Source organism: Streptomyces diastaticus subsp. diastaticus, from assembly GCF_011170125.1.
Lineage (GTDB): Bacteria > Actinomycetota > Actinomycetes > Streptomycetales > Streptomycetaceae > Streptomyces > Streptomyces diastaticus.
The window spans coordinates 2,055,536-2,170,878 of the sequence record NZ_BLLN01000003.1; the positions used below are offsets into that span (position 1 = coordinate 2,055,536).

100 protein-coding genes, 7 pseudogenes, 4 CRISPR repeat arrays and 1 riboswitch (2 of these 112 running past the window's edge) are annotated in these 115,343 nt (G+C 70.2%); of the genes and pseudogenes, 79 read left to right on the forward strand and 28 right to left on the reverse strand.

The annotated features are described in order from the left end of the window. Together Sdia_RS17035 and Sdia_RS17040 are read left to right on the forward strand one after the other, a co-directional pair. Nucleotides 1–1,813, forward strand: partial view of an ATP/GTP-binding protein gene (locus tag Sdia_RS17035; protein ID WP_189500873.1) — the 3' portion only. Its footprint begins 863 nt before the window's first position; only the last 1,813 of its 2,676 coding nucleotides appear in the window; its start codon lies beyond the left edge, outside the window; it ends in the stop codon at nucleotides 1,811–1,813. A 136-nt stretch (nucleotides 1,814–1,949) separates the two neighbouring features. Continuing rightward, the gene (locus tag Sdia_RS17040) at nucleotides 1,950–2,567 is read left to right on the forward strand and encodes a hypothetical protein (RefSeq protein WP_185392601.1); all 618 of its coding nucleotides are present in this window, start codon (nucleotides 1,950–1,952) and stop codon (nucleotides 2,565–2,567) included. Between the two features lie 68 nt (nucleotides 2,568–2,635). Here the strand turns inward: Sdia_RS17040 and Sdia_RS17045 are convergent, their stop codons facing one another. The 4 genes and pseudogenes from Sdia_RS17045 to Sdia_RS17055 all read right to left on the reverse strand — a co-directional run bounded on the left by Sdia_RS17045 (nucleotide 2,636) and on the right by Sdia_RS17055 (nucleotide 5,213). Then, the gene (locus Sdia_RS17045; protein WP_185392599.1) at nucleotides 2,636–3,754 is read right to left on the reverse strand and encodes a TniQ family protein; all 1,119 of its coding nucleotides are present in this window, start codon (nucleotides 3,752–3,754) and stop codon (nucleotides 2,636–2,638) included. A gap of 23 nt (nucleotides 3,755–3,777) precedes the next feature. Beyond that, nucleotides 3,778–4,323: a hypothetical protein gene (locus tag Sdia_RS30210; RefSeq protein ID WP_229831661.1), complete on the reverse strand. Its 546-nt coding sequence runs from the start codon at nucleotides 4,321–4,323 to the stop codon at nucleotides 3,778–3,780. A 163-nt stretch (nucleotides 4,324–4,486) separates the two neighbouring features. Continuing rightward, nucleotides 4,487–4,951 (reverse strand): annotated as a pseudogene (locus Sdia_RS30760) (TniQ family protein); the annotation flags it as partial. 7 nt (nucleotides 4,952–4,958) lie between these two features. Further along, a complete protein-coding gene (locus Sdia_RS17055; protein WP_185392595.1) occupies nucleotides 4,959–5,213 on the reverse strand; it encodes a helix-turn-helix domain-containing protein in 255 nt (84 codons plus the stop codon). A 221-nt stretch (nucleotides 5,214–5,434) separates the two neighbouring features. On the opposite strand from Sdia_RS17055, the pseudogene Sdia_RS17065 reads away from it, so the two are divergent. The 3 genes and pseudogenes from Sdia_RS17065 to Sdia_RS17075 all read left to right on the forward strand — a co-directional run bounded on the left by Sdia_RS17065 (nucleotide 5,435) and on the right by Sdia_RS17075 (nucleotide 11,221). Further along, nucleotides 5,435–7,147 (forward strand): annotated as a pseudogene (locus tag Sdia_RS17065) (TniQ family protein). Further along, nucleotides 7,144–7,920, forward strand: coding sequence for a TnsA-like heteromeric transposase endonuclease subunit (locus Sdia_RS17070; RefSeq protein WP_189500881.1), 777 nt, complete (start codon nucleotides 7,144–7,146; stop codon nucleotides 7,918–7,920). The pseudogene Sdia_RS17065 and the gene Sdia_RS17070 overlap by 4 nt, the downstream one beginning before the upstream one ends. A 223-nt stretch (nucleotides 7,921–8,143) precedes the next feature. Then, nucleotides 8,144–11,221 carry a TniB family NTP-binding protein gene (locus Sdia_RS17075; protein WP_189500883.1) on the forward strand — a complete coding sequence of 1,026 codons (3,078 nt, stop codon included), beginning with the start codon at nucleotides 8,144–8,146 and terminating at the stop codon, nucleotides 11,219–11,221. 587 nt (nucleotides 11,222–11,808) lie between these two features. Here Sdia_RS17075 and Sdia_RS17080 read toward each other — a convergent pair. Further along, entirely contained in the window at nucleotides 11,809–12,405 is a 597-nt protein-coding gene (locus Sdia_RS17080) for an ATP/GTP-binding protein (RefSeq protein WP_229831662.1), read from the reverse strand. Between the two features lie 338 nt (nucleotides 12,406–12,743). Then, nucleotides 12,744–13,121: a hypothetical protein gene (locus Sdia_RS17085; RefSeq protein WP_124288595.1), complete on the reverse strand. Its 378-nt coding sequence runs from the start codon at nucleotides 13,119–13,121 to the stop codon at nucleotides 12,744–12,746. A gap of 412 nt (nucleotides 13,122–13,533) precedes the next feature. On the opposite strand from Sdia_RS17085, the gene Sdia_RS17090 reads away from it, so the two are divergent. From Sdia_RS17090 to Sdia_RS17125, 9 genes are all read left to right on the forward strand, one after another. Then, nucleotides 13,534–14,355 (forward strand): hypothetical protein, encoded by an 822-nt coding sequence (locus Sdia_RS17090; protein WP_189500885.1) that lies wholly within the window; start codon nucleotides 13,534–13,536, stop codon nucleotides 14,353–14,355. A gap of 102 nt (nucleotides 14,356–14,457) precedes the next feature. Next, on the forward strand, nucleotides 14,458–14,682 hold the full coding sequence (locus Sdia_RS17095; protein WP_185392586.1) for a hypothetical protein: 225 nt from the start codon (nucleotides 14,458–14,460) through the stop codon (nucleotides 14,680–14,682). A gap of 83 nt (nucleotides 14,683–14,765) precedes the next feature. Further along, nucleotides 14,766–15,707, forward strand: a complete 942-nt coding sequence (locus Sdia_RS17100; RefSeq protein WP_185392585.1) for a conjugal transfer protein — start codon at nucleotides 14,766–14,768, stop codon at nucleotides 15,705–15,707. Nucleotide 15,708: 1 nt separating this feature from the next. After that, complete coding sequence (locus Sdia_RS17105) at nucleotides 15,709–15,990, forward strand: hypothetical protein (protein ID WP_100458094.1); 282 nt, start codon at nucleotides 15,709–15,711, stop codon at nucleotides 15,988–15,990. Beyond that, nucleotides 15,987–16,511: a hypothetical protein gene (locus Sdia_RS17110; RefSeq protein WP_124288596.1), complete on the forward strand. Its 525-nt coding sequence runs from the start codon at nucleotides 15,987–15,989 to the stop codon at nucleotides 16,509–16,511. Before Sdia_RS17105 ends, Sdia_RS17110 begins: the two co-directional genes overlap by 4 nt. Before the next feature lie 53 nt (nucleotides 16,512–16,564). Then, entirely contained in the window at nucleotides 16,565–17,167 is a 603-nt protein-coding gene (locus Sdia_RS30215; RefSeq protein ID WP_229831663.1) for a hypothetical protein, read from the forward strand. Between the two features lie 120 nt (nucleotides 17,168–17,287). Next, nucleotides 17,288–19,036 carry an ATP-binding protein gene (locus Sdia_RS17115; protein ID WP_229831664.1) on the forward strand — a complete coding sequence of 583 codons (1,749 nt, stop codon included), beginning with the start codon at nucleotides 17,288–17,290 and terminating at the stop codon, nucleotides 19,034–19,036. 120 nt (nucleotides 19,037–19,156) lie between these two features. Continuing rightward, entirely contained in the window at nucleotides 19,157–21,232 is a 2,076-nt protein-coding gene (locus Sdia_RS17120) for a proline-rich domain-containing protein (protein WP_185392583.1), read from the forward strand. Between the two features lie 250 nt (nucleotides 21,233–21,482). Next, nucleotides 21,483–22,376: a C40 family peptidase gene (locus Sdia_RS17125; RefSeq protein ID WP_185392581.1), complete on the forward strand. Its 894-nt coding sequence runs from the start codon at nucleotides 21,483–21,485 to the stop codon at nucleotides 22,374–22,376. A 369-nt stretch (nucleotides 22,377–22,745) separates the two neighbouring features. Here Sdia_RS17125 and Sdia_RS17130 read toward each other — a convergent pair whose 3' ends face one another. Next, the gene (locus Sdia_RS17130; RefSeq protein ID WP_185392579.1) at nucleotides 22,746–23,324 is read right to left on the reverse strand and encodes a TetR/AcrR family transcriptional regulator; all 579 of its coding nucleotides are present in this window, start codon (nucleotides 23,322–23,324) and stop codon (nucleotides 22,746–22,748) included. Nucleotides 23,325–23,414: 90 nt separating this feature from the next. Here Sdia_RS17130 and Sdia_RS17135 point away from each other — a divergent pair, with 90 nt between their 5' ends. After that, nucleotides 23,415–23,861 (forward strand): anthrone oxygenase family protein, encoded by a 447-nt coding sequence (locus tag Sdia_RS17135; protein WP_185392577.1) that lies wholly within the window; start codon nucleotides 23,415–23,417, stop codon nucleotides 23,859–23,861. Nucleotides 23,862–23,980: 119 nt separating this feature from the next. Here Sdia_RS17135 and Sdia_RS17140 read toward each other — a convergent pair. Together Sdia_RS17140 and Sdia_RS17145 are read right to left on the reverse strand one after the other, a co-directional pair. Next, nucleotides 23,981–24,252: pseudogene (locus Sdia_RS17140) on the reverse strand (helix-turn-helix domain-containing protein); the annotation flags it as partial. Nucleotides 24,253–24,345: 93 nt separating this feature from the next. Continuing rightward, nucleotides 24,346–24,540 (reverse strand): annotated as a pseudogene (locus Sdia_RS17145) (transposase family protein); the annotation flags it as partial. An 83-nt stretch (nucleotides 24,541–24,623) separates the two neighbouring features. Between Sdia_RS17145 and Sdia_RS17150 the strand changes: the two are divergent. The 6 genes and pseudogenes from Sdia_RS17150 (at nucleotide 24,624) to Sdia_RS17175 (ending at nucleotide 30,462) form a co-directional block, all read left to right on the forward strand. Beyond that, entirely contained in the window at nucleotides 24,624–24,884 is a 261-nt protein-coding gene (locus Sdia_RS17150) for a hypothetical protein (RefSeq protein ID WP_189500887.1), read from the forward strand. Between the two features lie 9 nt (nucleotides 24,885–24,893). Beyond that, entirely contained in the window at nucleotides 24,894–25,949 is a 1,056-nt protein-coding gene (locus tag Sdia_RS17155; RefSeq protein ID WP_189500889.1) for a hypothetical protein, read from the forward strand. Next, on the forward strand, nucleotides 25,841–26,737 hold the full coding sequence (locus tag Sdia_RS17160; RefSeq protein WP_189500890.1) for a Tn3 family transposase: 897 nt from the start codon (nucleotides 25,841–25,843) through the stop codon (nucleotides 26,735–26,737). The genes Sdia_RS17155 and Sdia_RS17160 overlap by 109 nt, the downstream gene beginning before the upstream one ends. Before the next feature lie 257 nt (nucleotides 26,738–26,994). Beyond that, the gene (ltrA, locus tag Sdia_RS17165) at nucleotides 26,995–28,749 is read left to right on the forward strand and encodes a group II intron reverse transcriptase/maturase (protein ID WP_189500892.1); all 1,755 of its coding nucleotides are present in this window, start codon (nucleotides 26,995–26,997) and stop codon (nucleotides 28,747–28,749) included. Between the two features lie 76 nt (nucleotides 28,750–28,825). Continuing rightward, nucleotides 28,826–29,710: pseudogene (locus Sdia_RS17170) on the forward strand (Tn3 family transposase); the annotation flags it as partial. 62 nt (nucleotides 29,711–29,772) lie between these two features. Beyond that, nucleotides 29,773–30,462, forward strand: coding sequence for a class I SAM-dependent methyltransferase (locus Sdia_RS17175; protein WP_189500894.1), 690 nt, complete (start codon nucleotides 29,773–29,775; stop codon nucleotides 30,460–30,462). 35 nt (nucleotides 30,463–30,497) lie between these two features. On the opposite strand, the gene Sdia_RS30220 is transcribed toward Sdia_RS17175, so the two are convergent. Next, a complete protein-coding gene (locus tag Sdia_RS30220; protein ID WP_229831665.1) occupies nucleotides 30,498–31,550 on the reverse strand; it encodes a tyrosine-type recombinase/integrase in 1,053 nt (350 codons plus the stop codon). A gap of 278 nt (nucleotides 31,551–31,828) precedes the next feature. After that, nucleotides 31,829–32,781: direct repeats of the CRISPR family, unit length 28 nt; unit sequence GGAGCATCCCCGCGGGTGCGGGGCCGAC. A 220-nt stretch (nucleotides 32,782–33,001) separates the two neighbouring features. On the opposite strand from Sdia_RS30220, the gene Sdia_RS17190 reads away from it, so the two are divergent. Together Sdia_RS17190 and Sdia_RS17195 are read left to right on the forward strand one after the other, a co-directional pair. Next, nucleotides 33,002–33,259: a hypothetical protein gene (locus tag Sdia_RS17190; RefSeq protein ID WP_189500896.1), complete on the forward strand. Its 258-nt coding sequence runs from the start codon at nucleotides 33,002–33,004 to the stop codon at nucleotides 33,257–33,259. Beyond that, on the forward strand, nucleotides 33,256–33,636 hold the full coding sequence (locus tag Sdia_RS17195) for a PIN domain-containing protein (RefSeq protein ID WP_189500898.1): 381 nt from the start codon (nucleotides 33,256–33,258) through the stop codon (nucleotides 33,634–33,636). Before Sdia_RS17190 ends, Sdia_RS17195 begins: the two co-directional genes overlap by 4 nt. A gap of 271 nt (nucleotides 33,637–33,907) precedes the next feature. Here the strand turns inward: Sdia_RS17195 and Sdia_RS17200 are convergent, their stop codons facing one another. Then, a complete protein-coding gene (locus tag Sdia_RS17200) occupies nucleotides 33,908–34,468 on the reverse strand; it encodes a hypothetical protein (protein WP_189500923.1) in 561 nt (186 codons plus the stop codon). A 375-nt stretch (nucleotides 34,469–34,843) separates the two neighbouring features. Between Sdia_RS17200 and Sdia_RS17205 the strand changes: the two genes are divergently transcribed. Next, nucleotides 34,844–36,244 (forward strand): hypothetical protein, encoded by a 1,401-nt coding sequence (locus Sdia_RS17205; RefSeq protein ID WP_229831666.1) that lies wholly within the window; start codon nucleotides 34,844–34,846, stop codon nucleotides 36,242–36,244. After that, nucleotides 36,241–36,438 (forward strand): hypothetical protein, encoded by a 198-nt coding sequence (locus Sdia_RS17210; RefSeq protein ID WP_189500902.1) that lies wholly within the window; start codon nucleotides 36,241–36,243, stop codon nucleotides 36,436–36,438. The genes Sdia_RS17205 and Sdia_RS17210 overlap by 4 nt, the downstream gene beginning before the upstream one ends. Before the next feature lie 39 nt (nucleotides 36,439–36,477). Here the strand turns inward: Sdia_RS17210 and Sdia_RS29780 are convergent, their stop codons facing one another. The 3 genes from Sdia_RS29780 to Sdia_RS17220 all read right to left on the reverse strand — a co-directional run bounded on the left by Sdia_RS29780 (nucleotide 36,478) and on the right by Sdia_RS17220 (nucleotide 38,145). Next, nucleotides 36,478–36,768 (reverse strand): hypothetical protein, encoded by a 291-nt coding sequence (locus tag Sdia_RS29780; RefSeq protein ID WP_223123485.1) that lies wholly within the window; start codon nucleotides 36,766–36,768, stop codon nucleotides 36,478–36,480. Nucleotides 36,769–36,786: 18 nt separating this feature from the next. After that, nucleotides 36,787–36,927, reverse strand: coding sequence for a DEAD/DEAH box helicase family protein (locus Sdia_RS29785; RefSeq protein ID WP_223123486.1), 141 nt, complete (start codon nucleotides 36,925–36,927; stop codon nucleotides 36,787–36,789). Between the two features lie 122 nt (nucleotides 36,928–37,049). Next, nucleotides 37,050–37,811: a CRISPR direct-repeat array (repeat unit 28 nt). 52 nt (nucleotides 37,812–37,863) lie between these two features. After that, complete coding sequence (locus Sdia_RS17220; protein ID WP_262417695.1) at nucleotides 37,864–38,145, reverse strand: lasso peptide biosynthesis B2 protein; 282 nt, start codon at nucleotides 38,143–38,145, stop codon at nucleotides 37,864–37,866. Nucleotides 38,146–38,195: 50 nt separating this feature from the next. On the opposite strand from Sdia_RS17220, the gene Sdia_RS17225 reads away from it, so the two are divergent. After that, nucleotides 38,196–38,522 (forward strand): DUF6233 domain-containing protein, encoded by a 327-nt coding sequence (locus Sdia_RS17225; RefSeq protein WP_075987985.1) that lies wholly within the window; start codon nucleotides 38,196–38,198, stop codon nucleotides 38,520–38,522. Between the two features lies 1 nt (nucleotide 38,523). Here Sdia_RS17225 and Sdia_RS17230 read toward each other — a convergent pair whose 3' ends face one another. Continuing rightward, a complete protein-coding gene (locus Sdia_RS17230; RefSeq protein ID WP_075988009.1) occupies nucleotides 38,524–38,706 on the reverse strand; it encodes a hypothetical protein in 183 nt (60 codons plus the stop codon). Between the two features lie 259 nt (nucleotides 38,707–38,965). Beyond that, nucleotides 38,966–40,701: a CRISPR direct-repeat array (repeat unit 28 nt; unit sequence GGAGCATCCCCGCGGGTGCGGGGCCGAC). A gap of 262 nt (nucleotides 40,702–40,963) precedes the next feature. On the opposite strand from Sdia_RS17230, the gene cas3 reads away from it, so the two are divergent. From cas3 to Sdia_RS17365, 27 genes are all read left to right on the forward strand, one after another. Next, complete coding sequence (gene cas3, locus Sdia_RS17235) at nucleotides 40,964–43,921, forward strand: CRISPR-associated helicase Cas3' (RefSeq protein WP_308435970.1); 2,958 nt, start codon at nucleotides 40,964–40,966, stop codon at nucleotides 43,919–43,921. Nucleotides 43,922–44,182: 261 nt separating this feature from the next. Further along, nucleotides 44,183–45,901: a type I-E CRISPR-associated protein Cse1/CasA gene (gene casA / locus Sdia_RS17240; protein ID WP_229831667.1), complete on the forward strand. Its 1,719-nt coding sequence runs from the start codon at nucleotides 44,183–44,185 to the stop codon at nucleotides 45,899–45,901. Between the two features lie 119 nt (nucleotides 45,902–46,020). After that, complete coding sequence (gene casB / locus Sdia_RS17245) at nucleotides 46,021–46,635, forward strand: type I-E CRISPR-associated protein Cse2/CasB (RefSeq protein ID WP_189500906.1); 615 nt, start codon at nucleotides 46,021–46,023, stop codon at nucleotides 46,633–46,635. Nucleotides 46,636–46,744: 109 nt separating this feature from the next. Next, on the forward strand, nucleotides 46,745–47,911 hold the full coding sequence (gene cas7e / locus Sdia_RS17250) for a type I-E CRISPR-associated protein Cas7/Cse4/CasC (protein ID WP_189500908.1): 1,167 nt from the start codon (nucleotides 46,745–46,747) through the stop codon (nucleotides 47,909–47,911). Further along, nucleotides 47,908–48,786: a type I-E CRISPR-associated protein Cas5/CasD gene (cas5e, locus tag Sdia_RS17255; protein ID WP_189500910.1), complete on the forward strand. Its 879-nt coding sequence runs from the start codon at nucleotides 47,908–47,910 to the stop codon at nucleotides 48,784–48,786. The genes cas7e and cas5e overlap by 4 nt, the downstream gene beginning before the upstream one ends. 5 nt (nucleotides 48,787–48,791) lie before the next feature. Then, nucleotides 48,792–49,604 carry a type I-E CRISPR-associated protein Cas6/Cse3/CasE gene (gene cas6e / locus Sdia_RS17260; protein ID WP_037788190.1) on the forward strand — a complete coding sequence of 271 codons (813 nt, stop codon included), beginning with the start codon at nucleotides 48,792–48,794 and terminating at the stop codon, nucleotides 49,602–49,604. Nucleotides 49,605–49,607: 3 nt separating this feature from the next. Further along, nucleotides 49,608–50,654 (forward strand): type I-E CRISPR-associated endonuclease Cas1e, encoded by a 1,047-nt coding sequence (gene cas1e / locus Sdia_RS17265; protein WP_189500912.1) that lies wholly within the window; start codon nucleotides 49,608–49,610, stop codon nucleotides 50,652–50,654. Beyond that, a complete protein-coding gene (gene cas2e, locus Sdia_RS17270; RefSeq protein WP_189500914.1) occupies nucleotides 50,651–50,956 on the forward strand; it encodes a type I-E CRISPR-associated endoribonuclease Cas2e in 306 nt (101 codons plus the stop codon). The genes cas1e and cas2e overlap by 4 nt, the downstream gene beginning before the upstream one ends. Before the next feature lie 67 nt (nucleotides 50,957–51,023). Beyond that, nucleotides 51,024–52,819: a CRISPR direct-repeat array (repeat unit 28 nt; unit sequence GTCGGCCCCGCGCCTGCGGGGGTGCTCC). A gap of 541 nt (nucleotides 52,820–53,360) precedes the next feature. Continuing rightward, nucleotides 53,361–54,536 (forward strand): hypothetical protein, encoded by a 1,176-nt coding sequence (locus Sdia_RS17275; RefSeq protein WP_189500915.1) that lies wholly within the window; start codon nucleotides 53,361–53,363, stop codon nucleotides 54,534–54,536. 45 nt (nucleotides 54,537–54,581) lie between these two features. After that, complete coding sequence (dnaB, locus tag Sdia_RS17280) at nucleotides 54,582–55,964, forward strand: replicative DNA helicase (RefSeq protein ID WP_189500917.1); 1,383 nt, start codon at nucleotides 54,582–54,584, stop codon at nucleotides 55,962–55,964. A gap of 124 nt (nucleotides 55,965–56,088) precedes the next feature. Beyond that, nucleotides 56,089–57,738 carry a DUF2637 domain-containing protein gene (locus Sdia_RS17285; RefSeq protein ID WP_191835352.1) on the forward strand — a complete coding sequence of 550 codons (1,650 nt, stop codon included), beginning with the start codon at nucleotides 56,089–56,091 and terminating at the stop codon, nucleotides 57,736–57,738. A 469-nt stretch (nucleotides 57,739–58,207) separates the two neighbouring features. Continuing rightward, nucleotides 58,208–59,110: a hypothetical protein gene (locus Sdia_RS17290; RefSeq protein ID WP_189501108.1), complete on the forward strand. Its 903-nt coding sequence runs from the start codon at nucleotides 58,208–58,210 to the stop codon at nucleotides 59,108–59,110. Between the two features lie 20 nt (nucleotides 59,111–59,130). Next, nucleotides 59,131–59,379, forward strand: coding sequence for a hypothetical protein (locus tag Sdia_RS17295; protein WP_010636385.1), 249 nt, complete (start codon nucleotides 59,131–59,133; stop codon nucleotides 59,377–59,379). Continuing rightward, nucleotides 59,376–60,449, forward strand: a complete 1,074-nt coding sequence (locus Sdia_RS17300) for a conjugal transfer protein (protein ID WP_189501106.1) — start codon at nucleotides 59,376–59,378, stop codon at nucleotides 60,447–60,449. The genes Sdia_RS17295 and Sdia_RS17300 overlap by 4 nt, the downstream gene beginning before the upstream one ends. A 17-nt stretch (nucleotides 60,450–60,466) precedes the next feature. After that, entirely contained in the window at nucleotides 60,467–60,745 is a 279-nt protein-coding gene (locus Sdia_RS17305; RefSeq protein WP_010636383.1) for a hypothetical protein, read from the forward strand. Then, nucleotides 60,742–61,293 carry a hypothetical protein gene (locus Sdia_RS17310; protein ID WP_185393886.1) on the forward strand — a complete coding sequence of 184 codons (552 nt, stop codon included), beginning with the start codon at nucleotides 60,742–60,744 and terminating at the stop codon, nucleotides 61,291–61,293. The genes Sdia_RS17305 and Sdia_RS17310 overlap by 4 nt, the downstream gene beginning before the upstream one ends. Next, on the forward strand, nucleotides 61,290–63,812 hold the full coding sequence (locus Sdia_RS17315) for an ATP-binding protein (RefSeq protein WP_189501104.1): 2,523 nt from the start codon (nucleotides 61,290–61,292) through the stop codon (nucleotides 63,810–63,812). Before Sdia_RS17310 ends, Sdia_RS17315 begins: the two co-directional genes overlap by 4 nt. Continuing rightward, the gene (locus Sdia_RS17320; RefSeq protein ID WP_189501102.1) at nucleotides 63,809–65,959 is read left to right on the forward strand and encodes a hypothetical protein; all 2,151 of its coding nucleotides are present in this window, start codon (nucleotides 63,809–63,811) and stop codon (nucleotides 65,957–65,959) included. The genes Sdia_RS17315 and Sdia_RS17320 overlap by 4 nt, the downstream gene beginning before the upstream one ends. Further along, entirely contained in the window at nucleotides 65,959–67,089 is a 1,131-nt protein-coding gene (locus tag Sdia_RS17325) for a C40 family peptidase (RefSeq protein ID WP_185393889.1), read from the forward strand. The genes Sdia_RS17320 and Sdia_RS17325 overlap by 1 nt, the downstream gene beginning before the upstream one ends. A 573-nt stretch (nucleotides 67,090–67,662) precedes the next feature. Further along, a complete protein-coding gene (locus tag Sdia_RS17330) occupies nucleotides 67,663–68,259 on the forward strand; it encodes an RNA polymerase sigma factor (RefSeq protein WP_189501100.1) in 597 nt (198 codons plus the stop codon). 6 nt (nucleotides 68,260–68,265) lie between these two features. After that, nucleotides 68,266–68,895 carry a hypothetical protein gene (locus Sdia_RS17335; protein WP_185393891.1) on the forward strand — a complete coding sequence of 210 codons (630 nt, stop codon included), beginning with the start codon at nucleotides 68,266–68,268 and terminating at the stop codon, nucleotides 68,893–68,895. A gap of 884 nt (nucleotides 68,896–69,779) precedes the next feature. Then, nucleotides 69,780–70,232, forward strand: a complete 453-nt coding sequence (locus Sdia_RS17340; protein ID WP_189501098.1) for a hypothetical protein — start codon at nucleotides 69,780–69,782, stop codon at nucleotides 70,230–70,232. Further along, nucleotides 70,229–72,391 (forward strand): type IV secretory system conjugative DNA transfer family protein, encoded by a 2,163-nt coding sequence (locus Sdia_RS17345; protein WP_189501096.1) that lies wholly within the window; start codon nucleotides 70,229–70,231, stop codon nucleotides 72,389–72,391. The genes Sdia_RS17340 and Sdia_RS17345 overlap by 4 nt, the downstream gene beginning before the upstream one ends. Before the next feature lie 11 nt (nucleotides 72,392–72,402). Continuing rightward, a complete protein-coding gene (locus tag Sdia_RS17350) occupies nucleotides 72,403–73,338 on the forward strand; it encodes a replication-relaxation family protein (protein WP_229831683.1) in 936 nt (311 codons plus the stop codon). A 436-nt stretch (nucleotides 73,339–73,774) separates the two neighbouring features. Continuing rightward, entirely contained in the window at nucleotides 73,775–74,242 is a 468-nt protein-coding gene (locus Sdia_RS17355; RefSeq protein WP_185393895.1) for a secreted protein/lipoprotein, read from the forward strand. Continuing rightward, complete coding sequence (locus Sdia_RS30225) at nucleotides 74,236–75,114, forward strand: ATP/GTP-binding protein (RefSeq protein WP_229831682.1); 879 nt, start codon at nucleotides 74,236–74,238, stop codon at nucleotides 75,112–75,114. Before Sdia_RS17355 ends, Sdia_RS30225 begins: the two co-directional genes overlap by 7 nt. 45 nt (nucleotides 75,115–75,159) lie before the next feature. Continuing rightward, nucleotides 75,160–76,034, forward strand: a protein-coding gene (locus tag Sdia_RS17365; protein WP_371272843.1) for an IS5 family transposase whose coding sequence is annotated in 2 segments (ribosomal slippage) — nucleotides 75,160–75,535 and nucleotides 75,535–76,034 — 876 coding nt in all. Because the reading frame shifts where the segments join, the coding sequence is not laid out codon by codon here. On the opposite strand, the gene Sdia_RS17370 is transcribed toward Sdia_RS17365, so the two are convergent. The 3 genes from Sdia_RS17370 to Sdia_RS30765 all read right to left on the reverse strand — a co-directional run bounded on the left by Sdia_RS17370 (nucleotide 76,018) and on the right by Sdia_RS30765 (nucleotide 78,291). Continuing rightward, the gene (locus Sdia_RS17370) at nucleotides 76,018–76,560 is read right to left on the reverse strand and encodes a pyridoxamine 5'-phosphate oxidase family protein (protein WP_095709779.1); all 543 of its coding nucleotides are present in this window, start codon (nucleotides 76,558–76,560) and stop codon (nucleotides 76,018–76,020) included. The genes Sdia_RS17365 and Sdia_RS17370 overlap by 17 nt on opposite strands. Before the next feature lie 190 nt (nucleotides 76,561–76,750). After that, nucleotides 76,751–77,518 (reverse strand): IS5 family transposase, encoded by a 768-nt coding sequence (locus Sdia_RS17375; protein WP_191835353.1) that lies wholly within the window; start codon nucleotides 77,516–77,518, stop codon nucleotides 76,751–76,753. Between the two features lie 173 nt (nucleotides 77,519–77,691). Further along, a complete protein-coding gene (locus Sdia_RS30765) occupies nucleotides 77,692–78,291 on the reverse strand; it encodes a class I SAM-dependent methyltransferase (RefSeq protein ID WP_189500646.1) in 600 nt (199 codons plus the stop codon). Between Sdia_RS30765 and Sdia_RS17385 the strand changes: the two genes are divergently transcribed. Together Sdia_RS17385 and Sdia_RS17390 are read left to right on the forward strand one after the other, a co-directional pair. After that, nucleotides 78,290–79,060 carry a hypothetical protein gene (locus tag Sdia_RS17385; RefSeq protein WP_189500645.1) on the forward strand — a complete coding sequence of 257 codons (771 nt, stop codon included), beginning with the start codon at nucleotides 78,290–78,292 and terminating at the stop codon, nucleotides 79,058–79,060. The genes Sdia_RS30765 and Sdia_RS17385 overlap by 2 nt on opposite strands. A 129-nt stretch (nucleotides 79,061–79,189) precedes the next feature. Continuing rightward, on the forward strand, nucleotides 79,190–79,774 hold the full coding sequence (locus Sdia_RS17390) for a sigma-70 family RNA polymerase sigma factor (RefSeq protein ID WP_189500644.1): 585 nt from the start codon (nucleotides 79,190–79,192) through the stop codon (nucleotides 79,772–79,774). A gap of 62 nt (nucleotides 79,775–79,836) precedes the next feature. Here the strand turns inward: Sdia_RS17390 and Sdia_RS17395 are convergent, their stop codons facing one another. The 5 genes from Sdia_RS17395 to Sdia_RS17415 are packed head-to-tail and all read right to left on the reverse strand — an operon-like array spanning nucleotide 79,837 to nucleotide 84,420. Beyond that, nucleotides 79,837–80,586 carry a class I SAM-dependent methyltransferase gene (locus Sdia_RS17395; RefSeq protein ID WP_189500643.1) on the reverse strand — a complete coding sequence of 250 codons (750 nt, stop codon included), beginning with the start codon at nucleotides 80,584–80,586 and terminating at the stop codon, nucleotides 79,837–79,839. Continuing rightward, nucleotides 80,555–81,820 carry an MFS transporter gene (locus Sdia_RS17400; protein ID WP_189500642.1) on the reverse strand — a complete coding sequence of 422 codons (1,266 nt, stop codon included), beginning with the start codon at nucleotides 81,818–81,820 and terminating at the stop codon, nucleotides 80,555–80,557. Before Sdia_RS17400 ends, Sdia_RS17395 begins: the two co-directional genes overlap by 32 nt. Beyond that, nucleotides 81,813–83,072: an ATP-grasp domain-containing protein gene (locus tag Sdia_RS17405; RefSeq protein ID WP_189500641.1), complete on the reverse strand. Its 1,260-nt coding sequence runs from the start codon at nucleotides 83,070–83,072 to the stop codon at nucleotides 81,813–81,815. The genes Sdia_RS17400 and Sdia_RS17405 overlap by 8 nt, the downstream gene beginning before the upstream one ends. Then, on the reverse strand, nucleotides 83,069–84,091 hold the full coding sequence (locus Sdia_RS17410; protein WP_189500640.1) for a cysteine synthase family protein: 1,023 nt from the start codon (nucleotides 84,089–84,091) through the stop codon (nucleotides 83,069–83,071). Before Sdia_RS17410 ends, Sdia_RS17405 begins: the two co-directional genes overlap by 4 nt. Further along, on the reverse strand, nucleotides 84,088–84,420 hold the full coding sequence (locus tag Sdia_RS17415) for a hypothetical protein (RefSeq protein ID WP_189500639.1): 333 nt from the start codon (nucleotides 84,418–84,420) through the stop codon (nucleotides 84,088–84,090). The genes Sdia_RS17410 and Sdia_RS17415 overlap by 4 nt, the downstream gene beginning before the upstream one ends. Nucleotides 84,421–84,535: 115 nt before the next feature. On the opposite strand from Sdia_RS17415, the gene Sdia_RS17420 reads away from it, so the two are divergent. Next, entirely contained in the window at nucleotides 84,536–85,291 is a 756-nt protein-coding gene (locus Sdia_RS17420; RefSeq protein WP_189500650.1) for a transposase family protein, read from the forward strand. A gap of 173 nt (nucleotides 85,292–85,464) precedes the next feature. On the opposite strand, the pseudogene Sdia_RS30620 reads toward Sdia_RS17420, so the two are convergent. Beyond that, nucleotides 85,465–85,881 (reverse strand): annotated as a pseudogene (locus tag Sdia_RS30620) (GHMP family kinase ATP-binding protein); the annotation flags it as partial. 223 nt (nucleotides 85,882–86,104) lie between these two features. After that, nucleotides 86,105–86,256, reverse strand: a riboswitch (cobalamin riboswitch). Between the two features lie 299 nt (nucleotides 86,257–86,555). Between Sdia_RS30620 and Sdia_RS17430 the strand changes: the two are divergent. The 21 genes and pseudogenes from Sdia_RS17430 (at nucleotide 86,556) to Sdia_RS17530 (ending at nucleotide 110,360) form a co-directional block, all read left to right on the forward strand. Continuing rightward, on the forward strand, nucleotides 86,556–87,470 hold the full coding sequence (locus Sdia_RS17430; protein ID WP_229831637.1) for a ferric reductase-like transmembrane domain-containing protein: 915 nt from the start codon (nucleotides 86,556–86,558) through the stop codon (nucleotides 87,468–87,470). 164 nt (nucleotides 87,471–87,634) lie between these two features. Beyond that, a complete protein-coding gene (locus Sdia_RS17435) occupies nucleotides 87,635–87,979 on the forward strand; it encodes a hypothetical protein (RefSeq protein ID WP_189500637.1) in 345 nt (114 codons plus the stop codon). A 453-nt stretch (nucleotides 87,980–88,432) separates the two neighbouring features. After that, complete coding sequence (locus Sdia_RS17440) at nucleotides 88,433–89,911, forward strand: PepSY-associated TM helix domain-containing protein (RefSeq protein ID WP_189500649.1); 1,479 nt, start codon at nucleotides 88,433–88,435, stop codon at nucleotides 89,909–89,911. 224 nt (nucleotides 89,912–90,135) lie between these two features. Next, on the forward strand, nucleotides 90,136–90,360 hold the full coding sequence (locus Sdia_RS17445) for a hypothetical protein (protein WP_189500636.1): 225 nt from the start codon (nucleotides 90,136–90,138) through the stop codon (nucleotides 90,358–90,360). Next, complete coding sequence (locus Sdia_RS17450) at nucleotides 90,360–92,657, forward strand: heavy metal translocating P-type ATPase (protein WP_189500635.1); 2,298 nt, start codon at nucleotides 90,360–90,362, stop codon at nucleotides 92,655–92,657. Before Sdia_RS17445 ends, Sdia_RS17450 begins: the two co-directional genes overlap by 1 nt. A gap of 143 nt (nucleotides 92,658–92,800) precedes the next feature. Next, entirely contained in the window at nucleotides 92,801–93,253 is a 453-nt protein-coding gene (locus Sdia_RS17455) for a copper chaperone PCu(A)C (protein ID WP_229831636.1), read from the forward strand. A 219-nt stretch (nucleotides 93,254–93,472) separates the two neighbouring features. Next, nucleotides 93,473–94,102: a DJ-1/PfpI family protein gene (locus Sdia_RS17460; protein WP_189500634.1), complete on the forward strand. Its 630-nt coding sequence runs from the start codon at nucleotides 93,473–93,475 to the stop codon at nucleotides 94,100–94,102. 184 nt (nucleotides 94,103–94,286) lie between these two features. Next, complete coding sequence (locus Sdia_RS17465; RefSeq protein ID WP_189500633.1) at nucleotides 94,287–95,036, forward strand: aspartyl/asparaginyl beta-hydroxylase domain-containing protein; 750 nt, start codon at nucleotides 94,287–94,289, stop codon at nucleotides 95,034–95,036. 232 nt (nucleotides 95,037–95,268) lie between these two features. After that, nucleotides 95,269–96,678: an MFS transporter gene (locus Sdia_RS17470; protein ID WP_189500632.1), complete on the forward strand. Its 1,410-nt coding sequence runs from the start codon at nucleotides 95,269–95,271 to the stop codon at nucleotides 96,676–96,678. Between the two features lie 40 nt (nucleotides 96,679–96,718). Then, a complete protein-coding gene (locus tag Sdia_RS17475) occupies nucleotides 96,719–97,780 on the forward strand; it encodes a beta-ketoacyl-ACP synthase III (RefSeq protein WP_189500631.1) in 1,062 nt (353 codons plus the stop codon). Beyond that, nucleotides 97,777–98,013 (forward strand): acyl carrier protein, encoded by a 237-nt coding sequence (locus Sdia_RS17480; RefSeq protein WP_189500630.1) that lies wholly within the window; start codon nucleotides 97,777–97,779, stop codon nucleotides 98,011–98,013. The genes Sdia_RS17475 and Sdia_RS17480 overlap by 4 nt, the downstream gene beginning before the upstream one ends. 41 nt (nucleotides 98,014–98,054) lie before the next feature. Next, nucleotides 98,055–98,945 carry a (3R)-3-[(carboxymethyl)amino]fatty acid oxygenase/decarboxylase gene (scoE, locus tag Sdia_RS17485; RefSeq protein WP_189500629.1) on the forward strand — a complete coding sequence of 297 codons (891 nt, stop codon included), beginning with the start codon at nucleotides 98,055–98,057 and terminating at the stop codon, nucleotides 98,943–98,945. After that, nucleotides 98,942–99,475 carry a (2E)-enoyl-ACP glycyltransferase gene (gene scoD / locus Sdia_RS17490; protein ID WP_189500628.1) on the forward strand — a complete coding sequence of 178 codons (534 nt, stop codon included), beginning with the start codon at nucleotides 98,942–98,944 and terminating at the stop codon, nucleotides 99,473–99,475. The genes scoE and scoD overlap by 4 nt, the downstream gene beginning before the upstream one ends. A 44-nt stretch (nucleotides 99,476–99,519) precedes the next feature. Further along, nucleotides 99,520–101,112 carry a fatty acid-ACP ligase ScoC gene (gene scoC / locus Sdia_RS17495; protein WP_189500627.1) on the forward strand — a complete coding sequence of 531 codons (1,593 nt, stop codon included), beginning with the start codon at nucleotides 99,520–99,522 and terminating at the stop codon, nucleotides 101,110–101,112. A 47-nt stretch (nucleotides 101,113–101,159) separates the two neighbouring features. Next, entirely contained in the window at nucleotides 101,160–101,429 is a 270-nt protein-coding gene (locus Sdia_RS17500; RefSeq protein WP_128462368.1) for a phosphopantetheine-binding protein, read from the forward strand. Beyond that, entirely contained in the window at nucleotides 101,389–105,813 is a 4,425-nt protein-coding gene (locus Sdia_RS17505; RefSeq protein WP_189500626.1) for a non-ribosomal peptide synthetase, read from the forward strand. The genes Sdia_RS17500 and Sdia_RS17505 overlap by 41 nt, the downstream gene beginning before the upstream one ends. Nucleotides 105,814–105,821: 8 nt before the next feature. Continuing rightward, nucleotides 105,822–106,862, forward strand: coding sequence for an ABC transporter substrate-binding protein (locus Sdia_RS17510; protein WP_189500625.1), 1,041 nt, complete (start codon nucleotides 105,822–105,824; stop codon nucleotides 106,860–106,862). A 56-nt stretch (nucleotides 106,863–106,918) separates the two neighbouring features. Beyond that, nucleotides 106,919–107,884, forward strand: coding sequence for a FecCD family ABC transporter permease (locus Sdia_RS17515; RefSeq protein ID WP_189500624.1), 966 nt, complete (start codon nucleotides 106,919–106,921; stop codon nucleotides 107,882–107,884). Beyond that, on the forward strand, nucleotides 107,881–108,732 hold the full coding sequence (locus Sdia_RS17520; RefSeq protein ID WP_189500623.1) for an ABC transporter ATP-binding protein: 852 nt from the start codon (nucleotides 107,881–107,883) through the stop codon (nucleotides 108,730–108,732). Before Sdia_RS17515 ends, Sdia_RS17520 begins: the two co-directional genes overlap by 4 nt. A gap of 152 nt (nucleotides 108,733–108,884) precedes the next feature. Next, nucleotides 108,885–109,640, forward strand: a pseudogene (locus Sdia_RS17525) (transposase family protein). An 18-nt stretch (nucleotides 109,641–109,658) separates the two neighbouring features. Next, nucleotides 109,659–110,360: a PIG-L deacetylase family protein gene (locus tag Sdia_RS17530; protein ID WP_189500622.1), complete on the forward strand. Its 702-nt coding sequence runs from the start codon at nucleotides 109,659–109,661 to the stop codon at nucleotides 110,358–110,360. On the opposite strand, the gene Sdia_RS17535 is transcribed toward Sdia_RS17530, so the two are convergent. Beyond that, nucleotides 110,311–110,787, reverse strand: a complete 477-nt coding sequence (locus Sdia_RS17535) for an NUDIX hydrolase (RefSeq protein ID WP_189500621.1) — start codon at nucleotides 110,785–110,787, stop codon at nucleotides 110,311–110,313. The two genes, Sdia_RS17530 and Sdia_RS17535, sit on opposite strands and share 50 nt — an antisense overlap. 171 nt (nucleotides 110,788–110,958) lie before the next feature. Here Sdia_RS17535 and Sdia_RS17540 point away from each other — a divergent pair, with 171 nt between their 5' ends. Together Sdia_RS17540 and Sdia_RS17545 are read left to right on the forward strand one after the other, a co-directional pair. Beyond that, the gene (locus Sdia_RS17540) at nucleotides 110,959–112,353 is read left to right on the forward strand and encodes an NsdA family TPR-like regulatory protein (protein ID WP_189500620.1); all 1,395 of its coding nucleotides are present in this window, start codon (nucleotides 110,959–110,961) and stop codon (nucleotides 112,351–112,353) included. Next, the gene (locus tag Sdia_RS17545) at nucleotides 112,350–112,877 is read left to right on the forward strand and encodes a GNAT family N-acetyltransferase (RefSeq protein WP_189500619.1); all 528 of its coding nucleotides are present in this window, start codon (nucleotides 112,350–112,352) and stop codon (nucleotides 112,875–112,877) included. The genes Sdia_RS17540 and Sdia_RS17545 overlap by 4 nt, the downstream gene beginning before the upstream one ends. An 8-nt stretch (nucleotides 112,878–112,885) precedes the next feature. Here Sdia_RS17545 and Sdia_RS30895 read toward each other — a convergent pair whose 3' ends face one another. The 3 genes in view from Sdia_RS30895 to fxlM are tightly spaced (at most 51 nt apart) and all read right to left on the reverse strand, a layout consistent with a single transcriptional unit that may run on beyond the window. Further along, nucleotides 112,886–113,419 carry a GFA family protein gene (locus Sdia_RS30895; protein WP_189500618.1) on the reverse strand — a complete coding sequence of 178 codons (534 nt, stop codon included), beginning with the start codon at nucleotides 113,417–113,419 and terminating at the stop codon, nucleotides 112,886–112,888. A gap of 51 nt (nucleotides 113,420–113,470) precedes the next feature. Beyond that, nucleotides 113,471–113,668 (reverse strand): hypothetical protein, encoded by a 198-nt coding sequence (locus Sdia_RS17555; RefSeq protein WP_191835354.1) that lies wholly within the window; start codon nucleotides 113,666–113,668, stop codon nucleotides 113,471–113,473. A 2-nt stretch (nucleotides 113,669–113,670) separates the two neighbouring features. After that, a protein-coding gene (gene fxlM, locus Sdia_RS17560) for a methyltransferase, FxLD system (protein WP_189500616.1) crosses the window boundary here: on the reverse strand, nucleotides 113,671–115,343 show its 3' portion. Its footprint extends 703 nt past the window's final position; 1,673 of the gene's 2,376 nt are visible here — the last part of the coding sequence; the start codon falls outside the window, past its right edge — the gene reads right to left on this strand; the stop codon is at nucleotides 113,671–113,673.

Sequence of the window (115,343 nt, forward strand, 5' to 3'; positions counted from 1 at the left end):
GTGGCTGATGCCTAACGCGTTCTTCGTGGTCACCGGGCGCAACCGGCTCCAGTGGGCGCACAGGAGTCTGGAAGGCCAGCTCGACTGGACCGGTCCGGACGCCTGGCCCGGCCTGGTCACCGGCACCACCGCGCAGACCACGCCCCAGTCGGGCGGCCGTCAGGTCCTGATCGGAGACTTCTCCCGCGAAGACTGCGAGGACTACCTCGCCCGCAGGGTCAGCCGGGACGGGAGGCCGCTGATCGACGATGCGGTCCGCCGGATCATCGCCGAGCGCTCGCACGGACTGCCCCTGTACCTGGACCTGTCGGTCATGCGCTACCTGGACCTGCGGCGAGGCGGTCTGCAGCCGCGCGTCGCTGACTTCGACCACGACTTCCCCGCCTTGATCGCCCGTACCCTCAGCGACCTGAGCAGCGAGGAGCGTCACGTACTGCGCTCTGTCAGTCTGCTCAGCGCCTTCTCCATACCCCTGGCCACCGAGGTCGCCGGCATGGACCACGACGCGCCCGCCCTGCGGCTGACCGAGCGCCCCTTCGTCCGGGAGTCGGCCTCCGGCACCTGGCCCTTCCACGTCCACGACCTCATCCGTTCCGCCATCCGCAACGCGGACGACGCGAGCGACGACCGCTGGTCGGACGAGGACTGGCAGCGCGCGGCCCAGCGCGCCTTCCGCGCTCTGGAAGCACAGTGGCGCCAGGACCCGCGACGCGACCGCACCGTCCTGGTCGGCTGCCTCCAGCAGGGGCTCGCCCTCGCTCGGGACTTCGACCTCGATCTCGACTGGCTCGCCGATGCCGCGTTCCAGTACGTGGAAGACTTCATATGGGAACCCCTCGCACCCCCCGCGGCACGCGACACGGAGCAAGGCGGCCTGCGCACAGCCGCGAATGCCCTGGTGGAGACGCTCAGCGCCATCGCCCGCCGTCAGCATGAGCACCGTGAACGAACCGTCAGTCGGCTCTCGGCCGTCCTGGCATCCAGGCTGCTCCCCGAGGATCTCGTCGAGCTCGCCACGTACTACCTTGCCAAGGCCCAGCGCGACCTCGGACTGACCGACGACTCGCGCCGGGGCATGCAGCGCGTCGCCGAGGCCGGAGGCCGCCTGGCCCTTGCCGCAGGACGCGGCCTGGCACACCTCAGCCGCCTGTCGGGAGACTTTCCTGCGGCCATGGAAGCCGCCGGGCGACTGGGCTGGCCGGGGCGCCACCAGCGGGTGCTGGGCGACGTGTGGTGGGTGCAGGGAGACATGGACCGGGCGGCAGCCGCCTACCTGGCCGACCGCAGCGAGGCGGAACAGCACGCAGTCGCAGGCGAGAGGGCGATGGTCCAGGCGCATCTTGCCTTCGCCGTCGCCTTCACCGATCCCCTGCGGGCCGATGACGAACTCGACCTGGCCGAGCGGCTGCTGTCGCCCCTCAGCCTGCGCTCCACCGAGCTGACCGCACGTATCGCCGCCCTCGTACGCGATGCCGGGTTCGCCGCAGACCTGCCGGGGCGGGCCGCTGTCCTTCTCGCCGAGATCGGCGTCTCCGGCGTCTCCTACGCCGCAGCCAAGCTCCAACTGGCCCTGTGCTTCCACCACGCCGTCCTCGCTGCCCACAACGATCTCGCGGCCGGCATCGCCCGCCTGCGCGAGCTCACGCAGAGCGGCGACTACACCTACTACGTCGACATCGCGCACTTCATGGCCGGCCTCCCGCTCCCCGAACAGTCCGCGCGGGCACGGTGGATCGACGGGGAAGGGCGCACCCGCGAGCGGTGGCGGAACATCGTGATCAGGCGCCGTCAGCTCCTGGACACTGCCCGCTGACAGACGACGATCGCGCGCCGGGCAGACGGCATCCGGGCCGTCTGCGACCAGGAGTTCGTCCGCCCGCGGTCTCGGACCAGGCGCATATGGTCCCTCGAATGGCGATGGTGCGGAAGTGCGACCGGAAGGGAGTGGCGTGGAGAATCGGTTCGCGGGCGGCTGCGCGTCGTGCTCGGTGTGGGTGTCGGCGGGCGGCGGGTTTCTCGGCAAGGGTCTCGAGGGAGGCTGGGAAGTGCGGTGTGCGACCTGCCAGTACGTGGATGAGCGTGCTGCGGCCGACGACTTCGACCCGGAGGTCATCGAGCTGCCGACGGTGCCGCCGCCCGGCAGCGCCACCACCGTGGCCCTGCGCGTCCTCACGCTGAGCCGGGAGTGCTGGGCCTGCGGAAAGGACACGGTGTGTCTGATCGGCCTGTACCCGCAGCGGCCCGGCCGCGGCTTCGCCGGGCTGTTCACCACGGACAACGCCAGAACGATGGCGCTGGTGCGGCGGCTGCTCCAGCAGCACGGTCATGGTCCTCTGGCCGCGACCGTCAAGAGTCGCTACAGCAGGACCATGCGCGAGCGGCAGTTGTCCAACGGATGCGGTCACTGCGACGCGCTGCAGGGCAACTTCCCCGTCCACGACGAGGCAATGGGCCGCGTCGCCGCGGGCGGCGTGGACGGGCTGGACACGTTGTTGATCGCGTCTTGCCCGGTGCTGGAGTGGCAGGCCATCGTCCACGACAACAGCGGCGGCGTGATAGCCATCTGAGACGGCCGCTCCAGATCGTCCTGTTCTCGCCAAGTGGTCCTCGGCGACGGGAACGGGCAGTTTGCGGATCACTGCGCAGGACGGTGCACCTTGCGCGCGATGGCCTCGTACGCGCCGATGCCGATCGCACGGCGAGCGAGCTGTGCATACCGGGGGCTGGCCCGGACCCAGTCGGTGCGGTCAAAGGCGAAGGACCGCTCACGCCGCTGCGGCCCGTCGGAGGGGAGTACGGGAGCGAGAACGGCTGACGGGTCCGCCGAGGTGACCATGTGGTGGGCGATCCGAACGCCCGCGGCCATCAGCAGCGGGTCGAACGGATCCTTCGTCCCCCACACTCCGTAGACATATGCGTAGGGAAGCCCGTCCCGTCTCGTCGCGAACTTGCCGAAGCGTCTGCGTACCGCGGGGTCGGCGTCCTCCAGGTGCTCCAGACGTCCGAAGCGCAGGGCAACGGCCACCATCGTGCGCAAGTCGGTGAGAGCCTGCCGGGCAGCGGCACCGCAGTGGGCCGGTGCGTCGAGGAGACCGTTCACGTACTGCTGTGCGGCAGACACGCGGGTGTCCTCAACGGCGATAGCACGGGCTGTGCCCAGATCGGCCCCGCACCGGCGGCTGTAGCCCTCCGTATGGCCCGGATGGCTGCGAGAAGGGCGGGACCCGGCCTGTATCAGAGCAGTGCAACCGGATGTGAGAGGGCCGCGCCTGGGCGCGACGGCGTTCTGGCATGCCGGGCAGACGCCTGTCAGATAGCAGTGGTGCCGGGGGCACGTGAACGTCCATGGCAGGTGCCAGTCGATCGACCACCGCCCGTGCTCGCGCACGCACGTGGGGCAGTAGGCGATGAACTGGCGGTAGACGAACTGCCTGGACAGCATCCCCTGCGGAGACACGGGCCTCAGCTCGTCCGGGGACGGGACATCCGCCCCCAGAGCGGCGGGCTGATAGCGCCGCAGGGTGAGGCGGAGGGAAGCAGCCGGCTGGATGCCGGTAGCGGCTTGGATGCGGGCGGCGGTGGCGTCCGAGATCCAGTGGGTCAGGTTCTGCAGCTGTGAACCGGTGGAAGGGCCGGCGGCCATCAGCCCGAGGGCAGCGGCGGTGCGCGAGCGGGTGAGGCCGAGCGCGGCGGTGTTGTGGTCGACCCAGCTGAGCAGGGCCTCGTCCGGCAGCGGCAGTTGGACCAGTGCCATACGGCGGGGCATCCCGATGCCCATCAGCGCTCGCACAGGACTGTGGCGGAGGCCGCGGTGGGAGAGCGTCGCTTCAGTGACGGGGCGAGGCCGGGGCCGGAGTATTTGGCCACGTCCATGACGGTCTCGATTCGGGCGGTGTTCTCACGGGTGGCAAAGCGCAAAGGACTACTGTGCCACGCCCTGCGCAGCGCGACGATCGCGGTCGAATGGGGATCACGGGACAGACCCGCCACCGCGTCGGCCGCCGCCAGGGGGTCCTCGCCGAAGACGATGCGGGCGGCCGTGCGGATCACCGCCGCGTGGACCAGCACGGGCAGTCCCCGCAGCTCCGCGGACGTGAAACGGCGACCGGCCGTACCGTCGTGGGCCCGGCAGTAATCCGCGAAGGCCTCGCGCACCACGGCGTCGGCGCCGTCGAGGTGCTCGGGGTGCGCGGTGAACAGGGCGAGGCAGGCCATTGCCCACAGGTCCTGGAAGAGGCCGAAGGGCTCTGGGCGCTGCTCTGCGGGGGCGTGCAGCGCGTCCCAGAGCCGCTGCTGGAGCGCGAGGAGTTCGTTGTCCTGCACGGGGACAGTGGGCAACTCCCGCGCAGGGGCGCTGCATTGTCCCCACTGCGTGCTGTTCGGCAGAGGTGTGCGGTGGGGTGCGTCGAGTACAGGATTGGTGCGGTGTGCGGTGTGCGGTGAACGCCCGTCCGCAGGTGGGACAGGCCTCGACGAGGTAGCAGCGATGGGTGGGGCAGACGAAGACCCAGGGCAGTTGCCAGGCCAGCAGCCAGCGTCCGCCGGAGATGTCCGCGCAGCGCGGGCACAGTCGCAGCGCGTTCGGGTCGATCCACCACTTCAGCAGCGTGTGGCGGGTCGTCTCGTCCACCCAGCGTGAGCCGAGCGGGTGCAGCACGGTGCCGCGATAGCGGTGCCAGAACATCTCGGCGACCTGGGACTCGGTGAGCGCCGTTGCGGCCCGGATCCTGGCGACCTTCGCGGCATGAGGGTGATACAGCGCCGAGCCGTGCGCCAGCGGGTAGAGGGACCCCTCACCCGCCAGGACGCCGGTGATCTGCGCGGTCTGCGGGCGGGTGAGGCCGCCGTGCTCGGCGGACATGATGTTCAGCCAGCTCAGCAGGGCTTCCCCCGGCAAGGGTTCGACGACCAGCGCGAGGCGTCTGGGCAGTCCGAGGTCCTGTTTGCTCAACGGGGTTCTACGCGGTGAGCGGCCGGCCGACGTTGTCGGGCAGCAGTTCGTGCACGGAGACGCCGAGCCCGTCGGCGATGGCGTACAGGCGGTCCACCGAGACGCTGTGCCGGGCGCTTTCCACCTCGGCGTAGAAGGAGCGGTCCAGCCCGGCGGCCTTGGCGGCGGCGGTCTGTGTCAGCCCTGCTCGTATGCGTACCTCGCGCACGCGGTGCCCGAAGGCGATGCGGCGCTCAGCGGCGAGGTCACTGGTGGTCGGCACAGGAAAACGGTAATGCATCCATGTGTAGGATATATCCTACAAAGCGGTGCGGGGAGGCCGCTGAGCTGTGCTTTTACGGGGGGTGGGGTGTGTCCGCAGCGGAGTCCTTGCGTGTCTCGGCACCGTCATCCGTGCCGCGGCCGGACCATGTCGCCGAGTCGGCGGTCCGGAGCGGTCCTCCGCGTGCTCTGCCCACCGCCGGGCCGCGACGGATGGCCCTGGTGGGTCTGCCGGAGGAAGGCGAGGCGCTTGCCTCGTGGGTGGACCGGCTGGCCGCTGATCACATGGTGCCGCCCGGAATGATCGGCCAGGCACTCGGGCTGCAGGCCCGGACCACCATCGGGGCCGAATTCCATCCCGTGTTCTACGGCATCGTCCCCACCCTCATCACGCTGGCCCATATCCGTCAGGCGACCGGGATCCGCCCCGCGGCGGTCCAGGCGATGCACCTGTCCCGCTACGCGGGCACGGCCTTGGACCTGAGCGGCATCGACCTCGCGGACGAGCGGTCCGTGAACGCGATCAACCGGCAGGGATAGGCCCTGCTGTTCGCGTCCCGGGCCTGTCCGCCCTGCCTGGCCGAGAGCGGGGGCGTGTGGCAGCTGGCCTGGCGGCTGGGGGCGGTAGCCGTGTGCCCCGTGCACCGGGTACGGCTGGTGGAGATATGCCCGCGGTGCGGGATCCGGCTGCGGCAGGGGCTGCGGAGCCGCTCGCGCGGCCTGTCGAAGCGGTTCCGCACCGACCCGGTCCTCTGCGGCAACTTCCACGCGGGAACCCGCTGCCCCCAGGACATCCGCGATCTTCCCGCCGAGCTGCTGCCGCCCCAGCTCGCCACCTGGCAGAGCCGCATCCTGAAGGTCGCCGACGGCGATACGCCCCGGATCGGCGGCCAGGCGGTGAGCGGCTGGGAATGGTTCACCGCCCTGTCCTCCCTGGCCGCGGTCATCCGCTTCGCCGCTCCGCTCTGCCCGCTGGTGGACACCCTGGCGGTGCCCGAGAGCGCCCGCCGGGAACTGGCCACCGCGACGAGCCGGCGGTCGGCGGGCGGCTTCGCCTCCGCCCTGCGCACGATGCCCCCGAGCGTGGAGCTGACCCTCGCGGTGCTGGCCGCCGTCGAGCCGGTCCTCAGCGCGACCAGCCCGGATGCTGTCGCAGAGGCCATGGAGCCGTGGGCGAAAGCGGCCGTGGCCCGCCGCCGCAAGGTCAAGCACAACCCGCTGCGCAACCTTCCCTTGCCCGGCCCCTTGTCCCGGGCGTACGAACAGGCCATCCCGCCGCTGTCTAGGGTCGCCGGAGCGGCGCGTACCGTCACCGTCCCCGCGGTGCTCAGCCTTGATCACATTCCGCAGCTGCTCGACGAGGGCGACTACACCGATCTCGTCGAGCGGCACCTGCCGGGCACCGCACCGGCCAGCGGGCGGCGCCTGGCCGCACTGGCCCTGGCCCGCCTGGCCGGTGCGGACAGTTGGGCCGCCGCCGCCCGCGCCCTGGAGATGGACGCGCACAGGGCTGCCCGGGTCGCCGATGTGGTCGTGCGCCGCATCACCGACACCGGCACGTTCTGGCAGGCGATCGCCCAGGCCGGAGCGCGGCTGCTGCGGCGCGGAGCGGTCGACTACGCCCGCCGCCGCCGCGTCCTGGCCCACCTTCACGAGATCCCGCACCCCGTGCTGTTCGCCGCCTACCGCCCCCTGGGCCTGCCCGTCACCCCCCGCCGTCAACGCAGCGCGGCGATCTGGGTGTGGACGACCCTGACCGGCGGCGACGCCCGTGACGCCCCCGCGTACGCCGCCGACAGCCACGCGAACACCGAATCGGTGGCCGAGAACTGGCGCCGCTTCCGCACCCGCCTCCCGCCGTCCGTCGCCGACGCCCTGACCGCGTACGGCACGGACCTTCTGACCCGACACCCCCACCAAGGAGCAGACTTGTGAGCCCTCCGTCTGCCCGTACGCGACCGCTGCGCCGGATCGTCCCGTCATCGGCACAGGTACGGCTGACCGTCACCAGCCTCGATGCCGGCACCGACATACCGGTCACCCGCACGCTGGACCAGGCCGCCGAGGTGGCGTTCGAACACTGCCCGCCGATCCGGCGCATCCCGCACTACATCGGGCAGAAGCACACCCCCGGCTGGTTCTGGTCCGCCACCACCAGCACTCTGCTGGGCTACGAGAGCTACCTGGAGTCGCAGTGGCTGACGCTGTACGACTTCGACAAGGACATCGTCGGCATCTCCACCCAGTCCCTGATCTTCGACGGGGTCGGCGTGGGCGAGGTGTGGGAACACACCCCGGACGTCTTCTGCCGCCGCTCCGACGGCACCGCGCTGCTGGTCGACGTCAAGAACCCCCGCCTCCTGGGCCACCCCGACGTCCTCCTACAGGCGAGACGCACCCGTGAGGCGTGCGAGGAACTCGGCTGGGACTACCACCTGGTGGGCGACGTCGAGGCCCAGCGATTCGCCAACATCTCCTGGCTCGCCGGCTACCGCCGCCCCCTGTACGCCGGGGCCGATCTCGCCGACCGGCTGATCGCCCTGGCTGAGCGGCCGGTGGCCGCCGAGCAACTGCTCAGCTTCATGGACGAGCCGGACCTCGCCTTCCCCGTGCTGTGCCACCTGCTGTGGCATCACCGCCTGATCTGCAACCTCGATGCGCCCCTGCGGGCCTCCACTGCCATAACCGCCGCGAAGGACCTCTCATGACCACCGCCCCCGGCCCCCGGCCGCCGCCCGCCTGAAGCTGAGCGACTGGATCGAATGGGAGGACGAATCCCACCAGGTGATCGGCTTCCTCGACACCGCTGTACGGCTGCGCTCCCAGGGCGGTTCTTTCCAGATCGTCCTTACCGCCGAACTGCTCGCCGATCCCACCTTCCGCACTGCCGATGCCGCCGCAGGTCCCGAGGTCCCCGTGCGGGAGAACGTGGTGACCCTCAGTCCCGGCGCCCTCCTGGACGGTCTTCCCGACACCGAGATCGAACGCGTCACCGAGCTCGAGGGCCATCTGCTTGAAGCCACCACCGGCTACCGGTCCGTGACCGCGCAGGCCGAGGGCGCCGACCCGCACCCTGATTTCCACCCCGATCTCCCCGCGCGTCAGCGCATCGCCCGCAAGGCGAAGGAACTGGGGATGACCGACCGGCGGTTGTGGGATGTGCTCGGCGCATGGCGGGCGGAGGGGCTGTGGGCCCTGGTCGACCGGCGCAAGCACAAGGTCTCCAACCCGCTCGCCGGTGTCGACGCCAAGATCATCGAGGCGATCCTCGACCAGCACGCCGCCGAGATCGAGGACTCCACGGGCACCCTCGACCGCTTCCACCGGCGCGTGCAGAACCGCTTGGACGCCAAGCACGGCGCAGGTGCCGTGCGGCTGCCCTCCCGGGCCACCTTCCACCGCTACACCCAGCTCCTCCTCAAAGGCCGGCACACCTTCGGCGCCTCCACCACCCGCCGCACCACTGCCCAGCAACCCGACCGGATCTTCGGGCACCTGATCGCCCACCGGCCCGGCGAAGTCGTCCTGATGGACTCCACCCCGCTCGACATCCGCGCCTGGGACCCGGCCACCGACACCACCCACGGCGTCGAACTCACCGTGGCCCTCGACCTGGCCACCCGCTCGCTGCTGTCCTGGCGGATCACCCCTGAGGCCACCAAAGCCGTCGACGTCGGTCTGCTGCTGATCGATGCCATGACACCCGAGCCGATGCGGCCCGGCTGGGCCGACCGATTGCGCTACCAGATGGCCCGTATCCCGCTGCCCCGCAAGCTCGACTACCACCAGCGGCTCGCCGACGGTGCCGCACGCCCCGTGGTCTTCCCCGAAACCCTGATCATCGACCACGGCAAGCAGTTCGATTCCGACGTCGTCCACCGCGCCTGCACCCGGCTCGGCATCAATCTGCAACTGGGCCGCAAAGGAAAGCCGACTGACAAACCGCAGGTCGAGGCCGTGTTCGCCACGATCAACAATCAGTTCAGCAAGCACGTCGCCGGTTACAAGGGCAACGACGTCGTTCACCGCGGCAAGAACGTCGAGCAGGCCGCCCGATGGTCGATCCCCGATCTCGAAGATCTCTTTGCCGAATATGTCGTCTCTGTCTACCAGCGCCGCCGCCATGACGGCCTGATCATGCCCGGCTTCCCCGACCTTCGGCTCTCCCCGAACGAGGCGTACTCCCTGGCCGTGGCCCGCAGCGGCTACGTCGCATGCCCGACCGACCCCGAGCTCTACTACGAGTTGTTGCCCATCCAGTGGCGCACCATCCAGCCCTACGGCGTCGAATACCAGTACCTCACCTACGACGCGGACATCCTCTACCGCTATCGCAAGTCCACCTCCCCCTACCCGGGCGGGAAATGGCCGATCCGCATCGACCCGCGCAACGTGCTCCACGCCTACTTCCAGGACCCCGCCGACGGCGCCTGGCACGTACTGCGCTGGACCCACGCCGGTAGCGACCATGTGCCGTTCACCGACGTCACCCTGCGCGAAGCCATCCGCCTGGTGACCGCCCGCCGCGGCAACCCGGACAACCAGGACGAAGTCGCGGACCCCCTACGAGAGTTGCAGAACCGCACCGATGCCCCGGAAACCGGACCACCACCGACCGGCGCAGGCGAGTGCGGGATGCCGAACGCGCCCGCACCGTCGCCCGCGACCAGCACCGCGCCGCCGAGACCGCCCACGAGACAGGCGCCTCCCGCCTGGACAGCCTCCCCTCGCTCAAGGCCGTCCCCGACGTTGATGACGATTCCGACGACGAGGCACCCACTCGGCCGCACCGCTTCGACCTCGGAGACCTCGGCACCCTCCCCGTCTGGTCACCCGGCGACGAGACGCAGGAAGGCTGACATGATCCACCCCGGATTCTCCGAGCCTCGCACCAAAGAGGAATGGCGGGCCTACTTGGCCGCCATCGAACACTCACCGCGGATGCCCGCCATGCCGACCTGGGCCGCCTACCAGGCCATGGACGAAGCCGAGCGGGAAGTCTTCAACGAGGCCCGCGACGACTACCACTCCGCCTTCATCATCTTGCGCACCCCGCCGATGGACCGCATCCACGCGCAGATCACCAAGAAGCTCAAGCTAAACAAGGGTGCCCCGGCCGGGGCACGCCCGGGCATCGTCATCGACGGGCCACCCACGGTCGGCAAGTCCACCCTGGTCAAGACCTTCGCCGCCGACTACGAGATGGGACTGCGCCGCAAGTTCCCCGAACGCTTCGATGCGGCTGGCCCCGACTACATCCCCGTCGTCTACATCAGCGTCCCGGCCGGGGCCACCCCCAAGATGCTCTCCGCCGCCATCGCCGAATACATGAACCTGGAACTCCCCCGTACCGGTGCGACCAGCACCGAAATCACCACCCTGGTCCTCAAAGCCCTGCGCAAGTGCGGCACCCAGCTGGTCATCATCGACGACATCCACTTCCTCGACGTCTCTGCCAAGGACGGCCGCCTGGCCAACGACCACCTCAAGAACCTCGCCAACTTCTGCGCGGCCACCTTCGTCTACACCGGCGTCGAAGTCCTCAAGTCCGGCCTCTTCCTCGAGGGCCGCAGCCCCGTAGATGAGCCGCCCGTGCACACCACGGCGGGCACTACTGAGGGGCCTGCGGGACGCGCCACCCAGACCTCCGGCCGCTTCACCCTGTTCCAGCTCGACCGCTTCAAAATCGACACCCTCACAGCGGCCCGCGAATGGGCCCTCGTCGTGAAGTCCATGGAGGAGGAACTCGGCCTGTTCAAGCACAAGCCCGGCTATCTCGACTGGGAACACCTCCACGACCGCACCGGCGGCAGTATCAACAGCCTCTCGATCCTCATCCGGGAAGCGGCCTTGGACGCGGTGGCTACCGGCAGCGAACGCATCACGAAGAAGATCACGAACCAGATCGTGCTGCCCCGCGCCAGCGAAGAGTTCTACCGCAGCAAGCGCAAGCGCCGCCGGAACCCGCCACCGCCCCAGAGCGCAGAAGGCGAAGCCGAGGCGATCTGACCTCCGCCCGCACGGAAACTGCGCAGGAGCCAGGGGCCGCACCCGGCTCCTGCGCGTTGCTGCCGCTGAGGTGAGGGTGATTCGTCACCCCAGGTGTCACGGACAACAGTCTCCCCGGGAGACGCTGGCACCTCGATACCGCCCTGAGCGAGGGGCGCCACAGGCATGATGCGCGCTGAAGCACTCCGTGAGACAGATTTGCCACCTGCCCGGTTATGCGGGTACTTCAGCGCCCAGGTCGGAAGCCGTGCCCGCTGAAGGACTGGATGACGCCCGACAGCGTTGGACAAAGCGACACGTGCAACAGCCCGTCCCCCGTCGGGCTCGTGTATCGGCCCTGACTCCCGCCCGGCGTCAGGGCCGTCGTCGTGTTCTCAGCGCTGCCGAGGCGGTGGGTCGTCCAGGAGGATGCCGAATTCCTCTGACGCGCTGCTGACCCCAGGGCCCGAAGCGGTGGGAGACAGCGCCGAAGGCTTGCCACCTCTGGAGAGGCTCTCTGGGCGCCCGGCGTCGCCAGCCCGGCCTGCACACGGGAATCGGAGCGGGGCGGGACCGCAGCCCCGCCCCGTTCGCTCAGCGAAGACGACTCAGCGTGTGTTCAGCGCCTTGGCCTCGTTCACGGTCACGGCCACGTCGCTGGCGCGGGTGGTGGTGAGGGTCCCACTGTCCGCGCCGCCACTGGTGACCTCCCAGTCGACGTTCCAGTGCGCGGTCACCTCGACGCTGTGGCTGCCCGGCTTCTCGTAGCGGTGCCCACACGTCGGCGACATCTTCATGCCCTGGTCCGCGGTGTAGGGGGTACCGGGGTCGTTGCAGGTGACCGTGCTGCCGTCGCCCATCTTCCAGACCAGCCGGTCGACCGTGGCGGTCGCGGTCACGGTTACGCTGCCGGCCGACGCCGACTCGGAGGTGGGCCCCCAGGTCGAGGCGGACCGGTCCACCCACATCCACATCGGCATGCCCACCAGGTATTTGCCGTCGCCGCGGGGGGAGGCGATGCTCGGCGGCCGCAACGTCAGCTTCTCCATCGCCTCGCGAGCGAGGACCTCGGGGTCCACGGCCGGCAATTGCGGGCCCTCCACGGATACCACCGAACCGCCCATGAGTTCTCGCCCGTCGCCGGGGCAGGTGACGTTGTACAGCTTGCCAGGGTCGCCGTACTCCCACCCGTCGGGCTTGGTCACGTGCTCGTACTCGCTGGGGTCGGTCGGCTGAGGGTCCCGCAGGCGCCAGTAGCACGCGTCGACGTCATTGAAGGTTCCCAGCTTCGACGAGCAGGGGACCTCTTCGTCGCCGATGGCACACCCCCGAGACCCGCCCCCGCCGCCGCTGGGCCTACTCGGCTTGCTGCCGCCGCCTCCGCTCCCGCCCTTGCCCGGGTCCGTCGCGGACAGGTCGCAGTCGAGGACCTTCGGAGGACACTGAACCCCGCCACCGGAACCGTCGGCCGTGGCATGACTCGATGCCGCGAACGCCAGAGCGAGAGCCGTGCCGCCGCAGACGGCCACCGCGCGGAGCCCCCTCAGCACGTCTCGTCCCGCTCGATCGTGTGGGTGAAGAAGCGCCAGTCGCCAGCCTTGTTCTGGAAGGCTTCCGCCTTCATCACATGCCGACGGTCACCGGAGGTCTTCTTCTTGATGACCTCCCCCGTCTCGGCGTCGACCTCGTCGTACCTGCTGGAGTCGGCGCAGTCCTCGACCGTCGCACTGGCAGGGTCAGCGTCCAGGTCGATCTTGACGACCTCCGGGTCACGCTTGACGGTTCCCCGCATCACCGTCTTCTGCTGCTGGTGGTAGAAGAGCGTCGCGCTGATGTCGGACAGCGCCTTGTGCGTGGCGTACTTCTCCAGCTCCGGGTCGAGCTTGGCCGTGGCGTACGTCCGTGCCTCCGCAGTCGTCATCTCCTTGTAGGCCCTCAAGACCGACCGCTTCGCCGCCGCGTCCGGGTCAGCCGTCGGCGAGGCCGGCGCGGACGAGCTGCTCGCCGGCGCCGCCACATCCTTCTCCGCACTGCCGCACCCGACGAGCAGCACTGCCGCGAGAGCGGTGGCCCCTGCTCCTGCTGCTGAGCGCCGCATCCTCATGGGCATCCCCCTCGATCACTCGTGATCACGACTCGACCAAGGTAGCCGCATCCGTCGATCGGTCGTGAGCCACCGCCACATCAGCCCCAATCGCTGACCCACGGCCCCTCCGGTCGGCCTCCACGTTTGGGCAACCGCCTGACCTGCACCTTCGGGCGATCGGGTCGGCCTTCGGGTCAGAGACGATGAGGAGAGTCCAGGGCACGAAATCCGAACGAGGGGTCGTGCCGTGGAACAGCGCATCTTTGTCGAACTGAACGCCGAGTGGGCCCTGGTGTGCGCCGAGCCGGTGACCGCCCGGGAGGTCTCCGGGTGGCTCACGGACGCCGGCGTCTTCTGCCCGGACGAGGCCCCCGGCCACCTCGACGACCTCCTCGCGGAGCTGGAGCGCCGGGACCGGTCGAAGGGCATCGAGCACAGCGACCGGTGGCTGGCCACCCTGATCCGCCTCGCCGCCGGCACGGACCGCGAAGCGCAACTGGCCGCCCGCGTGGTCATGCAGGCGATGCTCCCGGGCGCCGTCCGGCTGACCCAACGCCTCATGCGTCCAGAGCGGGACTTCGACGAGGTCGGCCAGGTGGTGATCGCCTGCCTCTACCAGGTGATCCGCACCTACCCGGCCTCCCGCAAGCGGCGGTTCGCGGCCAACCTCATGCTGGAGGCCTTGCACTGGGCCAGCCGCGGGCTCCAGGCCGATGCCGAGCCGGCCGGCGTGACCTGGGCCCCGGAGCTGGCCGCGCTGCCCGGCGACCAGGACGTCCCCGAGGAGGCACACCGGCAGGTCCTCGCCGCCCAGGCCCACGATGTGCTGTCCGAGCACCCGGGCTCCGTCTCCGGCGCCCGCGCGGAACTCCTGGACCTCCTGCTGGGGGGCGTGACCGCCGGCCTCGTCGACATCGAGCGGGCGCGTGTCATCGCCTCCGAGGCGCGCGAGGGCGCCCAAGAGGCGGCGGAGCAGGCAGGAGTGTCCGCGGTGGCCTGGCGCAAGCGGCGCAGCCGCACCGTCAGCCAGCTCCGCACGATCGCGGCCGGCCTGGCCCAGGCAGCGTGACGAAAAAATCTTCCCGCCGCCCGGTCACGTTTCGGGCCGCCCGGCTCCTTGCGTGGATGTGCGTCGGTGTTGGCGCGCCACGAAGGGAGGAGGAGCCGGGCCATGGCGAATGAGACTGGAGCTGAGGAAGACGTCGTCCTGCTGATAGACGCACGACGCGAGCTCAAGGAATTGAGCGCACTGCTGGAGGTCGCCCCGTTCTCGCCGGACGTGGTCAAGGCGATGCGCACCTACCTGGCGAAGGCGGAACCGGTCCGGGACGCGTTCCACCGCTTCTGCGCCCTGCCCTCCGGGACGCTCAGGTCGGCGATCGGCGAGCTGCGATGAGGCGCCGCAGGTTCCCCGGCGGCGACCGGCCCACGCCGAAGGCGAACGCGAAGGCACCGCAGGCCGGTGAAGAAGGCGGCTGGGTGACAGTCTCCTCCGGAGCACTGGCCAACCTCTCCACGGTGATGCGGTGGGGCGCCTGGTCGCTGCTGCTCCTCGGCGTGCTCATGAGCGCGGCCGCCCACCTGCGGCTCTCCAGCCAGCCGCCCCGCACCGCACCCACCCCCGCCCAAGCGGCCCCGGCCTCGGCGGAGGCGGTGGGACCGGGCGGATTCGCCGTGCTGTACGTGGCCGCCTACGTGGAGGCCGGCCGCGGTACAGAAGCATCACTCGCCCGGTTCTTCCCCAACATGCGCAACATCTCGCTGGAGGCGAAGCCGGGCGCCCAGCACGCCGACCAACTCGCGGCCGTCCAGGTGAAGGACGTCTCGGACGGCTACTGGTCGGTCACCGTAGCCGCCCGCATCACCGCTTCCCCTTCCGCACGGGACGACGAGAGCGACAAAGAACAGGCGAAGGAGAAGGAGGAGGACGAGACCGGCGTCCTGCGGTACTTCCAGGTACCGCTCCGCTCCACCGATGGCGACGGCTTCGCAGCCACCACGCTGCCGGCCGAGGTCGGCGCGCCCGAAGCCGGAGACGGCATCGAGCTGGACTACGGCACACCCGTCCCAGGCGACGACAAGGACGAGACGGTCACCACGATCGCCCGCTTCTTCTCCGCCTACCTGGCCGGCGCGGGAGAGCTGGACCGCTACCTGGCGCCCCGCACCGCACTCGACCCGGTCTCACCCGCCCCGTACACCCAGGTGGAAGTCGCCCAGCTCGCCGAACTCAACGGCGACTACCGGCGGAATCTGCCCGCCTCGGACGGAGCGCGCCGCCAACTGCTCGTAGACCTCTGGGCCGCCGCTCCCGACCGCCAGCTACGCCCCCTGACCTACGCCCTCACCCTCACCGCCCGCGACGGCCGCTGGGAGATCGCCGCGCTGAACGCGGCCCCCGTCCTCACCAAGGAGAAATGACATGCAACTGGCCGGGGTCATCAACGGCACCAAAAGCCTTGTCGCCGACCTGAACGAGATCCTCACGGGGCTTCTGCCGCCGCTGGTCGGCACCGCCTTCGTCCTCTTCATCTGGCTAAGCACCAAGTCGCTCGTGAAGGCGTTCCTGGCGTGTATCGCGGCGGGGGCGATCTGGTGGGGCATCAGCAACATGGACTTCCTGCGGGACGAGGTCGGTGAGGACATCGACCGCTCGACCACCTCGGCAGCCCCCTTCTCCGCCGAGCGGGGTGCCGACTCGTGAGCACCCCGCCTCAGGAAGAGGAGACCGACGTCCTCATCGGACGCTGCTACACCCACGCCCGCCGCTTCCCCCTGGTGATGGGACGCCTGCCCGGCGGCGGCCGCCTCTGGGGCGGCCCCTACACGATTCCCCAGGCCATCGTCATCGTCTCCACCGCCGTCCTGCTGATCACGACGCAGGAAATGTGGGCGCACTTCGGCGTGGTGGGCAACGCGGCCATCGCCATCGGCATGCCGTTCACGCTCGGCCTCTTCGTACGGCGCATGCGCATCGACGGCCGCCACCCCTTCGCCGTCCTCGGCAGCCTGCTCGGGCTGATCGGCGCCCCCACAGCCGGCCGGATCGGCGGCCGCCCCGTGCGGCCCCTACGAGCAGGCCGGCCCGTCGCCGGACTCTGCACCGTCTCGTGGCAGCCCGCGCCGGCCCCCAAGACCCCCGGCCAAAACTCCGCGCCCGCGGCCTCGCAGGTGCTGACGGCGGCCGGGGCACTGCTCGCGGCGCGTACGAAGGCGGGGGTGTGACGTGCGCATTCCTGTCCGGCACCTGGCCGGAAACGTCATCTGGACCCTGCAGTGTGTGGGCGATATGGCGGATCGAGGGAGCAGCACAGGTCAACGCCTCGCGCAGGGCGAAGAAACAGCGGCTGGCGACGGTCGAGGCGCTGGTCAAGCAGCTCCGCGGTGAGGCGATGCTCCTGTCGCTGTGCCCGCAGATCAACCCCGCGTCCGTGGTCGAGAAGATGACGCAGGCCGTCGACCTCGCGGCCTCTCCCCGCTACGAGGCCCTCGCGCACACGATGCTGGACCAACTGGAACAGGTCGAACTGACGGGGCGCACCGACTGGCTCGCCGTGCAACTCCCCACCTCCCGGCGGCAGGGCGTCGTCGAGGCACTGCGCGCGGCCCGGGCCGAGGTCGCACTCGAGCTCGGACTCCTGCCCGCCCCGGTGACAGCCCAGCAAGAGGCGGAGCGGCTGTCGCAGGCCGCCGACATCGCCGCCGCCTGGCCCTCGGCCATCACCCGGCGCCCCGCGACCGAGGCCGAGATCATGTGGATCTACGGCCACAGCGCGCGGCGCGGCGTCATCGAACCGCTGCTGCCCGAGGACGGCCCGCAGGCCCGCGGCCGCGGACGGGGAATGGCCGGGCTCGGGCAGGTGATGCTCGCCGAGGGCTGACTTCAGCAGCAGCGGCGCAAGGACGGAAGCCACCCGCCGCTGCCCCGGTTCGGCCGACGCTGGCTGGAGGCGACCACCGAGTGGGGCACCTCGTACCAGTGCCTGCTGGGCCTGAGCCAGATGCCGAAGGAGTTCATCTTCCCCGGCTCGGAGTTCCTGGCGCGGGTCGACCAGTTCCCCTACCCCGTCGACTGGACGGTGCGCCTGTCCGTGGAACGCGGTACCGACGCCGAACCCAAGAGCCGACGACAGGCCGAGGAACTGGCGGGCCAGTACGACGAGTACGAGGGCGAGGTCTCCGGACCGCCCGCCAGCATCGACGAGGCCAACCAGGGGATTCACGAGTACCGGAACCGGCTGACCTCCTCAGCCAGCGAGGTCGAGGTCCGCGCGACGACGGCACTGTGCGTTTGGGGAGACACCCCGCAGGAAGCCGAGCGCCGCGCCAAGGACCTCACCGGCTACTTCGGGGGCCACGAGTACGTCTTCGACCGCCCCCGCGGCGAGATGGAAAACCTCTGGTACGGGATGCTGCCCGGCGCCCGCGCCCCGCGCGTCATGACCGGATACACCCAGTACCTCCTCGCCCGGGACTTCTCCATGAGCGGCCCGTTCACCGGCGCGGAGCTCGGCGACTCCAGCGGCCCGCTCTACGGCCTCCAACTGGCGGGCGGCGGAGTCCGCCCCGTCTTCACCGACTTCTCCCGTGCCCCCCGCGAACACGCCTCCGGCTCGGCCGCCTACGTCGGCGAGCTCGGCGCCGGCCAGTCCGTCGCGCTCAAGGCGGCAGTCCACGCGATCCTCTCGGCCGGCCGACGCCGAGACGTCCCCGGCAGCCGGGGACGTGCGGTCATCGTCGACCGCACACCGAAGCAGGAATGGGTCCGCTTCGCCCAGGCATGCCCCGGCGAAACCCAGGTCATCACGATCGACACGACCGCCGCGGTCTCCCTGGACCCGCTGCGGATCTTCGAGGAGAAGCGCGAGGCGCAGCGCTTCACCGAGTCCTTCCTCACCCTCCTGCTGGGCACCACCCCGATGGACGACGAAGGCATCGCACTCTCCGAGGCCATCGCCTGCGTACTGGCCGAGCCCGCCCCCTCGATGCGCGTCCTCACCGAGGAACTCGCCAACCGCGGCTCGGGCGATCCCGCCGCCAAGCGCGTGGCCCGCCTGGCAGCGGTGGCGCGCAAGGACCTCGCGGCCACCCTGTTCGACGAGACACTGCCCGTGGTGCGGACCTCCGAGGCCGACAGCGTGGTGTTCAGCGTGGCCTCGCTGGCCCTGCCGCAGAAGCGCGAGCTGGAGTCCGGCCGCCTGGACCGGCTCGAATCCGAGAAGACTCTCGGACGGTCGGTGATGTACCTGATCGCCGCCCTCTGCCGGAAGATCGCCTTTGCGCGCGACGAGGAGTTCACCGCCGTCGTCTGGGACGAGTGCTGGTGGCTCACCTCCAGCCCCGAGGGCTGCGAACTGCTGCTGGAGGTCGTCCGGGACGGCCGCAAGCACAATGCCGGCGCCCTGGTCGGCAGCCACGACCCCCACGACATCGGCCCCGAAGACAGCGAGGTGGGCCAGGTGATCGTGGGCCTCATCCCGCGCCGGTTCCTCTTCCGCCACACCGACAGGAGCCTCGCCCAGCGCGGCCTGCAGTTCCTCGGCTGCGACCCCCACGACGAGGAACTTCTCTCGGTCGTCACGACTGAGCTGTCCCCGATCACCGTCTCCGACGAGGACAAGGCAGCCCGCGCCGGCGAGTGCCTCCACCGCGACCTGGACGGCCGGATCAACGGCATGCAGATCCTCATCCCGCCGGACCCCGAGGCCGCAGCACACATCCACTCCCAGCCGATCGCGGCCGCGGCATGATCCGGCGCGCGAGCAGGAGAGCGCACACCTGGTGGCGGGCCACGGTGCCGGGCCGCCGGTGGCGCCTGGCTGGCGTGCTCGTCGCCGCCCTCGGCGCACTCCTGGTCGCGGCGCCGGCCGGTGCTGCCCCCGACGACCCGAGCCCCGCCCCCTCCGCACTGGGACCTCAAGATCGAGGCGTTCCTCGTCGAGATGCTGTTCCTGGGCTCCAAATGGCTCGTCAGCTTCGCCTGCTTCCTCATCGCCTGGTCGCTGTCGTTCAAACTCGCCGGCCTGCTCCTGAAGCCCGCGCTGATCGTCTCCGACGCCCTGTACACGAACGTCCTGGTCCAGACCGGCATCCCCGGCCTCTGCCTGGCCTGGGCCGCGTGCGTCGCCGGCTGGCACCTGATGTTCGGCCGCCGCGCCAAGGGCTGGGCCGAAGCCGGCGCAGTCCTCCTCATTGCCGCACTGTCCATCACCGTCCTCGCGGCACCACCCCAGATGCTCCTCAGCGAGGACCAGGGTGCCGTCGGCACCGCCCGCAACCTCGCCGTCGAGGTCGCCGCCCTGATCGTCGACAACGACGACATCCTCAACCCCGCCACGGTCTCCAGCGGCGAGAAGGGCACCAGCGGCTGGGAAAGCCCGGAGTCCCGCCAGATCTCCCGCCCCATCACCGACGCCCTGGTCGACGCCTTCATCGTCCGCCCCGCCATGCTGCTCAGCTACGGCCAGACCTTCGACGGCAAGTGCGCCGAGCAGTTCCAGGAATCCCGCATCGAGCAGGCCGTCCTGCTCCAATGGCGCGACGAACACCTCGACGCCCCAGAGGACGCGGCGCGCGAGAACGTGCCCTACATCGACGACATCCTCGGCAACATCAGCGAAGCGCTCACCGAAATCCCCGACACCGTCGTCAAGGAGAAGCTCCAGGCGCAGGGCCCCATCGCAGAGTTCGAGAAGAACTGCGTCAACGGCAGCGCAAAGGCCCTGAAGAAGGCGTCGATGGACAAGGTCGGCGGCGCCTTCTTCATGGTCCTCGCCGCTCTGCTGGCCTGCGTGTTCATCACCGTCCTCGACGCATCGTTCCTGTACGCGCAGCTGTGCCTGGCCAAGGAAGCCATGTTCACCAAGGTCGCCCTGGCCATCGGCGTGATGCCGGGCCCCGGGCGGGCCTGGCTGACCGACCGGGCCCTGGCAGTACTGCGCTACCTGTGGCTGATGGTCCTCTCGGTCGCCGCGCTCGCCATCCTCATCGTCATCTTCGCCGCCGTCCTCAACGCCCCCGAGAAGGACCTCTCCGGCGGCGTCACCGTGCGCTTCGTCGTCATCGACTTCATCTGCATCGGCGCGTTCATCTACCGCAAGAAGCTGGTGCACAGCGCGGAGAACTGGTCCGCGCGGGCCCGCTCCCGCGTCGGCTCCAGCCTCGTCGGCGGCGGCACCCCCAGCGACCTCGGCAGCCACAAACCCCGGCGCAGCGTCGGCCGGCGCCTGCTGACCGGAGGCGCCATGCTCGGCGCACTCGCCGCCAGCGGCGGCGCCTACGGGTACGCTCGCGGCAGCACCGCGCTGGCCGCCCGGCTGGTCCGCGGCACCGGCCGGGCGATCGGCGGCACCGCCCGGGCAGCCGTCCGCTCCACCAAGGCCGTGGCCACCGGCGGAATGAAGCTCGGCGCGGTCGGCCTCAAGTCCACCGTGGGCCTGCCGGTGTACGGCCCCCGCGCCGCACGCCGTGCCAGCGCAGCGATCTCCTCCGTGCCCGAGCGGGTCACCGACGGCGCGACACACCTCAGCGAGCGCATCGCCCAGGTGCACAACCGGTACGCGCCCCAAGCCCACGACTTCACCGGCGAGTACGCCCACAACATCCGCTCGGCGGGGCGGCTGCTGCGCGGCCGCCGACCGCTCGGCCGGTACGTGCCCCCGCAGCGCCAGCACCGTGGCGAGGACCCGAACAGCCGACCGGCCCCCGGAGGCGTGCCACCGCAGCCCAGGCCCCGCCACGGCACCCGGCACACCCCGCCGAGGGTCACCCAACCACCCGCCAGCCCGGGGCAGGCAGCGCTCCAGCGGCGCCTGCACCGCATCCGCAGCGACCAGGCAACACGCCCGCCGGCCGCCCAGCAGCCGCGTCGGCGCCTGCCTGCCGACCCGCCCCGCCCCACAACCCGGCCGACACCGAGACGACGTCGCGGAGGAGGCAGCGCATGACCGGAACGAAGAAGGCCGTCCTGCTCTCGGCCGGCCTGCTGGCCCCGATCGCCGCCGTCCTGGGCATCCGCGTCCTGTTCGTGGCGGCCGTCGCCGGAGGCGCCGCCGATCGCGAGGAGCAGGGCGACGGAGCCGTCGGCGCAACGGGCACCCCCTCCCAGGTGAAAGGCATCCACCCGGTCATGCTCTCTGCCTACGGCCGAGCTGCCGAACGCGGCGCGAAACAGCGCCCCCAGTGCAAAGGACTGCGATGGTCGGTCATCGCCGGGATCGGAAAGGTGGAGAGCAACCACGCCGGCGGCCGGACCATCAAGCCGGACGGCACGATCACCCCCCGCATCCTCGGCCCCCGGCTCGACGGCAGCGGCGTGGGCGGCAACATCACGGCCTTCTACGACACCGACGGGGGCCGCTACGACGGCGACGCGACATACGACCGGGCCGTCGGGCCCATGCAGTTCATCCCCTCCACCTGGGCCGGGCCCAGCGGCGCCGACGGCAACGACGACGGGAAGAAGGATCCAACAACGCCTTCGACGACGCCCTGGCCACGGCCCTCTACCTGTGCGGGACGGGCGCCAACGACCTCCGCGACGAAGGACAGGCCCGACGCGCGATCCTGCGGTACAACGCCTCCGGCCAGTACGCGGACGACGTCCTCGGCCACATCCGCCAGTACGACCAGCTCGCCGTCACACCCCTCGACAGGGAAGCCACCGCCGGCGGCACAGCCGGAAAGGTCATCAAGCTGGCCCTGGCCGAACGCGGCACCAAGTACGTCTGGGGAGGCGGCGACATCCACGGCCCGACCGGCGGCGGGTTCGACTGCTCCGGCCTGCTCGTCTGCGCCTACCACCAGGGCGCCGGCATCACCCTGCCGCGCACCTCCCAGGCCATGCGCAGCGCGGGCAAGGCGGTCGGTCGCGCGGACCTGAGGCCCGGCGACCTCATCGTCTTCAACGCCGACGGCAACTGGGGCCACGTCGGCCTCTACATCGGCAACGGCCAGATGGTGCACGCTCCCAACCCGAGAACCCCGGGGGAGACTGCGTCGGTCCAGCGGCGAGTGGTCCCGCGCCGACTGGACGATCCGCCGAGTTCTGTGAACTGTAGGTTCCGAATAGAGATGTCGTTGTCCAAGTGATTTGTCATCAACTTGTCGTTCGACTCGTCCGGCTGAGTCTCCACTTGTCCTGTCGCACTGAGCCTGTCGGATTTTCACTGCTTCTCGTTCGTGCTGTCGGATTCTCATTGCCTCGCGCGCTGAGCGGCGGCGCTTGCCTCGTACGTGGGGTTCGATCTCATTTTCCTGCTCCGGTTCTCGCGGTACCTGTCACGGCCGTTTTCGGCAGGTACGCGGAACAGGGGGTGGCGATGGACCTGGGTCCCCGTCTGGGGCGCGGGGTCCCTGCGATCTGCGGCTGCGCCGTGTGGGCGCGAGTGACCGGAAGCGATGCCGCAGGTAGGCAGCGGGGCCCGAGGACCCCGGCTGCGTGCACGCCGGGACGGCGTGTCAGACCATGGCGAGCCGGTCCACCAGCAGCTCCACCCTCCGCTCGGTGTCCGCCGGCGGCAGCCGTTCCGCCCGGGTCAAGGTGGCCAGTCCGTGCAGGGCCGCCCAGAACACCTCGGTGAACAGTGCCGGGTGGACGCCGTCCCCGGCGACCTCGCCGAGGCTTTCCAGCAGGGCGTCGAAGGCGTCCTTCAGCGGCTTCGGGGTGTCCTCGTGCGCGAACGCCAGGCCGCCGTCGAGCTGGAACATGGCGTCGTAGACCGCCGGGTTGCGCTCGGCGAACTCGAGGTAGGCGCGGGCGAGGGCGGTGACCCGGGTGCGAGGGCCGTCCGCGGCGGAGGCCGCGGCCCGCAGCGCCGCGCTCATCTCGGCGGCGCCCTCGAGGGCGACGGCGCCGATGATTTCGCGCTTGCCGCGGAAATGGCTGTAGAGGACGGGCTGGCTGTATTCGATGCGCTCGGCGAGCCGGCGGGTGGTGACCGCGTCCCAGCCCTGCTGCTCGGCGAGTTCGCGGGCCGTGGCCACGATGAGGTGCTCGCGGGCCGCCCGTTCGCGCTCCTTGCGTTCCTGTACCGACATGATGAGATTCTAGCGCCGCTAGACAATCGAGCGGCAGCAGATCTAGCGTTGCCTCATCAGCTAGCAGTGCTAGATCTCTGGAGGGGTGTCATGCTCAACGCACTCGAGGTGTTCACCACCGTGGTCGTCGGCCTGATGGTGGGGGTGGAGTTCTCCGTCGCTTTCGTCATCAACCCGATCCTCAACGGACTCCCCGAGGGTAGCGGCGTGCTCGGCCGCGCCCACGGGGCGCGGATGCTCGGCGCCCTGATGCCGGTCTGGTACATCACCTCGCTCGTCCTCGCCGCCGTCTGGGCCGTCGCCGGATGGCACCGCCCCGGCGCCGGCCTGGTCGTCACCGCCGCCGCGCTGCTGATCTCGAGCGTGATCATGTCGCTCTTGCTGCTCGTCCCGATCAACAACCGGGGCAAGACGTGGACCCCCGAGAACCGGCCCGAGGACTGGAAGGAGCAGAAGAACCGCTGGGACCGCTTCCACTACATCCGCGTCGTCGTCATCATCGCCGCCTTCACCCTGCTGGCCGCCGCCCTTGCTTGAGCCCGCGGGCCGACACCACGCAGGTGACGGCACTCCTCTGCTCCGCGGGCGGTAGCCGACGATTCGCATGGATCTACACCGCCCTCGGAACCCCGGACTCCCTCTACCGGAGGTTCTGCCAAGGCCTCGTCGACGTGCCGCCAGGCGATGGCCTGGATATCCCGAAACCCGCTCCGAGCTGCGAGAACGTCTCGCCCTTCCGCAGATGGACCAGCGCGAGCAGTGCCTGCTTGAAGCAGCCGAGCTTGCGCCAGCGGGTGTTGCGGGCCTGGCGGTGCTCGTACAGCAGCCAGGCCACATGCTCAACCAGCTCGTGCGGGACGTCGAGCATGGCAGGATACGGAACCAACAGGGCTCCTTCGGTCGCCGGTGTGATGAGTGAGATCACCACGCCAACGACAAGGGGCCTTGTCTCGTCACCACACCCGCTGACCATTCCACTTCACCCTCCAGCGCAGGATGAAAGAGGCTCAGTGAGCCTCTTTCATCCTGAATAGTTGCAGGTCAGTAGGGTGTGGACGGCCTGGACGATGGTGCCGATGCGGCGGGTGGAGCTTCTGGCTCGCCGGAGGACTCGCCAGGACTTCAGCTGCGCGAAGGCTCGCTCACCCGGCGCTCTCAGCCGGGCGTGGTCGCGGTTGAACTGCTGGTAGTGCTCGAGCTGTTCGCGGTGGTGGTGCGGGAGCGGCTGGCGGCGGCGGTGGTGGCCCGGTGCCGTAACGACCGCTCGAACCGCCAGCCCCGGGGCGGGTCGGGCGGCTGGTGGGCAAGGCGGTCACGGACTTCGAGGCCCAGTTCTGCCGCAGCAGGGTGGAGCGGATCTCGCACGCGACACGCTCGCGCCTGGAGGACCTGGTCGCCGGCAGCGCGGACGAGATGGGCGCGGGAGCGGACGGTGAGGGTGCGCTGTCGGGCGGCGGGCGGTCCCACTTCGCTGAGCTGAAGACCGACCCGGGGACGCCGGGACTGGAGAGCCTGCTGGCGGAGGTGAACAAGCTGAACCGGGTGCGGCGGCTGGAGTGACCTGCGGACTTGTTCGCCGACGTGTCGGAGAAGCTGGTGGACGCGTGGCGGGCGCGGGCGTCGAAGGAGTACCCGGCGAACATGGAGCGGATGAAGCCGCCGCGGCGCCTGACGCTGCTGGCCGCGCTGTGCCATGTGCGGCAGATGGAGATCACCGACTCGCTGGTGGACCTGTTCATCCAGCTCGTGCTGAAGATCAACACTCGGGCGGAGCGGAAGGTCGACAAGGAGCTGAACGCCGAGCTGAAGAAGGTCCGGGGCAAGGAGGGGATGCTGCTGCGGGTCGCGGAGGCGGCTTTGTCCGAGCCGTCCGGCACGGTGCGGCGGGTGATCTATCCGGTGGTCGGCGGGGAGAAGACGCTGAAGGCACTGGCGGCGGAGGCCGCGGCGAACGAGGCCCGCTACAAGGCGAGGATCCGTACGGTGCTGCGGTCGTCGTACTCGGCGCGCTGGCGCCGGATGCTCTCGCCGCTGCTGGGCGCGCTGGAGCTGAAGTGCAACAACACCGCCTTCCGACCGGTGATGGACGCGATCGACTTGCTCCAGCGCTACCTGGAGCAGCCGCTGAAGGAGGGCGCGTTCTTCGATCCGGCGGAGAGGGGGCCGATAGCAGGGGTGGTGCCCGAGCCGTGGCGGGCGGCGGCGGTGGACGCGAAGGGGCGGGTCGAGCGGATTCCGTACGAGCCGTGTGTGCTGGTGGCGCCACGGGACGCGGTGCGGCGGCGGGAGATCTGGGTGGTGGGGGCGAACCGGTGGCGTAACCCGGAGGACGACCTGCCGGCGGACTTCGAGGACAACCGGGACGTGCACTACGCCGCGCTGGGCCAGCCGCAGGGTGCCGGGGAGTTCATCGCCGCCCTGCAAGGCAAGCTCCGCACGTCGCTGGACCGTTTCGAGCAGGCTCTCGCGGAGGGCACGACGGGCGGGGTAGTGATCGTCAAGAAGCACGGCGAGCCGTGGATCAGGGTCTCCCCGCGCGGCAAGCAGGAGGAGCCGGAGAGCCTGGTGGCCATCAAGGGCGAGATCGAGCGACGCTGGGGCACATCGACCTGCTGGACATCCTGAAGTACGCCGAGTTCGACACGGACTTCATCGCCGAGTTCACCTCGGTCGCCACCCGAGAGATGCTGTCGAAGGATGTGCTGCGCCGCCGCCTGCTGCTGGTGCTGTTCAGGCTGGGCACGAACATGGGGATCAAGCGGGTCGCGGTGACCGGCAAACACGGCGAGAGCGAGGCCACCCTGCGGCGGGTGCGGCACCTGTTCGTCAACCGCGCCAACATGCGCGCGGCATTGCGGAAGCTGGTGAACACCACCTTCGCCGTCCGAGATGAGATGTGGTGGGGCACCGGCACCGCGTGCGCCTCCGACAGCCGCAAGTTCGGCGCCTGGTCCAGCAACCTGATGACCGAGTGGCACCAGCGCTACCGCGGCCCGGGCGTGATGATCTACTGGCAGTGCGACCTGAAAGCCGCACATTTCGAGCAAATGCCGGGAAGGAGATACCAGCATTTTCGACCTGTGACCATCTGGTCGATTCCCCAGCCAGCGTGCGGAGGGAGCAATTCCTCGGTGCGAAGCCTGGCCAGCAGACCGAAGGCCGAGACGACCACTGAATCGGCACGGGTCAGGGGAAAGCCCGGACGGATGAACACAAGTGAACCCTTGATGAGGACTCGTAAAGATCACCCGCCTCAGTGGAAGCAGTCGAGGCGGTCCAGGAGCTACCGGGTGAGAACCCGACGCGACTCCGAGCTGGCTGTCAAAGCCGGAGTAGGTCACCGCGGCTCCCGGGTCAGAGAGGGCATCCACCCCGGGCGCATCTCGTGTGTGCGGAACAGGGAAACCCCGTAGAGGTCCCCCTCGGGGTAGGCCGAAGGCAACGAAGGCTCAACTCCTCTGCGGGCAAAGGATGGTCCGAGAAGCGAACGCCGCCACGCCGAAAGGCACGGGGAAAGGCCGGACACAGGGGCTCCGCCCTCCGGCTATAACCCGGCGGATACCGGGCTGATGCCCGGGTCCGAAAGGACGCCCAAGCGGACCAGGTGGGTCTTTGAAGAGACAAGCGAAGCACCGAGTAAACGGCAGCGCACGTTAGACAGGGAGGGCAAGTGGACCAAAGCACCGGGCAGTTGTCCTTCTGGAACGAAACTGCCGACGATGCGGAAGCCTGGCACCAGATCGACTGGGGCCGGGTCGACCGCGACGTAACGAGGCTGCGTCGGAGGATCTTCAAGGCCGCTCAAGCTGGCGACATGAAGAAGGTCCGAAACCTCCAGAAGCTCATGATGCGATCGGCCGCGAACACGCTCCTGAGCGTGCGCCGGGTGACCCAGGTGAGCCGGGGGCGGAAGACCGCCGGCGTGGACGGGGAGACGGCGCTCGGCCCCAAGGAGCGGGGCCGACTGGCCCGCATGCTCCTGCGGGACGGCGCTGCCCGCCCACGACCGGTGAAACGAGTGCAGATTCCGAAGGCGAATGGAAAGACGCGCCCTCTCGGCATCCCGGTCATCCGGGACCGGGTCCACCAGGCCAGGGTGAAGAACGCCCTGGAACCTGAATGGGAGGCGCGATTCGAGGCGCGAAGCTACGGCTTCCGCCCCGGCCGGGGATGTCACGACGCACTGGCGGCCATCTTCCAGGTGGTGGGCAAGCCCGCCAGCCAGCGGAGATGGGTGCTGGACGCCGACTTGTCGGCGGCGTTCGACCGGATCGACCACGCGCACCTGATGCGATCGCTCGCAGGCTTCCCCGCCAGGGACGCCGTCGAGGGCTGGCTGAAGGCCGGAGTGATGGACAGGGGCGCCTTCGCACCGACGGTGGAAGGCACCCCGCAAGGAGGGGTGATCAGCCCGCTCCTGCTGAACATTGCTCTGCACGGAATGGAAGAAGCAGCCGGGGTCTCCTGGAGAAGACACGGGAACTCCCGAGTACTCAAAGACGGGTCCCCGGCCCTTGTGCGGTACGCGGACGACTTCGTGGTCATCTGCCACACTGAGAAGGACGCGCACGAGGCGTACCGGCGGCTGAAGGAATGGTTCGCCCCCAGAGGTCTGGCCTTCAACGAGGAGAAGACTTCGGTCCGACACCTCACCGATGGCTTCGACTTCCTCGGGTGCACCGTCCGGACGTACGCCAACGGGTACACGCTCGTGACGCCGAGCAAGGACGCGGTGAGGAAGGCCAAGGGGCGTATCCGGGACGTTGTCCGGTCGAATCGGGGGAAGCCTGCGGACCGGCTGGTCCGCGAGCTCAGCTCGTTTCTCCGGGGATGGACTGCGTATTACCGCCCCTGGAGCTCGAAGAGGGCCTTCAAGGAAGTCGATCGGACCGTGTTCGGCCAGCTCTGGCAGTGGGCGAGCAGACAGCATCGGCGGAAGGGAAGACAGTGGATCGCGGCCCGGTACTGGGACAAGCGGATTCCCGGGAGTGACAACCGCTGGATCTTCGGTGAGGGTTCGGCGTACGTCAAGCCCGCCGCGATGACCAGGATCGTCCGTCACGTGCCGGTCCTTGGAACCCATTCCAAGGACGACCCGGCTCTGACGGACTACTGGACCGAGCGCGCGGCCAGGCGGACCAAGCTGGGGCTGGAGAACAGGTTCATCCAGACCCTGGCCGTCCGTCAGCGCGGCCGATGCGCCCGGTGCGGCCTCGACCTCGTCGAAGGAGCCGAATTCGAGCCGGATAACATCCACGACTGGGTGTCCTGGTTCGACTCGGTCCGCCGGACGCTGAACGTGCACCACGTCGTGCACCGCCAGCACGGCGGCGGCAACGAGCTGAAGAACCTCGTCCTCCTGCACTCGCAGTGCCACCAGCAGCATCACGCGACAGAAGCACTCGATGCGAAGCGGTCCCCGTGACCTGCTTGAGCCGTGGTGCGGTGAAAGCCGCTCGCCCGGTTCTGAGGGGGCCGGGGTCCCAGCAATGGGCCCCGGCTACCCGACCGTCGAGCGGAAGTCGGTGTGCATCTACTCCCAGCTCAAGTCCTGCTCGGCCTCCGAGGTCGCCTCGATGATCGAGGGCGTGCTGCGGCACTGCACCGACATGGAGGTGGACCGGCAGTACACCGACACCCATGGCGCGTCCATCGTCGGCTTCGCCTTCGCCCACATGCTCGACTTCAAGCTGATGCCGAGGCTGAAGAACATCGGCTCCGCGCGGCTGTACCGGCCGGCCGCCGGGGAGGACGACAACTGGCCGAACCTCGCCCCGGTGCTGTCCACCAAGACGATCAACTGGGACCTGATCCGCCAGCAGTACGACCAGATCGTGAAGTACACCACCGCGCTCCGCCTGGGCACCGCCGAGGCCGAGCAGGTCCTGCGCCGCTTCACCCGCGGCGGCCCCAAGCACCCCACCTACCAGGCGATCGAGGAACTGGGCCGGGCGGTGCGCACGGCGTTCGTCTGCGACTACCTCGCCGATGTCGAGCTGCGGCAGGAAATCCACGAGGGCCTCCAGGTCGTGGAGAACTGGAACAGCGCGAACAAGGACCTCTTCTATGGCAAGGACGGCGACCTGGCCGGGCAGGACAAGGAATCCCAGGAGGTGTCCATGCTCGCGCTGCACCTGCTCCAGTCCGCTTTGGTCCACGTCAACACGCTGCTGATGCAGCAGGTCCTCGCCGATCCGAAGTGGGCCGACACCCTCACCGACGCCGACCGGCGGGCGCTGTCCCCGCTGTTCTGGACGCACGTGAACCCCTACGGCCGGTTCGAGCTCGACATGAACAGCCGCCTCGACCTGGACCTGACCACCCGGGTTGCGGGGGTGCCCGGCCCGCGCCTCCCACGGGCTGAATCTGCGGAGGTCCCTACGTGACGGTGGTCAGCGCTCGGTGAAGGACAACTGACAAGAACAGGCGGGCGCTAGTGTCCTCAGCTATGACTGAACCGACCTACCTGAATGCCACCCGCGTGGCCTACGACACCGTTGCCGAAAACTACGCCGAGCTCGTGCCCCCCGCGTTCGAGGACGACCTGTACGGCCGCGCGATGATAAGTACGTTCGCCGAACTCACGCGAGCCCTCGACGCCGGGCCGGTCGCTGACCTCGGCTGCGGGCCCGGCCACGTGACAGCACACCTTCAGTCCCTTGGGGTGACCGCGTTCGGCATCGACCTGTCCCCGAAGACGGTTGCGGTTGCCCGGCGCCGGCATCCGGACCTGCGATTCGACGAAGGGTCGATGACCGACCTGGACCTGGCTGACGGCAGTCTTGGCGGAGTCATCGCCTGGTACTCGATCGTGCACACCCCTCCGGAGTTGCTGCCGGTCGTGTTCGCAGAGTTCCACCGCGTGCTGGCCCCAGGCGGCCATGTGCTGATCGGCTTCAAGGCCGGTGACAGGCTCCGACACCTGGAGAACGCATACGGGCATGAGCTGTCTCTCGACGTCTACTGGGTCTCTCCCGACCGCATCGCCGAGCTGCTGAATCAGACCGGGCTGATGGTGGATGCCCGGCTGATCCGCGAGCCGAACGAGCAGGAGAAGCCCCGGCAAGGTCAGCAGGCGTACCTCCTGGCCCGAAAGCCGGCGAAGCCTGGAGCAAGGCTTGCCGACACCATCGCGTAATACGACCCAGTAGTCCGCAGGTGTGCTCTGGAGGTTTATAGACGGCGGCGGGCGGCGGGGTCGCGTTCGGCGACGTGTCGGGCGACCGCGTCGACGCCTGGGCGGGCGTACCGATCCAGGGAGCGTACGGAGGCATGGCGGGACCGGGCCAGCAGCATCGGGGTGGAGGTGCCGCCCTCGGCGTCATGCGTGAGCGCGGAGTGCCGCAGCCGGTGCAGGGTCCAGCCCTCCAGGTCCTCGATGTCCTCGGGGGAGGCGAGCGGGTTGGCCAGTAGCCGGGTGTTCTCCTCGAAGATCTCCTCGGCGCGGCGGTAGGAGAGCCGGGCCCGTCCGGTTTCGGGGCAGACGTCGAGTGTCGGCGTTCCGGCCGGGGCCTTGCGGTCGGTGAGGAACAGCGGGCCGCGGGTGCGGCGGGCGATGAGCCGGGGCAGGAGCTGGGCGGTGCCGGACTGCCAGTGGATCCATTCCGTGGCACCGCCCTTGGCGGTGATCCTGCCGCGCTTGTCCTGCGGGTACAGGTCCTCCACGTTCAGGCACAGCACCTCATCGGCCCGCGCCGCCGACTCATAGAGCATCTTCCACAGCGTCTTCTCCCGCAGGGCGACGTCCAGGCGCCACAGTGCGACGATCTGGTTCTCGGCCAGGGCCTTGGTGCGGTCGGGCGGCGCGGGCCGCCGCTCGATGCCGATCGTCGGGTCGCCGACGATCCAGCCCTGGCGCTGCCACCAGCCGATCGCCTTGCGCGCGATGGAAAGTTCGCGGTTGACGGTATCGGCGTCCATCTCGTCCGCCCGTGCTGCCGCCAGTTCGGCCAGTGCCTTGGGCAGCGCCGGATCGTCGATCGCGGCGACGGGGAAGACGGGCGGCTTCGCGCCCCGGCGGGCAAGTCCGGTCGGCGCCGGTTCGCCGGCGAGCATCCACCCCCACGTCGTCAGCGAGATCCGATAGATCCGTGCCGAGGACTTCGCGATGCCCGCGCCGGTGAGGTACCGCTCGACCGCCGCGGTGTACGAGGCGGGCGGGGCGGACAGGGGCACGACCCGGGTGCGCGGCAGGTGGAGCGCGCCCCCGCTCCCGATTTCGGTCACCGGTTCGATCGTCATGCCCGCCCCGCCCTTCCGGCACTGCCGCAGTAAATGCGTACACCTCGCCTGTGGTCGCTGGGTAGTCCGCCGCAGGTCGTGAAGATCACCGTAGGGGCTCTACCGCAGTAAATCCGGCATTTACTGCGGCACCACTCTGACGACCCGTCATCCCGCTGTACCGCCGACCTTCACAGCGAACCCGGACCGGAGCGTCACGCAGCGCTACATGTCCGTTGGCCGTAGCTATACGAGAACAGGGCCGGGACAGGTGCCGGCGGCGCGGAGCATCCCCGCGGGTGCGGGGCCGACGACGCGTGGTCGTGGTGCTGGAGGAGTCCGTTCGGAGCATCCCCGCGGGTGCGGGGCCGACGAGCTGGGCTTGGGCTTAGAACGGCAGGGAGCATCCCCGCGGGTGCGGGGCCGACGACCTGGGCGTCGCCACCTCCGGAGCCACGTTATCCGGAGCCACGTTCGGAGCATCCCCGCGGGTGCGGGGCCGACGAAGTGCTGGGACTCCTCGCCACCGCAGCGGCCGGAGCATCCCCGCGGGTGCGGGGCCGACCTGGCTGATGAAGGAGCCGGCACCGCAGCCGGGGGAGCATCCCCGCGGGTGCGGGGCCGACGACCGGCGAGGTAGTGACTTGCCGGGCGGTCACGGAGCATCCCCGCGGGTGCGGGGCCGACTGGTACCAGGCGGTACCGCCGGTGATGCGCTCGGGAGCATCCCCGCGGGTGCGGGGCCGACCGGGGGGAACCAGGTGTCCTCGCCGCGCAGTGCAGGAGCATCCCCGCGGGTGCGGGGCCGACGTGGTGTGGGTGGCCGACGCGCGCCGCCCCGACGGAGCATCCCCGCGGGTGCGGGGCCGACCACACGTAGATCGCACCGTGCATCGTCCCGAGCGGAGCATCCCCGCGGGTGCGGAGCCGACAGCCCTGCGCCTGCCGCTGGCCCGGATCGAGCAGGAGCATCCCCGCGGGTGCGGGGCCGACACCTCAGCGGCCAGGGCGCCCGCGCCACGATGCGGAGCATCCCCGCGGGTGCGGGGCCGACGGGGGCTTTTTGCTGTCCCGCCGGGGGCTAACCGGAGCATCCCCGCGGGTGCGGGGCCGACGGATGGTCGCGCTCAACCTGAGCCCCCTCAGTCGGAGCATCCCCGCGGGTGCGGGGCCGACGGTGTGTGTCGTGGCTCGTGCTCCTGGCGCTCGGGAGCATCCCCGCGGGTGCGGGGCCGACACTTGCTGACCTGGGAGGTTACCGCGAGGGTGCCTCATTTTCATTCATGTGCGTCACCCCTCGTTCGTGCGTCGGGCAGCGAATGGCGGGGATCGTCTTCAGAGAGCGCGATGTACGCGACCTCAGCGGCTGGCGGTCACGGACGAGCCGGGGCCCACAGACGCAGAAGATCTCCCGTAGGGTACGGGTACGTACCCGTACCCCTGGAGGAGGAGTAGACGTGTCCGACGCGAACGTACGCATCCCAGAGGCGGCCAAGGAGCGGCTGGCGACCATCGCCGCCGCCGAGGGCCTGTCCTTGCGGGCCTATCTGTCCCGGCTGGCTGAGACGCTGCTGACGCCGGAGGAACGCGCCGAGCGGGCGGAGCAGGCCCGGGCCGCGCTGGAGAGGTGGACCGGCTACGCGCCGAGCACCACCGAACAACAGGAGCTGGACGGGGAACTGGACCGGCGCCTGGCGCAGGCGGCCGCCCGGTGAGTGCAGCGGTGCACATCGTCCTGGACGAGACGGCGATGGCCGCTGCCGGACAGGGCAACGTCCTGGCCTCCCGGCTGATCCACCGGGCGCACGCCGAGGCCGACTGGTTCCTCTACGCCCCGGCCTGCGCCTTGGTGGAAGCAGACCGGACAAGGCCCGGGACCGCGGAGCACCTCGCTGCCCTGCCCGGCATCACGGTCGTGGACCTGGACCTGCCCGCCGTACTGGCGGTGGCCAGGGAAGAGGGCTGGGCGGTCGCCCACAGTCGCTACGCAGCGCAGCCCACCCCCGAGCGACCCGACGGCGCGGTTGTCGCCACCACCGCGGCCCGCCGCTGGGAGGGATCTCAGGTGCGGGTTCTCGACCTGACCCCCTGACCCGCAGGAACGTCCCCCCGCGCCCTCTGTTGCCGTGCCGAGGCTCAACGGACCGGACCGGCATCCTCCCGGGGCCACCGGCGGCACTTCTTGCGGAGTGCCGGGACCGGTGCTCGGCGCCGTTCCGGCCTCCGCGCCCGTCAGCGGCCTCGGCGGGCCTGGACGAGGTGGCGCCACCGTGCGCGCACGGTGGCCCCGTTGGCGGGCGAGGACCAGTTCGTTCGCGTCCCCGATCCGGCGGGGCGCGTCGTCGAAGTCGCGAGCCACGGGGTCAGCGGGCGAACGCTTCGGTCAGGCTGATGCGGTAGCCGTCCTCTTCCATCAGCACGACGGTGACGCCGAACGGATCGGGGTGATCCAGCTCGATCGGGGTGTAGGAGAAGTTCACCGCGGTCTGGATGGGCGGCACCAGTTCACCGCCGGGCTGCGGCGCGGGGGCCGGCCTCCAGTCGGGGGCGACCGACGCCCAGCCCTCGGTACTGCGGGACAAGAGCTGCTCGGTGTACGGGAACTGGTACAGGACGTGCCCGTCGCGGGTGGCGACCACCATGTTCAGGCACGGCGCCGGGCCGACGATCGGCAGCTCACAGGCGGTGGCGACATCGTGGGTCTCCCAGGCGAGGACGACCTCGTCCGCGCCGGCCGCTGCGGCGATGTTCGCGAGTTCCGCGATCCCGGCGAGCGCGTCCTGGCCGACCTTGAGCGGGCGCGCCCAGATCAGCCCGACCAGCTCGCCGCGCACCAGCGGCATCATCAGCGGGCGCGGCACGACCCCCTCGCCCAGTGACGCGGTGTACGTCTCCTTCGCGACGCCAACCAGTCCGTTCCACATCCGCGTGTCCACGGAGGCCCCCGTATCCCGACTGTTCGTGATCACAAGCGACCCTGCCACGTGGAGCGATGCGGTGTCAGGACGGCCAGCCCTTCGAGCGGTGGATGCTGGGCTGGTGAAAGGGAAGCGTCACCAGACAGCGGAATGTGGCGTGAATCACAGCAGGTGTCGGAAAAATGAGTGCCGGATCAGCTCTCTCCCGCCGCAGGTAGGTGAACAGACTTACCCAAGCAACAAAGGAGGCCCGAGATGCCTGCGGCTTCAACACCGGATCCGGCACCTGCGGATACCGCTCAGCGGAATGCTGCAGAACCCTCCGAGGTAACTGGAGCGCTGCTCGTTCCCTCAGTGGAAGGATGCCGCTCGTCCGAGAACGTGGCACTCGACGAACTGAGCGACGCCGGGCTTGCAGCACCGGTGGACGGGACCGGCCTGGCCATGGGCAGGCCCGATCTGGATCATGGCGCCTTCTCGCTGCTTGACGACGCCGTCCTGCACTCGGGGGGCCTGGCTGACGTCGTGGACACGGCCGCCTTCTGGTCTGGCGTCAGCGACTCCTTCCAACCGCTGATCGGTCTCAGCACGATGCTCAGCGAGTTCACCTCGCGGGCGAACTTCAGCCTCACCCCGGCTCTCGCCGGCATCGAGCTGGCCGTTCCCCGGCTACCCAACATCGGAGAGGTGGTCGGCCAGTCGCTGCTCGACGGGCTGGGGGCCCACAATGCCTCTCTGCCGGCGCTGGCGGACGTGCGGCCCCAGATCCTCTCGCTGTCCGAGCCCGTGAACTCCGTACTGCCCTCCGTCGCGAACACCCTGAGGCTGCTGGACGGACTCAACCCGGCCAAGGCGGTCTTGTCTGCGATCGAGCCGCAGGTCAGGAGCCTTGCGGGCGTGGTGGGACCGGCCGCTCTGTCATCGATGGCCGAGGCCTTTCAGCCACTGTTCGGTCTCGGTGAATTCGTTCGTCAGCCGCACTTCGACCTGTCCCCGGTGCTGGAAGGTCTCCCGGCTCTGCTTCCCCCTCTGCCCGGCCTGGCGACAATGGCAGAAACGCTCGCACCATACTTCGCCGTTCAGGTGGAAGTACCGCGGATGATGCAGGAGCTCTTGCGCTCGCTGCCTTCGATGTCGGACCTCATCGGTGGCCATATGGCCGACCTCTTCGCCGGGGTCCGGTCCGTCGCCGACTGGGCGAAGCGGCTACGGCCATCGGTCCTTGCCGAAGCCCGCTACGCCTTCGACGCGTACATGAAGGGCGACACGGAGCCCATGAAGGACTTCCTGCGCAGCTGCCTGCGTCTGTGGCCGGTGCTGGAGGACCACTGCCAGGCCCTGGCTGTGGCGATGTTCGAACGCGCGTGGGAGCAGGAAGCCGACCTCACCGACGACCAGTCGGTGCGCAGGGTCCTGGTCCGGTACGCCCGCCAGGGCTGCGACCTTGAACGCGACCACCAGATCCGCGGCGTCCCGGTCGGTTACATCCCGGAGGGCTGGGAGCAGCCGGACACCGTGCCCGGGCCGGAGGATCTGGTGATCCCCCGCCTCGTTCCCTGGGCCCAGCGGTTCGAGACCGCTCCGGTGCGCTACGTGGCAGGCCGGCTCAACGAGCAGGAACAGGCCCTGGTCCGTGTCTGGTCGGAGAGCCACCGCATGACGTGGCCCAAAGCATCGGACCTCGTGCAGCAGGATGAGGCACAAGGAGAGCGGGCCCGACGCAAGCTGCACCGGCTCGGCAAAGAGTGGCGCAGGCGCGAGCACCTTCAGGAGCTGTCGTGAGTGCGCCGTCCGACCGGTCGCAGGAGCCGCTGATGACGGTGCGGGCCGCGGTCATCATGATGCTGGGCACGCAGATCGCCGTGGCTGCTGGCGTACTGACAGTGCTGGCTGGGAACGCATGGGCTGTCGCCGTACTGGCCGCCGGGGGCGCCTTCGCCGGCACGGTCGCCTTCGCACGGTCCGTAATCGGCTGAGCTGGCCCTGGGCGAACAGGACGCCCAGGGCCAGCCCCGTCACGGCGAAGTACGCAGGGCGTCGTGGCGGGCGGTGACCAGCCTTCGCCACCGCCGCCGTGTGTGCTGTGCTCCGTCGATTACGACGGCCAGGCGCTCGTCCTCGCTCGGCACGTCGCGGTGCACGCCCACCTCGGCACGGGCTATCTCCTGCTGGAACACGGCTGTCTCCCGGGCCGTCCAGGTGCGCGAGCGGCCTCGGGCGACCGCCTTGTCGGCAGCGGGCCGGCGCCGCCACGCGCCGTCGACGAGCTCGTTGTCGTCCAGCACCGTGCCGTCGCGGGACACCACGGTGACGCCGTCGGCGAGCTACTCGGCCTCGATGACGGCGAGCGTCGTGAGCATGTCCTTCGCGCATGAGTCGTGGTTCGCCCAGGTCACGAACCGTCCGCCCGCGCCGACGGAGGCCTCGGTGAGGAAGCGATCGATGATACCCAGCTGGCTTAACACCTCGGGCGTCGCGACGCGACGACCTCGATCCGGTACCGGGAGCGGCGGTACGCCTCCGACAACGCACAGAAGTCGTCTGGGTCGGCGAGGGCGGATTCGACGATCGCGTTCAGGCCGTGGAGAGAGCATCCCCGCGGGTGCGGGGCCGACCGCACGGCACCGAGATGCCGTCCGCGTAGGGAGCATCCCCGCGCGTGCGGGGCCGACCTCGGTCCACTCGATCGGACCGTGGCCGGCCTCGGAGCATCCCCGCGCGTGCGGGGCCGACCTTGCGTCTGACAGCCCTCCGAAGACATGCCGTGGAGAGAGCATCCCCGCGCGTGCGGGGCCAACAACCGAATGACCGTGCACGGCCCGTCAGGTGCCGGAGCATCCCCGCGCGTGCGGGGCCGACCAGCGGCGCCCCCGCATCCTCACCGAAGACGAGGGAGCATCCCCGCGCGTGCGGGGCCGACGCGCCCGAGCCCGAGTGCCCCGACCTGGTCAACGGAGCATCCCCGCGCGTGCGGGGCCGACCTTGGCGGGGTCGCCGTAGAGGGCGTCGGCCAGGGAGCATCCCCGCGCGTGCGGGGCCGACTCCAAGACGAGAGGGACTCAAATGCCCGCGATCGGAGCATCCCCGCGCGTGCGGGGCCGACAGGACGAGCACGACCGGGACCAGGACGGCCAGCGGAGCATCCCCGCGCGTGCGGGGCCGACTGGGACGACAACCGCAAGGCACGAGCTGATGAAGGAGCATCCCCGCGCGTGCGGGGCCGACTTCCCCTTTTTGAGATCGCCGCGAGCAACTTCATGGAGCATCCCCGCGCGTGCGGGGCCGACGTTGGGTCAGATGCGGTTGGCGTACTCCTCGAGGGAGCATCCCCGCGCGTGCGGGGCCGACACTTGCTGACCTGGGAGGTTACCGCGAGGATGCCTCATTTTCGTTCATGTGCGTCACCCTTTCGGCACGGGAGGTGCGGCGAGGGCGCCGGGCCAGGGGCGGCGGGGGTCCGGGCGGTCGCGGCCGGACAGCCCGAATGCGTCGTCCTCGGTCCACACCCACGCATGTGCCTCGGTGGGCAACTGCCGCGCGCCCAGTACCCAGTGGGCCCGCCGACCGCAGAGTGCCAGGGCGATGACCGTGGCGAGCGAGATTTCCATGCAGGCGATGCGGCCCCGGTACCAGGCCGGGCGGATTGATGGGAGAGGGGAAGGAAGGCGGCGTTTCGAAGTCAAGCAGGGGGGTGGCGCACGCCGCCGACACCAACATACCTAGACTCGAACACATGTCCGATCTGCCCGCCGACCTGCCGCGCCTGCACGTGCTGCGGACGTGGCACGCGATGTGGCTGGCCCGGATCGACAAGGCGATCGCGACAGCCGAGCAGCGGGAGGCCGAGACCCGGCGCGGCGCCGAGGTGCGCCCGCCGCCACCCGCCTACGTGGTCCAGCTCGGCATCGGCACGGGCCCGCCCGCCGCCGTCCACGTGGGTGGCTGCCCGGTCGCCGGGTCCCGCGTCCGGCCGCTCGACACCGAGCAGGCCCGGCAGGCCCTCGTCGACGTGGAGGCGTGCAGCATGTGCCGACCGGACACGGACCTCGGCCTGCTGTAACTCAGCGGGCGTTTCTACGACGCGGGTAGTCAGGGTCGTCCTTGGCAGTGGGCAGCTCGCCGTGCCCCTCGTACCAGGGGTTGACCCAGCCGCACACGGTGCAGGAGTAGCGGCCGTTCACCCCGTAGATCTCGGTACCGCACTGCCGGCACTCGGTGCGGGTGATCTCTGGCGGCCTACTCATACGGTGAGGCTACCGGCGCGGTGGGCAGCGGGGCGACGCATGACCAGCCGCACGTCTGACTGCACACCCGCCCAGAGCCCTGTTGCAGCGCTTGCGCTCCACACGACGGACGTTCATTGCCGCCCCTCCCCTTGGTCCAGCGCTGCGCCGGGAGAGCCATGGTGCGTCGGGCCGGGCTGGGGCGGTAGGGGGCGTACGGATGCCGAGGAGGCGCCCGGGGGCCGACATGGCGAGGTGATTCTCGCCGGCGGCGGCCGGGGGAGCATCCCCGCGGGTGCGGGGCCGACACCTGTTGCGCCACGGCGTGCCCCTCCTCGGAAGGAGCATCCCCGCGGGTGCGGGGCCGACATGGAGAGGCCGTAGTCGACGGACCCGGCCACCGGAGCATCCCCGCGGGTGCGGGGCCGACGCCGCGGGACGCCCCGCCGGCCACTCCGCCGCGGGAGCATCCCCGCGGGTGCGGGGCCGACCGTGGTGATCACGCGGGGAGGGCGGCGCGCCGGGGAGCATCCCCGCGGGTGCGGGGCCGACGAGCCGGAGAGAGGTGTCGGCGTCGGCAAAGGCGGAGCATCCCCGCGGGTGCGGGGCCGACGAGCGACAGGCCCCGGACTCTCACCTCCGGGGCGGAGCATCCCCGCGGGTGCGGGGCCGACTCCCCGCCCTGATCCCCTACCGAGGGGAACAGAGGAGCATCCCCGCGGGTGCGGGGCCGGCTCGAGGAGGGCCAGGGCGCGGGCGTGCGCCACGGGAGCATCCCCGCGGGTGCGGGGCCGACCGCCGGCGGGGCGGCGACGAGGTATCCGAGGGCGGAGCATCCCCGCGGGTGCGGGGCCGACCGCGCCGAGGCCGCGACCGCTGGTCCGTGGGGCGGAGCATCCCCGCGGGTGCGGGGCCGACGTAGCGCAGCACCATCTGGCGCGCCTCGGACAGGGAGCATCCCCGCGGGTGCGGAGCCGACGATGAGGACCAGCTCTTCGGGTGCCGCGTCCTCGGAGCATCCCCGCGGGTGCGGGGCCGACCAGCCGGAGGACCTTGGCGTGCTGGTCCACCTGGGAGCATCCCCGCGGGTGCGGGGCCGACTTCGCGGGAGTGTTCGCGGCCGGGGTCTTCGTGGGAGCATCCCCGCGGGTGCGGGGCCGACGGCTCCGGCCGCGTGGGCCGAGGCGGCGGAGCGGGAGCATCCCCGCGGGTGCGGGGCCGACCACACCCGACCCCCCAAAAAATCCGGCGGCCGAGGAGCATCCCCGCGGGTGCGGGGCCGACTCCGGCCGCCACGCCGAGCCGATCCCGTACCGGGGAGCATCCCCGCGGGTGCGGGGCCGACTTGAACTTCTCCCCCGCCATGGATATCGATCAGGGAGCATCCCCGCGGGTGCGGGGCCGACTGAGTGCGTCTGGCCCTTCCTCCTCTACCAGGGGGAGCATCCCCGCGGGTGCGGGGCCGACCATTTCGCGCGCAACCCGCGAGTATCGGGCGACGGAGCATCCCCGCGGGTGCGGGGCCGACCGGCGGAAGTACGGGGAGAGTCGCGAGCTGGGGGGAGCATCCCCGCGGGTGCGGGGCCGACCCTACGGCCTGTCGGCCGATGAGTGGCCCCCGGGGAGCATCCCCGCGGGTGCGGGGCCGACGCGTCGGCGGCGGGCAGCGACAGCCCCCCGTCCGGAGCATCCCCGCGGGTGCGGGGCCGACGGGCTCGTGATCGTGACCCTGACCGGTCTGGCCGGAGCATCCCCGCGGGTGCGGGGCCGACGGGCGGCCTCGGCCTCAGCTCCTCGACCGTCGGGGAGCATCCCCGCGGGTGCGGGGCCGACCCTGCCCCTGCCAGGCCCCTGTCTGGCAGGGGCGGAGCATCCCCGCGGGTGCGGGGCCGACATGGCCATCACCGCCGCGGCCGAGGGCCTCGCGGGAGCATCCCCGCGGGTGCGGGGCCGACGGGGCGTACACGCGGATGCTGAGGGATCAGGAGGGAGCATCCCCGCGGGTGCGGGGCCGACACTTGCTGACCTGGGAGGTCACCACGAGAGTGCCTGATTTTCATTCATGTGCGTCGCCCTTCGTTCGTGGGCCGGGCAGCGAGTGGTGGAGTTCAGGGAGCACGGTGTGTGACCGCGTGGTGCGGGCGCCCGCCGTGGGGGATGTTCGTCTTTGGGCCGTCCGCCGTCAATTGTCAGTGGTGTCCTCTACTGTGCCGGGCAGTTGTGAGTGCTGAGCGAAGGGTGGTCCGGCGTGCCGGATGCAGGGGTGCCGCTGGAGTCGGTGGAGGGCCCGTTAGGGGTCTTGTGGGGGAAGTCGGCGGAGCGTGCCGGTGGGCAGACGAATCTTCTTCTGTCGCATCTGCTTGATACCGGGGCTGTGGCTGAGCGGCTGTGGGAGAGCTTCCTTGCGCCTTCGACGCGGGGCCTGCTGGATGAGGTGGCCGGTGGTCCGGGGCGGGGCCGCAGGTTGTTTGCGTGGCTTTGCGCTGTCCACGACCTTGGTAAGGCAACGCCCGCATTCCAGTATCAGTGGGAGCCTGGGGCGCGGGCGGTGCGGGCGGCGGGGCTGCGGTGGCATGGGCCAACGGTGGCGAACCAAAAGCGGCGCTGGCGGCATGAGCATGCGAGCGCCTATTTGCTGATGCGGGCGCTTCGTCGGGTGGGCTGGGCGGAGTGCCATGTTGCGTGGGTGTGGCCGCTTGCTGCTGGTCATCACGGGATGTTCCCGGATGAGGATGCGGTGCAGCCGCCGCGTCAGGGCAGGGGGCAGCTGCAGGGCGGTGCGGACTGGGAGGTGGCTCAGGCCGGTTTGCTCGAGCGCGTGACTGTGGAGTTGGGGTTCGAAGGGTTGGCGGAGGTACAGCCGGTGGCTGTTCCTGCGAGGGCGGTACAGCTGCATGTCAGCGGATTGATCGTGATGGCTGACTGGATCGCCAGCGACAAGGAGTATTTCCCCGGCCTTCCTGACGTGTCTCAGGTGAGCATGAAGGGTGCCCGGGAGAGGGCGGGGTCGGCGTGGACGAAGCTGGGGCTGCGGGGCGGCTGGGGGGCGCTGGCGGGACCTGGGCCGGAGGCGTTCCGTGAGCGGTTCGGGGTGGAGGCCCGGCCCTCGCAGCGCCTGGTGATGCAGGCGGCGCGGGATATGGAGGGGCCTGGGCTGCTGGTGGTGGAAGCGCCGATGGGGGAGGGGAAGACGAAGGCGGCGTTGATGGCTGCGGAGATTCTGGCTGCTCGTTTCGGGGCTGACGGGGTGTTCGTGGGCATGCCGACGCAGGCGACGAGCGATCCGATGTTCGGGCAGGTGCGTGCGTGGTTGCAGGCGCTGGGGCGGGGTGATGATCTGGCTTCGCAGGTGGCGCTGCTTCACGGGAAGCGGATGTTCAACAAGGAGTGGCGGGGGCTCGTTGAGGGTCGCGAGCGGGTGGGAGGCGAGTTCGGTTTCGCGGGTGTGGACGAGTTCGGCTGTGAGGGGGACGTGTATGGGATGGGTGAGCAGGGGCGGGGGGTGGGGGAGCGTTCGGGGGCTGGGGGGCCTGCGGAGTGGTTTCTGGGTGCCAAGCGGGGCTTGCTGTGTCCGTTTGTGGTGGGGACGGTCGATCAGTTGCTGCTGGCGGCGACTCGTAGTCGGCATGTGATGTTGCGGATGGCGGGGCTGGCCGGGAAGGTCGTCGTCCTGGACGAGGTTCACGCTGCTGATGTGTATATGTCGCAGTTTTTGGTGGAGGGGCTGCGGTGGTTGGGTCAGGCCGGGGTGCCGGTGGTGCTGTTGTCGGCGACGTTGCCTCCTGGTCAGCGTCGTGAGCTGGTTGAGGCGTATGTGGCGGGTGCTGGGTCGCGTGAGGAGTTGCGGTTGGAGGCGCTGCCTGAGCCTGGTGGGTATCCGTCGGTGACAAGTGCCTGGTCGGCGGTGGAGGGGCCGTGTGTGCGGGTGGATTCTTGTGAGGGGTGGCGGCCTGACCTGAGTGTTGCGCTGGCTGTCTGCAGCGAGCCGGTGCCCGGGCCGCGGGCCTCGCGTGTGCAGGAGCGGCAGGCGCAGCAGGAGGCGGATGTGGCGGTGGTGGATTTGCTGCGGGCGCAGCTTGAGGGCGGGGGTTGTGCGCTGATCGTGCGTAACACGGTGGTGCGTGCTCAGTCGCTTTACTCTGCGTTGGCCGGTGTGTTTGGCGTGGGGGAGGTGATGTTGCTGCATGGTCGGCTGGCGGCGGGGGCGCGTGCGGAGCGTACGGAGCGGTGTCTGGGGCTGCTTGGGGTGTCTGGGCCTGGGGTGGGGGAGGGGCGGCCGCATCGGTTGGTCGTGGTGGCGACTCAGTTGGCGGAGCAGTCGTTCGATGTGGATGTGGATCTGCTGGTGAGCGATGTGGCTCCGGTTGATCTGTTGTTGCAGCGGATTGGGCGGTTGCACAGGCATGGGGATCGGGTGAGGCCGCCTGGTCTGGTGGTGCCGCAGGTGTTCTTGACGGGGCTTGGGGGTGGGCCGGTCGAGGGTGCGGATGCCGGTTCTGTGTGTGGTGGTGGTCCTGCTTTCATCCGGGCTTCGGAGGTGATCTACGGGCGTCATCTGCTGCTGCGTACGGCGGCGGTGGTGGCTGATGCTCTGCGCCCCGGGCCCGGGTGCGGTTCTGGGTCTGGGGCTGGGGTCTGGCAGGTTCCGGGTGGGGTGCCTGGACTGGTGGCGGCTGTGTACGGGGGTGAGGAGTTGGTGCCGGCGGGGTGGCGGGAGGATGCGGGTGCCGCGCGGGTGGAGTGGGAGGAGCGGCAGCGGGAGCGTGCGCAGAGCGCGGTTCCTTTTCTGCTGACTCGGCGGGGTGACAAGGAGGGGGTGACCTTGGCGGGGTTGCACCGTGTTGCGGTTGCGGCTTCTGGTGGGGCTGAGGGTGGTCTGGATGGTGTGGTGCGTGACGGTGAGATGGGTGAGGAGGTGGTTCTCGTGGTGCGGGAGGGCGAGGGGGAGGTGGTGCGTACGTTGAGCGGCCGCGCGTTGTCGGTGAATGGGGATGTGGCCGATGAGCTGATCGATGACGTTCTGGCGGGGACGGTGCGGCTGCCTGGTGGTCCGGCGTCCTCGGCTGCGGCGGCGCTGGGGCCGTTGCCGGGTTGGGTCGGCCATCCGCGGCTTCGGTATGCGAGGGCGTTGGTGCTTGACGGCTTGGGCTGGGGTGAGCTGGGTGAGCATCGTGTGCATTACGACGATGTGTTGGGTTTGACGGTGGAGCTCGCCCGGAGGTGGCCGGTGCGCTGAGGGGATGTGCCTGGGGGCGGGGCGGGGCCCGCCCCCAGGGGGAGCTTCCCCGCGTGCGCGGGGCCGATGCGTCGTGGAGACGTAAGGACGGAACACCCCCGCGGTGGTGGTCTGTCGCTCGCTTGCTGGTGCGTTTGGGAGCTGCCACCGGGGCGGGGCCGGAGCGATTTTCTCATTCTGGGCGCATGGGGGTGTCGTGTGTGCCACTCTGCTGTCGTTTGAGCTAGACGTAAGGAATTGCCCGGGAAGGGTGGGGCGTCGGTGAATCTGTTATCCGATGGGTGGCTTTCAGCTGTTTCCGCAGGTGGGGGCTCCAGTTTCGGGGGTGGCCCTGGGGCGGGGCCGGCGGAGTTCGGTGTGCGGGAGCTTCTGCTGCATGCGGAGAAGTTCGCTGACATCGTGGTGGACCTGCCCACGCAGCGTCCGGCGGTGTTCCGGCAGGTCCTGCTGCCGTTGGTGGTGGACGCGTTGGGGTGCCCGAAGGACGCCGAGGCGTGGATGGACATGTTCCGGGCGGGGGCTTTCAGCCCGGAGCAGCGGCAGGTGCTGGCTGATTACCTGGACAAGCACCAGCACTTGTTCGGTCTTCTGGATCCGGTGGAGCCGTTCGGCCAGGTGGCTGACCTGCGGACGGCAAAGGGGGAGACCAAGGGGTCGGCGTTGCTGGTGGCGACGGCGGCCACCGGGAACAATGTGCCGTTGTTCTCGTCCCGGACGGAGGGCGACGTTCTGGAGCTGACGCCCGCTGAGGCGGCCAGGTGGCTGCTGCACACCCACTGCTGGGACACGGCTGCCATCAAGACCGGCGCGGTCGGTGACCCGATGGTGAAGTTCGGGAAGACGACCGGCAATCCGACGGGCCCGCTGGGTCAGCTCGGCGTGACCATGCCGGTGGGGTCGACGCTTTTCGAGACGCTGTTGCTCAACATCCCGTACGGCCAGGCTGGGCTGTCCGACGATGTGCCGCAATGGCAACGGCGTAGTACGCAGGGCGAGGTCAAGGACACTCTCTCGTGTGCGACGCCGGCGTGGCAGAGTAGACCGGCGCGTGGGCTGCTGGAGGCGTGGACGTGGCAGGCCCGCCGGATCCGTCTCATCTCTCAGGACACCGACCGGGGGCCGCGCATCACCCGGGTGCTGGTCGCGGCCGGCGACCGTCTTGAGGTCAGCCCGGACACGGAACCGCACACGGCCTGGGTGGTGGACAGCCCCGCCGGCCGGCGGGGCAAGGGTCCCGCGCGGTCTGCGGTGAAGAGTGCGCGTCCCCGCCGTCACACGGCAGGCCGCGCCGGGTGGCGTGGTCTTGACGCGCTGCTGGCCGTGAACGCTGTCGACCAGGACCAGCAGGCGACCGCCACTCGCAGCGGGGCGGTGAGCAGCCAGCTGGTGCGGCAGCTCAGCGCCATCAGCCGGCGCTTGCCCAGCCGGTATCCGCTGCGGGTCGAGCTGACCGGGATCGCCTACGGCAACCAGTCGGCAGTCATCGAGGACATGTACTTCGACGAGATCCCTCTGCCCGTGGCCGCTCTCGACCCGGAGGGGATCGTCTACGGGGCGCTGCTGGAGGTCGTCGACCAGGCGGAGAGCCTGGCCAAGGCGGTCAATCACCTGTCGGGGGACCTGCGCCGGGCCGCGGGCAGTGAACCGATCCCGTGGGACAAGGGCCAGCGTCCCGGAGACACCCTGCTGCACGCTCTCGACCCGATCGTGCGGCGTCTGTTGGCCGGCTTGCGCCAGGCCGGCGACGACTTCGACCGGTGTGAGCAGGGCCTGGAGGCGTGGGAGCACAAGGCCGAACAGGCCACGCTCCGCGTCGCGGAGGGCCTGTTCAATTCGGCGCCCGCCGCCCTGTTCACCGGCCGCCGCGTCAAGAAGGACGGCAAGGAGCAGGTCTTCCGTCTCAGCACTGCCGAAGCGTCCTTCCGCCGGCGGCTCGCCGTGATCCTCCATCGCCGCGCCGCTGCACGTACCGCCGGCTGATCCGCACCGGCCGCCGAGAACGCTGCGACACCGGCACCTGCCCGCAGTTCGTCCCGGCCGGCGCGCGTCCCGGCGTCGAAGCGCTCACCCTCAGCAACCCGAAGAAAGGGGGGACACCTGTGTCCACCTCACCCTTGTCCGCTCCCGTCCCCGGCCAGAGAGGTTCCTCCCTGCCCAGGCCCTACTGGAGCGGCCGGGCAGACGAGCAAGGCCAGTGGCGAACACGCGCCGGGGAATCCCTGCGACCGCCCGGGGAGGACCTCAGCGCGCTGAGAGCCGGCCTGGGAAAAAAGGCATTCACCGAACCCCGCCTGTGGCCGTACTACACGACACCCACCGACGGCCGCGTCACCCCCGAGCTGGAGGCCGAACACGCCGCGCTCGCCCTGTACGGGCTGCATCAGCAAAGCCAGGAGCAGCCGATGCACCGGCAGGGTGTCCGCACCGGCAGGGCCCTGCGCGCCCTGCACCAGCGGTACAGCGAAGAGGCGACCGACCGGCGCGTGGCGCAGGCCGTCGGTGCGACCTCGGCTGCGGCCTTCGCCTACCGGCTCCGCGCACTGGTGACGCAGTTGCGTTCCATCGGGCAGCCCCTGGACTACGACCAGCTGATGCATGACCTCCTGCGCTGGCACTTTCCCGACGGACGCTCCCGGGTCCGCCGCGGGTGGGGTCTTGGCTACCACGGCCGCGATCGCCAGCCCGACGAAGCCCCGCCCCTCGAAGGCTCCTAGCCCACCTCGCCTGCTGAGCCGGGCCCGTGACCACCGCCGAAGCGCTCACGCGCCCTGGCTGTTCATGCCGCTTGTGCGGCACCAACCACACTCTGAGTAAGGACTCTCCATGTCTCAGCCCGCCGCCCGCCCGCCGCGCACGTACGTCGACTTCCACATCCTGCAGACGGTCCCCCCGGCCAACCTCAACAGGGACGACCAGGGCAACCCCAAGGAGGCCTACTACGGCGGTGTCCGCCGCTCCCGTGTCTCCTCCCAGGCGTGGAAGCGTGCCACCCGAACCCACTTCGCCGAGCGGGTACCCGAGCAGGACCTCGCCACCCGCACCCGCAGGATCCTCGGCGCCCTCGCCGAGGACATCGAAAAGCGCGCCGGCCTGGACCGCCCGGCAGCGCTGCGCCTGGCCGACGCGCTGTTGGCGCCGCTGGAGCTGAGCGGGGGCAAGAAGAAGGACGAGTCGGCCTACCTCCTCTTCTACGGCCGGCGCCAGCTCGATGCCGTAGCCGCCCTCGTCGCCGACCAGGCAACCGAACTGTCCGCGCTGAGCGACGCCGACCTCGCTTCCCGGGTGAAGGAGCTCCCGGTTCGTGAGCAGTTCAGCACGGGCCACCCCATCGACGTCGCCCTCTTCGGGCGCATGGTCGCGGACATCCCCGCTCTCAAGGTCGACGCCGCGGCGCAGGTCGCCCACGCCTTGTCCACCCACGCCGTGGAGCTCGAGTTCGACTACTTCACGGCCGTCGACGATGAGCAGACCGACGAGGAGACCGGTGCCGGCATGATCGGCACCATCGGCTTCAACTCCGCCACCCTTTACCGCTACGCCTCCGTCGGCCTCCACCAGCTTCTGGACAATCTCACCGACGAGGAAGCGGCCCTCACCGCCATCAGCGAGTTCGCCACGTCCTTCGCCCGCTCTATGCCCACCGGCTACCAGAACTCCTTCGCCCACCGCACCCTGCCCAGCCTCGTCGCCGTCGTCGTCCGTGAAGACCAGCCCGTCAACCTCGTCTCCGCCTTCGAACAACCGGTGGCCGCCCCCTCGGGCATCGCCGCCGCCTCCGCCGCCAGGCTCGCCGAGGAACACACACGCGCTACCGTCGCATGGGGCGACGCTCCGGCCTTCGCAGCCGCCACCCACGTGTTCACCGACCACCAGAAGCCCACCGCCGCCCTCAACAGCGCGTTCGGCCCCCCCATCCCCTTCTCCGCTCTCCTCGAAGGCCTGCACACCCACCTGGCCGGAGCCCTCAAGCCCAAGCAGGCCGCGCAGTGACCACCCCCGCCCCTGAGCCCGCCGGCAACACGCACCCGTCCCACGGCAGCGACGAACCGACCGTGCTGCTGCTCCGCCTCGCCGGCCCCCTGCAGTCCTGGGGCGTACGCAGTTCCTTCAACCGCCGCGACACCGGCGCGGAACCCACCAAGTCCGGCGTCATCGGCCTGCTGGCGGCAGCGGCAGGCCACCCCCGGGAACAACCCCTGGGAGAGCTGGCGGACCTGACCCTCGGGATTCGCGTTGATCAACCAGGAACCCTGCTGCGCGACTACCACACCGTCAGCGACTACCGAGGGCGCCCCCTGCCGCAGGCAGGTGTCTCGGCGAAAGGCATCCAGAAGCCCACCTCACCGGCCAAGCACACTCACGTCACCACCCGCTTCTATCTCCAGGACGCGGTATTCGTCGCCGCCCTCGATGGCCCCCCTGGCCTCCTCACCACCCTGGACAGGGCGGTACGCAACCCTGCCTTCCCGCTCGCACTGGGACGCCGCTCCTGCCCACCGACCCAACCCCTCAGCCTCGGCCTGCGCACCACTGACATGGAAACCGCCCTGCGCAGCGAGCCCTGGCAGGCATCCGCCCACACCCGCGAGCAGTACGCCCGCCGCCTGGGCCGAGAACGCGGCCTCCACCAGCCTCTTCACGCAGGCACCATCGATTGCGCAGCCACCATCGAAGACCCCCGCGGTGACGACCGCCTGCAGGACGCACCCGTTTCCTTCGATCCCCACCAGCGCGCCTTCACCAGCCGCCAAGTCCGCCACGCCTGGCTGGCCATCCCCACCGGCTTCGACCACATCGACGACGACCAGCCCCACGGCCAGGCCGACGACCCCGACCACGACCCTTTCGCCCTGCTGGGCTGGTGATCACCATGACCTACCTCTCCCGCATCCGCATCAACCCCCTCCGCAAGGACAGCAGGAAACTGCTCTCCAACCCCCGTGCCGTACACGGCGCCGTCATGGGCGGCCTGCCCAACCACAAGCCCGACGACCGGGTCCTGTGGCGGATGGACCCCGATAACCCCCACCGGCCCCACCTCTTCGTCCTCAGCCCGACACGCCCTGACTGGACGCACATCATCCAGGACTGCGGATGGCCGGACGCGGACGGTGACCATGCCGCCGTCCGCGACTACACCCCCCTTCTCAGTCAGCTGGCCGTCGGCCGCGAATTCGCCTTCCGCCTCACCGCCAGCCCCGTCCAGAACACCGCTACCCCCACGAAGGCGACACCCTCCCAGGCCGCCCGCCTGACCGCCCACGCCGAAGACGGCAAACGCATCCGCGGCTTCCGCATGGGCCACCGCACAGCAGCCGCCCAACTCGACTGGTTCCTCACCCGCACCGACCGCTGGGGCTTCGACATCCCAGCCACCCGCTCCGATCCCACCGCCCCCGGCATCCACACCCCCGCACCCCCCACCGCCCCTCACCCCACCTCGCCACCCGGCCCCGACCCCAACCCTCCCTACGAAGTCCGCATCACCGCCCGCCACCGCCATTCCTTCCAGAAGAACGGACACGGAGCGCACGTCGTCTTCCGCAGCGCAACCTTCGAAGGCCGCCTGCGCATCACCGACACCGACCGCTTCACCACCAGCCTCCTCACCGGCCTCGGCCCGTCCCGCGCCTACGGCTGCGGCCTGCTCACCCTCGCCCCGCTGCCCGGACAGCAGACCTGAACCATGGCCGACATCTGGTGGAAAGCCGACCCGCACGACCTGCACCGTCTCACCGACCGCGTGTCCAGCGTCTACATCGAACGCAGCCACGTCGACCGTGAAGACAACGCCGTCCTCGTCATCAACCGGCGCGAGAACGTCCGCATCCCCGCCGCAATGATCGCCGTCGTCCTCCTCGGGCCCGGCACTCGCGTCACCCACGGAGCAATACGCCTGCTCGCCGACTCCGGCACCGCCGTGTGCTGGGTCGGGGAACAAGGCGTACGCCTCTACGCCGCAGGCCTCGGCCCCAGCCGCAGCTCCGGCCTCCTCCACCGCCAGGCATGGCTCGTCACCCGCCCCAAGGAACGCCTCAACGTCGCCCGCGCCATGTACGCCATGCGCTTCCCCGGCGAAGACGTCACCAAAGCGACCATGCAGCAGCTACGAGGCAAAGAGGGCACCCGCTTCAAAGAGCTCTACCAAGAACACTCCCGCCGCACCGGCGTGCCATGGAACGGCCGCGTCTACAAAACCGGCGACGCCTTCGCCGCCGGCGACGACGTCAACCGCCTCTTCTCCGCAGCCAACACCGCCCTGTACGGCATCTGCCACGCTGTCATCGTCGGCCTCGGCGCCAGCCCCGGCCTCGGCTTCGTCCACACCGGCTCCGCCATCTCCTTCATCCTCGACGTAGCCGACCTCTACAAAGCCGAATACACCCTGCCACTCGCCTTCGACCTCGCCGCCCAAGGCCTCACGGAAGAACGCGATGCGCGCGTAGCTCTGCGTGACCGCATCGCCGACACCAAACTCCTCTCACGCATCGTCACCGCCATCAAAGCCCTCCTCAATCCCCCCGGTACCGACTTCGACACGCCAGAGACCAGCGCTCTCTGGGACGAACACGTCGGCACAGTCGCCGCAGGCACCAACTGGTCCGCACAAGACACTCATCCGGCCACCCGCTCACACCTTGACCTCTCGCCAGCTGCACTCGGAGAACAGCACATCGCCATCGTCGGACCAGAACTCAAAGACCAAGCCCCGCTCCCGGGACAACAGCCATGACCGTCATCATCTTGATCGCGGCTCCAGAAGGCCTACGCGGCCACCTCACCCGCTGGATGGTCGAAGTCAATGCTGGAGTCTTCGTCGGCAACCCCAGCCGACGAATCCGCGACCGTCTCTGGGAACTCCTCACCAACCGCATCGGCGACGGTCAAGCCGTCCTTGTCGAACCCTCCACCAACGAACAACGCTGGGCCGTCCGTACTGCCGGCCGTAACCGCTGGCGGCCCGTCGACTATGAAGGGCTTATCCTCTCCGCTCGAAGGCCAGCACATACACAAGATCGACAGAGCCGAAACTGATCGGTACACCGCAATGCAACTAAATGAGAACGGCAGACCGCTCAGATAACGCCGCAGGTCAGCAAGTGTCGGCCCCGCGCCTGCGGGGGTGCTCCGCTCTCCCGGCCGTGGGTCTCCGCCCGGCTCAAGTCGGCCCCGCGCCTGCGGGGGTGCTCCGCAAGGTCCGGGCCCCTTTTCTTGCTCTCGGAGGTCGGCCCCGCGCCTGCGGGGGTGCTCCCACCAGCCCAGATCTGTGCTGAGATCACATCAGGTCGGCCCCGCGCCTGCGGGGGTGCTCCGCGAAAGGCCCCCGCCGAATTCGACGGGGGCCTGTCGGCCCCGCGCCTGCGGGGGTGCTCCGCCGCGGGCGCCCGGGGGCTTGCCCCCACCGGCGTCGGCCCCGCGCCTGCGGGGGTGCTCCCTGCCTGGTGCGGCCGGGGCTGGCGTACCGGTCGTCGGCCCCGCGCCTGCGGGGGTGCTCCCGCGCAGATCAGCGCCACACAGGCCACAGAGCTGTCGGCCCCGCGCCTGCGGGGGTGCTCCCTCGGCGGCGGTACGGATGAGGGGAAGGGTCGTGTCGGCCCCGCGCCTGCGGGGGTGCTCCCTGGGGAGCCCCTGTGATGATGAAGCTCTATTCGTCGGCCCCGCGCCTGCGGGGGTGCTCCCCCCTACCGGCTGATCCCCGACTCCGACCCGTCGTCGGCCCCGCGCCTGCGGGGGTGCTCCCTGGTGAGCCACCGCCACCGTGCCCACGCTGCCGTCGGCCCCGCGCCTGCGGGGGTGCTCCTCCAGGACATCGCCGATGAGGGCCTGGTCCATGGTCGGCCCCGCGCCTGCGAGGGTGCTCCCCCCCAGGGCACGTCCGCGGCCCCCACCACACCGTCGGCCCCGCGCCTGCGGGGGTGCTCCTCCGATCAGGGCGGCCCCGCCAACGATGATCTTGTCGGCCCCGCGCCTGCGGGGGTGCTCCGGCCGTCAGTCGGCCGTCTGGGGGGTGCCCACCGTCGGCCCCGCGCCTGCGGGGGTGCTCCCGCATGGGAACGTTCATCACGTCGCAACAAGCGGTCGGCCCCGCGCCTGCGGGGGTGCTCCCGGCGAGAGCCCCGGGGGAGTGGAGTTCCCCGGGTCGGCCCCGCGTCTGCGGGGGTGCTCCTGGCCACCGAAGAAGAGCTGCGCCGCGCCGCCGGTCGGCCCCGCGCCTGCGGGGGTGCTCCGCGGGTCCCCGGCGCGGGCAACGACACCGGCGGGTCGGCCCCGCGCCTGCGGGGGTGCTCCCAGTGCCCGCGCGGCCTGCGGGTGGCGGTGGAGGTCGGCCCCGCGCCTGCGGGGGTGCTCCGTGATGGAGGGACTCAAGGGCGCGCTCTTCAGGGTCGGCCCCGCGCCTGCGGGGGTGCTCCGGCTGAGGGGGAGTGGCTGCGGCAGGTCAAGTCGTCGGCCCCGCGCCTGCGGGGGTGCTCCGTGGCAGCGCGCCGCCTCGGCCGCGTTCACCGTGTCGGCCCCGCGCCTGCGGGGGTGCTCCGCGGGAGGGGTTGACCCTGGCGCGGCCGGGCGTGTCGGCCCCGCGCCTGCGGGGTGCTCCCACCCCGGCCCGCCGCCAGACCGCTGTTGCTCAGTCGGCCCCGCGCCTGCGGGGGTGCTCCCTGGGACCCGCGGGACGGCAAGGCCGACCTGGAGTCGGCCCCGCGCCTGCGGGGGTGCTCCCCAACTCGTCCGGGGACGCCGTCGTCACCTGGTGTCGGCCCCGCGCCTGCGGGGGTGCTCCTCCGTGCCATGCCTGCCACACGGCCTGCACGCGGTCGGCCCCGCGCCTGCGGGGGTGCTCCTCGGCTCGGCAGGCGTCGTCCTGGAGAGCTTCTGTCGGCCCCGCGCCTGCGGGGGTGCTCCCTTTCCCTGGCGTACGGCGTCGGGGAGCCAGCGGTCGGCCGGCGGTCGCCCTCCGGGATGGCCGAGGATCGCAACCGCCCGGGAGGGGAACCCCGGGCCTGGGGATCAGTCGTCGGGCGTGGCAGGACCAGCAGGTCCACTCTCCTGGCAGTTCGTAGTGCGTGGTGGTCCAGAACCCTTTGGGGCGTCCCCGGATCACGTTGATCTCCCAGCACCGCCAGCAGTTGAACTCGAATTCTTCCACCACTTCAGCAGTAACAACTTGGGGTGCTCGGGCGGGCGACTGCCCGAAAGTCGATCAAATGCGGCTGAATCATCAGGCTTGCCGAGCAGTCAGAGGTCTGGGCAAGCCTTCCACCTGGTCTCTTCGTGGGTTGGGCAAGCCTTTCGGCAAGTGGGCGTGTGGAGAGTGAGGGGCACATCCGTTCCCGAGGAGGTGTGCCGTGCACGACTGCGGACCGGCGCTGACGCCGTACGACAAGAGGCTGGCCACGAGGCCGTCCGCCACGCGACTGGTCCCGTCCGGCGGGGGGAGCTCGTTGTGAGCGATGTCGAGGCGCCTCGCTCGGCGCCGCTGCAGAACCTTGACGAGGCCGGGTTCGTCGTTCGTGGTGCCGAGCCGGCGCCCGCGACCACTGTCCTGCGGCACATGGTCTACGGCTCCGGCCTGACCCATCCGCTCGACTACCTGGTGTTGCTTCACGCCCTTTTCCGCCTGGAGACGTCCGAGCCGTTCACCCCGAGGGACATCTGGCGCGACCTCCAGGCCGAGGGCATCCGCTCGGCCAAGAACAGCTCGGAGCTTGTCGGGCGGGACGCGGTGTACGCGGCGTTCAACCGGATCATCGACGCCCGGTTCATCCGTCGGACGAGCGAGGGCGGCGGGCCCGGCCGGTTCGGCCGGACCCGTTACGAGGTGTACCGCCAGCCCGCCTACAACCCGGAGTACGCGCCGCCCTCGGAGCCCTGGGACCCCACCGAGGACCCCGCGTTCCCGCACGCCGGCGCCCCGCTTCCCGGAACGGCGGAAGCGGAGAAGGCAGACACGAAAACCGCAGGTGGCGCCGCATCCCGGAACGCCGGACGTGGTATCACCGGTTCCGGCGTCCCGGGACGCGGTCGCCCGCCCATTCCCCCAGGTCGCGCCGCGTCCGCCGTCCGGGGAAGCGGCGTGGCTCTCCCCCCACACCCCCCAGGGGGAGGAGGAGGCTCCACCTCCAGCCCGAAGGCGCCGGCCGTGCCTGGTGATCAGGAGCCGGGTACTTCGGGCGTCAGCAGCGTGCAGGTCCAGGCCGCCGCCGAGTGGCTCATGGATCTCAAGCGGCCCTGGGCTGTGGGCCGCAAGCAGGCCCGGGAGCTGGGCGCCGAGCTGGCCGAGGCTATTGCCGAGACGGGCTGGGACCTGGACGCGTCGCTCGCGCTGTGGCTCTGCCGTACCGAGGAGGGCAAGAAGGCCCCGGACAACCACCGCGCGGTCCTGCGGCACCGGATCGAGCAGCTGGAGCGGCGCAGCAGCGTCTTCCTCACCACCCGCGGCGACGTCGCCGTCGCCTCCTCGGCGGGCGGGACGCCGGCGTGGTGCGGCATCTGCAACCGGGGCGAGCGGCCGCTGAGCCTCATGGAGCGGCTGCTCGACGTCGGCGAGGACGACCTGGTCCGCTGTCCGCGCTGTCACCCCGCCGCTCTGCGGACCACGCCGTCGGCGAAGAAGAAGTAGCGCCCGTCGCCGCACCGCCCCCTATCTCAGTAAGGAGCCACCACCGTGAGTAACCGCCAGCTGGCCGTCCAGTATCCGGCCGCCGGCCCGGACGGCCCCAGCGTCTCGGCCTTGGAGCGGATGCCGCCGCAGGACATCGCCGCCGAGCGGACCGTCCTGGGTTGCATGATCCTGTCGAAGGACGCCATCGGAGACGCCGCCGAGGTCCTCGAGGGCCCGTCCGACTTCTACCGGCCGGCCCACGCCACGATCTACCTGGCCATCCTGGACATGTACGGCCGCGACGAGCCGGTCGACCCCATCACCCTGACCGCCGAGCTGACGCGGTCCGGAGACCTGGACCGCGTCGGTGGCGCCCCCTACCTCCACGACCTGGTCCAGCAGGTGCCCAGCGCCAGCCACGCCGAGCACTACGCCACCATCGTCCGCGACCGCGCCGTCTTCCGCGGCCTGGTGGATGCCGGGACGCGGATCCTTCAGTGGGGGTTCGCCTGCGAAGGCGACCCCGCCGAAGTCGCCGACCGGGCCCAGTCCGCGCTGCTCTCGGTCGTCGACCATGGTGGCGACACGGACGTGCTGCCGCTGTCGCAGACCGCGCTCGAGGGCCTCGCCGCCATTGAGGAGCGCTCCCTCACCAAGGGGCTGCGCGGGCTTGCCACCGGATTCACCGACGTGGACAGCCTGACGTCGGGGCTGTTGCCCGGCCAGATGGTCATCGTCGCGGGCCGGCCCAGCCTCGGGAAGAGCACCCTGGCCCTCGACATCGCCCGGCACGTCTCCGTCAAGAACACCGTGCCCGCCCTGTTCTTCTCCCTGGAGATGGGCCGCCAGGAGCTGATGGACAAGGTCTTCGCCGCCGAGGCCGGCATCAGCCTGCAGCACATCACCTCCGGCCAGATGACCGACGGCGACTGGGACCGCCTGGCCCGGCGCATGCCGGCCATCCAGAAGGCTCCCTTGTTCATCGACGACACCGAAAGCTTGACGATCATGGAGGCCCGGGCCAAGGCCCGCCGGATCAAGCAGCGCCACGGCCTGGGCCTGGTCGTCGTCGACTACGTCCAGCTCATGCGCCACGGCGGGCGCCGCCCGGACTCGCGGCAGGAAGAAGTCACCGAGATCTCGCGGAACATCAAGCTCATGGCCAAGGAGCTGCAGGTCCCCGTCATCGCTCTGTGCCAGCTCAACCGAGGGCCGGAGCAGCGTACCGACCGTAAGCCGCAGCTCTCCGACCTGCGTGAGAGCGGGGCCCTGGAGCAGGACGCCGACATCGTCGTCCTGATCCACCGCGAGGACGCCTACGAGCCCGAATCGGCCCGCGCTGGCGAGACCGACCTGGTCTTCGCTAAGCACCGAGGAGGAGCCAAGGCCACGATCACCGTCGCCGCGCAGCTCCACATGAGCCGGTTCAAGGACATGGCCGCCTGACGTGCGATCTGACGTGCGAGCGAGTCTCGATTCGTTGACGATCTCCCTTCACTCTGGCCCCTCCCCGCCCACGCGTCACCGTCCGTGACAGGGTGTATGCGAACGCAAGATCGAAGGAGAGGCCGTGGAGGAGAGGGAGCAGGCCCCGAAGCTGACGGGGGCACACCGTGCGCTGATCGGGGTGGTCGTGGCCGGTGCGGTGGTCATCGCGGCCATCGGTTTCGCCGGGTCGTACACGGCGGTGCGTGAACTCGCCCTGCAGAAGGGGTTCGGCACCTTCTCGTACTTCTTCCCGATCGGCATCGACGCGGGTATCTGCGTGCTGCTCGCCCTCGATCTGCTGCTGACCTGGATGCGCATCCCGTTCCCGATGCTGCGTCAGACGGCGTGGCTGCTCACGGCGGCCACCATCGCGTTCAACGGCGCCGCCGCCTGGCCCGACCCGCTCGGCGTGGGGATGCACGCGGTGATCCCGGTGCTGTTCGTCGTCGCGGTGGAGGCCGCCCGGCACGCCATCGGCCGGATCGCGGACATCACCGCCGACAAGCACATGGAGGGCGTGCGGATCACCCGCTGGCTGCTCTCCCCGCTGCCGACCTTCCTGCTGTGGCGCCGGATGAAGCTGTGGGAGCTGCGCTCCTACGAGCAGGTCATCAAGCTGGAGCAGGAACGTCTCGTCTACCAGGCCCGGTTGCGCTCCCGCTTCGGCCGCGCCTGGCGCCGCAAGGCCCCGGTGGAGTCGCTGATGCCGCTGCGCCTGGCCCGGTACGGCGTCCCGCTCGCCGAGACGGCCCCGGCCGGCCTCGCCGCCGCCGGCATCGAACCGGCCCTGCTCCCGGCGGCCCCCGCACCCGCCCGCCAGGAACTGGAGCGCGCCGACCGGCCGGTCCCGGAGACGGCCCCGGCCCCCGCGCCTGCCACCTCCCTGGAGAAGCAGCCCGCGGACCGCCCCGCCGCCGAGGCACCGCAGGAGCGGCAGGCGCCCCCGCCGGAGGGCAGCCCGTGGTTCGCCGGGCAGCAGGGCCCCGGGCAGTACGAGGGCACGTACGACCCGCACTCTCACGCGCGATGGGCCGGCCAGGACAGCGAGGCGTACGAGGAGCAGCAGCCGCACGCACCGCAAGAGCCGGAGCTCGCCGAGGTGGTTGCGGCCGATCCGCAAGCCCTCCCCGGCGAAGGTGCGCCGAGCCCGGAGTCAGGCGACAGCCCCGCTGTGGCCGCGCCCCCGAGGAACGTCGCCCGGCGCCTGGACGAGGCCGAGGGGGCGCGGCCGGCAGTCCCGGTGCCAACCTCCCGCACCGCGCCGGGGTCGCCCGGGCGGGCCCGGTCTGCGACGTCGACCAGCTCGAGTGGTGCCGCCGGACCAGTGAGGAGCGCCCCGGTCCCCGTGGCCGCCCAGCACGTGGATCCTCAGCTTCCGCAGGTATCTCGCCAGACCGTCCAGGACGCCCCGGGCGTTGAGCCGGGCCGTGGGTACGGCGCAGAGCCGCTGTGGGAATCGTCGGCCGCGGAAGCTGGCTCGGTGGCGGCCCGGGTCCCGGCCCCTCTCTCAGATGACGCTGCACAGGACCCGGTTCAGCAACAGATTGTGACTGTGGCCGGCTGGCTGGCCGAGGCCGAGAAGACAGGAGAGAAGCTTTCCGGCGCGGAGGTCGCGCGGCGGCTGGAGCTGTCCGCGCGGACCGGCCAGCGCCGCCTGGACAAGGCAGCCGCGTACCTCCAGGAGGTACGCCAGCAGCAGCCGCGAGCGCACCTGCGGCCCGTGCGCAGCTGACCGGCCCCCTCACCGCCGTGTGGCCGATGACCGATCCGGTCATCGGCCACACGCGTGCCAGGGGCCACGTCGCCGTGCCGCCGAGCGTGGCCGGTGACCGGTGGCTGGTGACCGATGGCCGATCCTCCGAGTGGGTTTAGCCGGCCAGCTTGTGCCGATGCGGCCATCGGCCATGGCCGATCCGTGGCCGGTACGCCGACCGCCGAGAGCACGTCCGGCACGGTGCCGCCCACCCAGGAGAGGCGTCAGGCGGCTCGGCGCCGCCGTCGTACGAGAGGGCTTGCCGAGGTTGCCCGGCCCGGCCGCGTACGGCTTGCCCACCGCTCGAACTGGCTTGCCGAACCGGCCAAGAAGGCTTGCCCCGTAGATCGGCAAGCCTTCTACCTGTGCTTTCTGTGGTCTCGGCAAGCCTTTGGGTAAGCCTGGCTGAGGACAGTTCATGGCACCAACCCCTCCTCGAAGGAGTGCCATGACCTCCCCGACGATCTCTCGACTCGCGGGCGGCGTCTTCAGCCAGCTCGACGCGGACTGGGCCCGGCTGTGTGCCGACCCCGATGTCCAGGCCGCCGTGGCCGACTGGCTGATGGCCGACCAGCTGGCCGACTCGGTCGCCACCGTGGCCGACGCAGGCGTGGCCGATGCGTGGGCACGGCGCCTGGGCCCCGCCCAGCTGCTGGCCGCGCTGCGGCCGGGCGCCGGCCGGCTCGGCGACGACCTGGCCGACGCGGTGCTGCGCGCGCTGCTGCGGCGTGCCGCCGGACGTGACCGGTCGGCCACCCTCGCCGCCCGCATCGTGGTGCAGGCGATGATCCCGGCCGCCGTCCGGATGGCGCGCGGACAGGTCCGGCCGTTCGGTGGCCGGTCGTTCGAGGACGTCGGCCACATGACGGTCGCCGCGCTGTGGTCGGTCGCCCGCTCCGGCACCATCCACCCTCGCCCCGGACGGCCCGCCGCCAACCTCGCTCTGGACACTCTGCGTCACCTCTGCGCGGAGCTGAGCGCCGACCGTGAACTCCTCGGTGATGACCTGGCGGCCGCCGAGATGCTGCCGGCTCCCGGCCCGGGCCTGCTCGCGGCGGCCGAGGCGGCCGAGGTCCGCGCGCTCGCCGCGGCCGCCGACCTCGACGCCCCGGACCACGATGCCGTCGCCGTGAGCGAGGCTCGGCTGGACCTGCTGGCTCTCCTGCTCGACGCCATGGACAGCGGCGCCCTCACGGCCGCCGACGCCCAGGCCATCGCCTGGCACTACACCGGCACCCCGGTCCCCGACGCCGAGGCCGGGGTCCGCGCCGGTGTGAGCGCGGGGGCCTGGCAGCGCCGCCGCTCCCGGGCCGTGGGCCGCCTGAGGGCCTCGCTGCGGACCGCCGCCTGATCCCCTGAAAGGAGATTGGTATGGCCGCCGCCCCTGAGCCCGACGAGGCCCACGCCACCCACTTCCACCGCATATTGATCGGCCTCGGCGCCGAGCTCGTGCTGTCCCCTCTGGACCGTGACACGCACACGCGGATCCGCGAGGTCCTCGACAGCGCCGGCCTTCAGCGCGCCCTCGCTGCGCTCGTCGCTCTCGAAGCCCGCACCGAGTCCGAGCAGAAGGCCAGGATCGCCAAGCTCGTCGGCCACACCCTGCGAGGCGAGCGATGAAGATCCTCAGCAAGCAGCCCACCCCCGAGCCCGCCCCCGAGGCCGGGAACGAACCGACGACCGATGCGCGGGACGACGCCCACGAGCTGGGCGGCTGGAGCACCGGCGCGCAGGCCAACACGACCACGCTCGTCCGCTGGGTCGCCTGGGCGGCGATCTGTGGCAGCATCCTGCTCTCCCTCGGCACCTTCCTCACCCGCCCCACCGACACACCGAGCACCGACCATCAGCCCCCGCCCGGCACCGGCGCCCAGGGCGCGGCGGGCTTCGCGACCCTCTACGCCTCCGAGTACCTCCTCGCCGGGAAGGGCGACGAGGGCCGGCTGGCCGCCTACTACCCCGGCGCCGCCACCCTGCGGCTCGAGGGCTCGCGCGGCCGCCTCACACCCAGTCAGCTCACGGTGACCCGGCTGCGCCAGACCGGCCCCGGCATTTGGTCGGTCACCGTCGCCGCCCGCCTCCAGCCACCTTCCCCGCCCGTCGAGAACGACGACGTGAAGGGCAAGGACAGCGACTCCCCGGGCCCCGACACCGGCGCCGACGCCGGGCCGCCGCAGGGGGAGAGCGTGCGCTACTTCCAGGTGCCCGTCGCTTCCGCGCCCCGGGCGGACGGCTCCACCGGCTACGTAGCGATGTCCCTTCCCGCCGAAGTCGCCGGCCCCGGCACGGTCGACAGTCCCCACACCGTCTACGGAACTCCCCAGCCCCCGCACGACCGCGACCCCCGGGTGAAGACGATCCGCTCCTTCCTCGCCGCGTACCTGGCCGGCGACGGGGACCTCGACCGCTACCTCGCCCCCCGGACCCGCCTCACGCGCATCGCCCCGGCCCCCTATACCGCCGTCGACCTCACCAGCCTCGCCGCCGACGGCCCCGCCGATGCGACAGGTGTCCCGCCGGACGGAACCGTCCAGCGGCTGCTGGTCAGCGTCCGCGCCCGGGCCGCCGACGGCACCACGCTGCCCCTCACCTACGCCCTGACCCTCAAGACCCGCGCGGGCCGCTGGGAGATCGCCTCCCTCGACGGCGCCCCCGAGGCCCGCCCCGCCCCCGCACCGTCGTCCCCCTGACCGAAGAGGAACCCCCTATGGACTCCGTGAACCTGTCCGCCGGCTGGATCGAGTCGCTCAACCTGATGGGCACCGACGTCAAGACGCTTCTGCTCGTGGTGGGTGTCCCCGTGCTCGGCCTCGTCTTCATCATCTGGGCCGGGTGGAGGTCCAAGGCCCCCGGCCCCACGATCCTCGCGGCGATCCTCGCCACCGTTGTCGTCGGGCTGGCCCTGGACATGGAGGGCAACGCCGGGAAGATCGGCGAGGACATCAACAACTACGAGGGCGGCTCCACCGTCATCGGCGACCAATGAGCAGCGAGCCCGAGCACGAGGTCGACGAGGACTTCGTCGGCCGCTCCTACACGCGGGGCATGCGCGCCCCGACCGTGCACGGCTCCGTGCCCGGCGGGCCCGGCCGCCCACCCCTGCGTATCCCGGGCGGTCCCTACTCCACCACCCAGCTCCTCACCCTGGGCATCCTCCTGGCCGCCCTCATCGCCACCCGGGACACCTGGGGCGGGCACGGCCTCGTCGACGCTCTCGTCGTCCTGGGTGTGCCCTTCGGCGCCGCCCTGGCGCTGCGCCACGTCCACATCGACGGCCGCAACCCGCTGTCGGCGCTGTTCAGCATCGCTCTGCTCCTGACCGGCCCCGCCCACGGCCGGCTTCACGACAAGGCCTGGCGCCCGCCCCGCCCACGCCGACTGCGGGCCCGCACCCAGCTCGCCCCGGCCCCCGGCACACCACCAAGCCCTTCCATACCCCGAACGCCCCTCCCCGCCCCTATTCCAGCAGCCTCCCAGCCCGTCGCCTCCGGGGTGCAGGCGCTGCTGGCCCGACGCTCTCTGGAGAAGCCGTGAGCCTGCCCGTCCGCTACATCAGCGGTCACCTCCTGTGGACCACTCATGGCACCACCTGGGCCATCTGGCGTGTCGACGCGGGCAACTTCTCCTACGCCCCCGCCGCCGCCCGCAAGCGCCGCCTGCGCGCCCTGGCCGGCCTCTTCCGGGCCCTGCGCGGCGAGCCGATGCTGCTCAGCCTCTGCCCCCAGGTCGACCCGACGACCGTGGTCCGCGCGATGGTCGCCGACGTCGACCTGGACCGCAGCCCCCGCTATGAGGCCCTCGGCCACGCCGTCCTCGACGAGCTCGACGACATGGAGCTGAACGGCCGCACCGACTGGCTCGCCCTGCCTCTGCCGCCGCTGTCCCGGGCGGACCAGATCCGCAGCACACTGTCCGCCGCCTCGGCCGGCCTCTCCCAGACCCTCGGCCTGGTCCCCGCGCCGATCCCCACCGGCGAAGTCGTCCAGCGCCGCGAGCAGGCCGACGCCCTGCACGCCTCCTGGCCCACCGGCATCTCCATGCGGCCCGCGACCGAGGCCGAAATCCTGTGGGTCTACGGCCACTCCGCGCGCAGGGGCCTCGAGGAGCCGTTCCTGCCCACCGACGAGCAGCAGGTCCGCACCCTCGGCCGCACCGCCGCCGCCCACGGCGACCTCCTCCTGGCCGAAGGCGGCATCCACGACAGCCGGGCCCGGGCCGCCGACCCCACACGCCGCCGCTACCTCCAGGTCAGCAGCGAATGGGGCGACTCCTACCAGGCCCTGCTCGCCCTGTCCGAGATGCCCGCCCGCTTCGCCCTGCCCGGCGCCGCCTACCTCCAGCAGCTCGACGACCTCGCCTACCCCGTCGACTGGTCCGCCCGCCTCAAGATCGTCCCCGGTCACCTCGCCAGCGGGAAGATCCGCCGCCGCGCAAGGCGCCTGCGCGCCCAGGCCGACGAGGAGACCACCGACCCCACCAGCCCGGTGGCCACCTCCGGCGACCACGAGGACGACGTCGTCGACTACGCCTCGAGCCTCGCCCAGAACGCCCAGGAAGTCGCCATCCAGGCCATGGTCACCCTCGCCGTCTGGGGAGACACCCCCGAGGAAGCACAGGGCCGCGCCAAGCAGCTCGCCTCCGACTTCGGCGCCACCGACTACACCTTCGCCCGCCCAATGGGCGCCCAGCGGGAGCTGTGGGAAGCGATGCTCCCCGGCTACCGCACCCCCCGTGCCGCCATCGGATACGTCCAGCACCTCCTGGCCCGCGACTTCGCCCTCGCCATGCCCTGGTGCGGCAGCCAGCTCGGCGACGACCGCGGCGCCTTCTTCGGCCTCCAGCTCGCCTCCGGCGGCGCCCGCCCCGTCCTCCTCGACGCCGACCGCGGCCCCCGCGAGAACGCCTCCGGCTCCATGGCGTTCATCGGCGAGCTCGGCGCCGGCAAGTCCGTCGGCCTCAAGACGGCCGTCTACAACGTCCTCGCCCGCGGCCGCTCCCGCAGCAACCCGCGCTCCCGCGGCCGCGCCGTCATCGTCGACCGCACCAAGGACGAGGAATGGGTGCGCTTCACCGAAGCCTGCCCCGGCAGCACCCAGGTCCTGCGCATCGACCAGACCGCAGCCATCAGCCTCGACCCTTTGCGCCTCTACGGCGGGGACGGCGCCAAGAAGGCCGCCCGCTACACCGAGTCCTTCCTCACCCTGCTACTCGGCGTACGGCCCATGGACCTCGAGGGCGTCGCGCTCTCCGAGGCCGTCGCCGCCGTCCTGGCCCAGCCGAACCCCTCGATGAGCCGCCTCACCGATGAACTCGCCCGCCGAGGCGCCACCGACACCGCCTCCCACACCCTCGCCCGCAAGCTCAAGGCCGTCGCGGGCAAGGACCTGGCCGCCGCCGTCTTCGACGACACCCTCCCCGTCGCCGACACCCACGGAGCGGACGCCGTCATCTTCTGCGTCGCCAGCCTCGCCCTGCCCAAGAAGTCCGAACTCGCCTCCGAGCACCGCATCGAGCGCCTGGAGTTCGAGAAGGTCTTCGGCCGCGCCCTGATGTACCTGATCGCCGCCGTCGCCCGCGAGACGACCATGGCCAGCAAGGACGAGTTCGCCGTCGCGGTCTGGGACGAGGCGTGGTGGCTGACCTCCTCCGAGGAGGGCACCGAGCTGCTCCTGGAACTGCTGCGCGACGGGCGTAAGCACCGCGCCGCCGCCTACGTCGGCAGCCACGACGCGGACGACATCGGCCCGTCCGACGCCGAAAAGGGTCACATCATCCGCGGACTCATCCCGCACCGCCTGGTCTTCCGGCAGACCACCCGCTCGCTCGCCGCCCGCAGCCTGGCCTTCCTCGGCGCCGACGACACCGACCCCGACCTCCTGGACCTCGTCAGCAGCCTCTCCCCGATCGACCTCCCCGAAGAGGAGCGGCGTGCCCGCGCCGGCGAGGCCCTCTACCGGGACCTGTCCGGCCGCATCGGGCTGATGCGCGTGGTCATCCCGCACGACCCGACGGTGATGGACGTCATCCACACCACCCCCTCGGACACGGCATGACCCGTGCCTCCTACCGGCTCCTGGGGTGGACCCGGCTGCGCGCAGCCCTGCTGACCGCCGTCCTGGCCGCCACCCTCATCACCCTGTTCACGTCGCTGCCCGCGCACGCTGATCCGCCCTCGCCCAGCCCCACCCCGACCGCGCCGGCCCCCGCCACGCCCTCGACGCCCACCGAGGAGGAGCTGGCGGAGATTCAGGAGATCCTCGACGCGCAGGCGGAGACCCGCTCCAAGGCCGAGCAGCAGGCGGCTATGGAGGCCGAGGCCGAGAAGCTCCGCAAGGCCTTGCCCGACGAGGGCGGCGTCCTGGGCGTCTTCAACGTCACCGACGTGAACAACCTGCCGATCAGCGTCTACCGCGTGAAGGGCGACACCGGCGGGTTCACCCGCTGGGACCTCGGCCTGCTCAATCTGGGCACAGAGTTCCTCTTCACCGTCACCAAGTGGGTGATCGCGTTCAGTTGCTGGCTCATCGGCTGGGCGCTCTCCTTCGGCCTCGCCAAGCTGCTGCTCGGCCCGGTCCTGGCCGTCGCGGAGTCCCTCCACGCCCGCGTCATCATGGAGATGGGCCTCCCAGCTCTCTTCCTCGCCGTGTGCGCGTTCGTGTGCGCGGCGCGGATCTTCTTCGGCAACCGGGCTCGCGGCATCGCCGACGCCGTCGTCTCCCTGATCCTCGCCGCCCTCACCACCACGCTCCTCGCCTCACCGCCCCAGCTGCTGCTGGGGGAGGAGACCGGCGCCGTCGCGGCCGCCCGGGGCCTGTCCTTGGAGATCGCCGACGTCATCCTTGACTCCTCGCCCACCGCTCCCTGGGCCGACGGCAAGGACACCACCACCGAGGCGACCAGCTTCACCGTCGCCCGCCCGCTGACCGACGCCCTCACCGACGCCTTCATCGTCAAGCCCGCGATGCTGCTGACGTACGGACGCGTCTTCGACGGCGAATGTGAACAGCTCTACGCCGACTACCGCCTGCGCCAGCTGGTCTTCGACCGTCAGCTCGCCGCCCAGACCGCGCGCATGAAGAAGACCACCCACCTCGCCGACTACGTCACCCCCGACGACACGCTCTCCGCCGTCGGCGACTGGCACATCGACATGGCCATGAACGTGGTGAGCGGCCTCTTCGGCGACACGCCCATGGAGGACTTCGAGGACCAGTGCATCGAAGGCGACGTCGCCGCCGCCAAGGAAGCAAGCCTCGACAAGCTCGGCGGCGCCCTCTTCTTGTTCATCGCCGCCGGCATCGTGACCGCACTCATCACCCGCATCGGAGCCAGCTTCCTGACCGCCCAGGTCCGCATCGCCTGGGACGCGGTCCGCGCCGAACCCTGCCTCGTCGCCGGCACGGTCCCCGGAATCGGTCGCACCATCCTGCGGGACTGGGCCGCCGCCGTCCTGCGCCACCTCGCCACCATGGTCGTCTCCGTCGCCAGCCTCGCTCTGCTCATCCTCGTCCTGCAGGCCGTCCTGGACCCCGCCCAGACCGACTGGGGCAACGAACTCACCCTGCGCTTCCTCGCCGTGGACATCATCTGCCTCGCCGCTTTCGTCAAGCGCAAGTCGCTGGCACAGCGGACGAACCGCGCCGTCAACCGGGTGGTCTCCCGGCACGGCTCCGGCCCCGGGGGCGACGACGACCGGCAGATCGGCCGGGCCGCCGTCCGCGGCGCCGTCCGCGGCACCTTCGCCGTCGCCGCACTCGCCCGGGGCAGGCCCGGCGTCGCCCTGAGCTACGCGATGCCCAGGACCATCGGCTCCACCGCCCTCATGTCCCGCCTGAGCGGCAAGAACGGCGGCGCGAAGGCCCCCGCGCTCTCCCGCTCCCAGCGCCGCGCATGGCGCAAAGCCCAACGGCCCTCCACCGCCACGCCCCCGCCCAGCACCACGAGCACCGCCTCGTCCACCAGCACCACCTCCACAGCGCCGGCACGCCGGCGAAACCGCCCGCCCCACTCCCGGACCTCGCCCAGCTCCGCCAAGCAGCAGCGCCTGCGCACCCGCCTGCACCGAGCGAAGAACCGCGCGGTGCCGCCCCGGAAGCCGAGCACCCAACCCAAGAACAGGAAGCCCGGCAGCAAGACCAGCACGAGCAAGGCCACCAAGCCCCGCAGGTTCGGACTCTCCCGGAATAAGAAAGAGCCCTGATGACCAGACGCCTCGTCAGGCCCTGGGTGCCGACCGTCGCCACCCTGCTCCTCCTCGGGGCGGCGGTCACGGTCGCCGGCGCCGTCGCGGGCCACAACGCCAGCGTCGCCCAGGCCGCCGCGTGGGAGCAGCAGCAAAAACGCCGCTGCGTCCCCGCCGGGGGAGACGGTGCGGCCGTCACCGCCGAGCAGGTCCGGGCGCTCCTGGACAACGCCGACGCCGACATCGACGTACCCGGACTGCCCCTGGCCGAGGAGCAGGTGCCCATCGCCCAGGCCGTGATCGCCACCGGCGCCCAGATGGGCATCTCCGCCCACGGACAGGTCGTCGCCCTGGCCACCGCCCTCCAGGAGAGCAACCTGCGCAACCTGCCCTACGGGGACCGCGACAGCCTCGGCGTCTTCCAGCAGCGCCCCTCGATGGGCTGGGGCACCCCCGCGCAGATCCTCGACCCCGTCTACGCCTCCCAGAAATTCTACGAAGGCCTCCAGAAGATCGACGGCTGGGAGCAGATGCCCGTCACCGAAGCTGCCCAGGCCGTGCAACGCAGTGCCTACCCCGATGCGTACGCAAAGCACGAACCGCTCGCCACCGCCCTGCAGGAGGCCATCGCCCCCACCCTGGGAAGCAGCGCCACCACCGCCGTCGGTGGCCGCGCCTGCGCCAGCCAGACCGCCGTCGGCCCCGTCGCCGATCCGCAGGGCAAACTGCCGGACGGTTACACGGTTCCGCGCGGCACCACCCCCCAGGCCCGGGTGGCCATCGAGTGGGCTCTCCAGCAGCTCGGCGGCGCCTACCAATGGGGCGGCAGCTGCACGAACCCGCGCGGCGCAGAACCGCGCGACCGCTGCGACTGCTCCTCCCTGATGCAGCGCGCCTACGGAGTCGCCGGCGTCTCCCTCTCCCGCACCACCTACACCCAGGTCAACGAGGGCAAAGCCGTGCCCGCCGGGGCCGTACGAGCAGGGGACCTGGTGTTCAGCGGCGGAGGCAACCCCGCCAGCCCCCAACACGTCGCCCTGGCCCTCGGCGACGGCCTGGTCGTCCACGCGCCCGCCCCCGGAAAGGTCATCGAGGTCGCCAGCATCACGTCCAACGGCGACATCCTCGCGGTCCGGCGCATCACGTGACCGTGCGTCGGCCAGATTACTGGGCCAACCTTTCGCTGAGGGGACCGCAGACAGCGCTCCGACCCGGTGCCGGTGGCCCAAGGGCGAGTCTGTGGCATCCCGCGCCAAGCCCTCCCCGTCAGCAGGCCTCTCTCGACCGTCCAGCCGGTGTGGCGTTCGAGGCGATCAGGCCCGGCTCCGGCATGTGACGTCCGTCACCCTCTATGTGAACCATGTCCGATTCCCGCCTCTGTTGACGGAAGCTGCCACCCCGTCAGGGGCGCTCAAAACAGCAGGCCAGAGAGTTCCTTAGCGTGATCATCTAGGCACGCACCGTGCAGAACCTGACCGAATCTCGACTCCTCAGTGTTGCTCCCGGGCAACGCTGCGCAATTTTTTTCGATGCGGACTTCGTGTTTGCCCATGCTGATCCGAAATTCTGCGGTCGAGGACAAGGACGTCCTCCGGCGCCCCAGGGGGTGAGTGCGCCGTCCACAGAAGAGAAACGGAAGACGCTGGTGAAGCTGAACGACTGCTCTACGCCGTGGCACTGTGCCCCGGGCACTCTCCCGGCCAGAACCGAGGAGGCGTGAGATGACGACGGAGCCCCCCGTACCGCCGGCCTCCTACATGCTCAACTCCCTGGTCGGCATGCAGTACGACATGCCGCCGACCCTTGAGGCGTACTACGACCTCTACGCCCACTCGTACCTGAAGTACGCACACGCGGTCCTCAGGAGCAAGGACGACGCCAAGCTCGTGGTGCGCCGGCTCTTCGAGAATCTGGCGCTCAACTGGGACCGGGCCCTGCGCGCGGAGAGCGTCGAGGCCCACGTCTGGCGCCTCCTCAAGGAAGGGGTGGAGACCCACCTCGCTCTGACCGGGGTCCACCGGGAGAACGCCCGCACCACCAGCGTGCAGCAGGCCGCCCGCGTGCTCCTGGACGACGTCCGCGAGCGGATGCGCCGCTGGGACTCGCCGCTGGGCCTCTACACCGCGATAGCCGACCTGCCCGACCGGCAGTTTGACGTTGTCGTGCTGAGCTTCGTACTCGGCTATCCCGGCCCCCGCATCGCCAGCATCATGGGCATCCAGCAGGACACTGTCCGGGCTCACCGCCGCACCGCCGTCAAACGGATCGCTGCCCGCATCCGCCCGCTGCTCAAGAGCACCGACAACGAGAAGGAGTAGTCCGCCGTGCCGTACAACGTCCAGCAGGCTCTGAACACGATCGCCGTCGACGACCCCTTCACCGAGGAGGACCTCGCCGACCTCAAGCGCGAGATCATCCGCGATGTCACCGCCACCAAGATGCTCGGCCCCGCCCCCAGTCCGTACGCGCCGCACGACCAGGCCGCCGCCGTGCTCACCGAGCTGACTGCCGAGATCCTGCGCACCTCCGACACCGGCTTCCTAGGACGCCTGATCGACCACGTCGACCCCGAGGGCGCCCTGCGCTTTGGTTGCCTGCTCTCGATCGCGGACTTCACCTACAGTGCCCAGTGGTGGTGGCAGTACGCCGCCGGCGCCGGAAGCGGCACGGCAGCCCACTGCCTGCACCTGCTCCACCTCGGCCGCGGCGACCTGCGCGACGCCACCCACTGGGAGCGTCAGGCCCTCGACCTCGGCTTCGTCCCCACCTGCGCCCTCGTCCCCACACAGCGCCGACTCGCTCCCGTCACCAAGCGGTCCCGCTCCGCCCTGCGCGCGGCCGCCCAGCGCCTGGGCAAGGTCGACCTGACCGAGGCGCCCTGCGGGGCGGAGCAGGTGCACACTCCCGACCAGCGCTTGACAGAGGAACTCCCCGAGCTGGTGAGCGCGCTGTAGTGGCGGGGGTCCCCCTTCACGGTGTCACGAAGACGACCGGCAGCACGTCCTTCGGGAGCCGTGTGCAAGAAGCGCCCTAGTGGCAGGGGCCGCGGGGTGGCGGCGGGGCCGCGGATTGTCGGTGCTGCCCGGTATCGTGTGCGAGCTTCGCGAAGCACCCTTGCGTGACGGCGAGTTCGGTCTGTACACGACCGGGCCCGCCTGAAAAAGACTGTGGCCCCCTGCTCCAACAGAGGACCACTCAGTCTGCGGTTCCCAGCCTGTTCACGAGCCATCGAGACAAGGAGAAAACCATCAGTTCCGCATCTGAGGGTACGCCCCTCCCCCCTGTGCAGTCGACCGCGCCTGAGCACCTTTTGACGGGTCACGCAGCCTTGGTGCTGCTGGCCGCGCTCATGTTCGGGACCATTGTCGGCGCTCTGACCATCCTCACGCCCGCTGGGCCCGCGGCGGCCGTTCTCGCTGGTCTGGCGACTGCCGGCGCCAGCGCCCCCGTCCTCCACAAGCTGATCGGGCCCTGACCGCCGCGCGCCCCGGGCAGAAGATCGGCGGGTGGGCCTCTCAGTCCACCCGCCGTGCCGGTCGCCGACTCTCTGAGCGTTGTCGACGGCATCTCGTCGACGATTTTCACCGTTCATCTCGTTACGGACGGGGTCCCCTGCCGGAGATCGCGATGCTGGTCCGGCTGGTAGAGGCGGACGCGCCAGGTTCGAGGTGGCGCTGCGTCCGGGTGAGGTCGTTACGAGTGTCCGGCGATGCGGGCATCGACGAAACAGGTTCGGTAACGAGTGCATAACGGCCGGGTGGAGATGTCTGGCTGAAGGTCTTGCGCGTACTTGGCACTAACGAGAGGGAGTCCTCACCCAGCAAGAGGCGGTGCCGGCATGTTCGATGTGATCCACCCCCTGCTCGGCGAACTCGGAGCCGGGCTGTCCGCGGTCGTCCCCTACGCGGCCGGAGCCTCATCCGTGGTCCTGGTCAGCTGGCTGGGGTGGACAGTGCACCGCGCCCGCCGTGCCCGCGCCGCCCTCGCCGACCACGTCACGGTGGAGCTCGTTCCTACCAGCACCTTCGACCCGAGCGAAGCTGAAGTCGCCCGCTGGGCCCGCCAGCTGGGCCGAGTCCACCACGCCGCCGGCGGCGTCCCGGCCCGCGGGTCGGCAGTCCGCCTGCGGTACACCGCCGAGACCGGCAAGATGCGCTGCTACCTGGAGGGGCCCCGCACCGCGCAGGCCGTGCTGGCCATGCCCGGGTTCGCCGAAGTCGAGGTCCGCGCACAGGAGGACCGGACCAGCATCCGGCCAGTCCGCTTCCCCGCCCCGGAGGGACCCGCATGACGCTCACCGTCCCTCTGGACAAGCAGACCCCCACTCCCACCAGCCGGGCCCGGTACGTGGAGCGTGCCGAGCTCACGCTCGGCCTGCCGGACCGCAAGCCCCTCGCGGCCCTGGGTCTGGCCCCCGATCCGCTGCAGCAGCTCGCCGCGGCGTTCGCGACCGTACGCACCGAGTCCGGGGAGCGCGCCGACGTCGTCCTGGACCTGGTCCCCGTCCGTGAGCGCCGCCTCGCCCGGCGCCGCCGCCGGCTCCTCGCCCGGTCCCGGCGCCGCGGCCCCTCCGCCTACGGCGAGCGGCTCACCGGCGGCCTCGGCACCGGTGGTGTCTGGGGGACGGTCGCCGCCGCCTGGAACGGTGGCGCTTCGCACCGCGGCGGCGAGCGCCTTCCCCGCATGACGGATCTCCGGGACGGCCTGGGAAAGCTCGACCCGGCCGTCGGCGCGGTCTTCGCCGTCCAGATCCTCCTGCGCGCCGAAGCCGCGCACCCTCAGGCCGCCCTCGCGCGGATGCATCAGCTCCTGGCCGTCTTCGCCACCACCAGCGGAGAGAACTACCTCAAACCGCGGCGCCCCCGTACGACGTGGAGCATCGCGCGCTTCGACCGGCGTTTCGAGAGCGGCGAGTTCGCTCCCCGGCGCCGCCAGTGGCTGACCGTCCCGGAGCTGGCCGGCTTCCTCAAGCCGCCCACCGCGAAGTGCCACGCCTCCGGCGTGGTGCGCTCCGGTGGCCTGGTCCCGCCCGCACCGGCGGACCTGCCCATCTACACCGGGCAGCCCGACCTCGTCCCGCTCGGCGCTGTCACCTACGCGGACGGCCGCGAACGCATCGGTGCCGCCCGCGTCCAGGACCTGCTTTTCGGCCTCCAGCTCGGCAAGTCCGGCCACGGCAAGACCGAGGCCGCCCTCGTCCAGTGCATCGCCATGGCCCACTCCGGCGCTGGCACGTGGTTCCTCGACCCGCACGGCGAGGCCTGGGCCCGTGCTAAGCCGTACCTGGCCCACCCCCACATCGCCCCCCGTCTGTGGGAGATCGACCTGGCGAAGTCCGCCCCCGACCAGCTCGTGGCCTCATGGAACCCGCTCTCGATGGAGCGCCCCACCAGCGCCGTCAAGGACATCGTCCGCTCCGTCACCGAGGGCATCGCGGCCGCCCAGGACTGGGGCGACCACGCGCCGCGCGCACGCACCATCTTGGCCCGCACCACCCAGGCCCTCGCCCTCCTCAACCAGCAGGCGGTGCAGGGTGGGGCTCCGGACGCCCAGGCGACGCTCTTCCAGATCCGCAGCTGGCTCACCGACGAGAACTGGCGCGAGCAGCTGCTGCCCCGGCTGCCGGGGCGCGTTCGCGCCTACTGGACGAACACTTTCCCCCGGCTCGCCTCCGACGCCGTGCCGACCGTCACCTACGCCATCGACCGCCTCGACACCTCGCCCGCACTCCAGGCGTTCTTCGGCAGCCCCCGCTCCGCCTACGACGTCCGCACCGCCATGGACAGCGGCCACGTGGTGTTCGTCTGCCCCTCGGGCTCCGAAGCCGACGCGCTGGTCTCCTGCCTCCTCATCCACGATCTGCACCGCGCCGGCCTCTCCCGCCAGGACACCCCCCGCCCAGGCCGCCGGACTTTCTGGGCCTGGGGCGACGAGCTGACCGCGCTCGACTCCTCCTCCAAGGGCTTCCTCGCCGCCATCGCCGAGCAGCTACGTAAGTACGAGGTGCGGTTCATCGGCATGACGCAGATGGCGCTGCGCCTGTCCGCCATCACCCGACAGGCCCTCCTGCAGAACCAGAGCCTGCTGTCGACCTGCGCGGCCGACTACGACGAGGCGGCCTTCGTCGCCCGCCGCTGGAACGGTCATGTCACCCCCGAGACCGTCACCGAGCTACCCAAGTACCACTACGTCATGTCGATCAACCTCAACGGACGCCCCACCAAGCCGTTCCGCGTCCGGGGCCTGCCCGTCGAGGACCTCTTCGCCCATTACGACAACCCCGACGGCATCGCCGACCTCGACCGGGCCATCGACACCAACCTCCTGCGCCGCCCCGTCGCCGACATCCTCACCAGCCTCGAGGATCTCGACGCCACCCTCCTCGCCCATCACGCCCAGCGCACCCCTGGCTCGGGCACCGACGGCGACCCCACCACCTTCGTCGACTGAGGAGCAGCCCGATGCCCTACCCGCACTCCGGCCCCACCGGCCTCGGCCAGGTCGCCCAGCAGGCCGCGCAGGTCCTCTACCAGCACCGCCTGGTCTCCACCCGCCAGCTCCACCGGCTGATCACCCCGCACCACACTCGCAGCGAGTACCTGCGCCGTCAGCTCCACACGTTGCGCGAGGCCGGGCTCGCCGAGACCGTCGGCCGACGCCGCTCCGGGCAGACCGATCTGCTGTGGTGGCTCACCGAGAAGGGGGCCACCGCGGTCGAGTCAGCCGGTCTCCTTCCGCAGCGCCCCTACCGGATGAGCCCCGAAGCAGCCCTCGGCCCGCTCCAGGACCACACCCTCGCGACGGTCGAAACTGGCCTCGCGATGGTCGAGTGGGCCCGGCACCTGGGCCACGAATGCGGGCCCCTCGACTGGTCCCCGGAAACCGCCCACCACTACCGCGACGAAGCCCGCCCCGGCGAGGACCTCGCCCTCATCCCCGACGCCGTCCTCAACTACGTCCACACCGACGCCGAACAGCGCACCCGCACCCTGCTGACCTACTTCGTCGAGGTAGACCGGACCCAGATGACCATCGCCCGCCTCGCCCAGAAGCTTCACGCCTACGCCGCCTACCGCACCTACACCCCACCCAGCCCGGCCCGCGCGGCGCCCGCACCCCACGCCGTCCGCACACGGAGGCGTGGCGCTCCCGGTACCCGGCGTTCCCCCGGCTCCTCATCGTCCTCACCGGCGCCGCCGAGTCCCGCCTCGACCGCCGGGCGGCGGACCTGCGCAGCCTCGCCGCAAGCGACCCCGCCCTCCAGCACACCGACCTGCGGGCCGGCATCACCACCCTCACCAAACTCCAGGACCTCGGCCCGGCGGCGCCGATCTTCCTCCCTGCTCTGGGACCGGCAGAGCCGTGCGACGCCTGGCTCCGGCCTCCCGCCGCCGTAGCGGCCTGAGGGCGCCGCCGCTCACTCGGTCTCCGATGGTGTCCGAGTGGGGAGAGCGGGCGTTGTACCGGCGGGATACGCAGACCGCCTCGGCATCAGAATCGGTTGACGCTCGGTCAGCCTGGAGCCGCCATAATGTTCGCATACGTTCCAATTTGCCGTAGACCCCTGTCAGTTCATGTTCGGTACGGACTGGGATCATGGCGAAACTTTGCGTAATGTGTGGGCGTCGATACGCCCGCCTTGCCGCAGGAAGGCCGGTATCCCTTCCTTGCTCAGCAAGAAGCGAGACGCGAATCACAACAGGGGAGAACTGCGAAATGACAAAGCCTCGCCGTCTGGCCGTAGGTACCTTCCTCATCCCAGCTCTGCTGGTTTCCGCCGCTGCCTGCGGGGGCGATGAGACCGACGCCAGCCCTGGCGCCACAACACCCTCCGTGTCAAAGGATCCGGCGTCGAGCGCCCCTTCCCTCGCCGAGCCGGAAAAGGGTGGAGAAGCCGAGGCCATGGCCGCGTACCGCGCGCACTGGCAGGAGGTCGAGAAGGCCTATGCCAAGAACTCTATCGAGGGCACGGACATTAAGAAGACCTCGGTCGGTCCGGCCCGTCTGGCAATCGAGAAGTCGGTAAAGAGCGCTCGCGAGAATGGCCAAGCTGTGAAGGGACGCCCAGGGCTGTCGAATCTGACCGTCACAAAGGCAGACCTAAATCGCGACGTACCGAAAGTGCACCTCTCCAGCTGCCTGGACGTGTCCGAGTGGGTCATCTACAACAAATCCACCGGCGAGCCCGTCCCTCAGCCCAGTGACCGGCTGACCAAGTACACGGTCACCTCCCTCCTGGAGAAGTGGCCGGACGGATGGGTCGTCACCAAGGATGAGCCGCACCAGGACACTCAGTGCTGAGGCGCGGATTCACGATCGCTACCACCGCCCTCGCCCTGTCCACGGCCATGACCCACACCGCCGCGGCAGACGGCGGGAAGGGCAACGCCGAATCGTGCGAGACGGTCTTCATCTGCGTGGACGTGGGAACCCGGGGAAAGCCGGGCAGCGGGGGAGGCGGCTCAGGTCCGGCCCCGGACAAGGGCAGCGGTACCGGCGAGAAGGCTGCCGACAAGGAGCCGCCCGGATGCGTGTACCAGCGCATGGAGCCTCAGCCCCCGGCAGACAGCTGGATGTGGGGCGGCGACAAGCCCGGGGACGGCGCGATCTACGAGGCGGTCTGCCAAGGGGAGCGCGACGAGGAGGAGTTCGCCATGACCATCTGGTTGGCCGATCCTCCGGAAGCCACCGTGAACCCGGCCGTTCTCGCCCGGGAAGCGGTCGACAAGATGCTGCTGCGGGGCCCCGAGATCGGAATCACGCCCAAGCCCGGCGGCAAGGGTGTCGTAGGTATGCCCGTCTACCTGTGGACCGAACGAGGGGCGGAGACCTATGGGCCGAACACCGCCAGTGCCTCCGCCGGCGGCATCACCGTCACCGCCACGGCGAAGGTGGCGAAGATCGACTGGCAGATGGGCGACGGGACCACCGTCACCTGCACCACGCCCGGCACCCCCTACAAGGCGGAGTACGGGAAGAAGCCGTCGCCGGACTGCGGCCACCGCTACACCAAGCCGTCCTCCACCACAGCCTCGGGCGACTACCACGTCACCGCCACCTCCACCTGGGACATCGACTGGCAGGTCAACGGGGGCGGCGTGTCCGGCGAAATGACCGAGATCCGCGACAGCGCCGTCGACATCACCGTCGCCGAGGTCCAGGTCCTCAACTAGGGGGTGTATCGAAAGTGGATCTTGGGCGTGAGATGATCTTGGGTTGTGGCGCGTGGAGATCTGACGGACGCGCAGTGGGCGGTGCTGGAGCCGCTGCTGCCGAAGGGCAAGAAACTTGGCCGGCCGCCGATATGGACCCGGCGGCAGCTGATCGACGGCATACGGTGGCGGACCCGGACCGGGACGCCGTGGCGGGATATCCCGGATAGCTACGGGCCCTGGGGCCGGGTGTACGACCTGTTCCGCCGCTGGCAGCGGGACGGCACCTGGCAGAGCATCTTCACCGAGTTGCAAGCCCAGGCCGACGCCAAGGGCCTGATCACCTGGGACCTCAACGTCGACTCCACTGTCTGCCGGGCCCATCAGCACGCCGCCGGAGCGAGGAAAAGGGGGACGTGCAAAAGGAACCGCCGGGCGGCATCGCCACCGAGCCGGACGACCACGGCCTCGGACGCTCGCGCGGCGGCCTGACCACCAAGCTCCACCTGGCCACCGAGCAAGGGCAGAAGCCCATGTCGGTCGTGGTCACGGCCGGGCAGCGCGGGGACTCCCCACAGTTCGAGCCCGTCCTGGAGAAGGTTCGCGTACCCCGCGTCGGGCCGGGCAGGCCCCGCACCCGGCCCGAGCGCGTGCGCGCCGACAAGGCGTACGCCTCCCGGAAGAATCGCGCCTACCTGCGTCGGCGCGGGATCCGCTGCACCATCCCGGACAAGGCCGACCAGGCCCGCAATCGGAAGAATCTCGGCTCGAAAGGCGGCAGGCCACCGAAGTTCGACCCGGAGGACTACAAGGCCCGCCACGCGGTCGAGTGCGGCATCAATCGCCTCAAGCGGCACCGCGCCGTAGCCACGAGGTACGACAAGCTCGCCGTCCGCTACGAGGCGACCGTCCTCGTGGCAGCCATCAACGAGTGGCTGTGACCGACGCATTCGGTCCAAGCCGTTGGGTGCCCTCGAGCGGCGGCTCAGCGCCGTTGCCTCGACGGATGGTACGCAGGGATGCGCCGGGACGCCACACCCGCATGACCAGCTCATCGTTGTCGACTCCCGTGTGCACGATCTCCGCCAGCTCGGCACGGAAGAGGTGAAACGACTGCGGCGGGTGAACGTTGTCCGCGTACCGCGCCAGCGCCTCGGCGTCGGTGACCTCGACCGCCCGACCGCTGACCCGTACGTCCCCGCTCGTCATCCCGGCGTCCGGACCCGGGTTGGCATGGACGGCGAAGCGCGGGTCGCGGCGCAGGTCAAGGGCCTTGCGGGAGTTCGGCATCATGCCGAGCCACAGCTCGCCGGAGCGGATGTCCACCTCAAGGCCGGTGACCCGGGGGCTGCCGTCCGCGCGCAAAGTCGCGAGGACGTGGTGTTTGTACTGCGCGAACCGCTTCCGCACGGCCTCGGCGAACTCCGCTTCGGCCGCCTCAAACTCCGCCCAACTGGATGTCTGCATCTCCATGGCAACCATCAAAGCGCGGATACCCGACATCTTCTGACCGGTTTAATCCACACCGGCACGGCCGCTGCCCGGCAGGACCCCGACGTCTAGATCCACTTTCGATACACGCCCTAAGCCCAGAAATCTTGCCACTTCAGCAAGGTCCCCGTTCAGCGCGCGCTCGCCAGGCATTGAGCCTTTTCCATCATCGGCCTGAGCTGGCCAGATGCAGGGTCAGGACGGCTTGGATGAGGGCGGTGATCCGGGTGGTGGAGCATCGGAGCTTCCGCAGGAGCCGCCAGGACTTGAGGGTGGCCATGGCGTGCTCGACGAGGGCACGGATCTTCGCGTGGGACCGGTTGACCGCCTGCTGGCCGGTGGAAAGGCTGTTCCAGCGCCCCCAGTACGGGGTGCGGACGGTGCCGCCGGCGCCGCGGTAGCCCTTGTCCGCCCAGCAGGTGACGTCGGCTTGGGCGAGGGCGTCGACGATGCCGTGTTCGCGGGCCGCGCGGATGTCGTGGACGGCCCCTGGCAGGGCCGCTGAGGCCCACAGCAGTCGGCCGAAGGGATCGGCGAGGACCTGCACGTTCATCCCGTGCTTCTTGTGTTTGCCCGAGTAGAAGGGGCGGTCGGCCGCGATGCGGTCGATCGGCAGAAGTGTGCCGTCGAGCAGGACGAACGCCTTCGTCGAAGCGGTGCGGACGGCGTCGGCCAGGGTGGGCGCGAGGTCGGCCAGGAGGTCCACGGCCTCGGTGACGTAGCGGTAGGCGGTCGTGGTCCCGACGCCGAAGCCGGCGGCCAGCTGGGCGTAGGTGTGTCCCACCCGCAGGTGAGCGAGCGCGAGAAGGGCCTGCCGGCCCGCGCCCAGCCGCCGCCACCGGGAGCCGATCGCACGATGGTGCGCCCGCAGTTGCCGTGCGAGGAAGCGCAGGGTGGAACTGGACACGTCGATGCCGGACGAGTAGACAAGCATGTGAAGCCTCTGGTGGAGACGGTTCTCTTGGTCGAAAACCCATCTACCAGGGGCTTCGCCTCGCTGTCAGGCCAACTGCTCAATCCGCACGGCAGGTTGGAAAAGGCTCATTGTGCCGGCGTGGAGCGGGTTGGTGTTCAGAGAGTCAGCCCCCCACGGGTGTCGTTTGGCGATCAGCGTGGCGTCGTCGACCTGTACCGAGGTGCCCTCACGTTGACTCGTTCGACGGCGGTTCTCGGCGGCAAGGACCTCGAAGTTAGGTGGCAGTGCGCCGGCCACTTCCTCGGCCCCCCCCACATGGCCGCACGAAGCTCGCGGCTGAGATGCGCTGTCTCAGCTAAAGGCGCATGGCCCACGACGAGGAGGACTCCGCCGGGCCTGACCTTCGCGGCAAGACGCTCGACCACCTCGGTGATCTGGCCCTCGGGTGGGTGCAGGTAGTGGGTAGTGACGAGATCGAAGTCGTCGGATGAGCCGAGGGATTGACGTGCGTCGGCGCGGACCCAGGTGATGCGTTGACTGACACCAGCAGCGGTAGCGCTGCGTGCTGCCCGCTCCAGGCCCGCCTGAGCGAAGTCGACGGCCGTGACGCTCCACCCCTGCTCGTCCAGCCAGATGACATCCCCGCCCTCACCGCACCCGACGTCGAGAGCCTTGCTGGGCGTCAGGAGTAGAGGCCGACCGCCTCGCAGAGCTGAAGCCTTCGCCAGGCAGTGGATGAAGCTACCCCGGCCGGCGCCAGAGTTCGGATAGATGTCAAGATGCGGTGCCATGACGGTCGGATGGAGCCTGCGCACCTTGAGGGCCGCGTTGTTCGCGGTCGTGTGCGTGGTGCCCGCGGCCGTCGGGCACGTGCTGATGTCCGACGACAGCTTGCCCTTGTGGGTGCTGGCCTCGGCGCTCGCGTGTGCGATGGCGCTCGGCTGGGCGTGTTCGGCCCGGGAGCGGCGGCAGTCGGCCGTGGTCGTCCTCACCACGGTCACACAGGCTGTCCTGCACACGGCCTTCACCCTGTCCCAGACCTCCAGCGGACCCGCTCCGCGACCACGGGGGGAGACCGAGCTCGCCCGTCGGTGGGTCGACTACCTGGTGTGCGGTCCCGGCCATGACGTGAACGCCGTCGCTCGTGTCTATGACGTCGCGGCTGACGCCGGACTGGTCGACGGGGCCCCGCTGCCTCGCCTCGACGGCGGGGCGACAGCCATCGCCGCGTTGCAGCACGCCGGCCACGGCGCGGCGGGTGCCCACGACATGGGCGCCATGACGGGAACGGCTTCCTGGGGCATGCTCTCCGCCCACCTCGTGGCGGCACTTCTGTGCGGGCTCTGGCTCGCCCAGGGGGAACGAGCGGTCTTCCGTATCGTGCGGGCCGCCGCGGAGCGGATGGTCATTCCGTTCGCTCTGCTACTGGCTTGCCCCTCGACCGCCTGGTGGGTTCCGCCACGCAGTCCTTCCCAGTTCACCTGTCCTCGCCCGCGGATCAGGTTGCTGGTCCATGTTCTGGTCACTCGGGGCCCTCCTGCGGAGGTCGCTGTCCTCTGACAGCGGTACGGTCCCGGATCGCGCTGCCGTGCGGTCCGGCACACCCCTGTGCGCGCACAGGGTTCACCTCCGCAAGGCGAGGGTGTGTTGATCCCCCCTCGCCACGGTTTTCCGGAAGGACATCCGACGATGCCCCCTGCCCTGATTCGCAGAACGCCTGACGAGGTTGTCACCGCCTGGGCCCTTGCCGCGGCGCGCGGCGACGGCGAGGCCGTGGAGCGATTGATCCGCGCGCTCCAGAACGACGTACGCCGGTATGTAGCTCACCTGGCCGACGACTACCAGGCCGCTGACGATCTGACCCAGGAGACGTTTCTCCGCGCGGTCACCGCTCTGCACCGGTTCGAGGGACGAGGCTCGGCCCGTGCCTGGGTCCTTGCCATCGCACGCCGCACCGTGATCGACAGTCTCCGCCGCACAGCCGTCCGGCCGAGGCTGGCGGACACCGACAACTGGGAAACGGCGGCGGAACGCGCTCAGCCGATGGACCTGCCCGGCTTCGACGAAGGGGTCGCCCTGCGCGAGCTGGTCGCAGCCCTTCCCCGGGAGCGCCGCGAGGCGTTCGTCATGACGCAGGTGCTCGACCTGTCCTACGCAGAGGTCGCCGAGATGGCTGACTGCCCTGTCGGCACCGTGCGCTCCCGGGTCTCCCGCGCCCGCGCCAACCTGGCGAGGCTGCTGGAAGAAGAGGCACCGGTACCCATGGCGGTCTGAGCTGACAGATCGGCCAGGGGAGACCGTGCGGGTACCCCGGAGGGGGTACCCGCACGATTCTCTCAGGCCGTCCGACGCGCCCGGAGAATGAGACGCTCGGCCTTCTCGTCATAGGGTCGGCCGTCGAACCCGCCGAAGATCTCTATAGAGGTGAAGCCCGCCTCCGCCGCCATCTCGCGGAGTTCCACGGCACTGTAGACGAACCACACCAAGGCCGCCCGCGTGACCTGGTCGCCGCGGACGAGCACCCAGTCGCTTCGCAGCCGGGCCCAGTCGTCCAGCACCGTGTCCGTCTGCACCATGAGGTCCTCGCCGCTGCGGACGACCTTGGGCGGCGTGACCTTCCGGGCCAGCAGTTCCTTCCCGGCGAGGTCCAGTACGAGCGTGCCGCCGGGCACGAGGCTCTCCCGAAGGGTGCGCAGTACCTGCGCGTTGTCGGCCGGGTCCTCGAAGTACCCGAAGGAGGTGAAGAGGTTGAGAGCGACGTCGAAGCCCTTCTCCGGCGTGTATGTCCGCGCGTCCTCCCGGTGGTAGGTCACCTCGGCGCCGGTCTCCGCGGCTCGTGCGCGCGCCCGGTCGATCATGGCCGGGCTCAGGTCGACTCCGGTCACGTCGTAGCCCCGCCGGGCCAGCGGTTCGGCGAAGACGCCGGGGCCGCAGCACATGTCGAGCACTCGCACGCCTTCCGGGAACCGCAGCAACGGGGAGTTGTCGAGCAGTTCCTCGGCCTGTGCGTAGCGTTGCCCGGAGAAGAGGAAGTCGTGGAACTCCGTCCAGAAGTCATCGTCCTGGAACCCGCCGGTTCGTGTCATCGGTCGTCATTGCTCCTTTGCTCATGTCGTACGGAGGGCGCCGCCGCACGCGGGGACGGCGGAGGAGGAGAAGGGGAGGAAGGAGGAGACATTGCCCCGCGGCGAGGAGCCAGAACCATCCGGTGTCACCGAGGCCTTGCCCCAGGCCGTAGAGCTGTCCGCCGAGAACACCGCTCGCGCACGCACCGAGGCCGGCGGCCAGTCGTTGCTGGCCGAAGACCACGGCGTCGGAGCGAGGGCTGCGGCGCAGGGCCTCCAGGTCGTTCTTGAGGAACAGCACGATGTCGCCGAGCGTGATGAGAGCGCCGCCTGCCAGCAGCGCCCAGGTGGTGCCGATGGCGAGCGTCGCAAGCCCGGCGGCGAGCCCGGCGAAGCCGACCGCCAGAGCGAGGGGGTAGGGCATGCGTCGGATCAGGCCGGAGGCCGGCGGCTGCACCACGATGACGAGGACGAAGCAGAGCAGCAGGACCAGACTGTAGAACTGGCTGGAGGTGCGTTCCACCGCGTACACGGCCAGGTAGTGCTGGAAGTGGAAGTAGAGGTAGAAGGCAAGGGCGTTGGCGGCGAAGGGCAGGCCTGCGATCCCCGTGAGAAGTCCGCCTGTTCCGTGGACGGTGGGGCCGGTCTCCCCGGCCGCCTCGGTGGGCAGACGAGCATGGCCGACCGTGACCATGACGAACAGCCCGGTGACGGAGAGGAAGAGCCAGCCGGGGGAGGAGAGGACGAAAGGACCGGCGATCAGCGGGCCGACGGCCATGCCGGCGTTGAGCGCGGCGTTGCCCGCCGACAGGAAAGCCGGGCGGCGTTCCTCGTCCACCCCGTTCACGAGGTAGGCCTTGTTGGCCGGAAGGTAGAGCGCCGCACCGCAGCAGGTGAGAAGGAGGGCGCCCATCGCGAGGGGCGGCCACCGCAGGGCGAGGAGCAGACCGATGAAGCCGGCTGTGCGGATCACCAGTGCCCAGACCATCGTGCGGCGCAGCCCGACGCGTTCGGCCATCGCTCCGCCGACCACCCCTCCCGAGAACTGCACCAGGGAGGCGACCGCGAGGATCACCCCGACCGTCCCCAGTCCCATGTCCAGTCGCTCGTGCAGGAAGACGGACATGAACGGAAGCACCATGAAACTTCCGAGAGGGATGAGGAAGGAGCTGAAGAGGAGGAAGCGCAGTGGTCCGCTCAGCGTGGCGAGTGTCTGTCGCAGGCCTGGTGGCCGGTGCGTCTGTTCGTCAGGCACCTGACACCTCGGGAGCGCCCCGGACGGCGCCGGGCGCTGCCTCGGTGACGACCCGGACGCCGTTCGCCGCCGCGACCGCGTGGTGCGTGGCGAGTTCGGCTGTCTCTCCCTCGGCGTAGACGATGCCCGCGTACCCCCTGCTGTCGTCCAGGTGCTCGATGAGGGTGCCCATCCGCTTCGTCGGGTACCAGGCGGGACGGCCGGGCAGCGTCGGTAGCCTGTCCAGGCCCGCCACCCCGGTGAGGATTCCTGGAGCGGCCGGATAGCCGAGAACGAAGGCCACGGCTGGCCCGCCTGGGAGTTCGGCGTCGATGAGGCCGGGACGCCGGCCCAGAGCCGTCTCCAGCACCGCTTCGTAGACGTTGGTTCCGAGGGCCGTGCACATGCCCTCACCAACGAGCGCTCCGCCGATCCTCGGGTTGATCTCGATCACCTCCGGACCGTCCGAGGTCAACGCGAACTCGGTGTGCGAGAACCGGTCGGTGTACCCCACGGCCCGGAGGACCTGCACTATCCACCGTTCCAGTTCCTCCTGGCGCCGCGACGGGAAGCGCACCGGGAATGACGTGATCTCCTCCCGGAAGTACGGTTCCGCGGACATGACTCGACTGGAGACGCCGAGCAGCCGAGTGTGTCCTTCCCACGTCAGTGTCTCGGCGCTGTAGACCGGCCCGGTGAAGAACGGTTCGGCGAAGAGCTGCCCCATGAGGCTGCGCCCGGTGGCCTCGTGCAGTGCCGTCGTCAACTCGGCCTCGTCCCGTACGAGCCAGACGTTCTGGCTGCCGGTCCCGGCCGTGTCCTTGAGGACCGCCAGCAGGCCGACCTCCTTGAGGACGAGCTGGGCGGCGTCCGGTGCTCCCAGGAAGCCCTCCAGAGCCCGGCCTCGGGACAGCCCGGCTTTCTGGAGGCGGTTGCGGACGGAGGGCTTGTCCCGGGTGAGGCGAAGTACCGAGGGGTCGAGTCCGGGCAGGCGGAAACGTGCGGCGAGTTCCGAGCCGACCAGCATCCAGGTGGCCGTGGAGCTGACCAGACCTCTCAGATCCGGCACGGCCCTCATGACCTCGGCCACCCGGTCCACGTCGAAGGTGTCGGCCTCGACCACGTCGAGCGCCCCCGGAGGGAGTCGGTCGAGTTCGTAGGCGTAGTAGGAGGGGTCCCGCGTCACCAGGACGAGACGCTCGTCCAGCAGATCGGCCGCGCTGACCAGGCGTCCGAGGCCGAAGGTGAGCAGTTCCAGGCAGACGATGCTCATGCCGCCTCCGTCCGGTGCGCAGCACTGGCCTGCGAACGGTTCCAGGCCATGACCGACCAGGGCATGGTCATGGCCGCGGGCGTCGCGACCTCGGCCGGCTTGAGGGAGGCGATGTCGAGTGCCTCGGCGTGCCGGGCGTAGACGCGTTCCACGTACCGGTGGCCGGTGTCCGCGCCGATGACCACGTGGACGCGGTCGGGCCGATGGCGGCTCTCGTGTGTGGCCGCGAGGTAGCTCGCCCCGGTGGACAGCCCGGCGAAGACCGCGTGCTCCTTCAGCAGGGCGACGGCGCCGGACATGGCGTGGGTGAAGTTCATCCAGTGCACGGTGTCGTAGAGGTGATGCCGGACGTTGTCGAACGGGATGGCGGAGCCGATGCCCGCGATGATGGCTTCCGGGTCGTGGTGGTCCTGGCTGCCGAAGGTGACGCTGCCGAAGGGTTGGACGCCCACCACCCGGACTCGCGAGTCCTGGGTGCGGAGCCGCTCGGCCAGCCCGCCGGTCGACGCGCCCGAGCCGACGCCGCCGACGAGGGTGAGCGGGCGCCCCGGAAGTTCTTCCGCTATGCGGTCGGCGACCTCCTGGTATCCGAGGTAGTGGATGGCGTCGTGGTACTGGCGCATCCAATGGCGGTCGGGGTGGCGGTCCAGGATCTCCTTCACCCGTCGTACGCGCAGTTCCTGGTCGAGCTTGAGATCGCTGGAAGGGCGTACCTGCTCCACCTCCGCGCCGAGTACCTCCAGTTGAGCCAAAGTCGTCGCGTCGACCGTGGTGGAGGCCACGATGCGACACCGCATCCCGTAGCGGTGGCAGGCGAGGGCCAGCGCGTAGGCGTAGATGCCGCTGGAGCTGTCCATCAGGGTCTGTCCGGGCCGGACCACACCCTCGTCCAGCAGGTGACGCACGGCTCCCAGGGCGGAGTAGATCTTCATCGACTCGAATCGGAGCAGTACGAGTCCGTGGTCGAGGCGCACCAGGTCCGGCGCCTTCAGGGCGTCGGCGACATGGGGGTGGATCACCTGAATCCTCCTTGGGCGAAAGAGCACTGATGGCCCAGCGACGCGAAGAACGCCGTCAGGTCCGAGCGGGTGCGGCCGGAGAAGGGGCGGCAGAAGAGGTATCCGACCAGGCAGCCGGTGTGGGCGACGAAGACGCCGTCGGCTCCGAAACGTCCCTGGTGAGCGAGGACCGTTTCGAAGGTCTCTTTGGGCAGTACCTCTTGGGAGAGCGCCGCGCTCTGCGTCGAGGCGCGGGCGACGGCCACGGGGTCGCGAGCGGAGAAGCCGTCGAGCAGACCGGTGAGAGCCTGTCCGTACGCGTCCGGCCTTCGGCGGTAGAACTGCTGCAATGAGCCCTTTCCAACCTGACGATGTGGGCCGGTGGTTGGCGGGTTATGCGAAGCGGTGAAGCTCCTGGTAGACGGGTTCACGACCAAGATCACCCGTGCCGACCAGGAGCTTCGCGTGCTTGTCTACCCATCGGCGATCGACCTGTCCAGTGACCATCTGCGCCACCTCGCCGGACGCCTGGCTGCGCGCCGTCGTGAGATCGGCACCCGGTGGCGGCGCATCACGCCGGGCCGCCAGGCCCTTCTGGTTCTGGCGCATCTGCGCTGCGGTGACACCTACGCCCAGCTTGCCGCCGGGTTCGGCATCGGGGTCGCAACGGTTTACCGCTATGTCCGCGAGGCGATAGAAGTCCTGGCCACGCTCGCTCCCAGCCTGGCCCAGGTCATGCGGACCGCGAGCCGCCTGGCCTTTGTGATCCTCGACGGCACCCTGCTGCCGATCGACCGAATCGCCGCCGACACCCGGTACTACTCCGGCAAACACAAACGTCACGGCATGAACGTCCAGGTTCTCACCGACCCGTTCGGCCGCCTGCTGTGGGCTTCGCCCGCGCTGCCCGGCTCCACCCACGACCTGACTGCGGCCCGCACTCACGGGATCATCGAAGCTCTCGCCGCTGCCGAACTCAAGTGCTGGGCGGACAAGGCATACCAAGGTGCCGGCTGCCCGGTCCGGGTGCCCTTCCGTGGCCGTCGCCTCAAGCGGTGGCAGCGCCGGCACAACAGCACGCACGCCAAGATCCGCTGCCTCGGCGAGCAGGCCATGGCCACCCTGAAGGGCTGGCGACTGCTACGGAAGCTCCGCTGCAGCACGAACCGGATCACCGACGTGGTGAAGGCCGTTCTCGTCCTGCACCACGCGACAGCGTGAGGTGGGAAAACCCTCAATGTCCTCGTGACCGCTTCGGTGTCCACCACGCCCGGCTCAGTGATGTACGCGGTGTGGAAACGCAGTGCGGTGCCCAGGCGCCGCACTATCCGGTGCCGGTTGCTCAGGTGGAGGGCGAACTCGTCGAGGAAGACGCTGTCGGCACGCTCGATCGACGAGAGGACGCGTAGCACCGTGTCCAGGTCGTAGGGGATGCCGAGGTAGGTGTGGAGGCAGCGCAGCGTGGCCACGATGTCAGCGGTCGAACTTGCCATCCCCACACCGACACGGAGCTCGGACTGATGGCTCCAGGTCCCCGACGGCGGCGCCAGGCCGTGGTGGTCCAGGAACAGGCGAGCGGCCTCGGCCGCCTTCGGGCGGAGCCCGGCCCTCTTCTGCGGGGCGGCGCCCGGGGTGAAGCCCACTCGGGCGGTCAGACCGTGTACCGGAAAAGAGACCAGGGCGATGTCGGAGTCGTCGCCGGAAGGCAGGGGGCCTTGGTACAGCTCGCCCAGGGTCCCATGGCACGCTCCCCAGACCGTCGGCGAGCGCGGAGCGTGGTTCTCAAGGACCTCCGGTAAGGAGTTCAGCACCGTCGGCCCCCCTCTGGCCGACGGGCCACGGCGGGGTCTTCGGTCGGGGAGAAGTGGCGGAAAAGGGACACGGGCTCGCTCTCCTTCCGACGCCGTGCACCAGACACGGGCGAGGAGGAGGACAGGTCGCGGCGCGCTCGCCGCGAAGGCGCCGTGACCGTCGACCCGGTCCTCGAGGTCGCAGTGGTCGGACCCGCCAGACAACTTCGGGCGGGTGCGGCCGGCAGGTGACCGGGCTTGCGGGAAGTGCCACGGCGCCTCGGTCTGGCTGGAGGCCAGGTGCGTGGCGTCGGAGTTCGGGGGTTCTCGCACACCGTTGCGGGACAGCCCCGGATTTCCACCGGGTTCCCTCTTACGCCGTACCAGTGCGGTCACTTGGTACGGAGCGATTGCAGCGTCAGCGTAGACGCGGTGCCTCCGATGCGACAGGGGGCGGTTCAGCGGTGTCCTGATGTGAGTGGTGGGGGAGGGAGGAGCGGTACGGAAGTACACACGTGAGACAGCAGTGTTGATCTGTGGCCGGAAAACGACTGCGTCCGACTGGCCTGTCCCGTCACACTGGGCCCCACGACCTCACCGAGCGCTCGGTGACCGACCCTGGAGGCTTCGCCTTGTCGCCAGAAACGGCTTCCCAGGACGAGACGGAGAGAGGCTCCGGTAAGAACCGGGGCCGTGTGGGAGGGCGCGTCACCCTTCGCGGTGATCTTCGCCTCGCCGTGCCGGACGCCGCCGCCGCGGTCGGGGTCACCGCCGCCGTCTTCGTCTTCCTGTACGTCCGGATGGAGTCCGGTACCTCCGCGACAGTCGCGGTCATGCCCTTCATGGACGACGCCCGCACGTACTGGATCTACCTGCTCAGTCAGGCGTTCGGCTGGTCCGCCCTGTTGTGGGCGTGGGGGACGGTGATGATCGGTCTGCTGGTCTCCGGTACCAGGCCTGAAGCGCTGCGCGTCTCGCCGCAGACCCTGGAGCGCTGGCACCGCACGACCAGCCTCACCACGATGGCGCTGATGCTGGCGCACGCCCTCATGTTCGCCGCGGAACTGGTCCGGTACGAGGCGCAGCTCGGCTGGGCCGAACGACTGTGGGCAGCCTTCGCTGACTCCTTCGTCCCCGGCTGGTACGACTCGGGAACAGGCCAGATCGCCATCCCCATCGGGCAGGCCGCTCTCTACCTGGCCGTGCCGCTGGGGCTGCTCTTCTACGTGCGCCACCGCATCGGAGCGAGGACCTGGCGGGTTTTGCACCGCTTCGTGATCGTCGTCTACGTGCTCAGCGTCTGGCACACGCTGCTGTACGGCACCAACGTCTGGTACGGCGAGTGGCCACGCACCGTGCTCTGGCTGCTCCAGATTCCTGTCGCCGTCCTGCTGCTGGCGAGGCTGGTCGGGCCGGCGCGACGGAGTGAACGGCTGGGCAAACCGGAGTCGGTCCGCCGGCTTTCGGGGTGGACCTTGCGAGCCGCGGGCCGCGTCGTCGTGGCAGGTGTAGCGGTGGCTCTGCTCGTCGTGGCGCTCTCGGGACGGGACGGGGGGCGCGAGCGGCCAGTGGAGCCGCCCTCCACCAGTCCGCATCCGCACCACAGCTGACGGTCCCGGAGGTGGACGACGACCGCCGTCGTGCCGGCGGTCGTACGGTTCAGTCCCTGCTCCGGTTCCCAGGTGTGCGGCTCGCGACAACCTTGAGGACAAAGCGGCATATGACGGGTTCGCATCGATGCGGAACGAGCCCTTCCCCGTCACCATGGCGGACTGTGAGCCACACCGAGAGCCTCGTGCGTGCCGTGCGGGCCCTCCTTTTCGCGCTGGTGTGCGTGAGCCTCGCGGGGAGCGGCCACGCGCTCTCCTCCGCGCATGCGGTCTCCCCGGAGGTGCTGGTCGCGGCGTTCTGGTCGATCGTCGTGGCCGCGTGGTTCGCCGCCGGACGGGCCCGCGGACCCCTCGCCATCTGCGCGGGGACGCTCGGCACCCAACTTCTGCTGCACGCGGCTTTCAGCTGGGCCCACACCGTTCCTGAACCGGGCTCGTCCTCTCACGCGTACCCAGGTGCGCACATGGGAGGGGCCGGGATGCCGGACGCGGCGAACCCCTTCGCCTGAAACACGCTGGCGACCGGTGACACTTCTTCCATGACGGCCGCCCACCTTCTCGCGGCCCTGGGCTGCGCCTGGTGGCTGTCCCACGGAGAGCGGGCGCTGACGCAGCTGGCCCACGTGGCGAGCGCGGAGTTCGTCCGGACCTTCCGCATGCCGCTTCCGGGGCCCTTGGTGGTTGTCCGGCCGCGTAGCTTCCCGGCTCCCCGGTCCGCTCCCGCAGCCGGTCACCTCGTACTCGGGCACGTGGTCACGCGGCGCGGTCCACCGGTCGGCTCCCGCCGCCCCGCAGACGCTTTCGACCGCGTTCCGGAGGCCGACCTCGCACCGACCCCGCCGCGTCTCGTCCATCCCTGACCCAGGGGGGCCGGGCGAACCGGCTCCACCCCGGCACCCGCCACCGCGCGGGCAGCCAGTGTGCTCCCACACCGGCGTGCCGCCCCCCCCCAGGGATACGACATCACTGACACCACCGGCGTCCCGGACGCCCGCCCCGCCCCACCGAAAGCCGTGGCCGAGCACGTAGCGCAGAAACCCCCGGGGACGAGTGCCTGGTCCGCGATGCGGCCCCTGGTACTGCGCCTGCACTTCTTCGCCGGCCTGCTGGTAGCTCCGTTCCTCCTGGTCACAGCCTTGAGCGGAATGCTCTACGCGCTGTCGATCCCAGGTGAGAAGCTCGTCTACCGGCACGAGTTGAGCGTCTCCGCACCCGAGAACGGCACGCGTCTGCCGTTGGAACAGCAGGTGGAGGCAGCGCGGGCAGCGCACCCTGAGCTCGAGGTCACGTCGGTCTGGGCTCCCGCCGAGGCCGAGGACACCACCCGGGTGCTCTTCGCGGACCCGTCGCTGGGGGCTTCCAAGTCCCAGGCGGTCTTCGTCGACCCCTACACCGCGGAGGTCCGCGGGGAACTGGTCCAGTACGGCAGCTCCGGCGCGCTCCCGCTGCGCACCTGGATATCCGAGTTCCACCGCCACCTGCACCTGGGCGAACCCGGGCGGATCTACAGCGAACTGGCCGCGAGCTGGCTCTGGGTGGTCGTCCTCGGAGGCGTCATGCTCTGGATCGGGCGCCGGCGCGGCAGGCCGGGCGCACGCGGTTTCCTCCTGCCGCGCCGAGGAATGGACAAGGGCCGTTCCCGCACCTTGAACCGGCACGCTGTCCTCGGTGTCTGGGCCGCGGTGGGGCTGATCATGATCTCTGCCACGGGGCTGACCTGGTCCACGTACGCCGGTGCCCGGATCGGCGCGGTGCAGGACGGCCTGGGCAGCGCGACGCCTGTGCTCGGTGCCGAGTTCACCCCGGGGGAGGAGGGCGCTGCCCACGACGAGCACGCGGGACACGAAGGTCACGGCGGCCAGCACACGGGCGGATCCGAGGCTAGCGGCCCGGACGTCGGCCTGGACGCCGCCGTGGCGGCCGCGGCGGCCCGTGGGGTGGACGCCGGCGTCGTCGTCACGATGCCCACGGATGGCCAGGGGTACAAGGTCGCTGAGTCCGACAAGCAGGTCCCCGTGCATCTGGATGCCGTCTCCGTGGACCCGCGGAACGGCGAGATCCTGTCCGAGCTGCGTTTCGCCGACTACCCCCTGCCGGCCAAGCTGACCCGGTTCGGCATCGACGCGCACATGGGGTACCTGTTCGGCCTGCCGAATCAGCTCGCCCTGGCGGCGCTGGTGGGAGTGCTGCTGCTCCTCATCGTGTGGGGCTATCGCATGTGGTGGCTCCGGCGTCCGGCAGGGCGCACGGTGGGCAAACCGATGCCCAGGGGCGGGCTCCGCGCTCTGCCTGTCGGTCTGCTCGTCCCGCTGATTGCCGTGGTGGCCTTCGTCGGGTGGTTCCTCCCGCTGCTCGGCATCAGCCTGCTGGTCTTCCTGGCGATCGATGTGCTGCTCGGGCTCCGGGCGCGACGGTCTCCGGAAGGTCGGCCGGTGAGCTGACCGTTACCGGGTGTGGCTGGGTCAGGCCCTGGCCCAGCCACACCCGGTGACCGGGAGGGGCATTGTGGTGCACTCGCGCCGCCCTTTCGTGATCGCCCGAACGAGTGCTGTGACGCCCTTCACCCTGACGCTGGGGAACTCGGACGAGGTGGTGATCGACTTCTGAGTCGTCACGAGCCGTCGACCCCTTCACGGCTCGCGCTGAGAACGTCGAGGAGCACTCCGTGGAACTGACGGCCACCACCGTGACCCGAGCGGGAACTGTCCGGTCCGTACCGCCCCCCGCGCTGGGGGGCTTCCTCCTCCTGCTGGCGGCGCTCTTCGTCGGCGCCTACGTGGTGGGGAACGCGGTGGGGCCCGTAGCGCCCGGCATGCACGCACCCGGGACCACGGGGGACGCGCCGTCCAGTGAGAAGGACGCGCCGATGCACCACGGAAGCGGTCACTGATGACGCCCGAGACGGCGGACACGATGGTGGTCACGGACCTCGTCGTGGACGGGATGACGTGCGCGGCCTGCGTCCGGCGGGTCGAGCGGAAACTGGGCAGGCTGGAGGGCGTCACGGCGGAGGTGAACCTCGCCACGGGCCTGGCTCGGGTCAGCCACCCCGCCGGGGTGACCAGCGGTGAACTGACATCTGTAGTCGAGGCCGCGGGGTACACAGCGCGCCAAGTAGCACCGAAGGCACAGGAACGGCCCGGCGGAAGACCGGGACCGGCCGCGAGTGAGGCCCGGCAAGAACGCGAACGGCTGCTTGTCACCGCGGCTCTGTCGCTGCCTGTCCTTGTCCTGTCGATGGCGCCCTCGCTGCAGTTCGACAACTGGCAGTGGCTGTGCTTCATGCTCACCGCGCCGGTTGCCACCTGGGGTGCCTGGCCCTTCCACCGCCGTGCACTGACCGGCATCCGGCACGCCACCGCCACCATGGACACGCTGGTCTCGCTGGGGGTGCTCGCCTCGTTCTGCTGGTCGTCGTACGCCCTCTTTCTGGGTGGGGCAGGGGCTGCCGGCATGCGGATGCCGTTCAGTCTGGTGCCCTCGGCGTCCGACGGGATGGCGCATGTCTATCTCGAAGCAGCAGTGGGCGTTCCGCTTTTCGTGCTCCTGGGGCGGTACCTGGAGAGCCGGGCACGGCGGGGGACGGGCGCGGCCCTGCGGTCGCTCGCTCGTCTCGCGGCGAAGGAGGTGACGGTACGGCGCGGCGGTGTGGATGAGCTGTTGCCCATCGAACGGCTGATGGTCGGCGAGGTGTTCCTGGTCCGTCCCGGTGAGCGCGCTGCCACGGACGGAGAGGTGGCCGAGGGCAGCTCCGCCGTCGACCTCTCCCTGGTCACCGGGGAGTCGGAACCCGTCGAGGTGGGGCCGGGCAGTCCGGTGGCCGGCGGATCGGTCAACGTGGGCGGTCTTCTCCTGGTGCGTGCCACGGCGGTCGGCAGGGACACCCAGCTCGCCCGGATCACGCAGCTGGTCACGGACGCCCAGGCGGGAAAGGCGCAGGCTCAGCGGCTGGCCGACACCATCGCGGGTGTCTTCGTCCCCGTGGTCATGGCGCTCGCAGCCACGACACTCGGCTTCTGGCTCGGTTCCGGCGCGGACCCCCAGGCGGCGGTCACGGCCGGCGTCGCGGTGCTGGTCGTCGCCTGCCCGTGCGCGCTCGGCCTGGCGACACCGACCGCCCTGATGGCGGCCACCGGTCGTGGGGCGCAACTGGGTGTGCTGGTCAGGGGAGCGCAGGCGCTTGAGGGCCTACAGCACGTCGACACCGTGGTGCTCGACAAGACGGGAACCCTGACCTCGGGGCACGTGTCCGTCGGGCGGGTCACCGTCGTCGCCGGAGAACTGAGGACACCGGACGTCCTGCGCCTGGCGGGCGCCGTCGAGCACGGCTCGGAGCATCCGCTGGGCCGGGCGCTCTCGCTCCACGCTCGCCGTGCCGCCGGGGACGAGGGGCTGCCGCACGTGACGGGTTTCCGGTCCACCGCCGGTCACGGCGTGAGCGGGACGGTCGAAGGACACGAGGTGGAGGTGGTCGCTCCCGACCTTTCGGCGCTGCCGCCGGTGCTCGCGGCGGCCTGCCGACGGGCGGATGAGAGCGCTCGCACAGCGGTACTGGTCCGGGTGGACGGCACACCGACCGCGATCGTCGAGGTCTCCGATCTTGTCCGCCCCGGCAGCTACCGCGCTGTCGACCGACTGCGCAGGCTCGGTGTCCGCCCTGTCCTGGCCACTGGCGACCGGGCCGCTGTCGCGCGGGTGGTCGCGGAAGACCTCGGTATCGCGGAGGTCCACTCGCGCTGCACGCCTGGTGAGAAAGTCGAACTGGTGCGACGGCTACGTGCCGAGGGGCGACGGGTCGCCGTCGTCGGGGACGGAGTCAACGACGCTGCGGCGCTCGCCTGCGCCGACCTGGGCATCGCCGTGGGTACCGGGACCGACGCGGCGATCGGCGCCGCCGACGTCACCCTCGTCCGCAACGACGTCGAGGCTCTCGCCGATGCGGTCCGGCTGGCCCGCCACACGCTGCGTACCATCCGCACCAACCTTGTCTGGGCCTTCGGCTACAACGTCGTGACCATGCCGCTGGCCATGGTCGGACTGCTGAACCCGATGGTCGCGGCGGTAGCGATGTCCCTCAGTTCGGTCCTCGTGGTGGTGAACAGCCTCCGTCTCCGCACCTGGCGCCCTTCGACGCACCCTGTCCCAGGGGTGGGTGCCACGCCGCGGAGGCCACGGAGCATCGCTTGACCCTCCAACCCGCTTTCGGCTCGGGCCGCCGGGCCGCTCCAGGTCCGTCCCCCTTCCCCGTGGAGATCCGCCGCATGAGAAAAACGCCCCCAGGCTCCGCCCGCCTCAGCCGCCTACGAGAAGCGGGCAGAACCGGAGCAACGGTGGCCGCCGCCTCGCTCGTCGCCGTCGGAGGCCTGGCCGCATGGGTCTCGGCCGGTTACGCGGGTACCCCGGCCCACGTCGAGGTGAGGCAGGCCAGAGTCCTGCTGCCGGTGACGCCTGGCGGGAACACCAACGCCTACTTCCACCTGGTGAACACCGGTGGGGCGCCGGACCGGCTCCGCGCCGTCACATCCTCCGCGGCGGCCGTGCCCGAGCTGACCGAGCATCGGATGAACGATGCCAACGGCGCATACCGCGAGTCCGTCAGTACCGTGACCGTTCCCGCCAACGGCGAAGTCAGGATGTCGCCCCACTCGACCGCCGTGAACCTCCGGGCAGACAAGGCGTGGCGCCCCGGGGACAGTGTCACGTTCACGCTCGATCTCGAACGGTCGGGGCGGATCAGCGTGCAAGCCGTTGTCCGGCCCGTCACGCTGGGTTCCGGGGCGTGAGAGCCCGAACGCCGTCCCTCGGCCACGCCGATCGCCTCTGTTCTCCCCGTGGCTGACGGGAACTTCCACACGCACCCGGCCGACTCCTCACATGGAGAGGTTGCCGAACCCCGTGGAGACGTCCCCGTAAGGCTTTCCCGGGCCACGCTGCGGGGGCGCGGGGACGGTCGTTTATCTCCCATGCCAGCATTTTCGTGTCCAGTTGAAAGAAGACCCTTCATGCAGATCGCGATCGTCCTCTACCCCGGTTTCACGGCACTGGACGCCATCGGCCCTTACGAAGTTTTAGGCCGCCTCCCCGAGGCTGATATCGTGTTCGTCGCAGAGAATCCGGGGCTCATCCTCAACGATCTGGGAAGCCTTTCGGTGAAAGTGGTGCACGGTTTCGAGGAGGTGCCGAAGCCGGACATCGTCCTTGTCGGTGGCGGCGCCGGTCAGGCCGGTCAGATGGCCGACGGCGTCCTGCACGCGTGGCTCCGGGCCGTGGACTCGTCTGCCACCTGGATGACCTCCGTCTGCACGGGCTCCCTGATTCTGGCTGCCGCCGGCGTACTCGCCGGCCGCCGGGCCACCACGCACTGGGGCGCGCTGGAGCAGCTCGCCGAGTTCGGGGTGACGCCGTCGAAGGAAAGGGTCGTCATCGACGGGCACTGTGCCACGGGAGCGGGTGTCTCAGCCGGGATCGACATGGCACTGACCTTGGCCGGTCTGATCGCGGGAGACCGCGTGGCGCAGGCCGTGCAGCTTCTGATCGAGTATGCCCCGCAGCCTCCCTATGAGGCGGGAAGCAGTGACGCGGCATCGGACGAGGTGTACGACGCCCTCTACGGTCTCGTCGGCCCGCACTGAACGCCCCTCGCAGGGTCACGGACGAGCTCGTCGAAAATTCGACCTCTGCTTTTCGGTGATGACGGGAACTCAGGAAGAGCTCCTCTCGACTATTGATACGAAGCAGCAATCGAGAGTCCGAATTCACGGTACTGGAGTCGTGCTGCCGTGAGACTTCCTGTGACAGAGCGGAGAAGAATGCGTCATGCAGTCGACGGAGGAGCGGTTCGCCGCCATACGTGAGGAGTTCGGCCCCGATTCCCTTCAGCGAGTGGAGGAGATGATGAACCCGGGGGGCCGGTCCAGGCATGCGATGCAAGCCGGTGCGAAGTGGATTCTGCCGGGGATATCGCAGCAGCCGTGGCACGATCCGAGGAGCAATCCGGAGATCGCGCCGCTCGTCGACGCTCTGGAAGGGGCCCACCCGGCGATCCGGCGGGAGCACGAGCGGACCTGGCGGGCGAAGCCCACGGCATTCTCGCAGTACGAGCACTACCTGACCCGGCAGGAGGATTGGCAATCGCTCCATCTCTACCGTGACGGCGGGCTCGTGGCCGCAGGGGCCGAGATCGCCCCCACCGCCTTCGGCATCATCAGGGACGTGGCGGTCGCACGCAATCTGATCTGCCCGCTGCTGGAAAGCCACTTCTCGACGCTGTTGCCCGGTGCCCGCATCGCATCGCACTGCGACCTCTGGAACTTCAGCATCAATCTGCACTTCGCGGTGGACATCCCTGACGGCTGCGACATCACCGTGGGCGGTGAAACCCGTGTCTGGGAGGAAGGTCGTTGCCTGCTCTTCGACTACTCCTTCGAGCACCACGCGGAGAACCGCGGCGTACGCCCCCGGACCTGTCTCCTGGTTGACCTCTGGCACCCGGAGACCACCGTCCCCGAGCGGCAGGCCCTGACGATCCTGGTCACAGAGGTACGGCAGCTGCTCGCCGGGAAGTGACCCGCGGCCCGATCGCACGGGCTGAGGGCGAGGCCGGAGCGGCGGCTCACGAAAACCACTCGTTCCCGACGCCAGGGGTCTCATCCTGCAACCGCGTCGCCCCCGGCTGCCACCAACAGCCGCCCCGGGCGGCGCCGTGACGGTGTGCGGCCTGCCCGGACGCCCCGCCGGGCGCTTGCGTGCTCGAGGCGCTCACAGAACGAACTTCCCGCTCCGTCCGAAGGGGACGATCATGTCCGTGACCACAGCCGGGCCAGTGGCGGTACACCGCCGTCTCGGCCTTCCCATGGTCGTCCTGGCCATGGCCCAACTGGTCATATCGCTCGACCACAGCATCGTCTACGTGGCGTTGCCGCAGATCGGCGCATCGCTGGGCTTCCTCGACCACGACCTCCAATGGGTGGTCAGCGCCTACGTCGTGGCCGCGGGAGGCTTCCTGCTACTGGGTGGACGGGCGGCGGACCTTCTCGGCCGGCGCCGCATGTTCCTCGTCGCCACCTCGGTCTACGCTCTGGCCTCGCTGGTGGGCGGTTTCGCCCAGTCGCCGGGCGTCCTGCTGTCCGTACGCGCGGCCCAGGGGATAGGCGGCTCATTGCTCTTCCCGGCCACCCTGTCGCTCATCAACACGACGTACCCGGAAGGACCGTTGCGGAACCGGGCGCTCGCGCTCTGGGGCGCCGCAGGAGCGGGCGGTCTGTGCCTGGGCTCGCTCCTCGGCGGTGCACTGGTCCACAGCTACGGCTGGCCCTCGGTCTTCCTCGTCAACGTCCCCGTCGCGCTGGCCCTTGCCGTTCTCGGCTGGTTCCTCTTCGCAGTCGACCCGGTTTCCGACCGCAGGCGCCGCTTCGATGTCGCCGGGTCACTCACCGTCACCGCGGGCCTCACCTCGCTCGTCTTCCTCCTGGTGTACGCCCCCGCCATCGGCTGGACGCGTCCAGCCGCCCTGAGCGCGGGCGCCCTCGCACTCTTCAGCCTGCTCCTCTTCGTCGTCATCGAGGCCAGGACTTCGGATCCCTTGATGCCGGTCCGCCTCCTCCGGCACCGGGGCCTGGCTGCGGCCGCCGCCCTGGCGGCGCTCTTCAGCGCTACGTTCAGCTCACTGCCGTACTTCCTGACGCTGTACTTCCAGACCGTGCGCGGCTACGACGCTCTCGCCACCGGTCTCTGCTTCCTTGTCCCGGCACTCGTCGTCGCGGCGGGAACGCAGGCCGGAGCCCCGGCCGTCTCCCGTTTCGGCGTGCGGCGGCTGCTTGCCGGCGGCCTGGGCGCCGGTGCCGTCGGCACGCTCGCCCTGGTCCCCGCCGTCTCGGCGCAGGGGCCGTACGCGGCCCTGTTGCCCGGCATCGTCCTGATGAGCCTGGGGCAGGGGGCGTTCTGGACGGCTCTGTGGATAGCCGCGGCCCGTGGAATCTCCCCGGGGGACCAGGGCATGGCTTCCGGCATCGCTTCCACCTCTCTGCAGATGGGCGGAGCCGTCGGACTCGCGGTGCTGGTGGCGGCAGCGTCGGGCATCGGAGCGGAGTCGTCGATCCCGGCGCTGGTCGACGGCATGAAGGTGGCTCTGCTTCTCACCTCCGGGGCGTTGGCCCTCGGCATGCTCCTCATCGTCGTGCCACGAAGCCGTGCTCGTGCGGCCGCGTGACCGGACACCACCGCCCAAGACACCGTCCGCCAGGAGAACCATGCTCGAAACATCCCCGCGAGGGTCCGCTCGTGCCGCAGTCCTCTGCGGCGTTGGCGGCCAGCTTCCCCGGCTCAAGGTCGGAAACGACGAGCTGGCGGAACGGCTCGACACCGACGACGCCTGGATACGCACCCGAACCGGTATCCGCTCCAGGCATTTCGCCGCGCCGGACGAGGCCACCTCCGACCTGGCTGTCGCGGCGGGGCGCAGAGCACTTGCCAACTCCGGGTCGGCCGCCGTCGGGACCGTGATCGTGGCCACGACAACACCGGACCGTACCTGCCCGTCCACCGCACCGCTGGTGGCCGCACGGCTCGGTCTCACCGGAGTCGCGGCGTTCGATGTGGGCGCTGTGTGCTCCGGGTTCGTCTATGCCCTGGCCGCGGGGACAGGGCTGATCACCTCAGGAGTGACGGACCGCGTCCTGGTCGTCGGCGCCGACGTGTACTCCAGGATCGTGGATCCCGGGGACCGGCAGAACGCCGTGGTGTTCGGGGACGGCGCGGGCGCTGTCGTCCTGCGTGCCGGTCACGCCACGGAGCCAGGTGCTCTGGGTCCCTTCGACCTCGGTAGCGACGGAGCCCATGAGGACATGATCACCGTCCAGGCTGGAGGGTCCCGCCTGCCATTCGACCCTGCCCGGACCTCGCATGCCGAAAGGCACTTCTCCATGCGTGGCAAAGAGGTGTACCGCCACGCGGTGAGCAGGATGGCCGGCTCTGCCCAGGCCGTGCTGGAACAGGCCGGGATCAGCGTCGGGGAGATCGATCTCTTCGTTCCCCACCAGGCCAACCTGCGCATCTTGCGCACCGTGGCCACCGACCTCGGCCTCTCCTTCGAGCGGTGTGCCACCCACGTTCAGGAGGCGGGGAACACCGGCGCGGCTTCGATCCCGCTCGCTCTCGCGCGAAGCCACGTCGACAGCGCGTTGACCGTGGGGGACCGCATCCTGCTCACCGGCTTCGGCGGGGGCCTCACCTGGGGATCCGTCCTGCTGACCTGGCCCAGCCTGCCGCCGGCCGTCGAACCGTCCCGTCCCGAAGAGGGAGTCGCCTCATGACCGAGACCTACACGCAGCTGGTGTCCATCGTCGCGGGTCTGCACGATGCGCCAGCTGATCACTTCCGCCCGGAGACGACTTACGCAGAGCTCGATGTGGACTCGCTGACGATGGTCGAGATCAGCATCCACATCGAGCGGCGCCTCGGGGTCACCGTCGAAGACAGCGAGCTCGCGCCTGGCCTCACGCTGGGCGCGACCGCGGAGCTGATCGAGGCCCGTCTGACCGCCTGACCGAACCCGGCCTCGCCGCCAACATGACAAGGAGCACCACCATGCGCATCACCCATCACACCGGAACCTCCATCGGAGCCTCTGTCGAGGACTTCGACCACACCTCTGCGTCGGATGAAGACGTCGTGGCCCTGAAGGAAACCGTCTACCGCCGCAAGATCGCCGTTCTCAAGGGCCAGGATCTCTCTCCGCAGGCGTTCCTGGAACTGGGCAGGCGGCTTGGCCGCCCGGAGACGTACTACGAGCCGATGTACCACCACCCGCAGGTACCCGAGGTGTTCGTCTCCTCGAACGTCCCCGAGGGCGGCAAGCAGATCGGCGTCCCGAAGACAGGCAAGTTCTGGCACGCCGACTACCAGTTCATGCCGGACCCGTTCAGCATCACCCTGATCTACCCGCAGGTCATACCGGCCAAGAACCGTGGCACGTACTTCATCGACATGGGCACGGCCTACGAGCGGCTTCCCGAGGATTTCAAGGGCGAGGTCGAGGGGACGCGCTGCCTGCACTCCGTACGCAAGTACTTCAAGGTCCGCCCGCATGACGTCTACCGCCCTCTGTCGGAGATCATCCAGGAGGTGGAGGAGAAGACTCCCGCCGTTCGCCAGCCCACCGTCTTCACCCACCCCATGACCGATGAGAAGGTGCTCTACCTCAGCGAGGGCTTCACCGTCGGTATCGAGGACGAGTGGGGCGAGCCGCTCGGCGAATCCCTGCTCCAGCGGCTTTTCGAGGCGACCGGGCAGCTCGACCGCGACTTCGGGCACGAGAACATTCATCTCCAGACCTTCGAACGTGGCGACCTCCTGGTGTGGGACAACCGCAGCCTCATCCACTGCGCCCGCCACACCACCACGCCCGAGCCGACCGTCTCCTTCCGCGTCACCGTCCACGACGAGCGCAAGCTGCACGCCGGCCTGGAGACGGCATGACCGTCACCGGTGCCGCCGTGCTCCGCACCTACGCCACGGACAAGGCCCTGCTGTCCCGGGTGCTCGTCCCGTACAAGAAGCACTGCCGCTACCTCCTCACGGCCGAGGTCTCCGCCCTGCCCGACGGGCTGGCGCGGGTCGAGGGCGCGTTCGCGATCTCCGAGTCCTGCTACATCGAGGACACGGGCCATCTGAACGCCGTGGAGGTGAACATCGCCTACAACCAGATGATGTATTACCTCGTGGCGAAGTCCGTGCAAGAGGGGCTGCTGGCTGGTCTTCAGAGCTGGACGCTGGAGGACTTCTGGGCGCACCAGCTGCCCGACATCCTCATCGCCCGCTTCACCTCACGTTTTCAGCGTCCCGTCAATCCCCGCGACTTCCATGGAGAGATGGAACTTCGCTCGATGGACCGGCGCTCGCCAGGCGGCAAGCCGCTCCTCATGGCCACCACCACCTACCGCTACGGCGACGTACAGGGCGGCCGATGCGACGGCGACGCCACTCTCGCCTTCGTCAACTTCACCTGAAACTCGGCCCGCTCACACGGGCCGGTACCGGACGGACACCCTCCATGGAACTCCCCCAGAAGCCACGACAAAGCGCGCGGCTGCACCACGGGCTCACCACACTCGTCGACACCGCCCACTTCCACGCCGAACACCAGCCAGACACACCAGCGGTCGTCTGCGGCGCCGCCACCCTCACCTACGCGGATCTGCACCGCGAGAGCAGCCGCACCGCGCGGGCACTGCGCTCGGCCGGCCTCAGCCCCGGGGACCGGGTCGCCTACCTCGGCAAGGAGTCCGAGCGGTACTACGAGATTCTCTTCGCCTGCGCCAAGACCGGCACCGTACTCGTGCCCGTCAACTGGCGGCTGACCTCACCCGAGGTCAGCCACATCCTCCAGGACTCTGACACCCGGCTCCTCTTCGTCGAGGAAGAGTTCCGGCCCGTCGTGGACGGCATGCCCTCCGCAGCCCCCGACCACGTCGTGGCTCTGGACGAGGCCGAGGGCTACGCCACCTGGAAGGCCGCCGGCACCGGCGGGGGCGAGGCGTACGAGGCAACCCGTGACACCCCGGTGGCCCAGCTGTACACCAGTGGCACCACGGGGCTGCCCAAGGGCGTCGTTCTGGCCCACCGCAGCTTCTTCGCCATCGCGGACGCCATGGCGGAGGCGGATGTCGACTGGATCGACTGGCAGGCCGGGGACGTGGCGCTGATCGGGATCCCGGGCTTCCACATCGGTGGTCTGTGGTGGGCGACGCAAAACTTCAACGCTGGAACAACCGTCGTGGCGATGCCCGCCTTCGACGCGACCGAAGCCGTTGAGCTGATCCGCCGACTGGGCGTCACCACCGCCTGTGTGGTCCCGGCCATGCTCCGGATGATGCTGACCCGGCCCGGCGTCGGGCCCGCCGACTTCGTCACCCTTCGCAAGATCGTCTATGGCGGGTCGCCGATCTCCGAGACCCTGCTCGAACAGAGCCTCGCGGTGTTCCGCTGCGAGTTCGCTCAGATATACGGGCTCACGGAGACCGGTAACACAGCCGTCTGCCTGCCGCCCGCAGCCCACGAACCCGGCTCGTCGCTCATGCAGGCTGCGGGCCGTCCCTACCCGGGCGTGCAAGTCAAGGTGGTCGGCGACCACGGCGTCGTACTGCCGCTCGGAGCCGTCGGTGAGGTCTGCCTGGGCACGCCGGCGCACATGGTGGAGTACTGGAATCTCCCCGACAAGACGGCCGAGACGCTCGTCGACGGCTGGATTCGTACCGGGGACGCCGGCTTCGTCGACGAGGCCGGCTATGTCTACATACGCGACCGGATCAAGGATGCCATTCTCGTGGCGGGGGAGAACGTGTACCCGGCCGAGATCGAGAACGTCCTGGAGCGCCATCCCGGTGTCGCCGAGGCCGTGGTGGTGGGCGCGCCGGACGACCGGTGGGGCGAGTACGTCCATGCCTTCGTGGTCCCCGAAGACCTAGCCGGCGAGCCTTTGCGGGCCCGGGATCTGCACACCTTTCTGACGCCCCGGCTGGCTGCGTTCAAGCTGCCCGCCAAGTACGAGTTCATCGATCACGTGCCCCGTAACCCCAGCGGGAAGATCCTCCGCCGCGAATTGCGGAACCGGTTCTGGGACGGCTCCGACCGCAAGGTCAACTGACCGCTGCTCACCGGGACATCACGACTTCAGCCGGAGAAAGGACCATCGTGCCCTCCGCCCTCACCCTTCAGCAGTTCCGCGCCGATCTCGCCGAGCTGCTCCACCAGGAGCCCGAGGAGGTCAACCTCGAGGACAACCCCGTCAGCGCGGGACTCGACTCCCTGCGACTCGTCACGCTCGTCGAGCGCTGGGAGCAGTACGGCATCGCCGTTTCCTTCATCGACCTGGCCGAACTGCCGTCCTTCCGGCACTGGTGGCAGCTGCTGGCGGAACGGCATGCAGAAGGACGGGAGGCAGGACGACGTGGCGACGCCTGAACATGCTTCCCGCCGGCATCCGCTGCTCGGCGCCCAGGAGGGCATATGGACCGGGCACCAGCTCGATACCTCCAGCCCCGCGTACAACACGGCCGAGTACGTGGTGATCGAGGGCCCTGTGGACGCGGATCACTTCGAGACCGCCCTTCGCCGGGCTGTTGAGGAGACCGAGGCCCTGCACTGCGTCTTCGTGGCGGACGACGCGGGGCAGCCCTGGCAGGTCGACACCGCCGTCCCCGAGTGGCGTCTTCACGCCGTCGACGTCTCCGAGGAGCCCGACCCCCACGCGGCGGCCCTTGGCTGGATTCATGACGACATCGCCCGGCCCGTCGACCTCTCCCACGGTCCGCTGTTCGGTCACGCGCTGTTCCGTCTGGCCGCCGACCGCCACCTCTGGTACCACCGGGTTCACCATATCGCGGTGGACGGCTTCGGTCTCTCCCTGTTCGCCCGCAGGGTGGCCGACCTGTACACCGCTCTCGTGGCCCGGACGGAGCCGGGCCCGAGCGGATTCGGCACACTCGCCTCCGTACGAGAGGAGGAAGCCGCCTACCGTTCGTCCGAGCAGTTCGCTCGCGACCGGGAGCACTGGCTACGCCGGTACGCCGACAGACCGGGCGTCGCGACCCCCGCGGGCCGCTCCGCGCTCCCGGCCCCCTCCTTCCTCCGGGACACGGCCGACCTCGGCGCGGCGACCACGGCAGCGCTGCGGGCAACTGCCGGGGCGCTGAAGACTTCCTGGTCGGAGATCCTGCTGGCCGTCACTGCCGCCCACCTCCACCGTGCCACTCGGGCAGCCGAGATCGTGCTCAGCGTCCCCGCGATGGGCCGTTTCGGCTCAGCCTCTCTGCGAGTACCCGCCATGGTCCGCAACGTCCTGCCGCTGCGGGTCCCGGTCGGCCCGCACGACACCTTGCGTACTCTGACCACCGCTGTCTCCCGGGAAGTACGCGCCGCCCTGCCGCACCAGCGCTACCGCTACGAACAGATCCGCCGCGACCTACGGCTCGTGGGCGGAGGGCGACGCCTTTCCGGCCCCGGCGTCAACATCATGCCCTTCGCCTACGCCCTGCGCTTCGCCGGACTCCGCAGCACCGTCCACAACGTGTCGGCCGGCCCCGTCGACGACCTCGCCTTCAACGTGTACGACCGTTCCGAAGGCACCTCGCTGAGCTTCGCGGTGGACGCCAATCCCGACCTCTACACCCTCGACGAGGTCACGGGCCACCGCCGTGCGCTCTTCGAGCTGCTGACGGCAGCCGTCGCCGAGCCGGACCAGCCCCTCTCCTCACTCGCCCCCGCCCCGCCGTCACACGAGCCCGTCCCCACCGTCCGCGTTCTGGAAGGCGCCCCGCTTCCTGCGTCGCCGCGGCCCGTGCTCTCGCGCATCGCCGATCACGCGGCCCGCCGAGGCAGCGGGGTCGCCGTGGAGCAGGGCGAACGGAGTATCACCTATGCCGACCTCCTGGACCAGGCCCGTGGCGTGACCAGGCGGCTCGCCGGACGTGGAGTGGACCGTGGTGACCTGGTGGCCGTCTTCCTCCCCCGAGGCATCGAGGCCGTCACGGTCATGCTCGGCGTCATGGCCGCCGGAGCGGTGTACTGTCCCCTCGATCCGGACGGCCCGGCGGACCGGACCGCCGCTCTGCTCTCGGCCTGCGCGCCGGCCCTCATCGTCACCGAACAACGCCACGCCCACCTCTTCCAGGATCGCGAGATCCTGCTGCTCGGCGCCTTGACGGGTACCGAGCCCCCACACCCCCCGATGCCCGCCCCGGGGGCCGACGAACCCGCCTACGTCCTCCACACCTCGGGCTCGACGGGGCAGCCCAAGGGCGTCGAGGTCGGGCACGGGGCGTTGGCTCACTTCGTCGCCGGGGCGGGGCTGCGCTACGGGCCGCGACGCACCGACCGCGTCCTCCAGTTCGCACCCCCGCACTTCGACACCAGCATCGAGGAGATCTTCCTGACTCTGTGCTCCGGTGCCACCTTGGTCATCCGCGAGCCCGACATGACCGACTCCGTGCCCCACTTCCTCTCTGTGTGCGAGCGCCTGTCCGTCACTGTCCTCGACCTGCCGACCGCGTACTGGCACGAACTGGCCTACGCGCTGTCCACCGGGGCGGGCACACTGCCGGTCGCGGTGCACACGGTGATCATCGGCGGTGAGACAGCCCTGCCGGAACGAGCCGCCCGCTGGCGGGAATCCGTCGGCACGGACGTCCGCCTGGTGAACACCTACGGGCCGACGGAGGGAACGGTGGTCGCCACCGCCGCCGACCTCGGTGACTCCTGTCTCGCCCCGGGCGACGCGCCGATCGGCGTCCCCCTCCCTGGCAGCCGGGTCGCTGTTGTCGACGGCGAGCTGTACCTCTGCGGGCCCGCGCTCGCCCACGGCTACCGCAACCGGCCTGTGGAGACGGCTGAGCGGTTCGTCCGCCTGGAGCACCTGCCTGGCTCGCCACGCGCCTATCGCACCGGCGACCTTGTGGAACTTGGGGAGGACGGACTCCTTCGCCACCTCGGGCGCGTGGACGACGAGTGCAAGATCAGTGGGCACCGTGTCCAGCCGTCTGAGGTCGAGAGCGCCTTGCTCTCCCATCCCCGCATCAGCGACGCGGCCGTAGTAGGTCAGGTGCTGCCCGACGGCACCCGAAGGCTCACCGCCCACCTGGTCGCCGACGATCCGGAACCCACGTTGTCGTCGGTACGTGCGCATCTCCGGACCCGGCTGTCGGCTCCGATGATTCCCACGTCTTTCACCTTCCGGTCCCGCCTGCCGCGCACCTCTTCCGGCAAGACGGACCGTGCTGCCTTGCTGGCCGGTCTTCCTCTTCAGCAGTGCAGTTCGGCAGGGCCCGACGAGGAGCGGACACTGACCGAGGTCGTGACCGACGTCTGGCGGCAGGTTCTTACGTCCGGCGAACTGACCGAGCAGGACGATGTCTTCGAACGGGGAGCCCAGTCCCTACAGGCGATTCAGGCGGCCAACCGGCTGGCGGCGAAGCTGGGCCGAGAGGTGAAGCTGGCCTGGCTCTTCCAGCACGCCACGCCCGCCGCTCTCGCCATGTTCCTCGGCTCGGGGGCCGCCTCGGCCACGCACACCCCGGGCGGCTCCGTACTCCCGCATTCCCTGATAGCCGACGCGGTGTTGGACCCGGCGGTCCGCGCAGGTGCGAGGAAGGCCCCGTGGCCGCCACGACGAATCCTGCTCACCGGAGCCACGGGCTTCGTCGGAAGCCATCTTCTCGCCCAGCTCCTGCGCGCCACGGACGCCGAAGTGGTGTGCGCCGTACGGGCCACGAGCCCGGAATCAGCCTTGGAACGTGTGCGCTCCGCGCTTTCGGCGGCAGACCTGCCCCTGTCGCCGGACCAGCACCGCCGCGTGACCGCCCTCCCGGCCGACCTCGCCCGGCCCCGTCTCGGACTGAGCGAGCAGCGATGGAACGCGCTCGGCTCCGCCGTCGACGCCATCCTCCACAATGGTGCGGCGGTCAGCGTCGTCCGCGACTACACCGCCCTGCGCCCTGCCAACACCGACTCCACCCACGACCTGCTGCGGCTGGCAGCCCCGCGCCGCGTCCCGCTGCACTACGTCTCCACTCTCTCGGTCGGCCCCAACGCCGTCAGCGCTGAGTTCAAGGAGGGCTTCCTCCCTGCCCATGAAGGGCTGCGCTACGGCTACCAGCAGACCAAGTGGGCTTCCGAGCGCCTTCTCGAGCAAGCCGCCGAGCGCGGTCTGCCCGTCACCGTCCACCGACTCGGCCGCGTCATCGGGCCCATCGGAACCGGCAGGGTCAACCGTCAGGACTTCCTGTGGACCGTCCTGCGTGCCGGAGTGCCTGTAGGTCTCCTGCCGGACCTCTTCACGGAGGAGGCATGGACCCCGGCCGACCGGGTCGCGGCCGAGATCGTGGCGACCGGACCCGGCGCCCACCAGCACGGCGCGGTGGTCCACCACCACGCGGGGAGCCCGGTGCGCCAGGCGGATCTGCACAGGTGGCTGCGCGAGTACGGCTACGCGATCGAAGCCCTGCCTCTAGACATCTGGCGGGAGAGGATCCCCCGGGACACCGAGGACGCCGTGGCGGTCCTGACGTTCTTCGACTCCCTGCCCGAGCCCCGCGCCGGAGCGGACGAGGGCCTTGGCCACACCACCGTTCAGGCGGATCAGGTGCGCGCGGCCTTGGAGGCGGTTGACTCCCCCCTCCGGCCGGCTCACCCGGAGATCGACAGGGCGGCCTTCTTCCGGCAGCTGGATCACTGCGTGGCTCAGGGCGACCTGCCGGCCCCGGCCCAGCACGGACCACAAGAGCCGGGAACTGGTTCCGAGCCCCGCCCGACTCTTGCTACGAACCCCGGCGACGAGCCGGCACCGAACTAGGAGCACACATGTCCACCAAGCGGATCGCCCTCCTCGGAGCGACAGCCGTCATCGGCCTTGTGACCACGGGCTGCGGAGGCTCGTCGGAGGGGACGACCGGAGCGGCCGGCAAGCCCGCCGCCTCGTCGTCGGCCGAGGGGTACCCGGTGACACTGGAGAACTGCGGGATGAAGCAGACGTACACCAAGGCCCCCAGCCGTGTCGTGGTGATGAACGGCGCCTCGGTCGCCGAGGTTTCCACGCTGCTCGCCCTCGGGCTGAAGGACCGCATCGTCGTCAACCAGCAGACCTACGGCATGTCCGAGGTCCCGGGCCGGGCGGACGAGATCAAGGCCCTGCCGAAGGGTGACATCAAGCTCAACGACGCTTTCGACATTCCCCGCGAGGCGATGCTCGCACAGCGCCCCGACCTCGTCCTGTCCACCACCGCCTACGGCTTCGACGGCAAGAACGGCTTCGCCACCCGGGACCAGCTCAAGCAGGTCGGCGCCAACAGCTACATCTCGCCACAGGGCTGTGACCAGGACACCTCCAAGATGACCATGGAGGACAGCAGGAGGCTACTGCGGGACATGGGCAAGGTCTTCGGCGTCAGCGAACGCGCCGAGAAGCTCATCGCCGAGTCCGACCAGCGAATCGCGGAGGTGGCAAAGAAGGTCAAGGGCGAGGAGAAACCCAAGGTCATGGTGATCTTCTCCAACATGAGCATGGGCGGCAACGACTTCAGCTCCGTCGTCGCCAAGGGCATCTACAACGACATCCTCGCCAGCGCGGGAGGCACCAACGCCTTCGAGAACGCCTCCAAGGGTTCCTTCGCCGACCTCAGCAAGGAGAAGGTCGCCGCCGCCGACGTGGACGCCCTCGTCGTCATCAGCTACAACGACCCCGACCCCACGGCCTACGCCAAGAAGCTGCTCAAGGAGTTCCCCCAGTGGACGGCCGCGAAGAACGACGCGTACGTGGTGCTGTCCGACTCGATCTACCTCGGCCCCAGCAACGACGTGGCCGTGGAGAAGATCGCCGAGAGGCTCCACCCCGACGCGCTCTGACCGGGCTCCGGCTCCCCCTGGGCGTCGCGGTTCTGCTCGCGGCCCTCGCGGGTGCCATGATCACGGCGATCAGTATCGGCGCGGTGACCGTACCGGTCGCCGACGTCTGGAACGTTGTGGCCCATCACCTCACCTGGCAGGGAGCCACTGACGATCCGGCACTGGACCAGATCGTGTGGAACTTCCGTACACCCCGCGTCCTACTCGCCGCCCTCGCCGGTGCCGGGCTGGCGGTCGCCGGCGCCGTCCTCCAGACCCTCGTCGCCAACCCTCTGGCCGACCCGACGGTGCTCGGCTTCTCCTACGGGGCCTCCTTCGGCGCGGTCCTGGTCATCACCCTGGGCGGGATCGGCATCGGCGGCGTGGGAGTGGCGGGAGCTGCCTTCATGGGCGCTCTCGCCACCGGGGCGGTGGTCTTCGCCCTGGGCCGCCGCCGGGGGCGCCTGGCCCCTACCCGCCTCGTGCTCGCCGGTGTCGCGGTGGGCTACGTGCTGCTCTCGGCCACCAGCTTCGTCCAACTCTGGGCCACCCCTACCGAGCTGCGCACGGTGATGTTCTGGATGCTCGGCAGCGTCGCCGGAGCCCAATGGGACCAACTGCCCGTCGTCGCGGCCATCGTCCTGACCTGTACCGCCCTGCTCGGCCTCTTCGGAGGGCGTCTCAACGCCCTCCTCGCCGGTGACGAGTCAGCCACCGCACTGGGCGTGGACGTCGACCGCCTGCGTGCCGTCCTGCTGGTCATCACCGCCCTGCTCACCGGCTCCGTCATCGCGGTGGCCGGCGGTATCGGCTTCGTCGGGCTGATGATCCCTCACCTTGTACGCCTCACCCTCGGTGCCGACCACCGGCGTCTGCTCCCGCTCACAGCCCTTCTGGGGGCCGTCTACCTCGTCCTCGTCGACCTTCTCTCCCGTACTCTCATCCGCCCCAACGAACTGCCGCTCGGCATCCTCACCGCACTCCTCGGCGCCCCGTTCTTCATCTGGCTGCTGCGCCGGAACAAGGGCTTGGACACCACATGAAGCTCACTGTCGACCAGGTACACGTCGAACTGGAGGGCACCCCCGTCCTCCAAGGGGTCGACCTGGAAGTCCTGCCCGGGTCCGTGGTGGGGCTCGTCGGCCCCAACGGAAGCGGGAAGTCCACTCTCCTCCGCGCGGTGTACCGGTCGCTGCGGCCCACCCGGGGCGTCGTCAGAGTGGGGGAGGACGATGTCTGGCGACTGGCTCCGCGCACTGCCGCCCGCCGGACCGCCGCCGTGCTCCAAGACGCGGCCGGAGGCAGCGGAGGCCTGTCGGTGAGGGAGATCGTGGAGCTGGGACGCACACCGCACCACGGGCTGATCAGCCGCGAGAGTACGTCAGACCGGCAGGCGGTCTCGGACGCCATCGACCGCTGCGGAATCAGCCCCTTCGCGACGAGAGAGTACGCCTCCCTCTCCGGAGGGGAACGCCAACGCGTGCTGCTGGCCCGCGCGCTGGCTCAGCAGCCGCGCCTGCTGGTCCTCGACGAGCTGACCAACCACCTCGACATCCGGGCTCGTTTCGAACTCCTCGACCTCATCCGAGCCACGGGGGTGAGCACCCTCGCCGTTCTCCACGATCTCGACCTCGCCGCACGGCTCTGCGATCTGATCGTCGTCCTCGACCACGGACGGGCAGTGGCGGCAGGGCCGGTCCTCGACGTCCTCACTCCCGAGGTGATGCGTGAGGTGTTCGGCGTCGAGGCGTCCACGGCACGGCACGACGACGGCGTGGTGCGGATCGCCTACGCGGCCAGCCCCCTTGCCGGGTCCGTGGCAGGCGCGGCCTGCCGCGGGCCGGCCCGACGGGTGACGGACAGCGGCACGGTCGATTCGGCGGGACGCTGATACTTCCCGGACAGCGGATTACGGGAAACACTGAGCCTTTTCCAACCTGACTGTGGCCGTGAGGTGCTGGAGGTTGCCAGCTGTACAGAACGACGAAGCTCCTGGTAGACGGGTTCTCGACCAAGATCACCCGTGTCCGCCAGGAGCTTCGCTTGCTTGTCTACCCTTCGTCGATCGATCTGTCCAGCGGCACCCTGAGCTACCTGAGCACGCGGCTCCGTGGCCGGCGGCGAGAGATCGGGACCCGGTGGCGACGGCTGCCTGTAGGCCGTCAGGCCCTGCTGGCCCTCGCCCACCTGCGGTGCGGGGACACCTACGCGCGGCTTGCCGCCGGATTCGGCATCGGCGTCGCGACCGTGTACCGGTATATACGTGAGGTGATCGACCTCCTGGCCGCCGTCGCGCCGACCCTGACCGAGGCGATGAAGACCGTACGGGCGAAAGCCTTCGTGATCCTGGACGGCACCCTGCTGCCGATCGACCGGATCGCTGCCGACACCCCGTACTAGTCTGGGAAACACAAACGCCACGGCATGAACATCCAGGTCCTCACCGACCCGTTCGGCCGACTGCTGTGGGCCTCGCCGGCATTGCCCGGCTCGACCCATGACCTGACAGCCGCCCGGCGCCACGGCATCATCGACGCGCTCTTCGAGGCCGACGTGAAGTGCTGGGCGCACAAGGCTTACCAGGGCGCCGGGCCTCCGGTCCGGGTGCCGTTCAGGGGCCGTCGGCTCAAACGCTGGAAGCGGCGACACAACAGCACCCACGCCACGATCCGCTGCCTCGGCGAACAGGCCATGGCCACCCTGAAGGGCTGGCGCCTTCTGCGGAAGCTCCGCAGCAGCACCAACCGGATCACCGACATCGTGAAGACCGTCGTCGTCCTTCACCACGCCTCAACCTGAGGTTGGAAAAGGCTCACTGTGCTGGCCGTCGCCGCCCACGCCGACGACGAGACCCTGGGCGCCGGCGGCACGCTCGCCGAGCACGCCGCCGCCGGGGACCGGGTACGGATCCTGGTGCTCAGCGCCAGCTCCACCAGCCGCCCCGGCCACGACCCCGATCAGGACGTCGCCCATCGCAGCGCCTGCGTCCACCGGGCCGCCGCCCTCTACAACGCCCAGGCCGAGATCGCCACCTTCGACGACAACGCCTTCGACACCGTGCCCCGGCTGAAGATCACCCAGGCCATCGAGAACGCCGTCCGGACCTGGCAGCCCGACATCGTCTACACCCACAGCAGCGCCGACCTGTCCCTGGACCACCGCATCACCGCCGAGGCCGTCGCCGCGGCCACCCGGCCCCAGCCCGGCTGCCGGGTCACCACGGTCCTTGCCTGGGAAGTCCGATCCGCCACCGAATGGGACGAACGGCCCTTCCAGCCGACCTGGTTCCAGCCCCTCACTCCCCGCGCGCTGGCCGTCAAGGAGAAGGCCCTGGAGGTGTACGCCACGGAGATGCGGCCCTGGCCGCACACCCGCTCCCCGGAAGCGGTACTGGCCGCAGCCCGGCTACGCGGGGCCCAGATCGGCCACGACGCCGCGGAAGCGTTCGAGGTACTGCGGCACACCGTCCTCACCCCGGCCGGAACCACGCCCGCTCCCGCTCCTCCAGGCCGAGCCTGAGCAACTCGCCGGTCCGCGCCCGCATCGGCGGCAACGCGTCCACCAGGAACCAGCCGACCTCCAGCGACTCGTCGTCCGCGGCCCGGGCCACCTGGCCCCGGCCGTCCGGACGGCACGCAAAGACCAGCTCCAAGTATTGCGCCCGGTGTCCGTTGGTGTGCACCACCGGCGGGGAGACCGTCACCCCGGCGAGGCGCTCGACCACCACCCGGATCCCGGTCTCCTCCGCCACCTCGCGCACCACTCCGGCCGCCGGCTCCTCGCCCGGGTCGAGGATGCCGCTCAGGATCGACCAGTCCCCGGTGTCGGAGCGACGGTGCAGCAGCACCCGCTCCTCGTCGAGGACGACCGCGTTCACCCCCGGCAGCCAGAGCCGGTGGTCAGGGCCCACAAAGGAGCGGAGTTCGGCAACGTACGCAGGAATCATGAAAGCCACCGTGGGACGTGAAGGAACAGGAGAAACGGCATCGTCCCAGCCCACCACCCCCAACCCGGCACCCGGCAGACGCCCGGGCCGTGAAGGACGTGAAGCAGGCACCGGAAGCGTGAAATCCCGTGAAACCTCCCAGAGATACCGCTTGTGACCTACCGTCATGGCGTGGTGACTGATCTCGTCCCCTCGCCCGTGCTCGCCGACGCCCTGGACCGCGCCAAGTGGTCGGCCCGCGAGCTGGTGAAAGCCATCAACCCGCGGCTGAACGCCATGGGCCAGCCTCCGGTAGACCTGACCGCGGGCTACAAGTGGCTGCGCGGACACCGGCCCCGCTCCGCCGCTGTGCGCGACGTCGTCGCGGTCGTCCTGACCGAGGCGACAGGCCTGCGCTACACCTCCGCGCAACTGTGGGGCCTCGACCAACCCACTACAGAGAGCGCCGAGACCGAAGACCTGCTCGGCCCCCTGCCACTCGAACACGTCCTGCGCACCGCGTCCGAGTGGACCAGCGGCGCCGTCGAACCCGCACTCGTCCACTCAGCCGCCGCCGAACACCTCACCGCGGCCGTCTGGGACGCCACCCGCCAAGCCCCCGCCCCTCCCACCCCCGGCCTGGGCGATGGCAACTACGTCGCCCCCGAGTTCGTCGACATGCTCTTCGAGCAGCTCGCCGCACTGCGCCGCCTCGACGACCGCACCGGCGGCGGCCCCCTGAGCCAGCGCCAGGCCCGCATCGCCCTGCACGAGTCCCTGACCCTCATCCACACCGGCCGCTACACCGCGGCCACCGGCAACCGGCTCCTCCGGTACGCCGCCAGCGCCGCCCAACTCGCCGGATGGATGAGCTTCGACGCGGGCCTCGACCCCGCCGGCCACCGCTACCAGCTCCTGGCCATTCGGATCGCGCGTGCCGCCGACGACACCACCACCGTCTCCAGCGCCCTCGGCATGCTCGCCTACCAGCACGCCGCTGGCAGCAACCCGCGCCTGGCCCTGCGCTTCGCCCACGCCGCGGTTGAACACTCCGCCAAGGCCGTCCCACTGGTCCAGGCCCGGGTGTGGGGGCGTCTCGCCACCGCCCAGGCCGCCGCCGGAGACCTGGAGGCCTTCCGTCGGGCGACCGACCGATGCCGGCAGCTGATCGGCCAACGACACAGCGACGACCCGCCCTCCCTCTACTACTTCACCCCCCAGCAGGTCGATGCCGAGTCGGGCCAGGTGCTTGTCGACCTCGCTGGCCACACCCGCGGGCGGCGTTCCCTCCTGCTCCAGGAAGCTGCTCAGCTCCTGAACCCGACCGCCGCCCAGGGAACGGCCACCGGCTACCGCCGCTCCGGCCTGCTGCACGGAATCCACCTCGTCCGCGCCAGCGTCGGGGCCAGGGACACCGAAGCCACCGCCCACTGGATCACCGCCCTGACCACCACCCTCCCGCAGGTCCAGTCCATCCGATGCCGCACCCTCCTCACCGGAGTCCGCACAGCTGCCGGCCGGCAACTGCGCGCCGCCGGACACAGTGATGCGCTGGACGCCCTCCGCACGGCACTATCGACACCATGACCTCGCTGCTCCAGGCCGCCCCCGAGTGGACGCTCACCGCCGTCCCTTACGGCAGCCCAGACGCCCGCGCCCTCGCCCAAGCCCTCCACCAGGAGCAGCTGGCCACCTACGGCACCGCCGACGACCCGGAAGCCACGGAGGACGCGGAGTTCGACGCCCCCCACGGTCTGTTCCTCGTCGCCCGGCTCGGGGACGGGCCGGCACTGGCCTGCGGGGGCTGGCGCACCCTGACCACCTCGGCCGCCGAGATCAAACGGATGTACGTGGCGCCGCCCGCTCGCGGGCAGGGACTCGGGCGCAGGATCCTCGCCGCTCTGGAACAGGACATGCTCGGCCGCGGCCCCACCGAGATCCTGCTGGAAACCGGCATACGCAACGTCGCCGCCCTCGGCCTGTATGCCGCGTGCGGCTACGAGCCGATCCACTCGTACGTCCCTGGCCGCAACCCCGAGATCAACCGGGCACTGAGGAAGGCCATCCGGCAGCAGCCGGCGCCCCACCCCCACACCGGCCTGCTCGTGTAGCACGCGCCTCAGGCCCAGGATCCGGTGCGGGGTGCGGGGTGCGGGGTGCGGGGTGCGGGTGCGAGGGTGATGTGCAACCACGGCACGGCGTGCTCGCGGAAGGAGTGGCCCAGTGGTTCGATGCCGCTCTGGTCAGCGAGGCTGAACCCGGTGACCATGGCCATGTCGGAGTCGTTGGCGATGGACACGAGCTGCGATCCGCAGGCGGGACAGAAGCCGCAGCGAAGGGCGGGGTAGGGGTACCACCAGTTCGGCTCACCGCCGGAGCCAGTCCAGATCAGCGAGTCCTTGGGGAAGCCCACCCACAGCACGGCGGGCCCCCCGGACACTCGAGTTTCTCGCTCACAGGAGCACAAGTGTGGATCGTCCGGAATGCCGCTGACCTGGTAGGAAACGTGGCCGCACGCGCAGTGCCCTGCCCGGACCGGCTCCTGGGGACCGGTGGTGGATGCGGTGTTCGGCGACAGGCTGTTGGCAAGCTCGGGTGGCAGCGGCGAAGTGGGCGCGGGCGGCTTGCCGACAGCAGGCGATGAGCTGGTCATGGGAGTCCTCGCTTCGAGATGGGCCGACCCTCCTGGGGCGGGCAGGGACTGTCAGAGGGCGAACGTCTCGAGGGCCGGTTCGGTGATGGGCTGGCGTACGGCCGGGCCGGTATGCCACCCCCATACCTCCGGCCCCGATGCGGACACCCGGAACTGCTTGGCGGCGGCCGCGTGCGCGCGACGCATCCGGTCGGACTCGTCGCGCTCCGACGGGGCGACGAACGCTGCCTGTCGCAAGGTCCGTTCCACCGTCACACCCTCTCCGCCACGGCGTCGGCCACAGGACGTTCAACGGGACCGGGCAGCACCATGTCACGCCCCGGCCACTGGAACACCATCCGGCAGTTCACCTTGTCCAGGACGTCACCGGCGGGCAGCGCATCGTCGGGCGTGCCGGCCGGGTGGACCGTCAGGACGGGATCGGCGTGCTCGTCGTTGGCCTCGGCGCGGATGTGCCGGTCCCAGGCCAGCACCGTGGCCACCAGCCGCTGGGCGAGCTCGGGCCCCTGCTCGCCGAAGGCGTACGCGAACCACTCCCACTCCTTGTCTTCCCGGCGGCCGCTGTCCTTGGTCTGGACGTGGATCAGGTAAGCCAGCGAGGACCCGCAGAGGATCGCGGGGGCGTTGCGGTCCTTCGCGATGCCGGTCACAGCCTCGGCGGACTCCTGGTGGACGGCCAGCCGACAGAAGCCCGGCGCGGTGGTGGCCGCGAACAGTTGAAGGGAGCCGAAGTAGGAGTTCGTCGCACCCATGGTCACGCCGGTCGCGACCTCGTGCCGCCGCCCGCGCAGCGCCTCCTCCAGGCCCTCCGTGCGAGGGACGGGACCGTCGTCGAAGCGCAGTGCCAGAGCTCCGTCGAGCAAGGGGGCAACCGGGGCGGGGCGGGCCTGCTGCCCCTGGTCGCGGACGAAGCCGCAGTAGGTGAAGCGACGGGCGTGCAGCACCTCGCCGCGCCGCTCGAACGCAATCGCCCTGGTGTAGCCGCCCATCTCCAGCGGCAGGACCAGCCGCCCGCCTTCGGCCAGCTGCTCACGCCAAGTCGGAGCAATGTCCCAGCAGTTGTAGGTGATCATGCTCCCGTCGAAGCCACCTCGGGGTACGAGGTGGGCGGGCGCGCCAAGGGCGGCGTCGGCCTCGCTGGCGGTGACGCGTCCGCTGCCGGCCTCCGTGAGGAAGGCCCGGGTTCGGCTGACGACCCACGGGTCGATGTCGACGCTCTCCACCCGCCCGCCGGGCCCGGCGGCGTGGGCGAGCAGCTCGGCGTTGTAGCCACCGGACCCCGCCTCGAACACGGTCGCCCCAGGCTGAAGGCGCAGACTCTCGATCATGTCGGCTTGGAGCCAGGCTGCGGACACCGAGCTGATGGCCGTCCCGGTCTCGTCGCGGCGGGTGATGACGGCCCGGTCGCCACCGTCGTACGCGTCCGCCAGGTTCACTTCCGGGGCGAACCGATGGCGGGGCACCGTGCGCAGCGCGTCGCGGACGGGCTCGGACGGGGCCCAGCCGCCGTCCATCACCGTCTGGGCCATCACCTGGCGCAGCCGGACGGCTTCACCCGGCTCACCCGGTACGGGCGGCCGATCGGCGGCGAGCGGGTAGGAGACCACAGGCGGCAGGTCCGGGATGACGCCGGGCCACACGCTGTCGATCGCGAGTGCGGCCGGGACGAAGACGTCCCCGACACAGGCGAGAGAGTGCAGGTCGACGAACTCCCAGCGGTCGAACTTGTCCGCCTCCGCAGTGGTCAGGGTCCCCGTCCACGTGGTGATGCGGACGACGGCCGTGAGCCGCGGAATGCCGTGGCTGTCATCGACCAGCATCGTCACCACGTGCGCATCGTCCGGGTCCGCGACCAGGCCCGTCTCCTCGGCGAGTTCGCGCACCGCGGCGGAGGCGAAGTCCTCCGGGCCGGTGGTCTTGCCGC

Coding starts and splice junctions, on each gene's coding strand:
- Sdia_RS17045 (WP_185392599.1), bottom strand. CDS start 3,754: ATGGCACTGGTCCAACTGCCGCTGCCGGACGAGGCCCTGCTCAGCTGG.
- Sdia_RS17085 (WP_124288595.1), bottom strand. CDS start 13,121: ATGACGACTGCGGAGGCACGGACGTACGCCACGGCCAAGCTCGACCCG.
- Sdia_RS17095 (WP_185392586.1), top strand. CDS start 14,458: ATGGCGAATGAGACTGGAGCTGAGGAAGACGTCGTCCTGCTGATAGAC.
- Sdia_RS17105 (WP_100458094.1), top strand. CDS start 15,709: ATGCAACTGGCCGGGGTCATCAACGGCACCAAAAGCCTTGTCGCCGAC.
- Sdia_RS17115 (WP_229831664.1), top strand. CDS start 17,288: ATGCCGAAGGAGTTCATCTTCCCCGGCTCGGAGTTCCTGGCGCGGGTC.
- Sdia_RS17125 (WP_185392581.1), top strand. CDS start 21,483: ATGGTCGGTCATCGCCGGGATCGGAAAGGTGGAGAGCAACCACGCCGG.
- Sdia_RS17130 (WP_185392579.1), bottom strand. CDS start 23,324: ATGTCGGTACAGGAACGCAAGGAGCGCGAACGGGCGGCCCGCGAGCAC.
- Sdia_RS17135 (WP_185392577.1), top strand. CDS start 23,415: ATGCTCAACGCACTCGAGGTGTTCACCACCGTGGTCGTCGGCCTGATG.
- Sdia_RS17175 (WP_189500894.1), top strand. CDS start 29,773: ATGACTGAACCGACCTACCTGAATGCCACCCGCGTGGCCTACGACACC.
- Sdia_RS17200 (WP_189500923.1), bottom strand. CDS start 34,468: ATGTGGAACGGACTGGTTGGCGTCGCGAAGGAGACGTACACCGCGTCA.
- Sdia_RS17225 (WP_075987985.1), top strand. CDS start 38,196: ATGTCCGATCTGCCCGCCGACCTGCCGCGCCTGCACGTGCTGCGGACG.
- Sdia_RS17230 (WP_075988009.1), bottom strand. CDS start 38,706: ATGAGTAGGCCGCCAGAGATCACCCGCACCGAGTGCCGGCAGTGCGGT.
- cas7e (WP_189500908.1), top strand. CDS start 46,745: ATGTCTCAGCCCGCCGCCCGCCCGCCGCGCACGTACGTCGACTTCCAC.
- cas6e (WP_037788190.1), top strand. CDS start 48,792: ATGACCTACCTCTCCCGCATCCGCATCAACCCCCTCCGCAAGGACAGC.
- cas1e (WP_189500912.1), top strand. CDS start 49,608: ATGGCCGACATCTGGTGGAAAGCCGACCCGCACGACCTGCACCGTCTC.
- cas2e (WP_189500914.1), top strand. CDS start 50,651: ATGACCGTCATCATCTTGATCGCGGCTCCAGAAGGCCTACGCGGCCAC.
- Sdia_RS17290 (WP_189501108.1), top strand. CDS start 58,208: ATGACCTCCCCGACGATCTCTCGACTCGCGGGCGGCGTCTTCAGCCAG.
- Sdia_RS17295 (WP_010636385.1), top strand. CDS start 59,131: ATGGCCGCCGCCCCTGAGCCCGACGAGGCCCACGCCACCCACTTCCAC.
- Sdia_RS17300 (WP_189501106.1), top strand. CDS start 59,376: ATGAAGATCCTCAGCAAGCAGCCCACCCCCGAGCCCGCCCCCGAGGCC.
- Sdia_RS17305 (WP_010636383.1), top strand. CDS start 60,467: ATGGACTCCGTGAACCTGTCCGCCGGCTGGATCGAGTCGCTCAACCTG.
- Sdia_RS17310 (WP_185393886.1), top strand. CDS start 60,742: ATGAGCAGCGAGCCCGAGCACGAGGTCGACGAGGACTTCGTCGGCCGC.
- Sdia_RS17320 (WP_189501102.1), top strand. CDS start 63,809: ATGACCCGTGCCTCCTACCGGCTCCTGGGGTGGACCCGGCTGCGCGCA.
- Sdia_RS17325 (WP_185393889.1), top strand. CDS start 65,959: ATGACCAGACGCCTCGTCAGGCCCTGGGTGCCGACCGTCGCCACCCTG.
- Sdia_RS17330 (WP_189501100.1), top strand. CDS start 67,663: ATGACGACGGAGCCCCCCGTACCGCCGGCCTCCTACATGCTCAACTCC.
- Sdia_RS17340 (WP_189501098.1), top strand. CDS start 69,780: ATGTTCGATGTGATCCACCCCCTGCTCGGCGAACTCGGAGCCGGGCTG.
- Sdia_RS17345 (WP_189501096.1), top strand. CDS start 70,229: ATGACGCTCACCGTCCCTCTGGACAAGCAGACCCCCACTCCCACCAGC.
- Sdia_RS17350 (WP_229831683.1), top strand. CDS start 72,403: ATGCCCTACCCGCACTCCGGCCCCACCGGCCTCGGCCAGGTCGCCCAG.
- Sdia_RS17370 (WP_095709779.1), bottom strand. CDS start 76,560: ATGCAGACATCCAGTTGGGCGGAGTTTGAGGCGGCCGAAGCGGAGTTC.
- Sdia_RS17375 (WP_191835353.1), bottom strand. CDS start 77,518: ATGCTTGTCTACTCGTCCGGCATCGACGTGTCCAGTTCCACCCTGCGC.
- Sdia_RS17385 (WP_189500645.1), top strand. CDS start 78,290: ATGACGGTCGGATGGAGCCTGCGCACCTTGAGGGCCGCGTTGTTCGCG.
- Sdia_RS30765 (WP_189500646.1), bottom strand. CDS start 78,291: ATGGCACCGCATCTTGACATCTATCCGAACTCTGGCGCCGGCCGGGGT.
- Sdia_RS17390 (WP_189500644.1), top strand. CDS start 79,190: ATGCCCCCTGCCCTGATTCGCAGAACGCCTGACGAGGTTGTCACCGCC.
- Sdia_RS17395 (WP_189500643.1), bottom strand. CDS start 80,586: ATGACACGAACCGGCGGGTTCCAGGACGATGACTTCTGGACGGAGTTC.
- Sdia_RS17405 (WP_189500641.1), bottom strand. CDS start 83,072: ATGAGCATCGTCTGCCTGGAACTGCTCACCTTCGGCCTCGGACGCCTG.
- Sdia_RS17450 (WP_189500635.1), top strand. CDS start 90,360: ATGACGCCCGAGACGGCGGACACGATGGTGGTCACGGACCTCGTCGTG.
- Sdia_RS17460 (WP_189500634.1), top strand. CDS start 93,473: ATGCAGATCGCGATCGTCCTCTACCCCGGTTTCACGGCACTGGACGCC.
- Sdia_RS17465 (WP_189500633.1), top strand. CDS start 94,287: ATGCAGTCGACGGAGGAGCGGTTCGCCGCCATACGTGAGGAGTTCGGC.
- Sdia_RS17470 (WP_189500632.1), top strand. CDS start 95,269: ATGTCCGTGACCACAGCCGGGCCAGTGGCGGTACACCGCCGTCTCGGC.
- Sdia_RS17475 (WP_189500631.1), top strand. CDS start 96,719: ATGCTCGAAACATCCCCGCGAGGGTCCGCTCGTGCCGCAGTCCTCTGC.
- Sdia_RS17480 (WP_189500630.1), top strand. CDS start 97,777: ATGACCGAGACCTACACGCAGCTGGTGTCCATCGTCGCGGGTCTGCAC.
- scoE (WP_189500629.1), top strand. CDS start 98,055: ATGCGCATCACCCATCACACCGGAACCTCCATCGGAGCCTCTGTCGAG.
- scoD (WP_189500628.1), top strand. CDS start 98,942: ATGACCGTCACCGGTGCCGCCGTGCTCCGCACCTACGCCACGGACAAG.
- scoC (WP_189500627.1), top strand. CDS start 99,520: ATGGAACTCCCCCAGAAGCCACGACAAAGCGCGCGGCTGCACCACGGG.
- Sdia_RS17505 (WP_189500626.1), top strand. CDS start 101,389: ATGCAGAAGGACGGGAGGCAGGACGACGTGGCGACGCCTGAACATGCT.
- Sdia_RS17510 (WP_189500625.1), top strand. CDS start 105,822: ATGTCCACCAAGCGGATCGCCCTCCTCGGAGCGACAGCCGTCATCGGC.
- Sdia_RS17515 (WP_189500624.1), top strand. CDS start 106,919: ATGATCACGGCGATCAGTATCGGCGCGGTGACCGTACCGGTCGCCGAC.
- Sdia_RS17520 (WP_189500623.1), top strand. CDS start 107,881: ATGAAGCTCACTGTCGACCAGGTACACGTCGAACTGGAGGGCACCCCC.
- Sdia_RS17535 (WP_189500621.1), bottom strand. CDS start 110,787: ATGATTCCTGCGTACGTTGCCGAACTCCGCTCCTTTGTGGGCCCTGAC.
- Sdia_RS17545 (WP_189500619.1), top strand. CDS start 112,350: ATGACCTCGCTGCTCCAGGCCGCCCCCGAGTGGACGCTCACCGCCGTC.
- Sdia_RS30895 (WP_189500618.1), bottom strand. CDS start 113,419: ATGACCAGCTCATCGCCTGCTGTCGGCAAGCCGCCCGCGCCCACTTCG.